Origin of the sequence: Streptomyces sp. NPDC059373 (assembly GCF_042751495.1) — a bacterium.
Taxonomy (GTDB): domain Bacteria; phylum Actinomycetota; class Actinomycetes; order Streptomycetales; family Streptomycetaceae; genus Actinacidiphila.
This window is the reverse complement of record NZ_JBHYXC010000015.1, coordinates 1-113895: the sequence shown is the minus strand read 5'-3', so window position 1 is coordinate 113895 and position 113895 is coordinate 1. Positions and strand designations below refer to the sequence as shown.

99 protein-coding genes (1 of these 99 only partly in view) are annotated in these 113895 nt (G+C 71.0%); 65 read left to right on the top strand and 34 right to left on the bottom strand.

Going from position 1 to position 113895, the window contains the following annotated elements:
* Window positions 1-1371, top strand: the 3' portion of a protein-coding gene (locus ACFXJ5_RS21415; RefSeq protein ID WP_384633148.1) for an AMP-binding protein. 294 nt of this gene lie to the left of the window's left edge; only the last 1371 of its 1665 coding nucleotides appear in the window; the start codon falls outside the window, past its left edge; its stop codon occupies window positions 1369-1371.
* Here ACFXJ5_RS21415 and ACFXJ5_RS21410 read toward each other — a convergent pair.
* On the bottom strand, window positions 1361-1924 hold the full coding sequence (locus tag ACFXJ5_RS21410; protein WP_384633145.1) for an adenylate kinase: 564 nt from the start codon (window positions 1922-1924) through the stop codon (window positions 1361-1363). The two genes, ACFXJ5_RS21415 and ACFXJ5_RS21410, sit on opposite strands and share 11 nt — an antisense overlap.
* Window positions 1925-2112: 188 nt before the next feature.
* Here ACFXJ5_RS21410 and boxB point away from each other — a divergent pair, with 188 nt between their 5' ends.
* From boxB to ACFXJ5_RS21355, 11 genes are all read left to right on the top strand, one after another.
* Window positions 2113-3591: a benzoyl-CoA 2,3-epoxidase subunit BoxB gene (boxB, locus tag ACFXJ5_RS21405; RefSeq protein ID WP_384633142.1), complete on the top strand. Its 1479-nt coding sequence runs from the start codon at window positions 2113-2115 to the stop codon at window positions 3589-3591.
* Between the two features lie 99 nt (window positions 3592-3690).
* Window positions 3691-5421 (top strand): 2,3-epoxybenzoyl-CoA dihydrolase, encoded by a 1731-nt coding sequence (gene boxC / locus ACFXJ5_RS21400; RefSeq protein ID WP_384633140.1) that lies wholly within the window; start codon window positions 3691-3693, stop codon window positions 5419-5421.
* A 4-nt stretch (window positions 5422-5425) separates the two neighbouring features.
* Window positions 5426-7054: a benzoate-CoA ligase family protein gene (locus tag ACFXJ5_RS21395; RefSeq protein WP_384633136.1), complete on the top strand. Its 1629-nt coding sequence runs from the start codon at window positions 5426-5428 to the stop codon at window positions 7052-7054.
* A complete protein-coding gene (locus ACFXJ5_RS21390) occupies window positions 7051-8067 on the top strand; it encodes an NAD(P)/FAD-dependent oxidoreductase (protein WP_384633133.1) in 1017 nt (338 codons plus the stop codon). The genes ACFXJ5_RS21395 and ACFXJ5_RS21390 overlap by 4 nt, the downstream gene beginning before the upstream one ends.
* A gap of 78 nt (window positions 8068-8145) precedes the next feature.
* On the top strand, window positions 8146-8475 hold the full coding sequence (gene fdxA / locus ACFXJ5_RS21385) for a ferredoxin (protein ID WP_384633130.1): 330 nt from the start codon (window positions 8146-8148) through the stop codon (window positions 8473-8475).
* Between the two features lie 91 nt (window positions 8476-8566).
* A complete protein-coding gene (locus ACFXJ5_RS21380; protein ID WP_384633127.1) occupies window positions 8567-9754 on the top strand; it encodes a cytochrome P450 in 1188 nt (395 codons plus the stop codon).
* Window positions 9751-10998 carry a CaiB/BaiF CoA transferase family protein gene (locus ACFXJ5_RS21375; protein WP_384633124.1) on the top strand — a complete coding sequence of 416 codons (1248 nt, stop codon included), beginning with the start codon at window positions 9751-9753 and terminating at the stop codon, window positions 10996-10998. Before ACFXJ5_RS21380 ends, ACFXJ5_RS21375 begins: the two co-directional genes overlap by 4 nt.
* A gap of 43 nt (window positions 10999-11041) precedes the next feature.
* Window positions 11042-11899 (top strand): amidohydrolase family protein, encoded by an 858-nt coding sequence (locus ACFXJ5_RS21370; protein WP_384633121.1) that lies wholly within the window; start codon window positions 11042-11044, stop codon window positions 11897-11899.
* 7 nt (window positions 11900-11906) lie between these two features.
* Window positions 11907-13091 (top strand): thiolase family protein, encoded by a 1185-nt coding sequence (locus ACFXJ5_RS21365; protein WP_384633118.1) that lies wholly within the window; start codon window positions 11907-11909, stop codon window positions 13089-13091.
* Window positions 13088-13936 (top strand): 3-hydroxyacyl-CoA dehydrogenase family protein, encoded by an 849-nt coding sequence (locus ACFXJ5_RS21360; RefSeq protein WP_384633115.1) that lies wholly within the window; start codon window positions 13088-13090, stop codon window positions 13934-13936. Before ACFXJ5_RS21365 ends, ACFXJ5_RS21360 begins: the two co-directional genes overlap by 4 nt.
* A complete protein-coding gene (locus tag ACFXJ5_RS21355; RefSeq protein WP_384633112.1) occupies window positions 13933-14724 on the top strand; it encodes an enoyl-CoA hydratase/isomerase family protein in 792 nt (263 codons plus the stop codon). Before ACFXJ5_RS21360 ends, ACFXJ5_RS21355 begins: the two co-directional genes overlap by 4 nt.
* 42 nt (window positions 14725-14766) lie before the next feature.
* Here the strand turns inward: ACFXJ5_RS21355 and ACFXJ5_RS21350 are convergent, their stop codons facing one another.
* Window positions 14767-15678 (bottom strand): PaaX family transcriptional regulator C-terminal domain-containing protein, encoded by a 912-nt coding sequence (locus tag ACFXJ5_RS21350; RefSeq protein WP_384633109.1) that lies wholly within the window; start codon window positions 15676-15678, stop codon window positions 14767-14769.
* Between the two features lie 375 nt (window positions 15679-16053).
* On the opposite strand from ACFXJ5_RS21350, the gene ACFXJ5_RS21345 reads away from it, so the two are divergent.
* Window positions 16054-17085 (top strand): MBL fold metallo-hydrolase, encoded by a 1032-nt coding sequence (locus tag ACFXJ5_RS21345; RefSeq protein ID WP_384633106.1) that lies wholly within the window; start codon window positions 16054-16056, stop codon window positions 17083-17085.
* Between the two features lie 79 nt (window positions 17086-17164).
* Here the strand turns inward: ACFXJ5_RS21345 and ACFXJ5_RS21340 are convergent, their stop codons facing one another.
* The 8 genes from ACFXJ5_RS21340 to ACFXJ5_RS21305 all read right to left on the bottom strand — a co-directional run bounded on the left by ACFXJ5_RS21340 (window position 17165) and on the right by ACFXJ5_RS21305 (window position 27015).
* Window positions 17165-17809 carry a peptide deformylase gene (locus ACFXJ5_RS21340; protein ID WP_384633103.1) on the bottom strand — a complete coding sequence of 215 codons (645 nt, stop codon included), beginning with the start codon at window positions 17807-17809 and terminating at the stop codon, window positions 17165-17167.
* Window positions 17810-17856: 47 nt separating this feature from the next.
* The gene (locus tag ACFXJ5_RS21335) at window positions 17857-19122 is read right to left on the bottom strand and encodes an SGNH/GDSL hydrolase family protein (RefSeq protein ID WP_384633100.1); all 1266 of its coding nucleotides are present in this window, start codon (window positions 19120-19122) and stop codon (window positions 17857-17859) included.
* Window positions 19119-21554, bottom strand: a complete 2436-nt coding sequence (locus tag ACFXJ5_RS21330; RefSeq protein ID WP_384633097.1) for a glycosyl hydrolase family 95 catalytic domain-containing protein — start codon at window positions 21552-21554, stop codon at window positions 19119-19121. Before ACFXJ5_RS21330 ends, ACFXJ5_RS21335 begins: the two co-directional genes overlap by 4 nt.
* Window positions 21555-21635: 81 nt before the next feature.
* The gene (locus ACFXJ5_RS21325) at window positions 21636-23492 is read right to left on the bottom strand and encodes an alpha-galactosidase D (RefSeq protein WP_384633094.1); all 1857 of its coding nucleotides are present in this window, start codon (window positions 23490-23492) and stop codon (window positions 21636-21638) included.
* A gap of 118 nt (window positions 23493-23610) precedes the next feature.
* Window positions 23611-24534 (bottom strand): carbohydrate ABC transporter permease, encoded by a 924-nt coding sequence (locus ACFXJ5_RS21320; protein WP_384633092.1) that lies wholly within the window; start codon window positions 24532-24534, stop codon window positions 23611-23613.
* Entirely contained in the window at window positions 24531-25475 is a 945-nt protein-coding gene (locus ACFXJ5_RS21315; protein WP_384633089.1) for a carbohydrate ABC transporter permease, read from the bottom strand. Before ACFXJ5_RS21315 ends, ACFXJ5_RS21320 begins: the two co-directional genes overlap by 4 nt.
* Window positions 25476-25495: 20 nt before the next feature.
* Window positions 25496-26809, bottom strand: coding sequence for an ABC transporter substrate-binding protein (locus ACFXJ5_RS21310; protein ID WP_384633086.1), 1314 nt, complete (start codon window positions 26807-26809; stop codon window positions 25496-25498).
* A 2-nt stretch (window positions 26810-26811) separates the two neighbouring features.
* On the bottom strand, window positions 26812-27015 hold the full coding sequence (locus ACFXJ5_RS21305; RefSeq protein WP_384633083.1) for a hypothetical protein: 204 nt from the start codon (window positions 27013-27015) through the stop codon (window positions 26812-26814).
* Window positions 27016-27194: 179 nt separating this feature from the next.
* Here ACFXJ5_RS21305 and ACFXJ5_RS21300 point away from each other — a divergent pair, with 179 nt between their 5' ends.
* The gene (locus tag ACFXJ5_RS21300) at window positions 27195-29354 is read left to right on the top strand and encodes an alpha-galactosidase (protein WP_384633080.1); all 2160 of its coding nucleotides are present in this window, start codon (window positions 27195-27197) and stop codon (window positions 29352-29354) included.
* 172 nt (window positions 29355-29526) lie between these two features.
* Here ACFXJ5_RS21300 and ACFXJ5_RS21295 read toward each other — a convergent pair whose 3' ends face one another.
* From ACFXJ5_RS21295 to ACFXJ5_RS21285, 3 genes are all read right to left on the bottom strand, one after another.
* Window positions 29527-32379 carry a BTAD domain-containing putative transcriptional regulator gene (locus tag ACFXJ5_RS21295; RefSeq protein WP_384633077.1) on the bottom strand — a complete coding sequence of 951 codons (2853 nt, stop codon included), beginning with the start codon at window positions 32377-32379 and terminating at the stop codon, window positions 29527-29529.
* A gap of 296 nt (window positions 32380-32675) precedes the next feature.
* A complete protein-coding gene (locus ACFXJ5_RS21290) occupies window positions 32676-33659 on the bottom strand; it encodes a zinc-binding alcohol dehydrogenase family protein (protein WP_384633074.1) in 984 nt (327 codons plus the stop codon).
* Window positions 33656-34126, bottom strand: coding sequence for a MarR family winged helix-turn-helix transcriptional regulator (locus ACFXJ5_RS21285; RefSeq protein WP_384633071.1), 471 nt, complete (start codon window positions 34124-34126; stop codon window positions 33656-33658). Before ACFXJ5_RS21285 ends, ACFXJ5_RS21290 begins: the two co-directional genes overlap by 4 nt.
* A 122-nt stretch (window positions 34127-34248) precedes the next feature.
* Between ACFXJ5_RS21285 and ACFXJ5_RS21280 the strand changes: the two genes are divergently transcribed.
* The 3 genes from ACFXJ5_RS21280 to ACFXJ5_RS21270 all read left to right on the top strand — a co-directional run bounded on the left by ACFXJ5_RS21280 (window position 34249) and on the right by ACFXJ5_RS21270 (window position 37456).
* The gene (locus ACFXJ5_RS21280) at window positions 34249-34758 is read left to right on the top strand and encodes a DUF1003 domain-containing protein (protein ID WP_384633068.1); all 510 of its coding nucleotides are present in this window, start codon (window positions 34249-34251) and stop codon (window positions 34756-34758) included.
* 117 nt (window positions 34759-34875) lie between these two features.
* Complete coding sequence (gene sthA, locus ACFXJ5_RS21275) at window positions 34876-36279, top strand: Si-specific NAD(P)(+) transhydrogenase (protein ID WP_384633065.1); 1404 nt, start codon at window positions 34876-34878, stop codon at window positions 36277-36279.
* Window positions 36280-36415: 136 nt separating this feature from the next.
* Window positions 36416-37456: an AbfB domain-containing protein gene (locus ACFXJ5_RS21270; RefSeq protein WP_384633062.1), complete on the top strand. Its 1041-nt coding sequence runs from the start codon at window positions 36416-36418 to the stop codon at window positions 37454-37456.
* Between the two features lie 7 nt (window positions 37457-37463).
* On the opposite strand, the gene ACFXJ5_RS21265 is transcribed toward ACFXJ5_RS21270, so the two are convergent.
* Together ACFXJ5_RS21265 and ACFXJ5_RS21260 are read right to left on the bottom strand one after the other, a co-directional pair.
* Window positions 37464-38690 (bottom strand): cytochrome P450, encoded by a 1227-nt coding sequence (locus ACFXJ5_RS21265; protein WP_384633059.1) that lies wholly within the window; start codon window positions 38688-38690, stop codon window positions 37464-37466.
* A gap of 110 nt (window positions 38691-38800) precedes the next feature.
* On the bottom strand, window positions 38801-39253 hold the full coding sequence (locus ACFXJ5_RS21260; protein WP_384633056.1) for a flavodoxin family protein: 453 nt from the start codon (window positions 39251-39253) through the stop codon (window positions 38801-38803).
* Between the two features lie 177 nt (window positions 39254-39430).
* Between ACFXJ5_RS21260 and ACFXJ5_RS21255 the strand changes: the two genes are divergently transcribed.
* Complete coding sequence (locus ACFXJ5_RS21255; RefSeq protein WP_384633053.1) at window positions 39431-40978, top strand: APC family permease; 1548 nt, start codon at window positions 39431-39433, stop codon at window positions 40976-40978.
* Between the two features lie 60 nt (window positions 40979-41038).
* On the opposite strand, the gene ACFXJ5_RS21250 is transcribed toward ACFXJ5_RS21255, so the two are convergent.
* Window positions 41039-41956 carry an NADP-dependent oxidoreductase gene (locus tag ACFXJ5_RS21250; protein ID WP_384633280.1) on the bottom strand — a complete coding sequence of 306 codons (918 nt, stop codon included), beginning with the start codon at window positions 41954-41956 and terminating at the stop codon, window positions 41039-41041.
* Between the two features lie 977 nt (window positions 41957-42933).
* On the opposite strand from ACFXJ5_RS21250, the gene ACFXJ5_RS21245 reads away from it, so the two are divergent.
* Both ACFXJ5_RS21245 and ACFXJ5_RS21240 read left to right on the top strand, forming a co-directional pair.
* Window positions 42934-45807, top strand: a complete 2874-nt coding sequence (locus tag ACFXJ5_RS21245) for a CDP-glycerol glycerophosphotransferase family protein (RefSeq protein ID WP_384633050.1) — start codon at window positions 42934-42936, stop codon at window positions 45805-45807.
* Entirely contained in the window at window positions 45804-46949 is a 1146-nt protein-coding gene (locus tag ACFXJ5_RS21240) for a glycosyltransferase (protein ID WP_384633047.1), read from the top strand. The genes ACFXJ5_RS21245 and ACFXJ5_RS21240 overlap by 4 nt, the downstream gene beginning before the upstream one ends.
* A gap of 176 nt (window positions 46950-47125) precedes the next feature.
* Here the strand turns inward: ACFXJ5_RS21240 and ACFXJ5_RS21235 are convergent, their stop codons facing one another.
* On the bottom strand, window positions 47126-48133 hold the full coding sequence (locus tag ACFXJ5_RS21235) for an SCO0930 family lipoprotein (RefSeq protein WP_384633044.1): 1008 nt from the start codon (window positions 48131-48133) through the stop codon (window positions 47126-47128).
* A 223-nt stretch (window positions 48134-48356) separates the two neighbouring features.
* Between ACFXJ5_RS21235 and ACFXJ5_RS21230 the strand changes: the two genes are divergently transcribed.
* Window positions 48357-50000 (top strand): serine/threonine-protein kinase, encoded by a 1644-nt coding sequence (locus ACFXJ5_RS21230; protein WP_384633041.1) that lies wholly within the window; start codon window positions 48357-48359, stop codon window positions 49998-50000.
* A 75-nt stretch (window positions 50001-50075) separates the two neighbouring features.
* On the opposite strand, the gene ACFXJ5_RS21225 is transcribed toward ACFXJ5_RS21230, so the two are convergent.
* The 3 genes from ACFXJ5_RS21225 to ACFXJ5_RS21215 are packed head-to-tail and all read right to left on the bottom strand — an operon-like array spanning window position 50076 to window position 52989.
* A complete protein-coding gene (locus ACFXJ5_RS21225; protein WP_384633039.1) occupies window positions 50076-50912 on the bottom strand; it encodes an ABC transporter ATP-binding protein in 837 nt (278 codons plus the stop codon).
* Window positions 50913-50929: 17 nt separating this feature from the next.
* The gene (locus tag ACFXJ5_RS21220; RefSeq protein WP_384633036.1) at window positions 50930-51958 is read right to left on the bottom strand and encodes a FecCD family ABC transporter permease; all 1029 of its coding nucleotides are present in this window, start codon (window positions 51956-51958) and stop codon (window positions 50930-50932) included.
* Complete coding sequence (locus ACFXJ5_RS21215) at window positions 51955-52989, bottom strand: FecCD family ABC transporter permease (RefSeq protein ID WP_384633033.1); 1035 nt, start codon at window positions 52987-52989, stop codon at window positions 51955-51957. The genes ACFXJ5_RS21220 and ACFXJ5_RS21215 overlap by 4 nt, the downstream gene beginning before the upstream one ends.
* Before the next feature lie 130 nt (window positions 52990-53119).
* Between ACFXJ5_RS21215 and ACFXJ5_RS21210 the strand changes: the two genes are divergently transcribed.
* Genes ACFXJ5_RS21210 through ACFXJ5_RS21180 form a run of 7 tightly spaced genes read left to right on the top strand, consistent with a single transcriptional unit; the run spans window position 53120 to window position 61771 of the window.
* A complete protein-coding gene (locus ACFXJ5_RS21210; RefSeq protein ID WP_384633030.1) occupies window positions 53120-54166 on the top strand; it encodes an ABC transporter substrate-binding protein in 1047 nt (348 codons plus the stop codon).
* 21 nt (window positions 54167-54187) lie between these two features.
* Window positions 54188-55024, top strand: coding sequence for a siderophore-interacting protein (locus tag ACFXJ5_RS21205; RefSeq protein ID WP_384633027.1), 837 nt, complete (start codon window positions 54188-54190; stop codon window positions 55022-55024).
* 59 nt (window positions 55025-55083) lie between these two features.
* Entirely contained in the window at window positions 55084-56625 is a 1542-nt protein-coding gene (locus ACFXJ5_RS21200; RefSeq protein WP_384633024.1) for a pyridoxal phosphate-dependent decarboxylase family protein, read from the top strand.
* Between the two features lie 34 nt (window positions 56626-56659).
* Window positions 56660-57973 (top strand): lysine N(6)-hydroxylase/L-ornithine N(5)-oxygenase family protein, encoded by a 1314-nt coding sequence (locus tag ACFXJ5_RS21195; RefSeq protein ID WP_384633021.1) that lies wholly within the window; start codon window positions 56660-56662, stop codon window positions 57971-57973.
* On the top strand, window positions 57970-58539 hold the full coding sequence (locus ACFXJ5_RS21190; RefSeq protein ID WP_384633018.1) for a GNAT family N-acetyltransferase: 570 nt from the start codon (window positions 57970-57972) through the stop codon (window positions 58537-58539). Before ACFXJ5_RS21195 ends, ACFXJ5_RS21190 begins: the two co-directional genes overlap by 4 nt.
* Window positions 58536-60326, top strand: a complete 1791-nt coding sequence (locus ACFXJ5_RS21185; protein WP_384633015.1) for an IucA/IucC family protein — start codon at window positions 58536-58538, stop codon at window positions 60324-60326. Before ACFXJ5_RS21190 ends, ACFXJ5_RS21185 begins: the two co-directional genes overlap by 4 nt.
* Window positions 60323-61771, top strand: coding sequence for an MFS transporter (locus ACFXJ5_RS21180; RefSeq protein ID WP_384633012.1), 1449 nt, complete (start codon window positions 60323-60325; stop codon window positions 61769-61771). Before ACFXJ5_RS21185 ends, ACFXJ5_RS21180 begins: the two co-directional genes overlap by 4 nt.
* A 63-nt stretch (window positions 61772-61834) precedes the next feature.
* Here the strand turns inward: ACFXJ5_RS21180 and dapB are convergent, their stop codons facing one another.
* The gene (gene dapB / locus ACFXJ5_RS21175; protein WP_384633010.1) at window positions 61835-62644 is read right to left on the bottom strand and encodes a 4-hydroxy-tetrahydrodipicolinate reductase; all 810 of its coding nucleotides are present in this window, start codon (window positions 62642-62644) and stop codon (window positions 61835-61837) included.
* Between the two features lie 118 nt (window positions 62645-62762).
* On the opposite strand from dapB, the gene ACFXJ5_RS21170 reads away from it, so the two are divergent.
* On the top strand, window positions 62763-63461 hold the full coding sequence (locus tag ACFXJ5_RS21170; protein ID WP_384633007.1) for a dienelactone hydrolase family protein: 699 nt from the start codon (window positions 62763-62765) through the stop codon (window positions 63459-63461).
* Window positions 63462-63468: 7 nt separating this feature from the next.
* Here the strand turns inward: ACFXJ5_RS21170 and ACFXJ5_RS21165 are convergent, their stop codons facing one another.
* Window positions 63469-64959 (bottom strand): carboxylesterase/lipase family protein, encoded by a 1491-nt coding sequence (locus tag ACFXJ5_RS21165; RefSeq protein WP_384633004.1) that lies wholly within the window; start codon window positions 64957-64959, stop codon window positions 63469-63471.
* A gap of 352 nt (window positions 64960-65311) precedes the next feature.
* Between ACFXJ5_RS21165 and ACFXJ5_RS21160 the strand changes: the two genes are divergently transcribed.
* The gene (locus tag ACFXJ5_RS21160) at window positions 65312-66655 is read left to right on the top strand and encodes an MFS transporter (protein ID WP_384633277.1); all 1344 of its coding nucleotides are present in this window, start codon (window positions 65312-65314) and stop codon (window positions 66653-66655) included.
* 120 nt (window positions 66656-66775) lie between these two features.
* Here the strand turns inward: ACFXJ5_RS21160 and ACFXJ5_RS21155 are convergent, their stop codons facing one another.
* On the bottom strand, window positions 66776-67300 hold the full coding sequence (locus ACFXJ5_RS21155) for a hypothetical protein (protein ID WP_384633001.1): 525 nt from the start codon (window positions 67298-67300) through the stop codon (window positions 66776-66778).
* Between the two features lie 116 nt (window positions 67301-67416).
* Here ACFXJ5_RS21155 and ACFXJ5_RS21150 point away from each other — a divergent pair, with 116 nt between their 5' ends.
* Genes ACFXJ5_RS21150 through ACFXJ5_RS21120 form a run of 7 tightly spaced genes read left to right on the top strand, consistent with a single transcriptional unit; the run spans window position 67417 to window position 75127 of the window.
* Window positions 67417-67980 (top strand): (2Fe-2S)-binding protein, encoded by a 564-nt coding sequence (locus tag ACFXJ5_RS21150; RefSeq protein ID WP_384632999.1) that lies wholly within the window; start codon window positions 67417-67419, stop codon window positions 67978-67980.
* Window positions 67977-70373 (top strand): xanthine dehydrogenase family protein molybdopterin-binding subunit, encoded by a 2397-nt coding sequence (locus ACFXJ5_RS21145; protein ID WP_384632996.1) that lies wholly within the window; start codon window positions 67977-67979, stop codon window positions 70371-70373. Before ACFXJ5_RS21150 ends, ACFXJ5_RS21145 begins: the two co-directional genes overlap by 4 nt.
* The gene (locus ACFXJ5_RS21140; protein WP_384632993.1) at window positions 70370-71227 is read left to right on the top strand and encodes an FAD binding domain-containing protein; all 858 of its coding nucleotides are present in this window, start codon (window positions 70370-70372) and stop codon (window positions 71225-71227) included. Before ACFXJ5_RS21145 ends, ACFXJ5_RS21140 begins: the two co-directional genes overlap by 4 nt.
* Entirely contained in the window at window positions 71227-72237 is a 1011-nt protein-coding gene (locus ACFXJ5_RS21135) for an AAA family ATPase (RefSeq protein WP_384632991.1), read from the top strand. Before ACFXJ5_RS21140 ends, ACFXJ5_RS21135 begins: the two co-directional genes overlap by 1 nt.
* Before the next feature lie 5 nt (window positions 72238-72242).
* The gene (locus ACFXJ5_RS21130; RefSeq protein ID WP_384633274.1) at window positions 72243-73367 is read left to right on the top strand and encodes a VWA domain-containing protein; all 1125 of its coding nucleotides are present in this window, start codon (window positions 72243-72245) and stop codon (window positions 73365-73367) included.
* Window positions 73360-74454, top strand: a complete 1095-nt coding sequence (locus ACFXJ5_RS21125; protein ID WP_384632988.1) for an XdhC family protein — start codon at window positions 73360-73362, stop codon at window positions 74452-74454. Before ACFXJ5_RS21130 ends, ACFXJ5_RS21125 begins: the two co-directional genes overlap by 8 nt.
* A gap of 13 nt (window positions 74455-74467) precedes the next feature.
* Complete coding sequence (locus tag ACFXJ5_RS21120) at window positions 74468-75127, top strand: SRPBCC family protein (RefSeq protein ID WP_384632985.1); 660 nt, start codon at window positions 74468-74470, stop codon at window positions 75125-75127.
* A 229-nt stretch (window positions 75128-75356) separates the two neighbouring features.
* On the opposite strand, the gene ACFXJ5_RS21115 is transcribed toward ACFXJ5_RS21120, so the two are convergent.
* A complete protein-coding gene (locus ACFXJ5_RS21115) occupies window positions 75357-75851 on the bottom strand; it encodes an ATP-binding protein (protein ID WP_384632982.1) in 495 nt (164 codons plus the stop codon).
* Between the two features lie 167 nt (window positions 75852-76018).
* On the opposite strand from ACFXJ5_RS21115, the gene ACFXJ5_RS21110 reads away from it, so the two are divergent.
* Window positions 76019-76255 (top strand): DUF397 domain-containing protein, encoded by a 237-nt coding sequence (locus ACFXJ5_RS21110; RefSeq protein WP_384632979.1) that lies wholly within the window; start codon window positions 76019-76021, stop codon window positions 76253-76255.
* Between the two features lie 136 nt (window positions 76256-76391).
* Window positions 76392-77300, top strand: a complete 909-nt coding sequence (locus ACFXJ5_RS21105; RefSeq protein WP_384632976.1) for a helix-turn-helix domain-containing protein — start codon at window positions 76392-76394, stop codon at window positions 77298-77300.
* A 48-nt stretch (window positions 77301-77348) separates the two neighbouring features.
* Here the strand turns inward: ACFXJ5_RS21105 and ACFXJ5_RS21100 are convergent, their stop codons facing one another.
* On the bottom strand, window positions 77349-78164 hold the full coding sequence (locus tag ACFXJ5_RS21100; protein ID WP_384632973.1) for an SAM-dependent methyltransferase: 816 nt from the start codon (window positions 78162-78164) through the stop codon (window positions 77349-77351).
* Between the two features lie 150 nt (window positions 78165-78314).
* On the opposite strand from ACFXJ5_RS21100, the gene ACFXJ5_RS21095 reads away from it, so the two are divergent.
* From ACFXJ5_RS21095 to ACFXJ5_RS21065, 7 genes are all read left to right on the top strand, one after another.
* Window positions 78315-78401, top strand: coding sequence for a putative leader peptide (locus ACFXJ5_RS21095; protein WP_384633271.1), 87 nt, complete (start codon window positions 78315-78317; stop codon window positions 78399-78401).
* Window positions 78402-78522: 121 nt separating this feature from the next.
* Window positions 78523-79533 carry an ABC transporter substrate-binding protein gene (locus tag ACFXJ5_RS21090; protein ID WP_384632970.1) on the top strand — a complete coding sequence of 337 codons (1011 nt, stop codon included), beginning with the start codon at window positions 78523-78525 and terminating at the stop codon, window positions 79531-79533.
* Window positions 79534-79539: 6 nt separating this feature from the next.
* Entirely contained in the window at window positions 79540-80364 is an 825-nt protein-coding gene (locus ACFXJ5_RS21085) for an ABC transporter ATP-binding protein (RefSeq protein WP_384632967.1), read from the top strand.
* The gene (locus ACFXJ5_RS21080; protein WP_384632964.1) at window positions 80361-81236 is read left to right on the top strand and encodes an ABC transporter permease; all 876 of its coding nucleotides are present in this window, start codon (window positions 80361-80363) and stop codon (window positions 81234-81236) included. The genes ACFXJ5_RS21085 and ACFXJ5_RS21080 overlap by 4 nt, the downstream gene beginning before the upstream one ends.
* A 3-nt stretch (window positions 81237-81239) precedes the next feature.
* Complete coding sequence (locus ACFXJ5_RS21075; RefSeq protein ID WP_384632961.1) at window positions 81240-82580, top strand: LLM class flavin-dependent oxidoreductase; 1341 nt, start codon at window positions 81240-81242, stop codon at window positions 82578-82580.
* Window positions 82577-84148 (top strand): FAD-dependent oxidoreductase, encoded by a 1572-nt coding sequence (locus ACFXJ5_RS21070; RefSeq protein ID WP_384632958.1) that lies wholly within the window; start codon window positions 82577-82579, stop codon window positions 84146-84148. Before ACFXJ5_RS21075 ends, ACFXJ5_RS21070 begins: the two co-directional genes overlap by 4 nt.
* Entirely contained in the window at window positions 84145-84498 is a 354-nt protein-coding gene (locus ACFXJ5_RS21065; RefSeq protein WP_384632955.1) for a 4Fe-4S binding protein, read from the top strand. The genes ACFXJ5_RS21070 and ACFXJ5_RS21065 overlap by 4 nt, the downstream gene beginning before the upstream one ends.
* Here ACFXJ5_RS21065 and ACFXJ5_RS21060 read toward each other — a convergent pair.
* Complete coding sequence (locus tag ACFXJ5_RS21060) at window positions 84488-85255, bottom strand: DUF427 domain-containing protein (RefSeq protein ID WP_384632952.1); 768 nt, start codon at window positions 85253-85255, stop codon at window positions 84488-84490. The genes ACFXJ5_RS21065 and ACFXJ5_RS21060 overlap by 11 nt on opposite strands.
* Before the next feature lie 259 nt (window positions 85256-85514).
* Here ACFXJ5_RS21060 and ACFXJ5_RS21055 point away from each other — a divergent pair, with 259 nt between their 5' ends.
* The 4 genes from ACFXJ5_RS21055 (at window position 85515) to ACFXJ5_RS21040 (ending at window position 90451) form a co-directional block, all read left to right on the top strand.
* Window positions 85515-87056 (top strand): ATP-dependent DNA ligase, encoded by a 1542-nt coding sequence (locus ACFXJ5_RS21055; RefSeq protein ID WP_384632949.1) that lies wholly within the window; start codon window positions 85515-85517, stop codon window positions 87054-87056.
* Between the two features lie 23 nt (window positions 87057-87079).
* The gene (locus tag ACFXJ5_RS21050) at window positions 87080-87706 is read left to right on the top strand and encodes a DUF6230 family protein (RefSeq protein WP_384632946.1); all 627 of its coding nucleotides are present in this window, start codon (window positions 87080-87082) and stop codon (window positions 87704-87706) included.
* 85 nt (window positions 87707-87791) lie between these two features.
* Window positions 87792-88427, top strand: coding sequence for a DUF6230 family protein (locus ACFXJ5_RS21045; RefSeq protein ID WP_384632943.1), 636 nt, complete (start codon window positions 87792-87794; stop codon window positions 88425-88427).
* An 8-nt stretch (window positions 88428-88435) separates the two neighbouring features.
* Complete coding sequence (locus ACFXJ5_RS21040; RefSeq protein WP_384632940.1) at window positions 88436-90451, top strand: DUF6114 domain-containing protein; 2016 nt, start codon at window positions 88436-88438, stop codon at window positions 90449-90451.
* 15 nt (window positions 90452-90466) lie between these two features.
* Here ACFXJ5_RS21040 and ACFXJ5_RS21035 read toward each other — a convergent pair whose 3' ends face one another.
* Window positions 90467-91669, bottom strand: coding sequence for an aromatic acid exporter family protein (locus ACFXJ5_RS21035; RefSeq protein WP_384632937.1), 1203 nt, complete (start codon window positions 91667-91669; stop codon window positions 90467-90469).
* 149 nt (window positions 91670-91818) lie between these two features.
* Here ACFXJ5_RS21035 and ACFXJ5_RS21030 point away from each other — a divergent pair, with 149 nt between their 5' ends.
* Genes ACFXJ5_RS21030 through ACFXJ5_RS21010 form a run of 5 tightly spaced genes read left to right on the top strand, consistent with a single transcriptional unit; the run spans window position 91819 to window position 96673 of the window.
* A complete protein-coding gene (locus tag ACFXJ5_RS21030) occupies window positions 91819-93093 on the top strand; it encodes an ABC transporter substrate-binding protein (protein WP_384632934.1) in 1275 nt (424 codons plus the stop codon).
* On the top strand, window positions 93090-94019 hold the full coding sequence (locus ACFXJ5_RS21025) for a carbohydrate ABC transporter permease (RefSeq protein WP_384632931.1): 930 nt from the start codon (window positions 93090-93092) through the stop codon (window positions 94017-94019). Before ACFXJ5_RS21030 ends, ACFXJ5_RS21025 begins: the two co-directional genes overlap by 4 nt.
* Window positions 94019-94852, top strand: a complete 834-nt coding sequence (locus ACFXJ5_RS21020; RefSeq protein WP_384632928.1) for a carbohydrate ABC transporter permease — start codon at window positions 94019-94021, stop codon at window positions 94850-94852. The genes ACFXJ5_RS21025 and ACFXJ5_RS21020 overlap by 1 nt, the downstream gene beginning before the upstream one ends.
* Before the next feature lie 13 nt (window positions 94853-94865).
* Window positions 94866-96062, top strand: coding sequence for an ABC transporter ATP-binding protein (locus tag ACFXJ5_RS21015; protein ID WP_384632925.1), 1197 nt, complete (start codon window positions 94866-94868; stop codon window positions 96060-96062).
* Entirely contained in the window at window positions 96059-96673 is a 615-nt protein-coding gene (locus tag ACFXJ5_RS21010) for a DedA family protein (protein ID WP_384632922.1), read from the top strand. The genes ACFXJ5_RS21015 and ACFXJ5_RS21010 overlap by 4 nt, the downstream gene beginning before the upstream one ends.
* Here the strand turns inward: ACFXJ5_RS21010 and ACFXJ5_RS21005 are convergent.
* Window positions 96648-98057, bottom strand: coding sequence for a DUF2252 domain-containing protein (locus ACFXJ5_RS21005; RefSeq protein ID WP_384632920.1), 1410 nt, complete (start codon window positions 98055-98057; stop codon window positions 96648-96650). The genes ACFXJ5_RS21010 and ACFXJ5_RS21005 overlap by 26 nt on opposite strands.
* Window positions 98058-98313: 256 nt before the next feature.
* Between ACFXJ5_RS21005 and ACFXJ5_RS21000 the strand changes: the two genes are divergently transcribed.
* Window positions 98314-100356, top strand: coding sequence for a phosphocholine-specific phospholipase C (locus tag ACFXJ5_RS21000; RefSeq protein ID WP_384632917.1), 2043 nt, complete (start codon window positions 98314-98316; stop codon window positions 100354-100356).
* A 2-nt stretch (window positions 100357-100358) separates the two neighbouring features.
* Here ACFXJ5_RS21000 and ACFXJ5_RS20995 read toward each other — a convergent pair whose 3' ends face one another.
* Complete coding sequence (locus ACFXJ5_RS20995; RefSeq protein ID WP_384632914.1) at window positions 100359-100808, bottom strand: VOC family protein; 450 nt, start codon at window positions 100806-100808, stop codon at window positions 100359-100361.
* Window positions 100809-100946: 138 nt separating this feature from the next.
* Between ACFXJ5_RS20995 and ACFXJ5_RS20990 the strand changes: the two genes are divergently transcribed.
* Window positions 100947-101921: an aldo/keto reductase gene (locus tag ACFXJ5_RS20990; RefSeq protein WP_384632911.1), complete on the top strand. Its 975-nt coding sequence runs from the start codon at window positions 100947-100949 to the stop codon at window positions 101919-101921.
* The gene (locus ACFXJ5_RS20985; protein WP_384632908.1) at window positions 101918-102784 is read left to right on the top strand and encodes an amidohydrolase family protein; all 867 of its coding nucleotides are present in this window, start codon (window positions 101918-101920) and stop codon (window positions 102782-102784) included. Before ACFXJ5_RS20990 ends, ACFXJ5_RS20985 begins: the two co-directional genes overlap by 4 nt.
* Here ACFXJ5_RS20985 and ACFXJ5_RS20980 read toward each other — a convergent pair.
* A complete protein-coding gene (locus tag ACFXJ5_RS20980) occupies window positions 102781-102990 on the bottom strand; it encodes a dodecin (protein ID WP_384632905.1) in 210 nt (69 codons plus the stop codon). The genes ACFXJ5_RS20985 and ACFXJ5_RS20980 overlap by 4 nt on opposite strands.
* 160 nt (window positions 102991-103150) lie before the next feature.
* On the opposite strand from ACFXJ5_RS20980, the gene polX reads away from it, so the two are divergent.
* From polX to ACFXJ5_RS20965, 3 genes are all read left to right on the top strand, one after another.
* Window positions 103151-104872 carry a DNA polymerase/3'-5' exonuclease PolX gene (gene polX, locus ACFXJ5_RS20975; protein WP_384632902.1) on the top strand — a complete coding sequence of 574 codons (1722 nt, stop codon included), beginning with the start codon at window positions 103151-103153 and terminating at the stop codon, window positions 104870-104872.
* A 5-nt stretch (window positions 104873-104877) separates the two neighbouring features.
* Complete coding sequence (locus ACFXJ5_RS20970) at window positions 104878-105273, top strand: hypothetical protein (protein WP_384632899.1); 396 nt, start codon at window positions 104878-104880, stop codon at window positions 105271-105273.
* Between the two features lie 68 nt (window positions 105274-105341).
* Entirely contained in the window at window positions 105342-106127 is a 786-nt protein-coding gene (locus tag ACFXJ5_RS20965) for a VOC family protein (RefSeq protein ID WP_384632896.1), read from the top strand.
* A 14-nt stretch (window positions 106128-106141) separates the two neighbouring features.
* On the opposite strand, the gene ACFXJ5_RS20960 is transcribed toward ACFXJ5_RS20965, so the two are convergent.
* Complete coding sequence (locus ACFXJ5_RS20960; RefSeq protein WP_384632893.1) at window positions 106142-107098, bottom strand: YbhN family protein; 957 nt, start codon at window positions 107096-107098, stop codon at window positions 106142-106144.
* Window positions 107099-107257: 159 nt separating this feature from the next.
* Between ACFXJ5_RS20960 and ACFXJ5_RS20955 the strand changes: the two genes are divergently transcribed.
* Both ACFXJ5_RS20955 and ACFXJ5_RS20950 read left to right on the top strand, forming a co-directional pair.
* Window positions 107258-108682: a lipase maturation factor family protein gene (locus ACFXJ5_RS20955; RefSeq protein ID WP_384632891.1), complete on the top strand. Its 1425-nt coding sequence runs from the start codon at window positions 107258-107260 to the stop codon at window positions 108680-108682.
* Window positions 108683-108699: 17 nt separating this feature from the next.
* A complete protein-coding gene (locus tag ACFXJ5_RS20950; protein WP_384632888.1) occupies window positions 108700-109380 on the top strand; it encodes a Mut7-C RNAse domain-containing protein in 681 nt (226 codons plus the stop codon).
* On the opposite strand, the gene ACFXJ5_RS20945 is transcribed toward ACFXJ5_RS20950, so the two are convergent.
* Window positions 109329-110075: a DUF72 domain-containing protein gene (locus ACFXJ5_RS20945; RefSeq protein WP_384632885.1), complete on the bottom strand. Its 747-nt coding sequence runs from the start codon at window positions 110073-110075 to the stop codon at window positions 109329-109331. The genes ACFXJ5_RS20950 and ACFXJ5_RS20945 overlap by 52 nt on opposite strands.
* A 45-nt stretch (window positions 110076-110120) precedes the next feature.
* Here ACFXJ5_RS20945 and ACFXJ5_RS20940 point away from each other — a divergent pair, with 45 nt between their 5' ends.
* Both ACFXJ5_RS20940 and ACFXJ5_RS20935 read left to right on the top strand, forming a co-directional pair.
* On the top strand, window positions 110121-111428 hold the full coding sequence (locus ACFXJ5_RS20940; protein ID WP_384632883.1) for a phosphoribosyltransferase family protein: 1308 nt from the start codon (window positions 110121-110123) through the stop codon (window positions 111426-111428).
* A gap of 20 nt (window positions 111429-111448) precedes the next feature.
* The gene (locus ACFXJ5_RS20935; RefSeq protein WP_384632881.1) at window positions 111449-111904 is read left to right on the top strand and encodes a Crp/Fnr family transcriptional regulator; all 456 of its coding nucleotides are present in this window, start codon (window positions 111449-111451) and stop codon (window positions 111902-111904) included.
* A 9-nt stretch (window positions 111905-111913) separates the two neighbouring features.
* Here the strand turns inward: ACFXJ5_RS20935 and ACFXJ5_RS20930 are convergent, their stop codons facing one another.
* Together ACFXJ5_RS20930 and ACFXJ5_RS20925 are read right to left on the bottom strand one after the other, a co-directional pair.
* Window positions 111914-113020 (bottom strand): nitrous oxide reductase family maturation protein NosD, encoded by a 1107-nt coding sequence (locus ACFXJ5_RS20930; RefSeq protein ID WP_384632878.1) that lies wholly within the window; start codon window positions 113018-113020, stop codon window positions 111914-111916.
* A gap of 113 nt (window positions 113021-113133) precedes the next feature.
* The coding region (locus tag ACFXJ5_RS20925) for a DUF6777 domain-containing protein (protein ID WP_384632875.1) at window positions 113134-113895 on the bottom strand (762 nt) is incomplete at its 5' end.

Sequence of the window (113895 nt, the reverse complement as noted above, 5' to 3'; positions counted from 1 at the left end):
AGCCTCGCGGGAATGGTGATGGTCGCCGTCAACCCCGCCTATCGGGTGAACGAGCTGGGGTACATCCTCCGGCAGTCCCGTGCCACGGGCCTGTTTCACGTCGACTCCTACCGCGACTCCGACATGGCGTCGGTGGTGGACGCGGTGCTGCCGGGGCTGCCCGATCTGAAGGAGGCTGTTTCGTTCTCCGAGTGGGACGTCTTTCTCGACTCCGGCGACCCGGCGCGGGAGCTGCCGCCGGTCGCGGCCACCGACCCGATCCAGATCCAGTACACCTCGGGCACGACCGGCTTCCCCAAGGGTGCCCTCCTGCACCACACCGGGCTGGTGAACGAAGCCCATTTCGTCGCGCTGCGGGCGGGCATGTCGGAGGGCGGTGTCTACATCAACGCGATGCCGATGTACCACATCGGCGGCGGCGCGGTGACGTCCTTCGGCGCGCTCGCGATGCACGGCACGTTCGTCATCATGGCGGGCTTCGACGCCGGGCTGATGCTGGAGCTGTTCGAGGTGTACCGGGGCACCCACTCGCTCGTCGTGCCCACCATGCTCATGGCCCTGCTGGACCACCCCGACCTGGCCTCCCGTGACCTGTCGAGCCTGCGGACCATCATGTCGGGTGCCTCGACGGTGCCGGCCGCCCTGGTGCGGCGGACCATCGACACTCTCGACTGCCAGTTCAGCATCCTCTTCGGCCAGACCGAGATGCACGGCGTGATCAGCCAGACGCGGGTGACCGACTCGCCCGAGGACCAGTCGGAGACCGTCGGCCAGCCGCTGGCGCATCTGGAGATCAAGATCGCCGACCTGGGCACCGGGGCGCCTGTCCCGCTCGGTGAGAAGGGCGAGATCTGCTGCCGCGGCTACCAGAACATGCTCGGCTTCTACGAACTGCCCGCGGAGACCGCGGAGACCATCGACGCCGAGGGATGGGTGCACATGGGTGACGTCGGCACCATGGACGAGCGCGGCTTCCTGCGGATCACCGGTCGGTTGAAGGAGATGATCATACGGGGCGGAGTCAACATCTATCCCCGGGAGATCGAGGAACTGCTCATCGCGCACCCCGCGATCGCGTACGTCGCTGTGATCGGCGTCCCCGACGACAAGTGGGGCGAGCAGATCGCCGCAGTCATCCGCCTCAAGGACGGTGCGCCGACGCCGACCGCGGACGAGCTGAAGAAGTACTGCCGGGAGCGGATCGCGGCACACAAGTCGCCCGTATACTGGATCTTCGTCGACGAGCTCCCGGTCACCGCTTCCGGCAAGATTCAGAAGTTCCAGCTCAAGGAGCAGTTCGCGGCCGGCGTCCTGGAGGCCCAGGTGGCCCGGTCGTCCGAACGGACGCCGGGCCAGGACCTCACACGCTGAGCGCCCACCTGATCCGCTCGGCCACGGCGTCCACCTCGCCGACCGCATCGATCGTGTGCAGTAGGCCCTGGCCCGCGTAGTGGTTCACCAGCGGCGCGGTCTGCCGGGCGTAGACCCGCTGGCGGTGGCGCACGGTCTGCTCGGTGTCGTCCGCGCGCCCCGACTGCGCGCCGCGCACGGCCAGTCGGCGCAGCACCTCTTCGGTGCCGACGCGCAGTTCGAGCACCGCGGTCAGGGGGATGCCCAGATCCGCGAGCAGGCCGTCGAGGGCGTGCGCCTGTGGCCGGCTGCGCGGGAAGCCGTCGAGCAGGAAGCCGCCGGCCGCGTCGGGCTCGGCCAGCCGGTCCCGCACCATCGCGACGACCAGTTCGTCCGGGACCAGGTCGCCGGCGGCCATGGCGGCGCGGGCGGCGTTCCCCAACTCCGTGCCCTGGTCCAGATTGGCCCGGAAGATGTCCCCGGTGGAGATGTGCGGGACGTCCAGCCGTGCCGACGCGATCCCGGCCTGTGTGCCCTTGCCCGCTCCCGGCGGTCCGATCAGCACGATACGCATCAGTGGGAGACCCTCTCGTCATTGACGACATAAAGTGGAACTGGATCATAGATGTTGTCACATATCCGGGATGCGCAGGGTTCCGACGGGGCTTGTTCGCCCAAAAAGTTCGACAAACACTTGGCAGTGACGCAAAGAAGGCGTAGAACGTCAGGTAGGGAGTGAAGACCGACCAGAGGAGAGCGCTGATGTCCGCAGACGCCCGCACCGGACCGGCACCCGGCCCCACCGGCCCGATGAGCACCATCGACTACAACGAGCGCATCCCGAACAACGTCGACCTCGCCGACAACCGGCGCCTGCAGCGGGCGCTGGAGGGCTGGCAGCCGAAGTTCCTCGACTGGTGGCGGCAGCTCGGCCCGTCGCTGCCGACCAAGGACGTCTACCTGCGCACCGCCATCGCGGTCGGCCGCGACGGCTGGGCCCACTTCGCGCACGTGCCGATGGAGGAGTACCGCTGGGGAATTTTCCTGGCGGAGCGCAACCCCGACCGCACGATCGCCTTCGGCAAGCACAAGGGCGAGCCGGCCTGGCAGGAGGTCCCCGGCGAGTACCGCGCGGAACTCCAGCGGCTGATCGTCGTGCAGGGCGACACCGAGCCCGCCTCGGTGGAGCAGCAGCGCGTCCTCGGCAACACCGCCCCGAGCCTGTACGACCTGCGCAACCTCTTCCAGGTCAACGTGGAGGAGGGCCGCCATCTGTGGGCGATGGTCTACCTGCTGCACGCGTACTTCGGTCGTGAGGGCCGCGAAGAGGCCGAGCAGCTCCTCAAGCGCAACTCCGGCGACCCCGACAGTCCGCGCATCCTCGGTGCGTTCAACGAGGAGACCACCGACTGGCTGCAGTTCTTCATGTTCACGTACTTCACCGACCGCGACGGCAAGTACCAGCTCGGCACGCTCAAGGAGTCCGGCTTCGACCCGCTCGCGCGCACCTGCGAGTTCATGCTCAAGGAAGAGGCGCACCACATGTTCGTCGGCACCTCCGGCGTACAGCGGGTGGTGGAGCGCACCGCGGAGCTGATGAAGCAGCACGGCACGGACGACATCCTGCAGTACGGCGGCATCCCGTTGCAGGTCGTGCAGAAGTACCTCAACTTCCAGTTCTCCGTCTCCATGGACCTGTTCGGCTCCGAGCAGTCCACCAACGCGGGCAACTACTACAGCTCGGGCCTCAAGGGCCGCTGGCAGGAGGCGCGCCGCAAGGACGACCACGTGCTGCTGGACGCCAAGCGCGTCATGAACGTGGTCGAGGACGGTCGGATCGTCCAGCGTGCGGTGCCGCAGCTCGGCGCCCTCAACCTCGATCTGCGCGACGAGTACACGGCAGACTGCGCCAACGGCGTCCGCCGCTGGAACCAGGCACTCGAGGACGCGGGCCTGGAACAGCGGCTGCTGCTGCCGCACGAGGGCTTCCACCGCGCGGTCGGCGTCTACGCGGGGCACCACATCAGCCCCGAGGGCGAGGTCGTCGACGAGGCGACCTGGCAGGCCCGCAGGCGCGAGTGGCTGCCGACCGAGGAGGACCGCGCGGCTGTCTCCTCGCTGATGGTCCCGGAGTACGAGCCCGGCCGGTTCGCGGGCTGGATCGCCGCGCCGCAGACAGGCATCAACGACCAGCCCGTCGAATTCGACTACGTCCACCTCGCCGAGGAAGCCCTCGTCTGAGCCGGTCCGCCGAACTGCGCCGCCACCGTCCCCGTTCGTCCCGTCCCGTCCTGCCGTCCGTTTCCCGTACCGCCCGTCCAGTCCGCTGAAAGGTGTGGCATGTCCGTTCCCGTTTCCGTGAGTGACAGTCCCTTGAAGGAAGGTGCCGCGCCGGGCCGGCCGGACTCCGGGTCCGCGATCACCTTCCGGGTGACTCCCGACCGCTACCGCCACTGGAAGGTGGAGGTGGACGGGGAGGTCGCCACGGTGATCCTCCTCGTCGACCAGGACGGCGGCCTGGTCCCTGGATACGAGCTGAAGATGAACTCGTACGACCTCGGGGTCGACATCGAGCTGTACGACGTCGTGCAGCGGCTCCGCTTCGAGCACCCCGAGGTGAGGTCGGTGGTCATGACCAGCGGCCTGGACCGGATGTTCTGCGCGGGCGCCAACATCCGCATGCTCGCCCAATCCACCCACGCGTGGAAAGTGAACTTCTGCAAGTTCACCAACGAGACGCGCAACGGCATCGAGGACGCCACAGCCCACTCGGGCCAGACCTGGATCGCCGCGCTCAACGGCACGGCCGCCGGCGGCGGCTACGAACTGGCGCTGGCCTGCGAGCAGATCGTCCTCATCGACGACGGCTCCTCGGCGGTCTCACTGCCTGAGATCCCGCTGCTCGGCGTGCTGCCCGGAACCGGCGGTCTGACCCGCGTGGTCGACAAGCGGCATGTCCGCAAGGACCGCGCCGACGTCTTCGCCACCAAGTCCGAGGGCTTCCGCGGCGCCACCGCCGTGGAGTGGGGACTGGCCGACGCCACCGTGCCGCGCGCCCGCTTCGCCGAGGAGATCGCCCGCCGCGCGCACCAGGCGGCGGCCGACTCACCGCGCCCGCAGGACGCGCAGGGTGTCGTGCTGGCCCCGCTGGACCGCAAGGAGTCCGCCGACACGCTTGCCTACCCGCACGTCACCGCCGTCCTCGACCGCTCCGCGCGGCTGGTCGACATCACCGTCCACGCCCCCGCCGCCGCCCCGCCGCAGGACGCCGCGGCGATCCACGCCCAGGGCGCCGACTACTGGCCGCTGGCCCTGACCCGCGCCCTGGACGACCTCGTCCTGCACCTTCGCACCAACGAGCCCGACATCGGCACCTGGCTGATCCGCACCCAGGGGGACACCGACACGGTGCTCGCCTACGACACACAGCTCGCCGAACTCGCCGCCGACTGGCTCGTCAACGAGATCCGGCACTACTACAAGCGCACCCTCAAGCGATTCGACGTGACCAGCCGCAGCATCGTCGCCGTCATCGATCCGGGAAGCTGCTTCGCCGGCCTGCTGCTCGAACTCGCCCTCGCCGCCGACCGGCAGTACATGCTCGACGGCGTCTACCAGGACACCGACCCCGACGCGACGCCCGCCGCGGTCGTCCTGACCGGCTCCAACCTCGGCGCCTGGCCGATGAGCAACGACCTCAGCCGGCTGCAGTCCCGCTTCTGGGGTCACGACGATGACCTCGCCGCCGCCCGGGCCCGAACCGGCGAGCGGCTGGACGCCCGCGAAGCCGCCCGGCTCGGCCTGGTCACGCTCGCCTTGGACGACATCGACTTCGCCGACGAACTGCGCATAGCGCTCGAAGAAAGGGCCGCGTTGTCCCCCGACGCGCTCACCGGCATGGAGGCCAACCACCGCTTCGTGGGGCCCGAGACGCTGGAGACCAAGATTTTCGGCCGGCTCACCGCATGGCAGAACTGGATCTTCATCCGCCCCAATGCCTCCGGTCCCGACGGCGCCCTGCGGCGTTTCGGCACTGGGCGCAAGGGCGACTACAACACCGAGCGGGTCTGAGCCCGTGCGCGCCCTCCAGAGCAGTGGCCACAACGCGCAGACCTGGCTGGTCGACCGGCATGTCGACAACGGCCGCGGTGCGCACACCGCCGTCCGGGCGGGCAGCGGCTCGCTGACCTACCGCGAGTTGGCCGACCTGTCGGCCGACGCCGCGGCCGGACTGCGCTCGCTGGGACTGCGTCCGGACGACCGGGTGCTGTTCGTGACGAACGACGACGTGCCCATGCTCGCCGGCATCCTCGGCGCGTTCCGGGCCGGCTTCGTCGCCGTGCCGCTGTCCACCATGCTCACAGGGAGCGAACTCGCAAGCCAGGTAACCGACTCCGGCGCCTCGGTGCTCGTGGCGAGCCAGGAGTACGCCGGGGTGGTGCTGGCCGCCGCCGCGTCGGCGCCGCTGCTGCGGCATGTGATCGTCGACGCCGCCAAGCCGATTCCGACACCCGCCGGAATCCACTCCCTGACCTGGTCGGAGCTGACCAGAACGGGGGCCGCGGCCGGCCCGGACGAGCGTGCCGCGGCCCCCGTCAGCGACGACACCTGGGCGCTGTGGCTCTACACCTCGGGAACCACCGGGTCCCCGAAGGCCGCGATCCACCGGCACGCCAACATCCGGCATGTCAGCGAGACCTACGGCGCCCAGGTGCTGGGGATCAGCCCTTCGGACTCCTGCCTGTCGGTCGCCAAGCTGTTCTTCGCCTACGGCCTCGGCAACGCGGCGTTCTTCCCGCTGTCGGTCGGGGCCACCACCGTGCTGGAATCCCGGCGGCCCACGCCCCAGGTGTTCGGCGAACGAGTGCGGCAGGACCGGCCGACGCTGTTCTTCGGCGTCCCGACCTTCTACGCGGCACTGCTGGCCTCGGACCTGCCCGACGACACGTTCAGTTCGGTGCGGCTGGCCACCTCGGCCGGTGAGCCGCTGCCGGCCGCCCTGCAGGTGCGGTTCGGCGAGCGGTTCGGGGTCGAGATCATCGACGGCATCGGGTCGACCGAGGCCCTGCACATCTTCCTGTCCAACCGACCCGGCCAGATCCGTCCCGGCACCACCGGCCGCCCCGTGCCGGGCTACGACATCGAACTGCGCGACGCCGCGGGCCGGCCGGTGCCGGACCTCACGCCGGCGGCCCTGTACGTGCGCGGCCAGTCGATCGCGGAGGGCTACTGGCGCCGCACCGACGCCACCAGGACAGTCTTCCAGGGCGAGTGGCTCAACACCGGCGATGTCTACGTCCGCGACGACGACGGCTACTACACCTGCCTCGGCCGCGGAGACGACCTGCTCAAGGCGGGCGGTATCTGGGTCTCGCCCGCGGAGATCGAGGGCCGGCTGCTGGAGCACCCGGCCGTCACGGAGACCGCCGTGGTCGCCTTGACCGACGCCTCGGGGCTGGACAAGCCGGTCGCCTGCGTCGTCACCGGCGCCCCGGTCACCGCCGACGAACTGATCGACTGGTGTCGCAATGGCCTGGCCGCCTTCAAGCGCCCACGAGCGGTGATCTTCATGGAAGAGCTGCCCAGGACTTCCACCGGCAAGCTGCAGCGGCTCAAGATCCGCGAGCTGGTCGCCAACCTGCACGTCCCCCTGTCAGCGGCGTTCACCGCCCTGCCTACCCCGAACACTGGAGGCCAGCCATGACCGCCGCCCACGTCGACCTGCTGATTGTCGGTGCGGGGCCGGTGGGCCTGTTCGGCGCATACTACGCCGGGGTTCGCGGGCTCTCAGTGGCCGTGGTCGACTCACTCAGCGAGGTCGGCGGGCAGGTCACCGCGATGTACCCGGAGAAGCAGATCTTCGACATCGCCGGATTCCCCGCCATCTCCGGCCGCCGACTGGTCGGCAACCTCGTCGAGCAGGCCGCGCCGTACGACCCCGTCTATCTGCTCGGGCAGGAGGCGCAGCAGTTGGAGCGGGTCGTCCGCGGCCCCGAGCAGGATCTGCTGGTCGTCACGACCAGTTCCGGCCGGCAGATCGCGGCCGGGGCCATGGTGGTCACCGGCGGGATCGGCACCTTCACACCGCGCCCGCTGCCCGGGGGCGATGACTTCCTCGGCCGGGGCCTGGAGTACTTCGTGCCCTCGTCGTCGGAGTACGCGGGCAAGGATGTGGTCATCGTCGGCGGCGGCGACAGCGCCGTGGACTGGGCGCTGATGCTCCAGCCGATCGCCGCGAGTACCACGCTCGTGCACCGCCGCGAGGCGTTCCGGGCCCACCACGCGTCGGTCGAGCAGCTCAAGGCGTCACCGGTGCGGATCATCACCAACGCCCAGGTGAAGCGGACGACGGGCGCCGAGCAGCTTGAAGCGATCGAGATCGCGGTGACCGGCGAGAGCGCGCCGCGGACGCTTGCCTGCCACAAGCTGGTGGCCGCACTCGGCTTCACCGCCAACCTCGGTCCGCTGCGCGGGTGGGGGCTCGCCCTGCACGACAACCGGCACCTGGTGGTCGACTCGGCGATGCGCACCAACCTCCCGGGCGTCTTCGCAGCCGGGGACATCACCCACTACGACGGCAAGATCCGGCTGATCGCCGTCGGGTTCGGCGAAGTGGCTACCGCGGTCAACAACGCCGCGGTGCACATCAACCCCGACGCGCAGCTCTTCCCCGGTCACTCCACGGACAGCCAGGCTCCGCTTCCCGTCTCCGCCTGATCCACGCAACCCCCGTGATCCGCGGCTCTCTTACCGACACCCCGACACCCGTATCCAGTTGAGAGGCAGCAGGCCGCCATGCCGTACGTCATCGCCGCACCATGCATCGACGTCATGGACAAGTCGTGCATCGAGGAATGCCCAGTCGACTGCATCTACGAAGGAGAGCGCAAGCTCTACATCAATCCGAAGGAGTGCATCGACTGTGGTGCCTGTGAGCCGGTGTGCCCGGTCGAGGCGATCACCCAGGACCGGCGCACCGACGAGGAGCACGTCGAGTTCGTCGAGGACAACCGCCGGTTCTTCACCGAGCCGCTGCCGGGCCGTGACGCCCCGGTGGGCACGCCTGGCGGTGCCAACAAGATCGGCCCGGTGGGGGTGGACACCCCGATGGTGGCTGCGCGCTGATGTCGGAGAACCCCGAAAACCGCCGTACTTTGACCGATCCTCATAACCTACAGTTCTCGACACCGAATCACTCAAAGCGTAGAGTGTCATTATGAGCGAACAACCACGCGAGCACGATTTCGATGGCTATGACATCTTCTCGTCGGACTTCAAGGAAGACCCGCACGCCGTCTGGGCGGCGATGCGGGCGGCCGGGTGCCCCGTGGCCCACTCCGACGAGTGGGGCGGCTCGTGGATGCCGGTGTCCTACGACGACATCCGGAACATTGCCCGCGACGGCGCCCGGTTCTCCTCCCGCGCGGTCGAGGTCGCCGGGCCGCTGGAGTCGGCGGGCGGCCTGTACCTGCCCCCACTCACCTCGGACCCGCCTGCGCACAAGCCGCACCGCGACATCCTGATGCCGTACTTCCTGCCCGCGCGGATCGCGGAGTTCGAGCCGTTCATCCGCGACCAGGCCAGGGGCCTGGTGGAGGGGCTCGCAGCGCGTGGCGGCGGCGACGTGGTCGACGACTTCGCCCAACACCTGACGATCGCCGTGCTCACCAAGATGCTCGGAGTCCCGCCCGGCGAGCAGTTCACCGACTGGGTGATCCGGATGATCCGGGTCGGCCCCAAGGACCAGGCGGTGCGCGCGCAGGCCGTCGACGAGATCCTCGCCTACCTCGGAGGGCTGCTCGACGAGCGCGAGGCCGAGCCCAGGAACGACCTGATCAGCTATCTGGCCGCGGTCGACCTCGACGGGGAACCGCTCTCGCGCAAGCACAAGATCGGCGCTGCCTTCCTGGTCCTGCTCGCGGGCGCCGACACCACCTGGAGCGCGATCAGCGCCTCCCTGTGGCACCTGGCCTCCCATGACGACGACCGCAGGCGTCTGGTGGCCGACCCGGGGCTGCTGGACACCGCCACGGAGGAGTTCCTGCGGGTCTACGCCCCGGTCAGCGTCGGACGGATTGCCACGGAGGATGTGAAGCTGCACGACCGCAGCATTGCCGCAGGCGAGCGCGTACTGCTGGCCTTCGGCGCTGCCAACCGAGACCCCGAGGTCTTCGAGGACCCCGACGAGATCAGGATCGACCGGGCCCGCAACCGTCATCTGACCTTCGGGTCCGGCGGCCACCGCTGCCTCGGCTCCAACCTCGCCCGGCTGGAGCTGCGGGTGACCCTGCAGGAGTGGCTGCGGGCGATGCCGGACTTTCATCTGACCGACCCCGACAGCGTCGTGTGGAGCGGCGGCCAGACCCGCGGCCCCGAGCGGGTGGACTTCGAGGTGACCCGGTGAGCGGCCGCATCACCGCACCCGACGACGACCAGCCACCCGCCCCGCTGCGCGGGGTCCGGGTGGTCGAACTCGCCCACTGGATGGCCGGCCCGGCGGCCGGCGGCCTGCTCGCCGACTGGGGCGCCGACGTCGTCAAGATCGAGCCGCACGGCGGCGAGCCGATGCGCAACATCTGGGGCTCCATGGGCGCCAATCCGGACGCGCCGAACGGCGCCTTCACCTCGGCCAACCGCGGCAAGCGCTCCATCGAGGTCGACATCCGCACTCCGGACGGCCACGAGGTGCTGCGCCGGCTGCTGGACCGGGCCGACGTGCTGTTGACCAACCTTCGCCCTGCCGCCCTGCGCCGCCTGGGCCTGTCCCCCCAGGAGGTGGCCGGCAACTACCCGTGCCTGGTGTTCTGTTCACTGACCGCCTACGGCTGGGGCGGCGACGACGAGGAGCGGGCCGGCTACGACCTTGCCTCGTTCTTCGGCCGCACCGGCATCGCCCACGAGCTGACCACGCAAGGGGAGCCGCCCGCGCCCCTGATGCAGGGCCTCGGTGACACCTTCACCGCGATGGCGGGAGCCGCGGGCATCCTGGCCGCACTCCACGAGCGGCAGCGCACCGGGCGCGGCCGGATGGTGGGCGTCTCCCTGCTGCGCACCGGAATGTGGGCGCTGGCCGGGGAGTTGGGAGTGCAGGCCATGGGCGGCAGGCCCCGGCCGCCCTACCCCAGGGACAACTGCCCGACGCCGATGTACAACTCCTACCGCACTGCCGACGACCGGTGGTTCTTCCTGGTCGGAGTCCAGGCCGGCCGCCAGTTGCCCAAGGTGCTCGCCGCCATCGGGCGCAACGACCTGCTCCAGGACGAGCGGTTCCGCACCCCGCGCGACCTCACCAAGAACCGCAGGGACTTCATCCCCATCCTGGACGCGGCCTTCGCGGCCCACCCGCTGGAGTACTGGGCCGAAGTCCTCGACAAGCACGACGTGTTCTGGGCCCCGGTGCAGACCCCGGCTGAGGTCGTCACTGATCTGCAGGCCCGCGCCACCGGAGCGTGGGTCGAGATCGAGAACGCCGGGGTGGAGTCGGTGGACTCCCCGGTCAGCTACGACCAGGTGCGGCGCCATGTGGTCGCCGGTCCGCCGCGGGCGGGCCAGCACACCGCCGAGGTACTGGCCGAACTGGGCTACGAAGGGCGGGAGATCACGCGCCTGACGGCCGACCCGCCAACCGCGGGCCAATCCACGGCATGACATGAGCGGCGTGGCTGACCCGATCCCTTCTGGAGGATGACCGATGACCGGTGACGACATCGTGGTCGACGCCCATGTGCACGCCCCTCGTCTGTCCACGCTCAGACCCGCCTGGCTGGAGTGGGCCGACAAGTACTCCGGCCGCCACCGCTGGCGCGACGCCTACGACGAGCAGGGCGATCCGGTGCCCGAACAACTGGACGCGCTGTTCGCCGCCGAGGGTGTCGACCGCGCGCTGCTGTTCTGCGAGTACAGTCCTCGGGCCACCGGCATCCAGTCCTTCGACGACCTGCTGCCGATCGTCGCGTACAACCCGGTGCGCTTTCGCCCGGTGGCGAGCGCCAACCCGCATCTGCACTACCCGATGACCGCCGAGATCGAGCGGCAGCTCGACCTCGGAGCGGTGGCGGTCAAACTGCACCCGGTGCACGGCGGGTTCTCCCCGGCCTCCAGGGAACTGCACTCCACCTACGCCCTGTGCGCCGAGCGCGGCGTCCCCGTCATCCTGCACTCGGGCACCTCCACTTTCCCTGGCTCCCGCACCGGCTACGGCGATCCCGCGCTCCTCCTTGACGTCATCGAGGACTTCCCCGACGTGCAGTTCGTCTTCGCCCACGGCGGGCGCGGGTGGTGGTACGACACCGCCGCGTTCCTGGCCCTGTCCAAGCCCAATGTGTGGCTCGACCTGGCCGGGCTGCCACCGAAGAAGCTGCCGGAGTACTTTGCCCGCTTCGACCTGCCCAGACTCGCCGAAAAGTGGATCTTCGGCACTGACTGGCCCGGCGTGCCCGGCGCCTCCCGCAACGTGGCCGCGCTGCGCGACCTGGGCCTGCCCGCCGACACCGTGCGCGCCGTACTGTCCGGCAACGCCGCCAAGATCTTCCCCGGACTCGGGGTGTGAGGGACTGATGACCGCTGTATACATAGTCGACGCCTGCCGCACCCCGATGGGTCGGGCCAAGGGACAACTCGCCGGCGTACGGCCGGACGACCTTGCCGCCGAGGTGCTGCGGGCCCTGCTGAACCGTGCCCCCGCACTGGACCCGTCGCGTATCGACGACATCTACTGGGGCGCCGCCAACCAGGCCGGCGAGGACAACCGTAACGTCGCACGGATGGGCCTGCTGCTGGCCGGACTGCCGGTGGAGGTGACCGGGGTGACGGTGAACCGGCTGTGCGCCTCCGGGCTTGAGGCGGTGGCCTGCGCCGCGCGGACGATCGCCAGCGGTGAGGCGGACCTCTGCCTCGCGGGCGGGTCGGAGTCGATGACCAGGGCGCCGTTCGTGCTGCCGCGCCCGGAGGCCGGGTATCCGCGGGAGATGGAGCTTGCCGACACCCGGCTGGGCTGGCGGCTGGTCAACCCCCGGATGCGCCAGGACTACCCGCCGATCTCGCTCGGCGAGACTGCGGAGAACGTCGCCGAGCGGTACGGCGTCGGCCGGGAGCGCCAGGACGCGTTCGCCGTCACCAGCCACCGGCGCGCTGTGGTCGCCGCCGACTCGGGCCGGTTCGCCGAGGAAATCGTGCCCGTCAAGACCGGGGACAGCGAGGTCAGCGCGGACGAGGGCCCGGACCGGTCGGCCACTGTCGAGGCGCTGGCCCGGCGCAGACCGGCCTTCCGCCGGGGCGGCACCGTCACCGGGGGGAACTCCTCGCCGCTGTCGGACGGCGCGGCCGGGCTGCTGCTGGCCTCCGAGCGCGGCCTGGTGGCGCTCGGGGCCGAGCCGCTGGCCCGCTATGTCGGAACCGCCGCAGCCGGAGTGCACCCGGACTACATGGGCATCGGCCCGGTGCCGGCGACCCGCAAGCTGCTCTGGCGGATCGGCTGGTCCACCGACGACCTGGATGTGGTCGAGCTGAACGAGGCGTTCGCCGCCCAGTCGCTCGCGGTGCTCGACCTGCTGAAACTGGACCCGCTGCGGACCAATGTCAACGGCGGCGCCATCGCCCTTGGGCACCCGCTGGGCTGCTCGGGGGCACGGCTGGCCGGAACGCTGGCGCACGAATTGCACCGGGGAGACGGGAGACGCGGACTGGTGAGCCTGTGCGTAGGGGTCGGTCAGGGAGTCTCGATGGCGCTGGAGGCGGTATGAGCAAGCAGATCGGTGTCGTCGGCGCCGGCACCATGGGCCTGGGTATCGCCTACGTGTTCGCGGCCGCCGGATACGCCACGACCTTGGTGGAGCCGAACGCGGGCCGGGCGCGGCTGGCCCTGGAGACCATCCGCAAGCAGGCGGAACGGGCCGAGCAGCGCGGCAAGCTGGACGCCGTCGCCGCGAAGGCGCTGCCCGACCGGGTCGAGCTGGCGGGCGAGGTGGTGCAGTTGCGCGAGGGCCTGGACCTCGTGGTGGAGGCGGTGCCGGAGCGGATCGAACTCAAGCGCGAGGTGCTCGCCGCCGCCGAGGACCGCAAGCCGGTGCTGCTGGCGACCAACACCAGCGGGTTGAGCGTCGACACGCTCGCGGCGTCATTGAACCGGCCCGACGCCTTTCTCGGCCTGCACTTCTTCAACCCCGTCTGGTCGATGCCGCTGCTGGAGATCGTGCGCGGTGCGCAGACCGGTGAGGCGGCACTCGACCTGGCCCGCGAGGCGGCCGCGGCGATCGGCAAGGAGACCATCGTGGTCCGGGACGCGCCCGGGTTCGCCACGAGCCGGCTCGGCGTGGCGATCGGCCTTGAGGCCATGCGGATGCTGGAGGACGGTGTGGCCGGGGCCGAGGACATCGACCGCGCGATGGAGCTGGGCTACCGCCACCCGATGGGGCCGCTGCGACTGACCGACCTGGTCGGACTGGACGTACGGCTCGACATCGCCCGCCATCTGGCCGGCACCTACGGGCCGCGGTTCGACCCCCCGCAGGTGCTGGTCGACAAAGTCGCTGCCGGGGAACTGGGGCGCAAGAGTGGCAAGGGCTTCTACGACTGGAGCCAGGGGTGACCAGGCCGGAGCCCGCCGCTGAGACCGCCGCGGAGCAGACGCTCGACACGCTGCGAGTCGAGCGCAGGCCGGACCGCACCGTGGTGACACTGGACCGGCCGGCCGAGCGCAATGCCATCAATGCCGCCATGGTCGAGGAACTGCACGGGATCTGTGCGGAGTTGGAGCACACGCCGAGAGTCCTGGTGCTCACCGGCGGCACGGACGGCGTCTTCGCCGGGGGCGCGGACATCGCCCAACTCCGCGAACAGCGGCGGCAGGACGCTCTCGCTGGGATCAACCTGCGGCTGTTCGAGCGCATCCGGCAGCTCCCGATGCCCACGGTGGCCGCGGTGGACGGCCACGCGCTGGGCGGGGGAGCGGAGTTGTCCTACGCGTGCGACCTGCGGCTGTCCACCCCCCGTACCCGCTTCGGCCAGCCCGAGCCGCAGTTGGGGATAATGGCCGGCGCGGGCGCGGCCTACCGCCTCGTCCGGCTGCTGGGCGAGAGCGTCGCCAAGCAGGTGCTGCTCGCCGGGTCGGTGCTGGACGCGCAACGCGCCCTCGAACTCGGCCTGGTATTGGAGGTCGCCCCGCCCGAGGAGTTGCTGGCCCGCACGCACGCGACCGTCGACCGCATGCTGCGCGGATCGGCCGTCGCACTGCGCCTGACCAAGCTGGTGGCGGACGCGCCGCAGGAGGCGCACCCGCAACTGGACCTCGTCGCACAGGCCGTGCTCTTCGAGGACGAGGAGAAGTTCGCCCGGATGGACGCCTTCCTCAGCCGCAGATCGCGCACCGGCCGGTGACCGGGAGTCGGGGCGCGCAGATCATTGTCACGGCGTCGGGAATCAGGCCGTGTCGTGCGCGCCCATCAGCTCGTCCCAGCGCTGCTGCGCGCGGTCGTGCCACTCGTCGTGCATCCGGTGGAACAGGTCGGCTGCCTGCTCACCGCTCCAGCGCTCCGGCAGCAGCGTGCGTGGCAACTGCGGGTCGAGGAAGGGGAACCGGCGCCATTCGTGCACCAGCCGGGTCTGCGCCAGCAGGACCCCGTCCCCGTCGAGCGGCTGCGCCCCGGTGAACTGATCAATGAACGCTTCGTAGTGCGCCTCCACCCCGCGCAAGTCCCAGGCCCGGGCCACCATCGCCTCCTCGCTGCCCACGGCGCCGTAGTTCGCGGTGAACGACGTGGCGTCCGTGGCGAGTTCCAGCTCCTTCAGCACGCTCAGCGCCTCCGTCTCGTGACGGACGTCGGGCGAGATCCAGACGCCGGTCTCGGGGGTGCCGAACCCCGTCCAGGCCAGCTGGGTGCGCAGCCGGTGGCGCAGCTCGCGCTTCGTCTCCGGCACCGACAGGAGGATGACCAGCCAGGTGCCGTCCCACGGCCGTTCGTCGCGGCCGAAGCCGTAGATGCGCTCGGCGCCCTCGGTCAGCAGCCTGCGCCCCGGCGGGGTGAGCGCCCAGCGCACCCGGCGGCCCACCCGGTCGGACGCGAGCCAGCCCTCGCCCGCGGTGCGCAGGAGCGCCTGGCGGCTCGCCCTCTCCTCGACGTCGAACTTCGCCAGCACATCGACCAGAGCCGACGTCCACACCGGGCGGTCGCGGGGCAGGACGTACTCACCGAGGATGGTGGCCAGGAGCGAGCGCGCGCTGGTGTGGCCGACCTCGCGCCGCCTGCTGACCGTTGGCCGGGTGTCCGCCGCCTGGGCGCGGCCGCCCCGGGACTTTCGCCGGCCGGCCTCCGGACCTCCCGCATCCACCATCGTCCGTCACTTCCTTCACTGTGGTCCACACGGGCGTATCAGGCCGCTGCGTGATTTCAGGGTACGGGCTGCCCGCGTGGGTGGGTCGAGCGTCAATTCACTATACTTGTTTTCGATTCTGCGACAGGATATTGTCGAAAATGAGCCATGGGCCCGTTGTTGACCGACGAGGGGCAGGTAACGGACGCATCATGCATCCGAGTTCTGCGAGCTGTCGACCTCCACCGTGTGGCTCGGTCTTCGAGGTGCATGGCCCCTGTCGGCTGTTTGTCGTCAACAATAGACGCTTCTGGGGTTCTGGTTGCAGCAGACGTAGAGTGGTGTTGTGTGAGTGGCGCTCCCGCGCAGGCGCGCGATGAGGATGGAGAGTGACGCATGGAGATCGAAGTCGATGACCCGACCGGCGACTGGACTCGTCCGGGGGTCTTCGAGGTCTCCCAGGACGTGTTCCGCATCCCCTTGCCACTGCCCTCGGACGGCCTGCGGGCCGTGAACGTCTACGCGTTGCGCACCGGCGGGGGCCTGGTCGTCATCGACTCCGGCTGGGCGCTGGCCCAGGCGCGGGAGTCGTTCCAGACCGCACTGCGCGCTCTGGAGTGCGGCTTCGGTGACGTCGACCGCTTCCTCATCACCCACGTGCACCGGGACCACTACACGATGGCGGTGATGCTGCGGCGTGAGTTCGGGTCCCGGATCCTGCTTGGGCGCGGAGAGGAGGAGAACATTCGGCGTGCCCGCGACGAGGACGCGGACCCCTGGCGCGGTATGCGCAGCCAACTGCGGCGCGCGGGGGCCACGGACCTCGTCCACCGGCTCGACGACCTCCGCTCCGAGCACAGGTCCACCGAATGGGAGCCCCCCGACGAGTGGATGGACACCCCGGTCACCGTCAAGGTCGGCGACCGGGCGCTGCAGGCGCTCGCCACTCCCGGACACACACAGGGCCATGTCGTCTACCTCGACGGTGAGCGCGGCGAGTTGTACGCAGGCGACCACGTGCTGCCGCACATCACTCCTTCGATCGGCTTCGAGCAGGCGCCCGCGGCCTCCCCGCTGCGCGACTACCTCCACTCGTTGCGGATGGTCCGCGCGCTGCCCGATCAGCGCTACCTCCCAGCCCACGGTCCCGTCTCGGCCAGCACCCACCAGCGGATCGACGAACTCCTGGCGCACCACGGCCGGCGGCTCGACGAGATCGCCGCCGCGGTCGCCGCGGGACACGCCACGGCGTCGGCGGTCGCGGCGACGCTGGGCTGGACCAGCAGGAACCGTCGGATGGCCGACCTCGATCTGTTCAACCAGTGCCTCGCTGTGACCGAGACCTTGGCCCACCTGGACGTACTGGCCGAGCAAGGACGTGTGACCACCGCCGCCGCGGACGGCGTCCGGCACTACGCGTCAGTGTGAGGTCCAGGGTCCAGGGTCCAGGGTCCTGGGGCCACGGCGGCCGGAGGTCTGCCCGCACGTCCCCGGCGGGGCGACGGGGTCACTCAGGCAGGGAGAAGCCGAGTTCGGCGGCGGCCCTCTCGGGTGTGGGCTGCGACCAGCGGTCGAGGAAGGCCTGGTTGCCGGTCAGGGAACGGGTCTCGGCGAGGTCGAGGTAGAGGGTGCCCGCGAGGTGGTCGGTCTCGTGCTGGACGATCCGGGCGGGCCAGCCGGTGAACTCCTCGTCGATCTCCTTGCCGCTGCCGTCCTGCCCGCGCAGCCGCACGGTGTCGTGGCGGGCGACGACAGCCTGCCAGCCGGGGACGCTGAGGCAGCCCTCGTAGAAGGCGGCCCTCCGCGGGCCCACGGGTTCGTACACGGGGTTGACCAGGACGCGGAAGGGCTGGGGCGTGCGGGCGCGCGCCTGCCGTACCTCGTCCGCCACCTCGGCCGGGTCCTCGATGACGGCGAGCCGCAGCGGGACACCGACCTGCGGGGCGGCGAGCCCGACGCCGGGTGCCGCGTGCATGGCTTCGCGGAGGGCGGCCACGAGCCTGCCGAGGCGTTCGTCGCCGAGCTGCCCCTCGTAAGGGTCGGCGGGACGCCGGAGGACGGGATCGCCGGCGACGACGATCGGGAGCGGCCGCGGGCCCTCGAGCAGGCCGTCGACGAGCGCGATGAGTTCGGTGGTGGGGAGTCCGGACATGGCTCCACCTTCCCAGACGGCACCGCCCGGGAAGGTGGAGGGTTCGATCAGCGGTCACACTGCAGAGCGGACAGATCGACGGCGTCCGCCATCGCCGCCATGCCCTTGTCGTTCGGGTGGAGATGGTCGCCGCCGTCGAAGAACGGCAGGATCTCGGTCTGGTCGTACGGATTACGCGTGATCTTGTCGAAATCCGTCACGGCGTCGAGCGCGCCGCTGTTCCTGATCCAGTCGTTGACGCCCTGGCGCACGGCCTCGGAGGCGTCGTCGTACTCGTACCAGCCCTTGAACGGCATGACGGTCGCGCCGACGACACACTTGCCCGCCGCGTGCGCCCGGTCGATGATCTGCTGATAGCCGGCGATCATGTCGTCCACCGTGACGCCGGTGTGCGCCTTGATGTCGTTGATGCCCTCGAACAGGAACACCGTGCTGACCCCGGGCTGGGAGAGGACATCGCGCTGCATTCTGTTCAGCGCGGACTGCCCGGCGCCGTCCGCGAGGACCTTGTTGCCGGAGATGCCCTCGTTCGCCACTCCCTTCACGGTGATGCCGGACGCGGCCTGGAGCCGCCGGGAGAGATAGTCGGGCCAGCGGCGGTTCTGGTCCGTGGTGGAGGCCCATCCGTCGGTGATGGAGTCACCGAAGGTCACCACCGAGCCGACCGAGGCGGACGTCTTCACACTGACGGCGTCCAGCCAGTACCAGGAGCCCATCGGATCGGTCCAGTTGGCCGCGCCCTCCTCGGCGGCGTGGTTGCCGGCGGTCGCGTAGTTGGTCTGCATGGCCATGCCGTGACCGGTCGTCGGTCCCTGGGCGCCCGTGACATACAGGCTGACGACCAGATTGCTCTGGGCGGCCAGCTTCCCGGACAGCGGATCGCTGAGCACGGTCTCCCCGGCCGGGACGGTGACGGACGCGGCCCCGCCGAAGGACAGCTGCCGGTTGGACCCGTGGACCAGCTCCGCACCCTGCTGCTGCAGCCCCGCGTACGCGCTCGTGAAGGTGACGGGGTGGTCGCCGAAGGCGTTGGACAGCCGGATACGCAGGTCCGTGCCGCCGACGCTGGTGCGCACGATCAGCCGGTAGCTGCGGTCGGCGGGCCCGGCGCCCTGCTTGTCGGCGCTGGCGCCCCAGGTGACCACGGAGTGCTTGGTCTGCGCGGCGGCAGGGGTCGCCGTCGTGCCCGCCGTGCCCGTCGCGGCCTGCGGCTGCGCCTGAGCCGCCGAGGTGGCGGTCAGGGGTCCGCAGACCGCCATGATCAGCGCGGAGAAGACACCCACCGCGCGGCGCCGGTACACGTCGGCCCTCATCCGAGGTTCCGCAGCGTGACGGACTCACCGGGCTTGAGGCTGACCTTTCGTGAGGCGGCACCCGCGAAGACGGTCGTGTCGCGGCCGCCGACGCTCTTCAGGGTCAGCTGGGTGACCTTGCCGTTCTTCCAGCTGAGGTCGGCGACGAAGCCGCCGCGGACACCCACACCGGATACCGAGCCGGCGGCCGCCCAGGCCGCGGGCAGCGCGGGCAGCAGCTCGACGTGTCCCGGCCGCGAGTACAGCAGCATCTCGATGATCGCGGCGGCCGTACCGAAGTTCGACTCGATCTGGAAGATGCCGTTGCCCTCCGAGACCTCGTAGATGTCGAAGAGGTTCTGCGAGCTGCCGTTGCTGCCGTTCACCGACGGCTTGAGGTTGTTGACGACCTCCTGGTACGCCTTCTCCGCGTCCTTCAGCCGCGACCAGCACAGGCTGCGCCATGCCTGGGCCCAGCCGAAGCTGGTCATGCCGCGCGCGGTGAGCAGGGCGGTCGCGCCGGCCAGGATGTCCTTCGGCGTGGAGTCGTCCGGACGGATCCGGTCGCCGGGGAAGAGGCCGATGAGCGGGGAGAGGTGCCGGTGCGTGGTCTCGCCGAGGTTGTCGGGCGACATCCACTCCTCCAGCCAGCCGCTCGTGGGGCTGACCACGGGCAGGTACAGGCGCGCTCGCAGACCGTCGATGGTCGTGCGGTATGCGGCGTCCTTGCCGAGCGCGGCGGTCGCGGTGTGGTAGTTGCCGAAGAGGTTCCACACCAGTTCCTGGGCGTACGTGATGCCCTTGGCGTCGAGCGGGCCCTGCTCGGGCGACCAGTCGCTGTCGTTGATCAGCACCTCGCGAGAGGCGCCGGAGGCGTCGGTGACGGTCGTGGTGATGAGGCGGGCCTCCCAGAACTCCACCGCGCCCTTGAGGAGCGGGTAGATCTTCTCCAGGTACGCGCGGTCCTGGGTGAACTCGTAGTGCTCGAACAGGCTCAGGCAGAGCCAGGCGTTGCCGGCCGGGTGCCACCACCAGCCGCCGCCGCCATAGGGGTTGGTGGAGATGGCCACGGTCCAGCCGGCGATCTTGCCGCTGGAGTTGCGGTACCGGTTGGTCGAGGTGTTGAACAGCCGCTGGGTGACGTCCGTCCAGTCGGGCAGCTGCGCGAGGCAGTAGTCCGTGAGGGCGTCGAACTGGTCGGACAGGCCGACCCGGTCGGTCGCCCAGTAGTTCATCTGGATGTTGATGTCGGTGTGGTAGTCGGCCATCCAGTCCGGGTCGTTGCCGTCCAGCCACCCGCCCTGGAGGCCCATCGGCAGGCTGCCGGCCCGCGATCCGGAGATCATCAGATAACGGCTGAACTGCAAGTAGGCGGCCTCGAGCTCCGGGTCGGGGACGTTGTCCCGCCAGCGCGCCTGCAACCGGTCCCAGGTGTCCAGTTCGCGCTGCACGGCCGACGAGGCGCCGAGGTTGATGTCCAGTTGCCCGGACAGGGGGAGGAAGTCGGCGACGTGGGTGTGCAGCAGGGTGCTCGCCGAGTGCCGGGCCGCGGCGAGCACCTTGGTCTTGGCGAGGGCCTGCGGGTCCACGGACGGGTTGCGGTACTTAGCGGCCGAGTTGGGCGCGTAGTTGGTGCCGCCGCTGACGACGACGGTCAGGTCCTTGACGCCGGTGAACGAGATCGACGTACCGCTGACGCTCACCTTGCCCGTGCTGCTGTAGGCGGTGACCGCGGCGCCGTACTTCAGGCCGTTGCCGAGGGTGGCGCCGAACGACGTGTAGCGCCCGGCGCTGTTGGCGGTGGAGGTCTCGCCGTGGGTGCCGGCGAGGGTGACGGTGCCGGTGTAGGTGCCGCCGCCCTGCTGGGAGAAGTACGCGACGATGGCGTCGTCGGGGCGGCTGGCGAACACCTGCCGCCGGTAGGTCACGCCCGAGATGTCGTACGAGGTGCCGATCAGGCCCTGGGCCAGGTCGAGGGTACGACGGTAGTTGTTGACGTTGCCCAGGTCGTGGTCGGGGATGTCGACGGTGAGCTTGGCCAGCAGGGTCAGGGAGCCGAAGTCGTCGCGGCCGTAGGGGAACTGGCCGTCGCTCTGCAGCTTGTCGTTGAGACCGCCGGTCCACAGGGAGGCGTCGGTGATCATCAGAAGCTCGCTGGACGGGTCGTTGCTCGCGAGCGCCGACAGGCGCCCGTTCCCGATCGGCAGGCCCTGCTTGATCATCGAGTTGGCGGAGCCAGGGGCCTGCCACCACAGCTGGTTCTTCGCGGCGTCGGCCGCGGACAGCATGGGCGAGTCGGTGGGGCGCAGGGGGGCGGCCGAGGCGGTGAAGGCGGGTAGACCGCCGAGTGCGGTGGCCGCGCCGGCTGCGGCGGCGATGGCGAGGAAGCCTCTTCGGCTGGGCGTGTTGTCGCGTGATGCGGTGTGCTGGATGTCCACGGTTGTGCACTCCATATCCGGGGAGCGGCTCGTGCGGGAACAAGGTTCCCCGCGGGGCCCGGGTCGGTCAGGTCACCGGGCCCCGCGGGAAGTGGGTCAGACGGACTGCGGCACGTCGATCTTGTCGATGTCCGGTGCGTATCCGTTGCCGCTGTCGAAGGTGATGGTGTTGGTGCCCGCCTTCAGGGCCAGTTGGACGCTGACGGTCTCTGGCGTGCTCCAGTCGCCGGTGGACGGGAACTTCAGGCTGGTGCCGTTACCGCTGTTGGAGGAGACGGTCACCGAACGGGGGTCACCGCTGACGTAGGCGACCTTGACGGTGTAGATCCCGTCCTTCTTCACCGTGACGTCGTTGAACCGCAGCGCGCCACCGGTGTAGAGGTTGCCGACCTTCTTGCCGCCGGAGCAGGCGTCGCATCCGGCGACGGAGGCGTTGCCCGTCAGGGTGTTGGCCGCGGCCTCGGCCTCGTAGCTCGTGGTCGCCAGCGTGGTGCCGCCGGGCTTGATGGTGAACAGCCGCGAGCCGTGCGCGGGCAGCGCCTCTGTGATCTTGTTCTTGTAGGTCCCGAGGTTCGCCTTGTTCCACAGGTCGCGTACCGAGGCGTTGCCGGTGAATCCGAAGGATGCCCAGTCGGCGGTGACGGAGGCCGGCGAGTCGCCGAGGTTGAACAGGGCGACGGTGTAGCTGCCGTCGGCGTTCTTGGTGCCCCAGACCTGCTGGTTGCCCACCGGGGTGACCGGACGCGCGACGGGCGAGGTGTTCTGGTCGACGGCGATGACTTCCTTGTTGGTCAGCAGGGAGACGCCGTAGCTGTCCAGCTTGGTGAGGTCGTCACCGGTGAACAGCGGCGACTTGTTGATGGCCCACAGGGTCATGTAGCTCTGCCGCTCGGCCTTGGTGAGGCCGTCCATCGTTCCGTTGCCGACATCGATCGCGTCGAGGTCGTTCCAGCCGCCCGGGCCGGCCTTGTTGCTCCACGCCGGGGCGTCGTCCCACCGGTCGTTGACCGAGTTCTCCCAGGTGACAAGGGTGTTGCAGTAGCACTCGACGTCGGTCTCGATGCGCCAGCCGTTGGAGTACTGCTTCCAGTCGGCGGCGTGACCGATGTCGAGCGACCAGGAGAGCTCGAGGTGGATCGGGCGCCCGGTGGCGGCGATGGCCTGGTGCCAGGCGGCGACGTCGGCGACGTTGTTGTAGTTGTCACCGGACTTGAACGAGCCCGGGCCCACGCCGTCCAGCTTGAGGAAGTCGTAGCCCCAGTCGGCGAACATCTGCGCCTGCGAGTCGATGTACTTCTGTGCGCAGGGGTTGTCGAAGTTCAGCTTGTAGGCGCTGTCCCAGCCGTTGGTGGTGCGCAGGTCCGAGTAGACGACGTCGGCGGTGGTGCAGCCGGGGGCGTTCCAGATCGGCGTCTTGCCGTCGTTGTACGCCCCCTTCTCCAGGCCGACGGGCAGGTAGATGCCGGCCTTGAGGCCCTTGGAGTGGATGTGGTCGGCGACCGACTTCATGCCGTCGGGGAACCGGACCGGGTCGGGCGTCTGCCGGCCGTACTGGTCGTAGCCGGGCTTCCAGTTGTTGTCCATCCACCAGCCGGCGTCGATGTTGACGTAGTCGTAGCCGTACTGCTTCAGCTTGGAGGCGAGGGCGTCCGTCTGCTTCAGGACGTTCGCCTCGGTGAGGTAGCTGTAGCTGCCGTCCGGGTTCAGACCGGGGTAGCTGGAGGACTGCATGCTCCAGCTGGACCAGCCCATGTACGGCGTGGCGGCCATGCCGGCGGTGGCGTCCTGCGTGGTCGCCGTCGTGGTCGCGGCCTTGGCGGGGGCGGTGGCCCCGGCGGCGGGGACGACCGCCGCGAGACCGGCGGTGACGGCCAGGACCAGCATGGCTCTTATGGTGCGGCGCACGGAGCCGGCGCGGGCTCCGGGCAGGGCTGGGTACGAGGATGACCGCATGGGTCGGACCTCCATTTGTCGGGTCGCGGGTGCGCGGTGGAACCGGGCAGGGGACGTGCGTTCCCGACGCCGGGGGGCCGTACGGTCGTGGTGACCGCCGGGACGTCGGGTCGGCGGCTCAGCCCTTGCCCGAGCCGATGGTGAGGCCGCTGATGAACTGGCGCTGGAGCGCGAAGTACACCAGAAGCGTCGGGATCGCGGTCATGAGAGCACCTGCCGCGATGAGGTTCGGATTGGTGAAGTACTGGCCCTGCAGGTTGGCCAGCGCCGAGGTGATCGGTCGCTTGTCGCCCGTCTGGATCAGCGCGAGGGACCAGAAGAAGTCGTTGTAGATCCAGATGGATTCCAGGGTCGCGAGCGCCGCGAACGCCGGGCGGCACAGCGGCAACACGATCTGGAAGAACTGGCGCCACACCTGGGCCCCGTCGACGAGAGCGGCTTCGGAGATCTCTTTCGGGATCGTCTTCATGTAGTTGCTGAGCACGAAGGTGCAGAAGCCGCACTGGTAGGCGATGTGAATGAAGATGATGCCCCAGAGCGAGTTGTACAGAAGCAGGGAGTCGCTCATCCACGGCGGCAGCGGTATCAGAAGGTACAGCCGGTACAGCGGGGTGATCAACACCTGTGCGGGGAGCAGATTTCCCGCGGTGAAGAGAATCAGCAGCACCACGTTCCAGCGGAAGTCGAACTGCGAGACGAAGAAGGCCACCGCCGCGGCGAACAGCAGGGTGCCGAGAACCGCCGGAATGGTGATGAGCACCGAATTCCAGAAGAAGTGCGGCATCCCGGACTGACTCCAGGCGTCCGAGAAGTTCTGCAGACCGATGCTGTGCGGCCAGGACAGATAGCCGTGCTTCGTGGTGTCGGAGTAGGGCCGCAGGGAGGTGTAGACGGCCCACAGCAGCGGGACGAGCCACAGCAGCGCGATGCTGCCGAGCATGATGTGCCGTCCGGTCTGCCGCTTCGGCCCCCTGGGGGCGTCGGGGGTACGCGTGAGCGGGGTGCGTGACCGGGAGGCCGGCGGGGTGGCGGTCGCGGTCACTGGTCCTCCTTGCGGAAGGTCTGGAAGAGGAAGGCGGCGATCGCGGCGAGGGAGACGATGAGCAGGATGACCGCGAGGGCGGACCCGTATCCGATGTGGCTGGACTCGCCGATGATGTTGTCGCTGATGAGCAGGGACAGCAGTTCCATGCCGGGCTTGCTGCCGGTGCCGCCGCCGAGTACGTAGACGAGGTCGAAGGCGCGCAGCGACTCCATGACGGTGACGACCAGGATGATGATGTTGACCGGCTTCAGGGCCGGCAGCACCACCCTCAGGAAGGTCTGGCGTCCGTTGGCGCCGTCGAGCGAGGCCGCCTCCTTCAGGGCGGGGTCGAAGCCCTTCAGTCCCGCCAGGTAGAGGATCATGATGTAGCCGGCGTGCCGCCAGCCGGAAGCGATCAGTACGGCCCACAGGTTGAGGTTGGGATCGCCCAGCCAGTCGATGTGGTGGCCGGACGACACGGCACCGATCACGCCGTTCAGCAGCCCGTTGTCGGGGTTGTAGATGATCTCCCAGATGAAGCCGACGACCGCCAGGGACAGCACCATCGGCATGAAGATCGCGGTCTGGTAGATCTTGGTGAAGCGGATCTTGTGGTCCAGCTGGTAGGCCAGGAAGACACCGAACGGCGTGGGCAGCAGCGCCGTGAAGACCAGCCAGATCACGTTGTGCCTGACGGCCGGCCAGAAGGGCGGGTAGTTGGTGAAGATCTGCTGGTAGTTGTCGAGTCCGACCCAGTGGATGTCGGACAGGGTGAGGCCGTCCCAGCTGGTGAAGGACAGACCGATGGAGGCCAGCGCCGGCAGCCACACGAAGATCAGCAGGGCGAGCAGCGGGATGCCGACGACAACCGTCAGGAAGAGGCGGTCACCAGGACCGAGCCGGCGAGGACGAGTGTGTGCGCGCGACGACGACCGAAGCGCGGTACGCACGGAGGACATGGTGAACCTCTCCGGTGGGATCAGGCCGTGAAGAAGCGCGAGCGCTGCGACTCGATCTTCTTGAGCAGGGCCGAGCCGTCGTCCGGGTGGTTCAGCCACTCGGTGAAGCCGGGCTCGACCACGGTGGAGATGAATCCCGGGTCGCTGTCGCGGTCCCCGAACTGGGTGATGTGCTTGGCACCGGCGATGAGTTCGGCGGACTTCTTCTGCAGGGCGTTGTAGGAGCTGGTGTCGGCGCCGGAGTTGACGGAGACATTGCTCGGGTCGACGCCCATGTAGAGCTTCTCGGCTTGTGCGCTGCCGAGGAACTCGAGGAACTTCTTGGCGCCGTCGGCGTTCTTCGGCTTGCGGCTGAGCATGAAACCGTCGGTGGGCGCCTCGACCGTGTCCTGTCCGTACGCCGCATCGATCTCCGGGAAGGGGAAGAAGTCGATGTCGGAGCGCAGGGACTCGTCGGTGACCTGCTGGCCGAGGAAGAGGCCGATGACCGCCATGCCGGACTTCCCGTCGAGCAGCGACTGCGCGGCGTCCTGCCACGAGCGGCCGCCCGCGCTGGTCTGGTAGTACGGGGTGATCTCACGCCACAGGTCGATGGTCCGCACGGCGCGCTTGTCGGTCCAGGCGACCTGGCCCCGCATCAGGGACATGTGGAAGTCGTAGCCGTTGGCGCGGAGGTTGAGGTAGTCGAAGGTGCCGAGGATGCTCCAGCTGTCGCCGCCGCCGTAGCCGGAGGCGATGGGGGAGAGCCCGTCCTTCTTCATCTGCTTGGCCAGCGCCGTGAACTGGCTCCAGGTCGTGGGGACCTGGTAGCCGTACTTCTTGAAGACGCTCTTACGGTAGAAGACGGCCCACGGGTAGTTGTAGAGCGGGACGAAGTAGTACTTCCCGTCCTCGCCCTTGGACAGCTGCTTGGCCGCGTCGCTGTACCCGCTGCCTATCTTGTCCCACACGTCGTCGATGGGGCTGGCGAGGCCCTTCTTGGCGAAGTACTGCATGCGGTAGCCGGCGAACCAGGTGAAGACGTCGTCCGGGGTGCCCTGCAGGTAGGTGGAGATGCTCTTCTGGAAGGTGTCGTGGTCGACGGTGTTCGTCTTGACTGTGAGCTTGCTGTCCTTCTCGAAGGCGCTCGTCACCGCGGCGTAGGCCTTCTTCGGGGTGGCGTCCGCGCCGTTCGACCCGAAGGTCACCGTCTTGGGGTCGGCCGCGGCTCCTCCGCCGCAGGCGGCGAGGGCGGGCATGGCCAGGGCTGCGGCACCGGCGCCGAACAGCCCCTGGACCACCCTTCTGCGGCTGGGACCTGTGGGGGTCCAAAGGGTGGGGCTCTGCAGCGTCATCGCTACTCCTCGTACGTGTCTGACCCGATGAAGGACTGGATCGCGGCGCCCGCGGACCCGCGCGCCCACTCCTCGGCCACCGCCTCCGGCCGCGTCCCTTCGCCCCCGCCGGTCCGCCTGAGCGGGCCGTGGGAGAGCACGGTCGTGAAGACCGGGGAAGCGGCCGGCGTCGTCGCCGGGATCGCCTCAGGAGAGGTCGAGCGCATGGCCGGAAACTTAAGGTGGTTCTTTTCCTCTGTCAATGAAAGAAGCAGACTCCTCTTGAAGAACCTTGCAAGCGGGTCCATTACCTGCAAAAGCCAGATCAAGGACAGGTGTTGACAGTCGATCGAAGGCGCTGTTGGCTGCTCACTGCTCCTGTGGCGCTATCTGAACGTGAGGATCAATGGCTGCGATCTCCTTCGCCCCGGCCTCCGGGGTCTGGCTGCTCTCCACCCCGCGCACGTCCTACGCGCTGCGGATCGACGAGACGGGAGCGCCCTGCCACCTCGCCTGGGGACCGCGGCTGACCCTCGCGGCGGCCTCGGAGCTCGTGCCTCCTCCGGCCGTGGAGATCAGCAGCTTCGAGGGCCGCCCCCCGGCCGGCGAGGAACTGCCCGTCGACGGAGGGGCCCGGTACGGGGCGCCGTCGCTGCGGGTGCAGTTCGCCGACGGCACACGCGCCTTCGAGTGGGAGCCCGTCGGTCACCGGATCGTCGAACCGGCGCCCGGAGCAGCCGAACTGGCCCTGGAGTTCCGCGACCGCCACTACCCGCTGGCGGTCACCCTGCACTACCGCGTCCATGACGACACCGACGTCATCGAGCGCTGGACCGTGGTGCACAACACCGGAAAGGAACCGCTTTCTGTGCTGCGCGCCGACTCGGCCGCCTGGACGCTGCCGCCGCGCGACGACTACCGGATCAGCCATGTGACGGGCCAGTGGTCGGCGGAGAGCCTGCTGCACCGGGAGCCGGTCCCGCACGGCGAGACCGTCCTCACCAGCCGGCGCGGCATCACCAGCCACCACGCGAGCCCGTGGGTGATGCTGGACGTCGGCGACGCCACCGAGGACCGGGGTGAAGTGTGGAGCGCGGCCCTGGCCTGGAGCGGAAGCTGGCACGTCACCGTGCAGCGCACCCCCGACGGACGTACCGCCTTCACCGGTGGAGCGGGGCATGACGGGGCGTCAGTGCCGCTCGGCCCGGGGGAGGAGTACGCGACCCCGCGCTACGCCGCCGTGTACACCGACGGCGGCTTCGGCGCCGCGAGCCGCAGCTGGCACGCGTACGTCCTGGCCCATGTGCTGCCGCACCCGGACGAGGTGCGCCCCGTGCTGTTCAACTCCTGGGAGGCCACCGGCTTCGCCGTCGACGAGGCCGGACAGAAAGCGCTTGCCGCGCGGGCGGCGGAGCTCGGGGTGGAGCTCTACGTCGTCGACGACGGCTGGTACGGCGGACGCCGCGACGACACCGCCGGACTCGGCGACTGGTCACCGGCCACCAAGGGCTTCCCCGACGGGCTCACCCCGCTGATCGAGGAGGTCCACCGGCTCGGCATGCGCTTCGGCCTGTGGGTGGAGCCCGAAATGGTCAACCCGGACAGCGACCTGTACCGCGCGCACCCGGACTGGGTGCTGCACTTCCCGCACCGCACCCGCACCGAACTGCGCAACCAACTGGTGCTCAACTTCGCCCGCGACGACGTCGCCGAATGGGCCTACGGCTGGCTGACCCGGCTGGTCGCGGACAACGGCATCGACTTCCTCAAATGGGACATGAACCGCGCCTTCAGCGAGGCCGGCTGGCCGGGCCGCGAAGGCGGCCAGGACGTGCTGTGGACGAGGTACGTGCACAACCTCTACGGCGTCATCGACCGGCTTCGCGCGGACCATCCGGGGCTGCGGATCGAGACCTGCAGCGGTGGCGGCGGCCGCGTCGACCTGGCCATCCTCTCCCGCACGGACCAGGCGTGGCCGTCCGACAACACCGACGCGGCCGACCGGGTCTCCATCCAGCACGGCTACAGCCAGATCTACCCGGCACGCACGATGTCCGCCTGGGTGACGGATGTCCCCAACCAGCTCACCGGCCGCTCCGTGCCGCTGCGTTACCGCTTCCACGTCGCGATGGCCGGGGTACTGGCAGTGGGCGGCGACCTCGCACACTGGACGGCGGAGGAACTCGCCGAGGGCGCCGAGCTGGTGGCGGAGTACAAGACGGTCCGCCACATCGTGCAGCACGGCACCCAGCACCGGCTGCGCGGTCCCGTCGACGACGCGCCGTCCGCCGTGCAGTACACCACTACCGACCGCCGGGAGGCCTTCGTGCTGGTGTGGCAGCGGGCGCCGCGCCACGGCACGCCGCGCCCCGCCCTCAGGCTCGCCGGCCTGGATCCCGCCGCGCGCTACCGGGACACCCGGACCGGCGCGGTCTGTCACGCGTCCGTACTGACCGGCTACGGGATCACGCCCGAACTGCCGCCCGGGGACTGGTCCAGCACGACCCTGCGCCTGGTCAGGGTGGACGACGGGACGGCGGCGGACGGCACCGGCCCCGCGTCCTAGGCCCTGTCTGACACATCCCGCCTGCCCCGCGACGCCTTGCACGCGCGCTCGCTGCGTTGTCGGAGTCGCCCGAGTAGCCCACTACGAGGGCGATCCTCCGCCTTGCGATCACACGCACCAGACGCCGCGGGGCCCGCCCTCCGGGCGGCCGGCGCTATGTGTCAGACAGGGCCTAGGAGGCCGCTGACCGGCCCCCGGCGAGGGCGTCGAGGCGGTCCTGGATGTGCCGGGCTTCGGCGGTGCGGCGCTGGGCGCGGTAGAGGTCCAGGGCTTGGCGCCAGGCGTGCCGGGCCTCGTCGGGCCGGCCCATGGCGAGGTGGGTGCCGGCGAGGCGCGCTTGGGTGTTGGCCTCTTCGTAGGTGTTGCCCATGGCGTGGAACAGCGCGAGGGCTTGGCGGAAGTAGTCGAGGGCCTGGACGTGCTGGGCGGTGTGGTGGGCTATGTAGCCCAGGCTGTCCAGGGTGTCGGCCTCGCCGTCGCGGTCGCGGTCGGCGTCCTGGCGGATGAGGGCGAGGGCCTGCTCGCAGTGGGGCCTGGCCTGCTCGTAGTTGCCCAGCTGGGCGTGGTGCCAGCCCACCGCGTTGAGCGCGTTCGCCTCCCCTGCGGAGTTGTCGAGGGTCCGATGGAGGCGCAGGCAGTGTTCCGCGTGTGTCAGCGCCTGCCGGTGATCGCCCTGCTGTCCCCAGGTCCACGCGAGTGCGCGGTGGGTGCGGGCCTGGCCGTTGGTGTCACCGGTCTGTTCGAGCAGCGCCAGGGCCTGGCGCAGGTGATCGAGGGCCACGGCGTACTCGGACGTCAGGGAGCGCACTCGGCCGAGGCCGCGATGGGCCAGTGCCTGGGAGGCCGGGTCCGCCAGCTGTTCGGTGGCGGTGAATGCGGTGAGCCAGGTGGTGAGCTGGTCACGGACGTGGCCCCGGCGCGAGTGGAAGGTGTCCATCGTCCACGCCAGTTGCCACGCCTGGCGGTGCAGCCCCTGCTCCGCGGCGAGCGTCTGGACGGCCAGGAGGCAGGCGTGTTCGGCCTCGAACCAGTCCAGCGCGGCCGCGGCGTCCTTCGGCGCGGAGGGGGAGGACCCGGCGGCGGGCCGGCCGGGGTCGATCGGTGGCCGGTGCGGGGACAGCAGGCAGTCGCCGGCGTGGGCGGTGTGGAGGTAGAAGTCGACCAGCCGCTGCAGGGCGGCCGTGCGGGCCTCGGCGCTGTGGTCGTACTGCCCGCGTTCGGCGGCGTAGAGGCGGACCAGGTCGTGCATCCGGAAGCGGTCGGGCAGGTGCTGCTGGACCAGATGGGCGGCTTCCAGGGCGCGCAGGAGAGCACGGACCCGGGGGACCGGCAGTGCGGTGAGGGCCGCGGCGGCCGGCGTGCCGATGTCCGGGCCGGCCACCAGGCCGAGCAGCCCGAAGACCTGTGCCGCCGGGCCGTCGAGGGCATGGAAGGAGGTGGCGAACACGGTCCGTAGATCGGCGGTGATGTCGCCGGAGTCCAGGGCGTCGAGCCGGCCCGCGGCTTCTCGCAGCTCCTCGGCGAGCGCGGCGAGGGGGAAGTGGGGGTGGGTGGTGGCGCGGGCGGCGATGATCCCCAGTGCCAGCGGCAGCCCCGCGCATCTGTCCAGAAGGGCGGTTACGGCCTCCGGCTCGGCGGCCACCCGGTCGGCCCCGAGGTGGCGGACGATCAGCCGGTGGGCCTCGGCGTCGGTCAGTACGTCCAGCGCCAGGGGCTGGGCGCCATGGGTGGTGGTCAGGCCGGTGAGCCGGCTGCGACTGGTGACCAGCACGGTGCAGCTCGGACTGCCGGGCAGCAGCGGGGCGACCTGCTCGGTGTCGCGGGCGTTGTCCAGCAGGATGAGCATGCGCTTGCCCGCGACGACGGACCGGTAGAGCCCGGCCCGGGCATCCGGGTCGGCGGGTATCGCCGAGGGCTCCACGCCGAGGGCGTCCAGGAAGCCGCGCAGGGCTGCCTGCGGCGCCATCGGCTCGCCGGTGGGATCGAAGCCGCAGAGGTTGACGTAGAGCTGCCCGTCGGGAAACCGCTCCATGTGGGTGTGAGCCCATTGCTGGGCCAGCCAGGTCTTGCCGACGCCGCCGGTGCCGCCGATCGCCGAGATCACCACCGTGCCGCCCGGCTCGTCGGCTGGGGCGTCCAACGCACGGTCCAGCGCGGCCAGTTCGTCGACCCGCCCGGTGAACAGCCATGGTGGCGCGGGCAATTGGCGTGGCACGGGCGTCGGGAACGGGGCCGGGGTCGCCGGCGGTTCCGGTGCGGAGCGGGCCGCGGGTACCGCCAGTGCCGAGTCCGCGGCCAGGATCTGCTGGTACAGCCCCTGGAGTTCCGTCCCGGGGTCGATGCCGAGGCTCTGGGCAAGCTGCTTGCGCGTGCGGTCGTACGTCTCCAGGGCCTCGGCGGGCCGCCCGGACCGGTACAGGGCGGTCATCAGCTGCCGGACCAGCCGCTCGTCCAGCGGATCGTCCGCCGTCAGCTCGCGCAGCCCCGCCACTATCTCGTCGTGGCGGCCCAGGCGGAGCTGCGCGTCGTGGTAGAGCTGCAGGGCCGTGGCCCGCTGGCCGTCCAGCCGCGTGCGCATCCCCTCAGCCCAGTGGCCGGGCACACCCGACAGTGCGTCCGCCTGCCACAGCGCGAGCGCTTCCCGCAGCAGGTCGGCAGCGTGCTCGTCGTCGCCCTCCGCCGCGCGCGCCTCGGCGACCAGGCCCAGGAAGCGGTGCAGATCAACCCGCTCCGGGGGCAGCTCCAGCAGATAGCCGCCCGACCGGCGGACCAGCCGGACACCTGCCGCTTCCGCGCCGGACGTGCGCAGGGTGTTACGCATCCTCGTCACGTAGCTGTACAGCACACTGCGCGCCGTGGCAGGCGGGTGGTCGTTCCATACGCGGTCGATCAGCTGTTCCGTCGGGACCGTGCGCGGCGCCTCGGCCAGCAGTACGGCCCACACGCACCGCTGCTGGGGCGGGCCGAGATCCAGCTGCCGGCCGTCGACCGACGCCTCGACCGGACCCAGTAGTCGGAATTCCATGTACAGCCTCCGAGATCGCAGCGCCTCCTGCAGCGCACCGCGCGTAGGCACCTCCCTTACCCCTGTGTCGTTCATGCTTACGGTCCGGACGGCTCACGTCCAGTTTTCGTCAAGGTTTTGTCCTATCCCCGCCCCTCACCCTGGTGTTGCCGGCCCACAGGCAGCTCGCGGAACGGGGGGATCGGGCGAAAGAGCAGAAGTGCTCTCGCGCCAGGCACGACGCGAAGGCCACCGGGGGGAGTGGGCCGGCCAACGGGGCAACCGGGCAGCGCCGCAAGCGCGGCGCGCCCGGCCGCTCAGGCGGTGGTGACGACCAACTTCCCCTTGGCGCTGCCGTCCTCCATGGCCGTGTGCGCCTCGACGATCCGGTCGAAACCGTAGACGTGGTCGATGGGGACCGTGGTGTCGCCGGCCGCGACGGCATCGAGGAAGTCCTGGAGCACTCGCGCCGGCAGGTCCTTGGCATCACCGCCGTAGGTGCTGAGCCGGACGCCGCTCGGGATGTAGTCCAACGGATAGAAGTCCTTGATCGTCCACTCGTTGGACAGCATGCCGGCGAAGCACACGACGCCGTGCACGCGCGTCGCGTGGAGCGTGTCGCGCAGGGTGGGTGTGCCGACGAGTTCCAGCGCGGTGTCCACTCCTTCGGGCAGGATCGCGCGGACCTGGGCGGCGACCTCGCCGTCGTCGATCAGGACGTGGTCGACGCCGATGACGGCCAGCGCCGCGGCCTTCTCGGGGCTGCGCGTGGTCGAGAGCACGGTCATGTTCCGCTGCTTGGCGAGGACGGCGGTGGCCATGCCGATGGATGAGGTGCCGCCGCGGATGAGGATCGACTGTCCGGGCTGTGCGTCGAGGCCGACGGTCAGGACGCCGTAGGAGGTCTGGAGCATCTCCGGGACCGCGCCGAGCGTGCTCCAGTCGAGATCGCTGTGGAAGGCGATCACCTGGCCGGCCGGGACGCAGGTGTATTCGGCGTATCCGCCGTCGAAGGTCCGGCCCATGCCGCCCATCATCGCGACCACCTGCTGTCCGGCGGTGAACTCCCCGCCCGGGCACTCGGCCACGACTCCGGTCGCCTCGATGCCCGGCACGCGGGGGAAGGTGACCCCGTCGGCCAGGCCGAGCCGGGTGTGGAGCTCGGAGCGGTTCAGGCCGAAGGCCTTGACGCGGATGAGGACCCACCCGGGCTGCGGGGTGGGGATCGGAAGTTCACGGATGGCGAGGGCATCGGCGGGGCCGGGTGCGTCCAGGACGATCGCTCGCATGGTGCCGGTCATGTGGCCGCCCTTTCGGCGTCGGTAGTGGCGTTGGCGTTGGCGCGGGCTCCGGCGGACCGGAGCGTCGCGATGGTGGCGCTCAGCTGCTGGAGTGAGCGGGCGGAGAGTGCGGAGCCGAGCCGGATCTCGAGTTCGCCGTCGACCACGGGGGTCGCCCGGGCGAGGAGGGATTCGCCTGCCGGTGTGAGCTCGATGATCGAGGAGCGCCGGTCGTCGGGGTTGGACCGGCGCACGCAGTGCCCCGCCGCCTCCATCCGGTCGACGGCTTTGCTGGCGCCCCCGACCGTGATCGAGAGCCGGCTCACGATGTCGTACACCCGGCACCCCGCGGTACGTGCGATGACCTGCATCAGCTCGAAGCTGCCGAGCGGGAGGCCGAAGTCGTCGCGCAGCCGTCGGTCGAGCGCGTCGTACAGCTCGATCTCCAGCCGGACCAGGTCGCTGAAGAGTTGTTTGAGGTCCGTCATGCTCCCCACTTGGATGACGAAGAACTAAATTCCTTGGAATCTTCTTGCGAGCCTACCACCGCGTCGCGCGGCGTCGCGTGGCGCGTGGCCCGCCCGGCCGTGCGGTCGGGCACCATGGGCGCATGAACTCCCACTCCGCCGACGGTCACCCCGTCCCCGATCGCCCCGTCGTCCGACTCCCACGTGAGCAGGAGGTCTTCATACGGCTGCGCTCGTCGCAGGACCGGGTCGCGGACGCGATCACCGCTTTCGCGGGGACGATGCAGTTCGTCTACATCCACGCCGTGTGGTTCTTGGTCTGGATCGCGCTGAACGAGGGGCTGCTCGGCAAGGGGGCGATCTTCGACCCTTATCCCTTCGGGCTGCTCACCATGATCGTGAGCCTCGAGGCGATCTTCCTCTCGACCTTCGTCATGGTGAGCCAGAACCGGCAGGCCCAGCGCGAAAACGTACGTGCGGACCTGGACTTCGAGAACAACGTCCGCTCCGAGGTGTGGTCGGTCCACATGGGCAAGGCGCTCGGACTGGATCCCGAAGGGGTCGAGAAGCGCGTCCAGGAGATCATCGCGCAGAGCCGCGCGAACATGAACGGGGCGTCGCCCGGGTCGCCGGTGGACCCGAAGACCCTCTGAGGCGGCGGGTGGTCGGCCACGCCATCGGGGCCGGGACAACTGGCCTCCCTTATTAGTTTAGATTTAAACTATACCGGATTCACCCTTTCGGGGGATTGAGCTGTCAGAATCCTGAAGGTGCCCGACTTCGACATGCTCGTCATCGGATCCGGTCCGGGCGGCCAGAAGGCCGCCATCGCCGCGGCCAAACTCGGCCGCCGGGTCGCCGTCGTTGACCGCCCCGACATGGTCGGTGGGGTCTCCATCCACACTGGCACCATCCCTTCGAAGACCCTGCGCGAGGCGGTGCTCTACCTCACCGGCCTCACCCAGCGCGATCTGTACGGTCAGAGCTACCGCCTGAAGGAGGACATCACCGTCGCCGACCTGACCGCCCGCACCCAGCACGTGGTCAGCCGCGAGGTCGATGTCATCCGCAGCCAGTTGTCCCGCAACCATGTCTCGCTCTTCGCCGGCACCGGCCGCTTCGTGGACGACCACACCGTCGCCCTGCGCGATGTGACCGGCCAGGACCGGCTGCTGAGCGCCGAGCACATCGTGATCGCCACCGGCACCCGGCCCGCCCGGCCGGCGACCGTCGAGTTCGACGAGCGGACGATCATGGACTCCGACAACGTCCTCAACCTGGAGCGGGTGCCGCGCTCCATGGTCATCGTCGGGGCCGGCGTGATCGGCATGGAGTACGCCTCCATGTTCGCCGCCCTGGGCAGCAAGATCACCGTGGTCGAGCAGCGCGCCGGCATGCTCGACTTCTGCGACGTCGAGGTGATCGAGGCGCTCAAGTACCACCTCCGGGACCTGGCCGTCACCTTCCGCTTCGGCGAGACCGTCGCGGCGGTCGAACGGCACCCCCGGGGCACCCTCACCATCCTGGAGAGCGGCAAGAAGATCCCCGCCGACGCCGTGATGTACTCGGCCGGCCGGCAGGGGCTCACCGACGAACTCGACCTGGACAAGGCCGGACTGTCCGCCGACAAGCGCGGCCGGATATCGGTGGACGAGCACTACCGCACCGCCGTGCCGCACATCTACGCGGTGGGCGATGTCATCGGGTTCCCGGCCCTGGCCGCGACCTCGATGGAGCAGGGGCGTACGGCGGCGTACCACGCCTACGGCGAGCCGGTGAACCGTGTGCACGACCTGCAGCCGATCGGCATCTACACCATCCCGGAGATCAGCTTCATCGGCCGGACCGAGGACCAACTCACCGAAGAGTGCGTGCCCTTCGAGGTCGGCATCTCCCGCTACCGCGAACTGGCCCGCGGCCAGATCATCGGCGACTCGCACGGCATGCTCAAGCTGCTGGTCTCCCCGGACGACCGGCGGCTGCTCGGCGTGCACTGCTTCGGTACGGGCGCCACCGAACTCATCCACATCGGGCATGCCGTGATGGGCTGCGGCGGCACCGTCGACTACCTGGTCGACGCGGTGTTCAACTACCCGACCCTCGCCGAGTCGTACAAGGTCGCGGCCCTGGACGCGACCAACAAGATCCGCCAGATCGACCGCCTGAGGGACTGATCCCGTCGGCGCCCGCCGTATACCAGGGCGGGCGCCGAGCCAGGGGCCGGATGGCGAATATCCATCAGAAATGGATCAGGAGGGTTAATCTCGCCGCTCACAGCGGTCAGCTGGGAATGCGTGAGAGGGGCCGGCCTTGACAGCCGATGAGCGGGGCGCCGATGAGGACGATCTGGACGTCTTCCGGCCGGAGCGGCCCCTGCCGCTGAGCGCGGAGGCCGCGCAGCGGCTGTTCGCAGAGGCCGGGCCCGACCACCCGGACCCGGCCACCGACCCCGACCCCGCCCCCGGCGACGCCCAGGTCTTACCGGACCCGGAGTTCGAGAGACGGGCCCCGTCCGCGTCGCCGGACGGCTCCACGCCGTGGGCGCAGAGCTCCCCGCACGACCGGACGGTGCCCGCCCGGCCGCTGGGGCTTCTCGTGGGCACGGCGATCCTCGCGGCCTGCGGTCTGCTGCTGTTCGCCGTCGTACGTGAAGTGCCGGACTCGGTCAGCAGCGAGTCCACCGCGACCGCTCCCGCCCCCGGCTCCGAACTCCCGGCCCTCCCCAGGATTCCGGCCGACACGGCGTCCCCGTCGTCGGCCGGCGCGCGTGCCGAAGCGAAGGCGCCCCTGGAGACCGGTGCCACGCGCATCTCCGCGACCACGCCCGACCACCCGGCGACGGGCTCGAAGCAGGGTGAGGCCGGCACCGCGACCTCCAGCGGGACGAGCAGCAAACAGCCGACCTCGCAGCCGCAGCCGGATACGACGCGCTGGTCGGTGCGCTCGGTGAACTACCCGGACCGCTACTGGACCTACCGGGACGGTGCGGGCCGCCTCGACCCGGTCAGCGGCTCCTCCTCGGCGAGCACCCGCAAGCAGGCCACCTTCACCGTCGTGGCCGGGCTCGCCGACTCCAGCTGTTTCTCCTTCAAGGTGAGCGGCGGCGACTATCTGCGCCACTACGACTTCCGGATCCGCGCCGACGCGTACGACGGCACCAGGCAGTTCCGCGAGGACGCCACCTTCTGCCGGCACCGGGGCGGGTCCTGGGACTCGGTGTCCTTCGAGTCGTACAACTACCCCGGCCGGTATCTGCGGCACCGGGACTTCAAGCTGTGGATCGACCCCTACGAGAACTCGTCCCTCTACCGGGACGACATCAGCTTCCAGGTCACCGCGCCCCTGTACTGAAGGCCTCTCAGGTCTCCCAGACGACGGGCAGCGTGCGCGGCGACCGGTGGATCATCGTCGGCAGCATCTCGACCGGCTCACCGCCCGCCGCCTCCCGCAGCCCCGGCAGCCGCCGGGTCAGGGTCTCCAGGGTGATACGCAGCTGCTCCCGGGCCAGTTGGGACCCGGGGCAGCCGTGCACGCCGTGGCCGAAGGCGAGATGGCGGACCGGCGGGCGCGTGATGTCGAAGGCCGCGGGCCGGTCGACCGCCGCCTCGTCCCGGTTGGCGGAGCCGTACGCCACGAACACCGGCTCCCCGGCGGCGAGTTCGACACCGGCGAGGGTGACCGGGCGCGTGGTGACCCGGCGGAAGCCCTGCACGGCGCAGTCGTAGCGGGCCGCCTCCTCGATCGCCGCCGGGATCAGTGAGGGGTCCGCGCACAGCAGCTCCCACTGGGCCGGGTGGCGCAGCAGATGGAGCACGGTCGTGCCGATCAGGGCGGTGGTCGTCAGATGCCCGGCGATCAGCAGGTTCTGCAGATTGGACATCACCTCGCCGCGCTGCTCGTCGGTCAGCGCGGCGGTGCCGGGGGCGATCGCCCGTACGATCTCCGAGCACAGATCGTCGCCGGGATCCCGGCGACGCTCCTGCGCGTAGTCCAGGAGCAGCAGTTGCAGGGCGACGACATCGCGGGCGGCGTGGATCTGCTCCTGCACCGGCAGCGGCCGGAAGATCAGCTCCTCGGCGCGATAGCTGCCGTGGACCGCCGCCGGTACATCGGCCGGGTCCAGCCCGAGCACGTGGCCGATCACCTCGCCCGGCAGCCGCTTGGCGTACTGCCGCATCAGCTCCGCCCGCCCCTCACCGGCGAAGGCGTCGACCAGGGCCGTGGCGCGCTCGGCGATGTACGGCACCGCCGCCGCGACCCGTGACGCCGACAGCCCCCGGGTCAGCGGGGCGCGTAACCGCAGGTGCGCCGCGCCGTCCGAGGTCACCACCACGGGACCGCCGCCCGGGCCCCTGCCCAGTTCGGCCAGTGCCTCGGGCGCCGGCATGACGTCGGGGCGCAGGGCATTGGCCGAGGAGAAGTCCTCCGGCCTGCGCAGCACCTCGCGAACGTCAGCCTGACGGGCCACCAGCCATCCGCCCAGCTCCGGCGAGAAGGCGAGCCCCGGCTCCTTCCGGGCCCGCGCGTACGCCGGATAGGGGTCCCGCTGCAGTGCCGCGAGTCCGCCGTGCGGGTCTTCACCCATGAATCTGCCTCCCCGGTGCGGCTGTACGGCCGGCGCTGCGTTCGCCCCGCCCCATGGTGCAGGACCGGGGCACGGGGTGAAAGACCGGCAGCGGGACCCGGGGCGGCGCGCTACTGCGCCAGGCCGGCTGCGAGGGTGGCGCCCAGCTCCCAGCACGCTTCGGTGTCGCCCTTGCCCGGCTCGCCGGTGACGCTGACGGCGACCGCCGCCTTCTGCCAGCCGAGACCCGTGGTGATCGACTCGATGCCGCGCACCGCCCCGGTGACATCGTTGCCGCCGTGCACGTAGAAGCCGAAGGGCCTGCCGCGGGTGGCGTCCAGGCACGGATAGTAGATCTGGTCGAAGAAGTGCTTGAGCGCCCCGGACATGTACCCGAGATTCGCCGGAGTGCCGAGCAGATAGCCGTCGGCCGCCAGGACATCGGACGCGGTCGCGGCCAGAGCGGGACGGCGGACGACCTCGACGCCCTCGATCTCGTCGGTGGTGGCACCGGAGACGACGGCCTCGAACATGGCCTGCAGATTCGGCGACGGAGTGTGGTGCACGATCAGCAAGGTAGGCACACCGACCGAGCCTATCCTGCCTCCACCCTGCTTCCACAGGTTTCTGCCGCGTTGCCCATGAGTTTCGAAGGCAGGCATATGGGTCAAGAATCGGATACGACCCTTGTGGGGGCGCAGAGTGACAGGTGACCATGAGCGGCACTCGCACCGGCACCAGGTTCACCGCAGGAGATCACGTTGGCCACAGGGCTTAACAAAAACGAAGCAGAAATCGGCCTCGCCCCCAGCGCGGCCGCCGAACGGCAGAAGCTCCGCAAGCATTTCAGCCGCTTCGACATCCTGTTCTTCCTGCTGTGCACCATTGTCGGCGTCGACACCATCGGCACCGTGGCCTCGTCCGGCGCGGAGGCCTTCACCTGGCTCATCGTGCTGGCCGCCGTCTTCTTCATACCGTCCGCGCTGCTGACCGCGGAACTCGGAGCGGCCTTCCCCGAGGAGGGCGGACCGTACATCTGGACCAGCCGGGCATTCGGCCGGCTGGTCGGATCGGTCAACAACTTCCTTTACTGGGTCACGAATCCGGTCTGGCTCGGCGGTACGCTCTCCGTCGCGGCCGTCGCCGCCTTCACGACTTTCTTCAACGGCGGCAAGGATCTGAGCACCCCCGCCTTCTACGTTTTCACCCTGGTGTTCATCTGGGTCGGGGTGCTCGCCGCGATTCTCTCCTTCGACATCGGCAAGTGGATTCCCACGCTGGGCGCCTGGAGCCGCCTGATCCTCCTCGGCTTCTTCACCGTCACCGTGGTGGTGTACGGGATCCAGCACGGGCTGCACGGTTTCGGCGTCTCCGACTTCTCCCCGACGTACGCCGGTTTCGTCGGCCTGGTCCCGGTCCTGATGTTCAACTACGTCGGCTTCGAGCTGCCCAACACCGCGGGCGACGAGATGACCGACGCGAGCAAGGACGTCCCCTTCGCCATCTTCCGCAGCGCCGCCCTGTCCGTGCTGCTGTACGGCCTGCCGATCCTGGGCATCCTGCTGGTGCTGCCGACCAAGGCGATCACCGGCCTCGGCGGCTTCCTCGACGCCATCCGCCAGGTCTTCACCGTGTACGGCGGCTCGGTGGCCGCCGACGGCACGGTCACGCTGACCGGGGCCGGCAGCGTCCTCGGGGGGCTGGCCGCGATCATGTTCATCCTCACCGTGCTGTCCTCCGGCGTCACCTGGATCATGGGCTCCGACCGGGCGCTGGCCGTCTCCGGCTACGACGGCGCCGCACCGCGCGGACTCGGCGTCATCTCCAGCCGCTTCGGCACCCCGGTACGGGTAAACATCCTCAGCGGCCTGGTTTCCACCGGCGTCCTGGTCCTGGCCCACGAGCTGACCCACGGCAGCGCGGCCAAGCTCTTCGGGGCGGTGCTCGGCCTCGCCGTGTCCACCACCCTGGTCAGCTACCTCGGCATCTTCCCGGCCCTGCCGGTGCTGCGGCGCAAGTACCCGAACGTCCCCCGCCCGTACAAGGCGCCCATGCCGTGGGCGATCGCGATCGTGCTCACCGTCCTGATCGCGTACGCCTCGCTCCAGCTGCTCATGCCGGGGGTCGGCAGCGGCTGGTTCAGCAAGGACTACCTCCCCGACGGCTGGACGCACGGCGAGCGGGTGTCGTACCTGCTGACGGAGGCGGTGCCGCTGGCCGCGTTCATCGTGATGGGTGTGATCTTCTGGGCGCTGGGCGCGCCCACCCGCTCGGCGATGCGCGCCGCGGACGGCGGGGCTGGGGCCTAACCCCTGCCACTGTTCGCGCGGGGCCGCGTACTAACACGTACGCGGCCCGGCCCGTTGACGTCAGGACTGAGAGACCGTCAGTACGATCTTGCCGCTGAGGTGGCCGCCCTCGCTGCGCTCGTGAGCCTTGGGGGCCTCGGCCAGGGGGAACTCGGAGTCGATCGGGATGACGAGCTTGCCCTCTTCGTAGAGCCTGGCGGCCTTGGGGAGGGCGTCGAAGCGCTGCGGGTGGGTCCCGGCGCCGGTCACCAGGGCGCCGTACTGGCCGGCGGAGAAGTCGGCGATGGTGATCACCTTGGCGGGGTCACCCACGATCTCGATCAGCTCCTTGACGGAGCCCTTGCCCGCCGTGTCGAAGGCGAAGTCGACACCGCCGGGCGCGAGTGCCGCCACCCGCTCCTTGAGCCCGGGGCCGTAGGTGGTGGGGACGACGCCGAGGGAGCGCAGCCGGTCGTGGTTGGACTCGCTCGCCGTGCCGATGACGTGGACGCCGTCCGCGATGGCGAACTGGGCCGCGATGGTGCCCACCCCGCCCGCCGCGCCGTCGATCAGCAGGGTTTGTCCGGCCGTGGGCGGCCCGACGACGTCCAGGGCCCGCTGGGAGGTCTCGGCGGCCACCGGCAGGCCGGCCGCCTCCGCCCAGCTCATGGAGGCGGGCTTCGCCGTGAAGTGGTCGAGGACCGCGTACTGCGCGGAGACACCGTTCCCGGAGCCGAAGACCCCGTCCCCGACGCTCACGCCCTCGACACCCTCCCCGACCTCGTCGACGACCCCGGCGGCGTCCATGCCGGGAATCGTGGGCAGTTCGATCGGGAAGACGTCCTTCATGTAACCGCCCCGGATCTTCCAGTCGACGGGATTCACCCCGGTCGCGCGGACCGCGATCCGCACCTGCCCGGGACCGGCATGCGGTTCCGGTACCTCGGTGACCTGGAGAACCGACGGGTCGCCGTACTCGGAGAAAGTCAGCGCGAACATCTCAGCACCTTTCGATGGAGGCGTGTTCCGGCTCTGCAAAAAACCAGGCCCGGCGGCGATTGATTCCCCGAACAGGCTCGCGCACAGCGCGTACGTCGAGGCGGCGAACGGCGGATAGCCCAGGTAGCCGGCCAGCGGCATCCGGAACAGATGGGGCGTCCCGTCGAACCAGGGAATCGTGTACACCCAGTGGTAGCCCGAGGCCCCGCCGTTCCACAGCTCCCAGAAGAACCCCGCGGTCGGCCCGGCCAGAGCCACCGCCGCGATCGTGCCCCAGCGGCCCTCGGCGGCCCGGCCCAGCAGGCTGGGCCGCCCGGCACGGCGGTTGAGCGGGTCGAGGAGCAGGAAGGGCGCGAACCACAGCAGCGGAAAGGTCTGCCGGGGGAGGACCAGCGGCAGGACCACCGCCGCGACCCCGGCGAGCGGGAGCAGCCCGGCGCCCGGCACCTCGACACGCCGTCCCCGCAGCCCCCGCAGCCGTGGCAGGGAGAGCAAGAGCTCGGCGGTCTCCCACAGCACCGGAATGACCGTGCTGTACGTGACCGCCTGGACGACGTCCCAGTAGAGCCGCCCGTGCCGGGCCGGAGCCACGTAGTGCCAGTTGCCGATGACGTGGTTGGCCAGCTCGTACAGCGCCCAGTAGGCCGAGGACACCGGGAACAGGGCCAGAAGGAGCAGCGGCCGGGCGCTCATCGGCGACGTGCCGGTGCGCACCAGCACCAGTCCGTCCGCGACGAGGAGGTAACCCAGCCACAGCGGGAAGAACACGTCCTCCGACCAGGCGCTCTCCAGCGTCCAGTAGAGCGGCCAGAAGACGGCGACGAGCAGGAGGCCCGTCACCAGCCGTACGGGGACCCGCCTGGCCATGTGCCCATGGTGCCTCGCGCCGGGGCGGCCCGCGCCCCGAACCGTTCCCTGACTTGCGCTCCGTCGCCCGAGGAAAGAGATTCGAAAGGCAGAGAAAGGTGTCACCGGACATGGATCTCGCCCCGGACATCAGTGTCGTCGTCATCGTCTACAACGACGCGGAGCGGCTTCCCACCGCGGTGCGGTCCGTGCTGGCGCAGACCCTGCGCAATGTCGAGGTGGTCATCGCCGACGACTGCTCGACCGACGGCTCGTACCAGGTCGCCACCTCCCTCGCCGCCGCCGACCCCCGCCGGGTGCGGACGATCCGGCTGCCGCACAACAGCGGCGGCTGCGGAGAGCCCCGCAACCAGGGCATCGCCGTGGCGCGCGGCCGCTACGTGATGTTCCTGGACAGCGACGACACCCTCCCGCCCAATGCCTGCCGGGCCATGCTGGAGGCCGCCGACCGCACGGACGCCGACCTGGTCTCCGGCCTGTGCGTACGGGTGCACGCCGACAGCCGGCACGACCGCAAGGACCCCTGGTACCCGTGGCTGTACCGGTCGACGCGCACCATCGAGTCCATCGCCGACCTGCCGGACCTGATGGTCTTCGACACCCTGTCGACCAACAAGTGCTACCGGCGCGACTTCCTCCTGAGCAGCGGCCTGACCTTCCCCAAGGGCATCCACTACGAGGACCTGCTCTTCTCCGCCCAGGCCCTGCTGGCGGCCCGGCGGATCACGGTCATCCCGAACACCGTCTACACCTGGAACGTCCTGGACAAGGCCGAGGTCAAGTCGATCAGCAACCGCCGCCATGAGATCAACAACTTCGGCGACCGGGTCGAGATCCACCGCCGCATCGACGCGCTCCTCGCCGACCGCGCCATGGACGGGCTCAAGCTCGCCAAGGACATCAAGTTCCTCAAGCACGACCTGGTCCTCTACCTGCGCGAGCTGCCCTTCCTCGACGACGGCTACCGCCGCCGCTTCGCCCGGATGGCCGACGAGTACATCGCCGGATTCCCCCCGGCCGCGTACGCCGAGCTCGACCCCATCCACGCCATCTGCGCCTACCTCCTGCTCAAGGAGGACTGGGCCAACCTCATGCCGGCCGTCGACACCCTCATCAACCGGCACAAGATCTCCGCCCCCCTCGCCGAGCACGACGGCCGCGTCTACTGGTGTGCCGACCACCTCGACGACCCCCAGGGCCGCGAGGTCCTCGACGTCACCGCCCTCGGCTACCACACCCGGCCCCTCGACCACCTGGCCCCGCGCAACCGCCTCACCGGCTACGCCGTGCGCGACGGCCAGGTCATCCTCGACGGCGCCATCGTCAACCCCCTCGGCGTCATCCCGCCCGGCGCCGTCCTCACCGGCGAGCTCGAATTCCGGGCCCGGCGCCGGTCCTTGCGCTCCTTCCGCTTCCCGGTGCGTACGCTCCGCCACGCCGGGGAGTCCGTGGTGTGGCAGGCCGAAGTGCCGCTGGCCCGGCGGCTGCGGCCGCTCGGCATCGTCGACGACGTGTGGGACGTACGGCTGCGCCTCAACGCCGACGGACACCGCACCGCCACCCGGCTCACCGCGGGCAACACCGACCTGGGCGACACCGAGCCCCTGAGCGTACGACCGCTGCTCAGCCGCCTGACCGCCGACCGCCTCGAACCCGAGGTGTCCGCCAAGGGCCACCTGGCCTTCCGCCTGACCCAGCGCGGCCCTGCCGCCCGGCGCACCCACGCCCTGGTCGAGCGGCACCTCGACGGGCCCGCGGCCACCGTCGGCAAACGCGCCTACCGCGCGGCGCGGGCCGGCTGGCGGGACCTCAACTCCGGCCGGCGCAAGATCCAGGCCTACCACCGGATGCTGCGCCTCCTGCCGGTCCGCCGGGGAACCGTCGTCTTCGAGAGCCACCTCGGCAGGCAGTACAGCGACAGCCCCCGCGCCATCCACGAGGAGATCCGCCGGCGGGGCCTGCCCGTCACCGCCATCTGGTCCTACGCGGGCGACCGGCCCGACGGCTTCCCCGAGGACGTCGAGCTGGTCCACCGCTGGTCGTGGCGGTATCTGCGGGCGCTGGCGCAGGCCGAGTTCTGGATCGACAACCAGGGCTACCCGCTCAAGCTCGACAAGCGCCCCGAGACCACCTACATCCAGACCTGGCACGGCTCCGCGCTCAAACGGATGGGCTTCGACGAGCCCGGCTACCGCCTGCTGAGCGAGCCCGAACAGGCCACCTACCAGCGCTCCCTGGACCGCTTCGACCACTTCGTCGTCCGCGGCGAACACGACGTCCGCACCCTCGCCCGCGCCTACCGCATCCCCGGCGAGAAGCTGCTGCGCACCGGCTACCCCCGCAACGACGCCCTGGTGCGGGCCCGCGAGACGGCCACCCCCGATCCGGCCGCGACGCTCCTCGCCGAGCGGCTCGGCATCGGCCGCGACCGTCCCGTCGTCCTCTACGCGCCCACCTTCCGCGCCCATCCGGGCGGCCGGGTGCGGGAGTTCGAGTTTCCCTTCGACGTCGACCGTTTCGCCGACCGCTTCGGCGGCGAGCTGACCCTCCTGGTCCGTACGCACTACCTCAACCGGATCGCCCTGCCGCCCTCCGTCGCCGGCCGGGTCATCGACGTCACCGGCGAGCCGGACATCACACCCCTCCTGCTGCTCGCCGACGCCGTGGTAACCGACTACTCGTCCCTGATGTTCGACTATGCGCTGCTGCAACGGCCGATGGTCTTCTTCGCGTACGACTGGGAGGAGTACTCCCAGGACGCCAGAGGCATCTACTTCGACCTCCTCGCCGAGGCCCCCGGGCCGGTGGCGCGCACCGAGGACGAGCTGTTCGCCGCGCTCACCGACCTGCCGGGGGTCCGCCAGCGGTACGCCACGCGGCTCAAGGAATTCGCCGACCGCTACGGCGAGTACGACCGGGGCGACGCCGCGGCCCGGATCGTGGACCGCTTCTTCGGCACGGCGGATGCGGGGGAGGACCGATGACCGGGCGTGACATCTTCTTCGTCGCCAACGAGGTCAACGAGCTGGGCGGCGTGGCCCGCTGGCAGAACCAGCTCGCGCGGCTGCTGTCCGATCGCGGCCACCGGGTACGGATCGTCGGCATCGCCCCGCCCGACGTGCCCATGGACCTCGGCGCCGACCCCCCGTTCGAGACCCGGACCCTCTACGCGCGCCGCCCGCCCTCCCCGCGCCCCCTGGCCCCCATGCTGGCCAGGGCCGATCTCGCCGGGCTCCGCCGGGAGGCCGAGCGCCGGGCCGTCATGCGCGAGGCCGCGGCGCGGCTGTCCGCGCTCTTCCGCGAGGGCCAGCCGGGCGCGGTCGTCATCGTCACGCAGGTGTGGGCCATGGAGTGGGTGGCACTCGCCGACACCGCCGGCCACCTGGTGATCGGCATGAGCCACGAGTCGTACGACTACTCCCGCCAGTCCTCGCGCTTCGAGCGGGTACTCACCCACTACGCGGGCGTGGACCGGCTGCTGCTGCTCACCCAGGAGGACGCCGACCTGTGGACCGGCCAGGGCCTGGACAACACCGGCTTCATGCCGAACCCCCTGCCCTCGGAGCCCGAAACCCCCTCGCCGCGCACCGAGAAGGTGGTCGCCAGCCTCGGCAGGCTCAGCCACCAGAAGGGCATCGACATGCTGCTCGACGCCTGGGCCGAGGTCGCGCCCCGGCAGCCGGGCTGGCGGCTGCGGATCCACGGCGCCGGTGAGCTCGAGGAACCGCTCAAGCGGCAGTGCACCGCCCTCGGGCTCGACGGCTCGGTGGACTGGGCCGGGCAGACCACCGACGTGACGCGGGCACTGCACCAGGCGTCCGTCTTCGTGCAGTCCTCGCGCGGCGAGGGCTTCCCGCTGGCGATCCTGGAGGCGATGGCCTGCGGCGTGCCCTGCGCGGCCTTCGACTGCGCCCCCGGGGTACGCGAGATCATCCGCGACGGCGAGGACGGGCTGCTGGCCACGCCCGGCAACACCTCCGAACTGGCCCGCGTCCTCGACCGGTTGATGGGCGACCCCGAACTGCGCGACGCGATGGGAGAGCGGGCCCGGCGGAACGTACGGCGCTTCGCGCCCGGCGCGGTCGCCGACCGGTGGGAAGAGCTGTTCCGCTTTCTGGAGCGCTAGGCCCTGTCGTCAAAATGGCGCCGGCCGCCCGGAGGGCGGGACAGGCGGGATTTTGACGACAGGGCCTAGTGCCGTGAGGGGCACTGGAGATGCGGGTACGCCTCCGCCGCCGGTCCTGGGGGAGCCGGCGGCGGAGGCGCGTGGGGGTGCGGGTATGGCTGGTGCGGCCTCGCGGCTCAGTAGCCGAGGCTCGAGGAGTCGCTGCTCGAGCTGCCGGAGGAGGACGACGAGGACGAAGACGACGAGGACGAAGACGAGGCGGACGAGCCGGCCTTCGCCTTCGCGGCGGGCTTGGTCTTGCCGCGGTCGACCACGATGTCCTTCTTGATGGCGAACCAGACGCCGCCGACACCCTGGCCGTTCGTCTGGCCGGCTTCCTTGTCACCCTTGAAGGTGTACGCGGGCCAGCAGTTGAAGGCCTCCTGCTTGGTGCCGTTCGGCGTGGTGAAGGTGAAGATCACCTTCGGGTCGAGGCCCAGCGCCGTGACGTCCGCGGTCGTGACCAGACCGCTCGGCGTCCACTTCTGCAGGCACGCCGCGTTGCAGGCGGTCGTCATGGGCCAGGGATGGTCCTTGGTGAAGAGGTACAGCGTCTTGCCGTTCCTGTCCTGCAGAACCTTGCCCAGTTCGGGGCTGTCCAGCACGTTGAGCGCGGCCCGCTTCACACCGGACTTCTTGCCGTCGGGGGCCGCGGCGAACCAGGTGCCGCCCACGCCCTGGCCGTTGGTGTCACCGGCCGTCGCGTCCTTGGAGTAGCGGTAGAGCGGCCAGCCGCTCAGCGTGAGCTGCTTGGTGCCGTCCGAGCGGGCGACCCAGCCCAGCAGATCGGGGTTGAGGCTGTCGGACGCCGAGGCGTCGTCCGCGGAGACCGGCGGCCACGCGGTCGCGCAGTCCCCCTCACAGTTGGACTTCGACGGGCTGGGGGTGTCCTTGTCGAAGCGGTAAAGGGTGTTGCCCTCGCTGTCGGTGACGAGCGCCCCCAGCTTGGCGTCGGACCGCACCGACAGCACGCCCGCGGTCTTGAGCCCGGAGGTGCCGGTCGAACCGGAGGGGCTCGCCGACACGGAGCCGGCCGCCGGCTGCACGATGGTGGTGGTCGGCTGGGTGCTTGCACCACAGGCCGTGGCCAGAAGCATGGTCGCGGCCGCCACTCCGGCGAGTAGGACTGTTCGCCACTTTCCCATTTCAGGTTCCTCACGTTTCGCGTCCGCACCGGCATCCTCGCCCGGCACTTGGCCCTAACTACGGGCGAAGGTGGGCTCCGGTTCATGGGGATCTCAAAAGTTTTCGAATGCCGAGGTCCAAGGGCTCGAATTGTTGGGACCGTTGAGTAGACACGGCGACCCGGGCCGTACAGGTCGACAGTGGATGTGTCGGGTACGTACGGGTACGCAGCAGGGGATGACCATGACCATGGCCGATGCCAACACGCAGGGCCCCACACGGCAGTTGCTCGCCGGCCGGTATCGGCTGACCCAAGTCGTACGCCAGGGAGGCGACCAGACCGCCTGGCAGGCCGAGGACACCGAACACGGCCGGCTGGTGACGGTCACCGAACTGAACGACGACAAGCGGCACTCCGAGCGCACCGCGCGGCGCCGGCTGGTCACCCGCATGCTCCGTGAGGCCGAGGTGATGGCACTGGTGTGCCCCGGCAGGGTGCTCACCGTTCTGGACATCGTCGAGGAGGACGGCCGGCTCTGGACGGTCACCGAGACCCCCGAGGCCACCCCCCTGGACCAGATCCTCGCCACCGAGGGCACCCTCGACGCCGTACGCGCCGCCCGCATCGGCCTGGAGCTGCTCGCCGTACTCACCGCCGCCCACCGCGAGGGCATCACCCACGGCGACGTCCGGCCCAGTTACGTCCTGGTCCGCCCCGACGGGCAGGTCGTACTCAACGGCTTCGGCGTGACCGCCGCCCAGAGCGCCGCGCCCTCATACGCCTCGCCGGAACGGGCGCGTGGCGAGCGGCCCGGACCCTCCTCGGACCTGTGGTCGCTCGGCGCCGTCCTCTACGCCATGGTCGAGGGCCGCCCTCCGTTCCGCGACCTCGAAACCCCGGCCGCCACGCTCGCCGCCGTCCTCAACGAACCCGTGGTGCCACCAAGACACGCCGGTCCGCTGGCCCTGGCCATCAACGGGCTGTTGCGCAAGGACCCGCTGGAGCGCACCGACGACCCGGTCGTGCGCAAGGTCCTCAACCGCATCATCGGCGAGGCGAAGTTCGGCGCCGATCCCACCGACCTCCTGGGCTTCGGCCTGGGCTTCGTCGAGCAGACCGGCTCGGCGAGGGAGCCCGCGCCGAGGCGCCCGCCCGCCCGCACGACCGCGCCGAGCAGGCGGGCGGTCTCGATGTGGCGCAGGCCGCTGTGGCGGATGACCGTACGGGACCGGACGGTGTCCTGGACTCCGGCCGGTCTGACGGTGGGGGCGGTCGCCCTGCTGGTGGCCTTCACCACGGCGGTCACCGTCGTCATGCTGGACGACCGCTCCCCGGCCGCCTCCGCCCTGCCGTCGCCCGCGCCGAGCGCGTCCACCGGGCGGTCGTCGTCCGCGCCCTCCGCGTCCTCCACCGGCGACCGAACCGTGGTGATCCCCAAGGACTTCTCCCTCCGCCACGACCCCGAGGGCTTCGCCATCGCCCTCCCCGACACCTTCGGCCGCATCGGCGACAACGGCCACGGCTCCGGCTCCCTCTTCGGCGCCTTCAACGACCCGCGTTCGGTGCTGGTCGACTGGACCCACAGCCCCGGCGCGGATCCCGTCGCCGCGTGGCAGAGCCTGGAAACGAAGGTGCGCGCGAGCATCACCGACTACCACCGCGTCGGCGCCATCGAGTCCCTCGACTACCGGGGCTGGAAGGCCGCCGACTGGGAATGGACCTCCACGATCAACGGCGTCCGCTACCGCACCCTCAACCGCGGCTTCGTCGTCGACTCCCACCACGGCTACGCCATCAAATGGAGCGTCCCCGAGTCGGTCTGGTACGCCGAGGCGAACCAGCAGGCCCTGCACCTCTTCCTCGACTCCTTCCAGCCCGCGCGCTGAAACGACTCAACGCCCCGCCCGGCAAAAGGCGGTGAGCCGGCCGTATGCCCCGATCGTCGCGGTAGGCCTCGATGCTCACAGGGTTCCGATGCGCGATACCGGACGGCGGGCGGCGGGGACGACCAGGGGGGTGCCGGACTCCGGGTCGTCGATCACCCGGCACGGCAGCCGGAAGACCTCCTCCACCAGCTCGGCGGTCACGATGTCCTTCGGCGCTCCGGCGGCCACCAGTCGTCCCTCGCGCATCGCGATCATGTGGGTGGCGTAGCGGGCGGCGTGGTTGAGGTCGTGGAGTACGGCCACCAGCGTGCGGCCCTGCTCCTCGTGGAGGCGCGCGCACAGGTCGAGGATCTCGATCTGGTGGGCGATGTCGAGGTAGGTCGTCGGCTCGTCGAGCAGGAGCAGCGGCGTCTCCTGGGCGAGGGCCATCGCGATCCACACGCGCTGACGCTGACCGCCCGACAGCTCGTCGACCAGGCGGTCCGCCAGATCGGCGACGCCGGTCGCGGCCATCGACTCCCCGACGACGCGCTCGTCGTCCTTCGACCACTGCCGCAGCAGGCCCTGGTGCGGGTAGCGCCCGCGCGCGACCAGTTCGGCGACGGTGATGCCCTCGGGCGCGATGGACGACTGAGGCAGCAGGCCCAGGGTCCGGGCGACCTTCTTGGCGGGGAGGGCGGCGATGTCCTGCCCGTCCAGCAGCACGGTCCCGGTGACCGGCTTCAGCATGCGCGAAAGCGCGCGCAGCAGCGTGGACTTGCCGCAGGCGTTGGGTCCGACGATGACGGTGAAGGACCGGTCCGGTATGGGGACCGTCAGGCCCTCGGCGATCGTGCGCTTGTCGTACGCGAGGGTCAGGTCCGCGCCGCTGAGGCGGGGGGACGTGGGGGTGGACGTCCGGGGGGATGTCATCGCTTCCGTTCCTTCTCTCATATCCGGCCTGCCCTGCGCTCCGTGGCCAGCAGCCACACCAGGTATCCGCCGCCCAGCACGCCCGTCACGACACCCACCGGCAGTTGGTGCCCGGCGAAGACCCGCTGCGCGGCCCAGTCGGCGCCGACCAGCAGCGCCGCGCCCGCGCACATCGAGGGCAGCAGGTTCGGCCCCGGCGCCTTGGTCAGCCGCCGGGCCAGCTGGGGCGCGGTGAGTGCCACGAAGGACACCGGCCCGGCGGCGGCAGCGGCGAAGGAGGCGAGCAGCACCGCGCCCGCCAGCAGCACCAGCCGCACCCGTTCGACCCGTATGCCCAGGGCGCTCGCCGCGTCGTCGCCCATCTCGATGACCGCCAGGGCCCGTCCGCAGCCGAGCAGCACCACGGGGACGACGACCGCCATCGCGGCGGCCAGCGGCAGCGCGTCCTCCCAGCCCCGGCCGTCGAGACTCCCGGTGAGCCAGAGCACGGCGCGGGCGGCGTCCATGAGCTGAGCGCGCGTCAGCAGATAGCCGTTGACGCCGGTGAGGACGGCGGAGACGCCGATGCCGACCAGCACGAGCCGGTAGCCGTGCACGCCCTGCCGCCACGCCAGGGCGTAGATCACGACCCCGGTGACCAGGCCGCCGGCCACCGCACCGCCGGCGAGCGCCACGCTGCCGCCCCCGGCGACGACCACGACGAGCGCCCCCGCCGCCGCACCCTGGGTGAAGCCCAGCACATCGGGGCTGCCGAGCGGGTTGCGTACCAGGGACTGGAAGAGCGCCCCGGCCAGGCCCAGTGCGGCGCCGACCAGCAGGCCGGTGACCACGCGCGGCAGCCGCAGGTCGTTGACGATGAAGTCCTGTGCGGCGGAGCCGTTTCCGGCCAGGGCGCGCAGCACTTCGGGCGGGCTCATCGGGTAGTCGCCGTCGCCGATGGCCAGCACCCCCATGGCGAGCGCGAGCAGCGCGCAGCCCGCCCCCACGGCCAGCGCCCGGGGCCGCAGCCGCACCGAGCGGCCGCCTGCGAAACGTACGACGCTCATGCGCGCGCCACTTTCCCCCGCCGCACGAAGTACAGGAAGAACGGCCCGCCCAGCACCGTCGTCACGATCCCCACCTGAAGCTCCCCGGGCCGCGCGGCCACCCGCCCGACCACATCCGCCCCCAGCAGCAACACCGGTGCGAGCACCGCGCAGTACGGCAGCATCCGCCGCAGATCCGGCCCGGTCAGGGCGCGTACGAGATGCGGCACCATCAGCCCGACGAAGACGATCGGCCCGCAGGCCGCCGTCGCCGCCCCGCACAGCAGCGTCACCGCCACGATCGCCCCGGTACGGATCCGGGCCGGCCGGACGCCGAGCGCGGTGGCCGAATCCTCGCCCAGGGCCAGGGCGTTGAGCGGCCGGGCCAGGGCGAGGGCGAGCAGCAGGCCGGCTACGACGAAGGGCGCCAGCTCGGCGACGGTCGAGGGCTGGGCGGATGCGAGCGAGCCGACCGTCCAGAAGCGCATCCTGTCCAGCGAGGAGCTGTCGAGCAGCATCACCGCGCTGACGTAGGAGTAGAGCGTGGCGTTGAGCCCGGCCCCGGCCAGCGCGAGGCGGGCCGGGGTGGCCCCGCGTCCGCCGCCGACCGCGTAGACCAGGGCCGCGACCGCCGCCGCACCCAGCAGCGCGAACCACACGTAGCCGTTGAAGGTGGTGACCCCGAAGAAGGAGATCGCGGTCGCCACGGCCGCCGAGGCGCCGGCGTTGATGCCGAGCAGCCCGGGGTCGGCCAGCGGATTGCGGGTCAGCGCCTGCATCACGCCACCGGCCAGGCCCAGCGCGGCCCCGGCGAGCAGCCCCAGCAGGGTGCGCGGCAGCCGCATGCGGTGCACGACGGTGTAGGCGGGGGAGCCACTGTCGAAGAGGCCGTGCCACACCTCGCCGGGGGACAGCTGCTTTGCCCCGACCCCGATGCTGAGCGCCACGACGACGGCCAGGACCAGCAGGGCCGCAGGCAGCGCCAACGGCTGCGCCACCGGCCGGCCGACCGGCGAACTCCGTTGCTCCGGTGGTGAGTTGGTGACGGTCACGGACGGACTCCGGTGCGGGCGGGGGAGCGGCGGGACGCCCCGTTGGACATTAACTTAGGTTAGGTTAACCTAACGCCCGACGGTCGATTTCCTTGACCCTGCCTTTACCCAGTGAGAGAAAGACACGCCCATGCCGCAGCCCAGCATCACCGCTCCCCTCTCCCGCCGCGGCCTCCTCGCTGCGGGCGGCGCCGCAGGCATCGGCGCCCTGCTCACCGCCTGCGGGGGCAGCGGCGGTTCAGCCGATTCGGGTGCAGTCTCCGCCAGGGACGGCGGCACCGGCAGCTGGACCTTCACCGACGACCGCAAGAAGAAGGTCACCGCCAAGACCACCCCGCAGCGCATCGTCGCCTTCACCGGCACCGCCGCCGCCCTCCACGACTTCGGGCTCGACGACCAGCTCGTCGGCGTCTTCGGCGAGACCAAGCTCAAGAACGGCAAGGCCGACCCGCAGGCCGGCGGCCTCGACATCGACAAGGTGACGATCCTCGGCAACGTCTGGGGCGAGTTCAACATCGAGAAGTACGCGGCCCTCGACCCCGACCTCCTCGTCACCCACACCTACGACAACGGCGACCTCTGGTACGTCCCGGACGAGAGCAAGAAGAAGATCCTCGCCCTCGCCCCCAGCGTCGCCATCGAAGTCGCCCGCCTCCCCATGACCGAGTCCATCCAGCGCTACGCCGAACTGGCCGAATCCCTCGGCGCCGACCTCAAGGCCAAGGAGGTCACCGACGCCAAGGCCCGCTTCGAGAAGGCCGCCGCGACCCTGCGCTCGGCCGCCAAGGCCGCCGGCGGCCTGAAGGTCCTGGCCGCGTCCGGCAGCGCCGACCTCTTCTACGTCTCCAACCCCGGGGTCAGCAGCGACCTCATGTACTTCAAGTCCCTCGGCGTCGACATCGTCGTGCCGAAGAAGACCGACTCCGGCGGCTACTTCGAGAGCCTCAGCTGGGAGAACGCGGACACCTACGACGCGGATCTCATCCTGCTCGACAACCGCAGCACCGCCCTGCAGCCCAAGGCCCTCGCCGCCAAGCCCTCCTGGACACGGCTCCCCGCCGTCAAGGCCGGCCAGATCGCCGCCTGGGACGCGGTGCCCCGCTTCTCGTACGCCGGTGCCGCCCCGCTCCTGGAGAACCTCGCCACGTCCATCCAGCAGGCCAAGAAGCTCGGCTGACCCACTTTCGGAGGTGCCCGCATGACCACTGCCGTTGCCGGAGCGTTCCAGTTCTTCGATGCCCGTGTCGTACGCAGCCGACGCCTCGGGCCGTCCATCGTCCGGGTCACCTTCGGCGGCGAACAGCTGCGGGACTTCGCCGGGGGCGGCCGGGACCAGAGCTTCTCGCTCTTCCTGCCGCATCCGGGGCAGGAAGCCCCGGTTGTCCCCACCCACGGCGGTGAGAGTTGGTTCGGGGCGTGGCGGGCCATGGATCCGGCGGTACGGGCCGTCATGCGCTCGTACACCGTGCGGGAGCAGCGCCGCGAACAGGCCGAGGTGGATGTCGACTTCGCCCTGCACGGCGACGGCGGCCCGGCCTCCCGCTGGGCCACCGGGGCCGTGCCGGGGGACCGTGTGGTGCTGCTCGGCCCGGCGGTCGAGGACAACAAGAGCGTCGGCTTCCGGCCCCCGCCCGGCACCGACTGGGTGCTGATCGCGGCCGACGCCACCGCACTGCCGGCCGCCGCTGCCATTCTGGCGTGGCTGCCGGCCGGAACGCGGGCGCGGGTGTGGATCGACGTGCCCGACGCCGGCGACATCCAGGACCTGCCCTGCCGGGCCGACGCCGAGATCACCTGGCTGGTCGGCGGCGATCTTCCGGCTGCCGTACGGGCGGCCGAACTGCCGGGCGGGAATCCGTACGCCTGGATCGCCGGCGAGGCCGGGTGTGTGAAGGCGCTGCGCCGTCATCTCGTCGGCGAGCGCGGATTCGACCGCCGGAGCGTCGCGTTCTCCGGCTACTGGCGGCTGGGCGCCTCCGAGGAGGATCTCCGCGCGGAGGCGCTGGCCACCCCACCGGTCACATCCGCCGCGTGAGTTAGGTTAGGCTTACCTAAGTAAAGCGCGCCAAGCGTTCGCGACGGGAAGGACAGAGCATGAGTTTCCAGGGGCAGCCGGACGCCGCAACCGGGGCAGTGGACGCCAGAGCGCACCTGTTCAACGACCATACGGTGGACGGCTACCGGCGCTCCCTGACCGACGGCGTCGAGCGGGTCGCCGCCCGGGTCGCCCGCACCGAGCGCCCCTTCACCGGAATCACCCCGGCCCGGCTGGCCCCGGAGATCTCCGCGATCGACCTGGAGCAGCCGCTGGCCGACCCGGCCGCCGCCCTCGACGAGCTCGAGAACGTCTACCTCCGCGACGCCGTCTACTTCCACCACCCCCGCTACCTCGCCCACCTCAACTGCCCGGTGGTCATCCCGGCGTTGCTCGGCGAAGCCGTCCTGACCGCCGTCAACTCCTCCCTCGACACCTGGGACCAGAGCGCCGGCGGCACCCTCATCGAACGCCGCCTGATCGACTGGACGGCCGAGCGCATCGGCCTCGGCCCGGACGCCGACGGCGTCTTCACCAGCGGTGGCAGCCAGTCCAACCTCCACGCCCTGCTGCTCGCCCGCGAAGAGGCCTGTGCGCTGGCCGCGAAGAACTCCGCCGTGCCGCTGACCAAGCACGACATCCTGCCCCGGCTGCGCATCCTCGCCTCCGAGGCCGGCCACTTCAGCGTCCAGAAGTCGGCGAAGCTACTCGGCCTCGGCCCGGACGCCGTCATCACCGTGGAGACCGACCGCGACCGCCGTATGCGGCCGGCGGCTCTCGCCCGGGGAATCGAGCGCTGCCACCGCGAGGGCCTGACCGTCGTGGCCGTCGTCGCCACCGCCGGCACCACCGACTTCGGCACCATCGACCCGCTGGAGAAGATCGCCGACCTGTGCCAGTGGGCCGGTCTGTGGCTGCACGTCGACGCCGCCTACGGCTGCGGGCTGCTGGTCTCCCGCACCCGGCGCGAGCTGCTGAACGGCATCGAACGTGCCGACTCGGTGACCGTCGACTTCCACAAGTCCTTCTTCCAGCCGGTCAGTTCCAGCGCCGTCCTGGTCCGCGACCGGGCCGCGCTACGGCACGCGACCTACCACGCCGACTACCTCAACCCCGCGCGCATGGCCGAACAGCGCATCCCCAACCAGGTCGACAAGTCCCTCCAGACCACCCGCCGCTTCGACGCGCTCAAACTGTGGCTGACCCTGCGCATCATGGGCCCCGGCGCGGTCGGCGAACTCTTCGACGAGGTCGTGGACCGCGCGGCCGGCGCCTGGGACCTGCTCGATGACGACCCGCGCTTCGAGGTCGTCACCAAGTCCCAGCTCAGCACCGTCGTCTTCCGCTACCTGCCGCCCGCGGGCCCGGCACGCGAACTTGCCGACGCCGCCAACCTGTACGCCCGCGAGGCGCTCGCCGCCTCCGGCGAGGCCGTCGTGGCCGGCACCAAGGTCGACGGCGCCCACCACCTGAAGTTCACCCTGCTCAACCCCGAGACGTCGCTGGACGACATCGGCCACGTCCTCGACCTCCTCGCCGAGCACGCCGGCCGCTACGTGAACGAGCGCCTGGCGACGGAACTCCACCCCCTCGCCGGCTGACCGCCGTCCGCCGACCGAACGAGAGAACCCCCCCATGCCGACACACCCACCGTCCCCCCATGACTTCATCGCCATCGGCCTCGGCCCCTACAACCTGGGCCTCGCCTGCCTGACCGAGCCGATCGGCGAGCTCGACGGCCTCTTCCTGGAGAGCAAGCCGGACTTCGACTGGCACCCGGGCATGCTGCTGGACTCCGCGACCCTGCAGACCCCGTTCATGGCCGACCTCGTCACCCTGGCCGACCCCACGTCCCCGTACTCCTTCCTCAGCTACCTGAAGGAATCCGGCCGGCTGTACGCGTTCTACATCCGCGAGATCTTCTACCCGGTGCGCAGCGAGTACAACGACTACTGCCGCTGGGCCGCCGCCAAACTCCGCAGCGTCCGCTTCGGCCACGAGGTGACCCGCGTCGAGTACGACGAGACCGACGGCCTCTACACCGTCCACGCCGTCCGAACCGCCACCGGCGAAACCACCCGGCACCGCGCCCGCCACCTCGTCCTGGGCACCGGCACCCCGCCGCACATCCCCGACGCCTGCCAGGGCCTCGGCGGCGACTTCATCCACAACTCCGGCTACCTGGACGGCAAGGCTGCGCTCCAGGCCAAGGACAGCGTCACCGTCGTCGGCAGCGGCCAGAGCGCCGCCGAGATCTACGCGGACCTGCTCGCCGACACCGACACCCACGGCTACCGGCTCACCTGGGTGACCCGCTCCCCGCGCTTCTTCCCGCTGGAGTACACCAAGCTCACCCTGGAGATGACCTCGCCGGAGTACGTGGACTACTTCCACGCCCTCCCCGAGGACACCCGCTACCGCCTCGAAGCCGAACAGAAGAGCCTGTTCAAGGGCATCGACGCAGACCTGATCAACGGCATCTTCGACCTGCTCTACCAGAAGAGCGTCAAGGGCCCCGTCCCGACCAGGCTGATGACCAACACCGCCCTCACCAGCGCCTCGTACGACGCGACCTCGGCCGGCTACACCCTCGGCCTCCACCACGCCGAGCAGCAACGGGACTTCGAGCTCACCACCCAGGGCCTCGTCCTGGCCACCGGCTACCGCTACCGCACGCCCGCCTTCCTGGAGCCGGTCCGCCACCGCATCCGCTGGGACAGCCGAGGCCGCTTCGACGTCGCCCGCAACTACAGCATCGACACCACCGGGCGCGGCATCTTCCTGCAGAACGGTGCCACCCACACCCACAGCCTCACCTCTCCCGACCTGGGCATGGGCCCCTACCGCAACGCGTGGATCATCCGCGAGCTGCTGGGCCGCGAGCACTACCCGGTCGAAAAGGCCATCGCCTTCCAGGAGTTCGGCGCACCGGAGGGCGTCATCCGATGAGCGAGATCATCTTCAGCCGCACCGACGCCGTGCTCGGCCGGTTCGCCGTCCGTCCCCTCGACCCGGAAGCCGACGCCGCACTGCTGCACAGCTGGGTCACCCACCCCAAGGCCTCCTTCTGGCTGATGGGCGAGGCCGACCCGGCCCAGGTCGCGTACGAATACCGCAAGATCGCCGAACACCCGCACCACGACGCCTACATCGGCCTCCACGAAGGCCGCCCCGCCTTCCTCGTCGAGCGCTACGACCCCGCCGAGGTCGAGCTCGTCGGCCTGTACGACCACCGGGACGGCGACGTCGGCATGCACTTCCTCTGCGCCCCGGCCGCCACCCCGGTCCACGGCTTCACCCGGGCCGTCATCACCACCGTCATGGAGCTGCTGTTCGCCGACCCGGACACCCGCCGCGTCGTGGTGGAGCCCGACACACGCAACACGGCGGTCCACGCGCTCAACGCCGCCGTCGGCTTCGAGGTCGTCGACACGATCGCGAAGCCCGAGAAGGACGCCCTGCTCAGCGTCTGCACCCGTGACCAGTTCCTGAACGCCGGAGTAACCACCTCGTGATCACCACCCCCACAGCGTCAGCGGCCGTCGCCCACCTCACGCCGGACAACTGGGCCCTGGCCAACCGGCTCCTGGTCCGCAAGGCCCTCGCCGAGTTCTCCCACGAACGGCTGCTCACCCCCGTCAAGGCGGGCGACCACTACGTCGTACGCAGCGACGACGGCACCGTCGAGTACCGCTTCGCCGCCCGCGTCCTCACCCTCGACCACTGGCAGATAGCCGCCGACAGCATCACCCGCCACCACGGGGGCACCGAACTGCCCCTGGACGCGGTCGACTTCGTCATCGAACTGCACGGCTCCCTGGGCCTGGGCGACACCGTCCTGCCGGTCTACCTGGAGGAGATCAGCTCCACCCTGTCCGGCACGGCCTACAAGCTCACCAAAGAGCCGGTCACCGCCGCCGAACTCGCCAAGGCCGACTTCCAGGCCATCGAGACCGGAATGACCGAGGGCCACCCCTGCTTCGTCGCCAACAACGGGCGGCTCGGCTTCGGCGTGCACGAATACCACGCGTACGCCCCCGAGGCGGCGAGCCCCGTCCGGCTGCTCTGGCTGGCCGCCCACCGCGACCACTCCACCTTCACCTCCGCCGCCGACATCGACTACGAGCGGCTGATGCGGGACGAACTCGGCGGCCCCACCCTCGCCCGTTTCGCGGACGTGATGGCCGGACTCGGCCTCGACCTCGCCGACCACCACCTCATCCCCGTCCACCCCTGGCAGTGGTGGAACAAGCTGTCGGTCACCTTCGCCGCCGAGGTCGCCCAGCGCCGCCTCGTCCCGCTCGGACCCGGCGACGACGACTACCTCGCCCAGCAGTCGATCCGTACCTTCTTCAACACCAGCGACCCCGCCAAGCACTACGTGAAGACCGCGCTGTCCGTCCTCAACATGGGCTTCATGCGGGGCCTGTCCGCCGCCTACATGGAGGCGACCCCGGCCATCAACGACTGGCTCGCCGGCCTCATCGCGAGCGACGACGTCTTCCGGGCCACCCGCCTGACGATCATCCGCGAGCGGGCCGCCGTCGGCTACCACCACCGCCAGTACGAAGCCGCCACCGACCGCTACTCTCCGTACCGCAAGATGCTCGCCGCCCTCTGGCGCGAGAGCCCCGTACCCGCCCTGGAGCCCGGCCGGCGACTGGCCACCATGGCCTCACTGCTCCACACCGACCACGAGGGCCGCTCGCTGGCGGCCGCGCTGATCGACCGGTCGGGCCTCGCCCCCGAGGTGTGGCTGCGGCGCTATCTCGACGCCTACCTGACGCCGCTGCTGCACAGCCTCTACGCCTACGACCTGGTCTTCATGCCCCACGGCGAGAACGTCATCCTGGTCCTCGACGGCGGCACCGTCGAGCGGGTGATCTTCAAGGACATCGCCGAGGAGATCGCCGTACTGGACCCGGACGCGACCCTGCCGCCGGCAGTTCTGCGCATCCGCGTCGAGGTGCCCGAGGACGAGAAGATCCTGTCGGTCTTCACCGATGTCTTCGACTGCTTCCTCCGCTTCCTGAACGCCGCTCTCGTCACCGAGGGGACGCTCGACGAGACGGCCTTCTGGCGGACCGTCGCGGAGTGCGTGTCCGACTACCAGGCGTCGGTGCCCCACCTGGCGGACAAGATCCAGCGATACGACATCTTCGCGGAGGAGTTCGCGCTCTCCTGCCTCAACCGGCTTCAGCTGCGCAACAACCAGCAGATGCTCGACCTCGCCGACCCCTCGGCGGCCCTGCAGATGGTCGGCACCCTGAAGAACCCCATCGCCCCCTTCGAACGACGGTGACCCGCCTCCCGACCCGGTGGCTCGTCCTCGCGGTGATCTGCCTCGCGCAGATCACCGTCGTACTCGACAACACGGTCCTGAACGTCGCCATCCCCTCCCTCACCCGGGAGCTGGACGCGTCCACCGCCGACGTCCAGTGGATGATCAACGCCTACTCGCTCGTCCAGGCAGGCCTGCTGCTCTCCGCGGGCAGCGCCGCCGACCGCTACGGCCGCAAGAAGCTGCTGCTGGCCGGACTCGCGCTGTTCGGCTCCGGATCCGCCGCGGCCGGACTCGCCCGGTCCACCGGCGAGTTGATCGCGGCGCGGGCGGGGATGGGCGTCGGCGGCGCGCTGCTGGTGACCACCACCCTCGCGGTCGCCATGCAGATCTTCGACGCCGACGAACGCCCCCGCGCCATCGGTGTCTGGGCCGCCGCGAACGCCCTCGGCTTCGCGGCCGGCCCGCCCATCGGCGGCCTGATCCTCGCCCACTTCTGGTGGGGGGCGATCTTCCTGGTCAACCTCCCGGTCGTCCTCGTCGCCGCCCTCGCCGTCCTCGCCCTCGTCCCCGAGTCGAAGAACCCCAGCGGTGACCGCCCCGACCTGCCCGGCGCCCTGCTGTCCACGGCCGGCGTGACCGCCGTCGTGTACGCGATCATCTCCGGGCCCGACGCCGGCTGGGGCTCCGGCAGGGTCCTGCTTGCGGCCCTGGCGGGCGGCACCGCACTGGGCGCCTTCGCGCTGTGGGAACGCCGGACCCCCTACCCCATGCTGGACCTGCGCTTCCTCCAGGACCGGCGCTTCGCCGGCGCCGTCACGGGCGTTGTGCTGATCACCTTCGGCAGCGGCGGAGCGCTCTTCCTGCTCACCCAGCAACTTCAGTTCGTACGCGGCTACTCGGCGCTGGAGGCGGGTCTGCGCACGGCGCCCTTCGCGCTCACCATCGTCCTGCTCAACTTCACGGGCGTCTGCGCGCGGCTGATCCGCCGCATCGGGCTGCCGCCCGCCATCGCCGTCGGCATGGCCCTGCTGGCCGGCGGGCTCACCGTCGTCGCCACGGTCACCGACGGCGGTTACGGGGTACTCCTCCTCGGCCTCGTCCTCATGGGCGTCGGCTGCGCCCTCGCCAACCCCGCCATCGCCGAGGCCGTCATGGGCTCCATCCCCCCGGAGCGCGCCGGCGCCGGCGCGGGCATCGACGGCACCATGTCCGAACTCGGCACCAGCCTCGGCGTCGCCGCCCTCGGCGCCGTCCTGAACTCCCGCTTCACCGCCCTCGCCGCCGCGGCTTCCCTCCCCGCCGCTCTCGCCGCCGCCCGGACCCCCGCCGCCCGCACCGCCGCCATGGACGCCTTCGCCGCTGCCCTCCGCACCGGCCAACTCGCCGGTGCGGCGGCGATCCTGCTCGGCGGCTGCGTCACGGCACTGCTGCTGCGGCTGAAAGTCAGCCCGTCCGGCGATTGAGGACAAAGCGCAGCCGGCGGCTGCGCAACCCGGCGAACGTTCGCAGCCACCGCACCGGGCACTTCAGCCCGCGTCGGCCGGGACCGGGCCGTCGAGCAGCAGCGTGTCCAGGCCGCGTACCAGCCCGGGGCGCCCCGCGGCGGCCCGTACCGCGAGCAGCGTCCCGGCCACGTACGGCGCGGGCGAACTCCCCGCGTCGTGCCGGATGACCAGCCGCTCGTCCGGCAGCCCGAACACCGTCTCCACGGCCAGCACGAAGCCGGGCAGCCGCACCGAGTGCACCTGTACGTCGGAGACGGAGGCCCCCCGCGCCTCGGGGTGCCCGGCGGTGTCCTCGGGGCGGATGGCGTACTCGGGGCGGCGGATCTGTGACAGTTGCTCGGCCAGCTCGCGCGCCGTGCCGCTGGGCGCATCCGGCTTTCCGTCGGACGCGTAGTCGATGATCTCCCAGTGCGGCAGGTGACGGGCGGCCAGCTTGGCGGCGGCCTGGGCCATGGCCGCGGTGAGCGAGAAGTTCCCGGAGGCGACGACCCCGACGCCGTGCTTGGCGGCGAGGTCGCCGATCTCCTTGTACTCCTCGGCGGAAAGCCCCGACGAGCCCACCACGACGTTCACCCCCCGGGCCACGGCCGCCCGGACATGCGCGCCCACCGACGCGTGCGAGGTGTAGTCGACGAGTACGTCCACGCCGTCCCCGGAGTCGAGCGCCTCCTCCACCGTCCCGTACACCGGGACGCCGAGGTGCTCGCGGCCGGCCGCCGACCGTGCGACCCCGGAACTCAGCCGCAGGCCAGGGGCGTCGAGTACGCCCTGGGCCACCGCCTCGCCGGTCCAGCCGGTGATTCCGGCCACGCACACCCGCAACTCGCCCATCGGTCATCGCCTCCGTGTCTTCGATATTCGGTACCGACCGGAAGATCATGGCAGTCGGCCCGGTTGTACGGGCCGACATGACCGAGCGTCACCCTCCACCCCCCCCGGGAGCAGAAACGTGTCCGCAGATCATTCCGAAGCCCGCCAGAACGTCTCCTTCCCCAGCGCCGGCGGCACCGCCCACGGCTATCTGGCCCTGCCGCCCGCCGGCCACGGCCCGGGCGTGATCGTCATCCAGGAGTGGTGGGGCCTCACCGACCACATCGCGGACGTCACCGACCGCCTCGCGCAGGCCGGTTTCGTCGCGCTCGCCCCCGACCTCTTCGGCGGGAAGGTCGCGCACGACTCGGCCGAGGCCGTCCGGATGATGTCGCAGCTGCCCACCGAGCGCGGCGTCGACCTGCTGTCCGGCGCCGTGGGCCACCTCCTCTCCCGGGAGGAGACCACCGGCGACACGGTCGGCGCCGTCGGCTTCTGCATGGGCGGCGGCTTCGTGATCGCCCTCGCCGCCCGCGACCCGCGCGTCAGCGCGGCCGTGCCCTTCTACGGGGTCATCCCCGGACCGCTGCCGGACTTCTCCCACCTCAAGGCCGACGTCCTGGGCCACTACGGCGAGCAGGACCACACCGTCCCGCCGGAGTCGCTCAGCCGGCTGGGCGCCGCCATCGAGGAGCAGTCCGGCATCACCCCGGAGTTCCACCTCTACCCGGCCGGCCACGCCTTCTTCAACGACGGCCGCCCGGAGGCGTACCACCGGCCCTCCGCCGAACTCGCCTGGTCCCGCACGATCGACTTCCTCCACCGCAGGCTCGGCTGACGCCGCCTCACACCTCGGGCAGGTCCTTCCAGAGCAGCCGCCGCTCGCGGTGCGGGTCGCGCACCACACGCGGCGGGTCCTGGAAGATCCGCGTGGCCCGGCCCTGCGGCTCGTACGCGGGCCACTCCGGAGCCTCACCCCGTACGAAGGAGAGCACGGCGCCCTGCACCTGCCCGGCGACGGCCAGGTCGGCCGGCCTCATCGGCGGCGCGGGCGCCAGGCCCGGCAGGTTGTTGAAGACCGGCGGGCTGCCCCACAGGCAGCGGTTGTCGGCGCCATGGGTCGGGCCGAGCCGGTCGTACGGGGGCAGGCCCGGGGTGTGGTCGAAGCGGCTGAACCACACCTGGCCGCCGGCCGCGTGCTGGGCCTCGGCGAGCCGCAGCGCCGGGAGCCACCACATGACGTCGTCCAGCAGGTCGAGGTGCGGGTCGCGGCCGGGCTTGGCATCGAGGTCGGCGGCCGCATCGAGGTCGGCGGCCGCGGCGGCGTCGGCAGCCGCGGCGGCGTAGGACCGGCCGAGCGCCGCCCAGCGCGCCTCGCCCAGCCGGTCGCGGCCGGCCGCGTCGGTACCGGGCAGGCAGGGCGCGGCCGGCGGGCCCGTGAAGATGTCCATCTCGTGCCGCACATGGCTGACCCACAGCGGGATCCCGCGCGCCTCGCCCTCCGCCACGGCGGTCAGCGGCGCACGCGGCAGCACCTCGCCGTCCACCACCGGCCGGAAGTCGTCGCCCCGCAGCACCGCGTCGCCCGCCCCGGCGACCACCTTCGCGGCGCCCTCGCGCAGCGCCCGCGCCGGCAGCCCCGGCAACCGGTCCGCCGGCACGCCCAGCGCGTCGAGCAGCCGCCGGGCCGCCTCGGCACCCTGGTCCGGGGTGTGCACATTGCGGGCGCCGCCGCTGAGGACCAGGGCCCGGTGGAAGAGCCCCCGCGCGGCGGGCACCCCGAGCAGGGTCGTGGTCAGCATGCCGCCGGCGGACTGTCCGGACAGCGTCACCCGGCCGGGGTCGCCGCCGAAGGCCGCGATGTTGTCCCGCACCCACTCCAGTGCCGCCACCAGGTCCAGCAGGGCCGGATTCGTGGTCCCGGTGAAGCCGAGCGGGCCGAGCCGGTAGTTGACCGTCACGACCACCACCTGACCGCTCCGGGCGAGGTGGGCACCGTCGTAGAGCCTCCCGCTGCCGTGCAGGAAGGCCCCGCCATGGATCCAGAACAGGACGGGCAGCGGCCCCGACGCGTCGGCCGGCGCCCATACATTGGCCGTCAGGCAGTCCTCGTCGCCCTCCACGTCAGGGCCCGCCGCCCCGGAGAACTGCACGGCCTGCGGTCCGTGGCCGACGGCCTCCCGCACCCCCGGCCACGGCTTGACGGGGGAGGGCGGCCGGAAGCGCAGCGGCCCGACCGGCGGAGCCGCGTACGGGATGCCCTTCCAGGCGAACACGGCGTCGCCGGCGAGTCCCCGGACCAGTCCGGCTGCCGTCTCCACCTGTGCTGTCGGCATGGAGCTACCGTCCTTCGCGAACAATGTACGAACTAGTGAGTTATCTATAGCCGGAGCGCCCCTCGGACGGGAAGAGGCCCGGAATAACTGTTACGCCTCGATTAACGCCAGAAAAATTTGCGGTTGCAAAAACCCCGCCGAAACCCTTGACAGGCGCCCGCCGTGCGGCCGAGCATCCGTGAGAACGCAGTACTAACTATCCAGTGCGTACATTAGGTCGCCAGCTCACCCGACCGGCGCCGTCCCCGCAGTCCGTCCCCCATGCCCATCTCATGGCATTCCGGGCAGACCGCGCCGCCAGTTACCCTCGACAACCTCACCAGAGGAGCCCCACGTGACCGCTCACGACGCTGTGGCCGGACCCGCCGAGCCGCAGGGCAAGCCCCGGAAGGCCGCCTTCGCCGCCTGGATCGGGAGCGCGTTGGAGTACTACGACTTCTTCATCTTCGGCAGCGCCGCTGCCCTGATCTTCCCCAAGGTCTTCTTCGGCGGTTCGGACACCGCATCCGCCACCCTCCAGTCACTGGCCACCTTCGGTGTCGCGTACGCGGCCCGGCCCATCGGCGCGGTCTTCCTCGGGCACATCGGCGACCGGCTCGGCCGTCGCAAGATCATGGTCTCCACGCTGATCATGATGGGCCTGGCGACCTTCCTCATCGGCTGTCTGCCCACGTACGCCCAGGTCGGCGGCCTGGCGCCGGCGCTCCTGATCACCCTGCGCGTGCTGCAGGGCCTCTCGGCCGCCGGTGAGCAGGCCAGCGCGAACTCCATGACGCTGGAGCACGCCCCCGAGGACCGCCGGGCGTACTACACGAGCTTCACCCTCAACGGCACGCAGGCCGGCCAGATCATCTCCACCCTGGTCTTCATCCCCGTCGCCGCCCTCCCCGAGAACGAGCTGCTGACCTGGGGGTGGCGCATCCCGTTCCTGGCCAGTGCGCTGGTCACCATCGTCGGCTTCATCATCCGCCGGAACCTGGAGGAGACCCCGGTCTTCGAGCAGGCGGCCAAGAACAACGCGGTGGCCAAGCTTCCGCTGGCCGAGCTGCTGCGCCACCACTGGGCCGATGTCCTGCGCGTCGTCGCGGCGGCCGTCATCGCGACCGTGACCACGATCTTCACCGTCTGGGCGCTCTCCTACGGCACCAGCGAGGCTGTCGGCCTCGACCGCTCGGTCATGCTGTGGGTCGCCGTCGCCGCCAACGGCGCGGCCCTGCTGGTACTGCCCCTGTGGGCCAAGCTGTCGGACCGCATCGGCCGCAAGCCGGTCTTCCTCATCGGCGCGCTCGGCAGCGCCGTGATGGCCTTCGTCTACCTGTGGGCCATCTCCACGGGCAGCTACCCGCTGATCTTCCTGGCCGGCATCCTCGCCCTCGGCATCGTCTACAGCGCGGCCAACGGCATCTGGCCCTCCTTCTACGGCGAGATGTTCACCACCCGCGTCCGCCTCTCCGGCATGGCCATCGGCACCCAGATCGGCTTCGCCATCGCCGGCTTCGCCGTCAGCTTCGCCGCCGAGATCGCCGGCCCCAAGGGCGACAACTGGGTGGCCGTCGCCGCCTTCACCTCCGTCCTCTGCGTCATCAGCGCCATCGCCGCCGCGACCGCCCGCGAGACCTACCGGGTCCCCACCGCCGAGCTCGGCCTCAAGCCGGCCGGCCACACCGCCCCGGCCCGCGAGACCGCGACCGTCTGACATCCCCGGTCCAGCGCCGGGTGAGCGGAGCCTGATCCCCGCCCACCCGGCGCTTTCATGCCGTGGCCCACTCCTGACGCCGCCCCCGCACCGCTTCGCGGACTTCGGGAGCGGCTGCCGTCATGCCGCGTCCGGCCCCTGCTCCCGCACCCGCTGTACGTGTTCCAGGGACTCGCGCAGCTCGCCGAGCCAGTCGTCCGCGTTGCGCTGTACGAGCCGTACGCACCACGCCAGCGCGTCACTGCGGCTGCGGGCGACCCCGCCCGCGATGAGCGTGTCCAGCACCTGGCGCTCCGGCTGGCGCAGCCGGGTCATCACCGGCGCCGAGACCGTGGTGAACAGCACCCGGGTGCCGCCGACCTCCACGCCCCAGGACACCTTGCGGCCGAACCGGCGCTCGGCCTCGCGGGCCACCGTGATGCGCTCGTCGCGCGTACGCTCCCGGAACTCCGCGGCGCGGCCGATCCGTGCCTCGTCGCGCTCCACCTGTGACGCCTCCGCGCCGAGGTCGGGCTCCGGGATCCGGCCGATGACGGTGATCTCCTCGCGGTCCACGGTCACGTCCAGGAGCTCGACGAACAGTCCTTCCGGCAGCCGCCCGGCGATCCAGCCGCGCAGCGCCTCTCTCTGCTCTGTCGTAATCATGTAATCAAACTTACGCCGATCCTGAGGACAGGCAAGGGTCACCGCGGCGGCCTAGAGTGGCGCACATCACATCCGAACGGGGGACCTCATCACGCCCACGCCCCTTGGGAGGGCACATGACCCGTATCTCGGTGAAGGTGGACGGCACGACCTACGAGGACGAGGTGGAACCCCGCCTGCTCCTGGTCCACTACCTGCGAGACCGCCTGGGCCTGACCGGGACCCCCATCGGTTGCGACACCACCAACTGCGGGGCCTGCACGGTCGACCTGGACGGGGAGAGCGTCAAGAGCTGTTCGGTCCTCGCCGTCCAGGCGGACGGCGGCGAGGTGACGACGATCCAGGGGCTCGCCACCGGGGGCGAATGGCATCCGCTGCAGACCGCCTTCCACCAGCAGCACGCCCTGCAGTGCGGCTACTGCACCCCCGGCATGATCATGGCCGCCCGGGACCTGCTCAAGGAGAACCCCGACCCCGGTCCCGAAGAGGTCCGGCACGCCCTGGAGGGCAACCTCTGCCGCTGCACCGGCTACCAGAACATCGTGCGAGCCGTCCTGGCGGCCGCCGCCGAGGAGCGCCGCCGCCGCGCGCCCGAGCCCGGCGCCGTACAGGAGCACGCGACCGAGCCGAAAGTCACGGCGACCGCAACGACAGCGGCCGGACAGGAGGCGCGGCTATGACCGACCAGCTCACCGGGCGCGACCGTGAGGTCGGCCGCTCCCGGGTCCGCAAGGAGGACGCCCGCCTCGTCACCGGCCAGACCAACTGGACCGACAACATCACCGTGCCCGGCCTGCTGCACATGACTTTCCTGCGCAGCCCCATGGCACACGCCCGCATCGAGCGCATCGACGTGTCGCCCGCCCTGGAGCGGCCCGGCGTCATCGCCGCCTTCAGCGGCCGCGACTTCGCCGACGAACTCGCCTCCATGCCCTGCGTCTGGCCCGTCACCGAGGACATCGTCCTGCCCGACCACCCGCCGCTCGCCCTGGACGAGGTCCGCTACGCCGGCGACATCGTGGCCGTCGTCATCGCCCGCGACCGCTACGCGGCGGCCGACGCGCTGGAGGCGATCGAGGTCGACTACGAGCCCCTGCCTGCCGTGCTCGACATGGAGGCCGCACTCGCCGACGGCGCCCCGCTCGTGCACTCCGACAAGGGCACCAACCGCTGCTACACCTGGCCGCTCGCCACCGGCGAGGACTACGACACGGTCAGGGAGCGCGCGGACGTCGTGCTGCGCCGCCGGTACATCCAGCAGCGGCTCATCCCCAACGCCATGGAGCCGCGCGCGGTCGTCGCCACCCCGATCGCCGCATCGGGCGACTACACCCTCTACTCCTCCACCCAGGTCCCGCACGTGGCCCGCGTACTGCTGTCCATGGTCACCGGCATCCCCGAGCACAAGCTGCGGGTGGTGGCCCCGGACGTCGGCGGCGGCTTCGGCTCCAAACTCCAGGTCTACCGCGAGGAGGCCGTCGCCCTGGCCGTGGCCAGGCGGCTCGGACGCCCCGTCAAGTGGACCGAGTCCCGCTCCGAGGGCTACCAGGCCACCCACCACGGCCGCGGCCAGATCCAGGACATCGAGATCGCCGCGACCCGCGAGGGCAAGCTGCTCGGCCTCAAGGTGGACCTGCTCGCCGACATGGGTGCCTATCTGATGATCATCACGCCGGGCACACCGCTCCTCGGCGCGTTCATGTACCCGGGCATCTACAAGATGGACGCCTACCGGTTCACCTGCACCGGCGTCTTCACCACCAAGACGCCCACCGACGCCTACCGCGGGGCCGGCCGCCCCGAGGCGACCTTCGCCATCGAGCGCACCATGGACGAGCTCGCCGCCGAACTCGGACTCGACCCGGTCGAGTTGCGCCGCCGCAACTGGATCGGCCACGAGGAGTTCCCGTACACCGCGATAGCGGGCCTCACCTTCGACAGCGGCAACTACGAGGCCGCCACCGACAAGGCGCTCGCCCTCTTCAACTACGAGGACCTGCGCGCCGAGCAGCGCCGCCGCAACGACAGCGGCGACCCGGTCCGGCTCGGCATCGGCGTGTCCACGTACACCGAGATGTGCGGCCTCGCGCCCAGCCGCGTGCTGCGCGACCTGCGCTACGCCGCCGGAGGCTGGGAGGCGGCCAGTATCCGCATGCTGCCCACCGGCAAGGTCGAGGTGATCACCGGCACCAGCCCGCACGGCCAGGGCCACGTCACCTGCTGGAGCCAGATCGCGGCCGACGTGCTCGGCGTGCCCTTCGACGACATCGAAGTGGCCCACGGCGACACCAAGATCGCACCCCAGGGCATGGACACCTACGGCTCCCGCTCACTGGTCGTCGGTGGCGTGGCCGTCCACCACGCCGCGCAGAAGGTCGTGGACAAGGCCCGCCGGGTCGCCGCACACCTGCTGGAGGCCAACGAACACGACCTGGAGTTCACCGACGGCGTGTTCTCGGTCAAGGGCTCGCCCGACGCCCGCAAGACCATCCAGGAGGTCGCCTTCGCGACCTTCTCCTCGCACGACCTGCCCGAGGGCATGGAACCGACGATCAACGCCGAGCACCTCGTCGACCCGGAGACCTTCTCGTACCCGCACGGCACCCACCTGTGCGCCATCGAGGTCGACACCGAGACCGGCCGCGCCCGCATCCGCTCCTACGTCTGCGTCGACGACGTCGGCAAGGTCATCAACCCGATGATCGTGCAGGGGCAGGTGCACGGCGGCGTCGCCCAGGGCATCGCCCAGGCGTTGTACGAGGAGGCGGTCTACGACGCCGAGGGCAATCTCGTCACCGGCACCATGGCCGACTACCTCGTGCCGTCCGCCGCCGACCTGCCCGACTTCCTCACCGACCGCACCGAGACCCCCGCCACCTCCAACCCGCTGGGCGTCAAGGGCGTCGGCGAGGCAGGCACCATCGCCTCGACCCCGGCGGTGGTCAACGCCGTCATGGACGCGCTGCGGCCGCTCGGCGTCACGGACGTACGGATGCCGTGCACCCCGCAGCGGATCTGGCGGGCCGTCCAGGACGCCCGGGGAGCACACGAGCGGAAGGACGACGCGTCATGATCCCGGCTGCCTTCGACTACGCACGCCCCACGACCGTCGACGAAGCCGTCCGGGCCCTCGCCGACGCGGGCGACGAGGCCAAGGTGCTGGCCGGCGGCCAGAGCCTGCTGCCCATCCTGCGACTGCGCCTCGCCTTCCCCGAACTCGTCGTCGACGTCGGCCGGATCCCCGGCCTGCGCGGCGTCCGCGAGGACGGCGGCTCCCTCGTCATCGGGGCCATGACCACTCACCACGACGTCGTCCGGGATCCGCTCGTACGCCGCCACGCGGGCCTGCTCGCCGCCGCCACGGCCACCGTCGCCGACCCCGCCGTACGCCACCGGGGCACCCTCGGCGGCTCCCTCGCCCACGCCGATCCGGCAGGCGACCTGCCCGCCGTCGTCCTCGCCCTCGACGGCGAGCTCGTCGCGGCGGGCCCCCAGGGGCGGCGCACCATCCCCGCCCGCGACTTCTTCTCCGACTATCTCCAGACCGCCCTGCGGCCCGACGAACTTCTCGTCGAGATCCGGGTCCCCAAGCTCGACGGCTGGGGCTTCCACTACGAGAAGTTCAACCGCATCGCCCAGGACTGGGCCATCGTCGGCGTCGCCGCCGCCGTCCGCCGCGACAACGGCCGCATCGCCGAATCCCGCATCGGCCTGACCAACATGGGTCCGACGCCCCTGCGGGCCACGGCCACCGAAGCCGCACTCGCGGGGGCCGACGCGGACCCGGGCGCCATCGCCCACGCCGCCGAGTCCGCCGCCGACGGGACCCGCCCCGGCTCCGACCTCGCCGGCTCGTCGGACTACCGCGAGCACCTCGCCCGCGTCCTCACCCGGCGGGCGGTCAGCACGGCGGCGGGGCTGGCCTGATGGCCGACCGTGCCGGTCGCGTGTCGCCCGGTGGCGGGATCGGGGCCTCCACCGACCCCGGCCGCGCCGCCGGGCGGGAACCGTCCGGCGCGGCCGCCGGCCCGGCCCCATCCGCCGTTCCCGAGAGCCCCGAGGCCCTCAAGTCCCGTCTGCAGGCGACCGGCTACCTGGTCGACGACGGCCTCGCCATCGCCTGCTACCTGGCCCTGCGGCTGCACCGCCCGGTCTTCTGCGAGGGCGACGCGGGCACCGGCAAGACCGCGCTCGCCTCCGCCCTGGCCCAGGTCCTGGAGGCGCCGCTGATCCGGTTGCAGTGCTACGAGGGCATCGACGCGGCCCAGGCGCTGTACGACTGGGACTTCCCGCGCCAACTGCTGCACCTGCGGGCCGCCGAGGCAGCCGGGATCAGTGATGTCGAGCGCCTGGAGAGCGAGCTGTACAGCCGTCGCTTCCTGCTGGCCCGGCCGCTGCTCCGAGCCCTGGAGACCCAGCCCAGCGTCCTGCTCATCGACGAAATCGACCGCGCGGACGACGAGTTCGAGGCCTTCCTCCTCGAACTGCTCTCGGAGTACTCGGTCACCGTCCCCGAACTCGGCACCCTGCGCGCCCAGTCGCCACCCGTGGTCGTCCTCACCTCCAACCGCACCCGCGAAGTGCATGACGCCCTGAAGCGGCGCTGCCTCTACCACTGGTTCGACCACCCGGACTTCGAGCGTGAGCTCGCGATCGTACGCAGACGCCAACCGCAGGTCACCGCACGCCTGGCCGCGCAGGTGACCGCCGTCGTCCAGGCGCTGCGCGCGGACGAGGACCTGCTCAAGCCGCCGGGGGTGGCCGAGACCATCGACTGGGCCGAGGCCCTGGACGCGCTCGGGGCCACGGAGCTGGACGCCGAGCTGGCGGTCGCCACCCTCGGCTCGGTACTGAAATACCGGGAGGACGCCGAACGGGCCCGGTCGCTGGACCTGTCGGAGCTGCTGGCCGCCGCCGGGGGAGCACGACCGCGGTGACCGCCATGGATGTCACCTCCGCCGTCGTCGGATTCGCCCGGGCCCTACGCGCCGCCGGGGTGGACGCCGGCCCCGACCGGACCCAGAACTTCCTCGCGGCGCTCGACCTGCTCGGCCCCGGGCGGCGCACCGACGCCTACTGGGCGGGCCGGCTCACCCTCTGCGGCAGCCAGGACGACCTGGACCGCTACGACCGGGTCTTCGCGGCCTACTTCGACGGCGCCCCGCCCCCGCGGCACCGTACGCGCCCCGCCCCCAGGCCCCAGCCGCGCCTGCGACCGGTCGCCCGGACCGGCGAACGGCCCGGCACCCAGGACCCCGAAAAAGCCCCGCCCGCCGCCGCGCTGGCCAGCGCCACCGAGGTGCTGCGGCACCGCGACCTGGCCGGACTCACCGCCGCCGAACGGGCCCAACTGCGCCGCCTGCTGGCCGCGTTCGCGCTCGCCGGCGAGCCGCGCCGCAGTGCCCGGCGGCGTCCGGCCCGGCGCGGCGCGGTCGACCCCCGGCGCACCGTACGGGAGCTGCTGCGCCGGGGTGGCGAGCCGGCCCGGCTGCGCTACCGGGCACGGGCGGTCAAGCCGCGCCGGGTCGTCCTGCTGCTGGACGTGAGCGGCTCGATGGCCCCGTACGCCGACGCCCTGCTGCGGTTCGCCCACGCCGCCGCGCACGGCAACCGGGCGCGCGCGGCCCGTACGGAGACCTTCACCCTCGGCACCCGGCTGACCCGGATCACCCGCGAGATGTCGCACCGCGATCCGGACACGGCGCTGGCCGCCGTCGGCGCGGCGGTGCCCGACTGGAGCGGCGGCACCCGGCTCGGCGAGACACTGCGCGCTTTCCTGGACCGCTGGGGGCAGCGGGGCATGGCCAGGGGCGCCGTCGTCGTGCTCCTGTCCGACGGCTGGGAGCGCGGCGACCCGGCTCTGCTGGCCGCCCAGATGCGCCGGCTGCACCGCCTGGCGCACCGGGTGGTGTGGGCCAACCCGCGCAAGGCCCGCCCCGGCTACGCTCCGCTGGCGGCGGGCATGGCTGCGGCGCTACCGTGCGTTGACGCCTTCGTGGCAGGCCACAGCCTTGCCGCCCTGGAACAGCTGGCGGGGGTCGTGAGAGGCGGTGCGGCCGATGCGTGAGATCCTTCCGGCACTGAGCGAGTGGTACGAGGCCGGGGAGCCCTTCGGCCTCGCCACCGTCGTCGCGGTCAGCCGCAGCGCGCCGCGCGGCCCGGGCGCGGCGATGGCGGTCGGCCCGAACGACGAGGTCGTGGGCAGCGTCTCCGGCGGCTGCGTGGAGGGCGAGGTCTTCGAACTCGCCAAAGAGGTCGTGGAGACCGGCGAAGCCCGGCTGCGGACCTTCGGCTACAGCGACGAGGACGCCTTCGCCGTCGGCCTGACCTGCGGCGGCGAGATCACCCTCCTCGTACGGCCCGTCTCACCCGCCACCGACCCGTCCTTCGGCGAGGTCAGCGCCTCCGTCGCCGGACACCGCCCCGTCGTCACGGCGACGGTGACCGACGGCCCCGCTCCGCGCGGCGCCACGCTCGCCGTCCGGCCCGACGCCGTCTCCGGAACCCTGGGCACCGAGGGCCTCGACGCCGCCGTCACCGCCGACGCGCGCGGCGAACTGGCGCTCGGCACGACGGTGAGCCGGCACTACGGCCCGCGCGGCGAACGCCGGGAGGACGACGTGACCGTCTTCCTCCAGTCCTTCGCCCCGCCGCCCCGCATGCTGGTCTTCGGCGCCATCGACTTCGCCGCCGCCGTGGCCCGTATCGGCGCCTTCCTCGGCTACCGGGTCACGGTCTGCGACGCCCGCCCGGTCTTCGCCACGCCCAAGCGCTTCCCGGAGGGCGTCGAGGTCGTCGTCGACTGGCCGCACCGCTATCTGCGCGGCACCGGCACCGACGACCGCACGGTGGTCTGCGTGCTGACGCACGACCCCAAGTTCGACGTACCCCTGCTGGAGGTGGCGCTGCGCACCCCGGCCGCGTACATCGGGGTGATGGGCAGCCGCCGTACGCACGACGACCGGCTCAAGCTGCTGCGCGAGGCCGGGCTGCGCGACGACGAGTTGGCGCGGCTGCGCTCGCCCATCGGCCTGGACCTGGGCGCCCGCACGCCCGAGGAGGTGGCCGTCTCGGTCGCGGCGGAGATCGTCGCGCTGCGTTGGGGCGGCAGCGGCGCCCCGCTGACCACGACCGCCGGAGCGATCCACCCGTGAGGAGCCGATCACGATGCAGCTGCACCACGAGTTCACCGTCCCCGTCCCGGTCGACGAGGCCTGGCGCGCACTGCTCGACATCGAGCGGGTCGCCCCTTGCATGCCGGGCGCGACGGTTGACGACTACGACGGCAAGACCGTCACCGGGGGAGTGAAGGTCAAGGTCGGCCCGGTCACCGTCACCTACCGGGGCACCGCCGTCTTCGAGGAGCAGGACGAGACCGCCCACCGCATCGTCCTGGCCGCCTCCGGCAAGGAGGTACGCGGTCAGGGCACCGCCCGCGCGACGGTCACGGGAACCCTGGCGGCCCGCGACGACGGTGGCACGGCGGTCGCCGTCGACACGGAGCTGACGGTGACCGGGCGGCCCGCCCAGTTCGGGCGCGGGGTGATGGCGGACGTCGGCGACAAGATCATCGGCCAGTTCGCCGACTGCCTGTCCGGGCGGCTGACGGAGAAACCCCAGGAACCTCAGCAGCATCCTCAGCAGCCCGGGCAACCCCAGGAATCCCTCACCGGCGGGACCGCGCCCTACCCGACCGAGCCCATCGACCTGCTTCGTACGGCGGGAATCCCGGTCGCCAAGCGGGCGGCGGCCGGAGCCGCGGTCCTGGCCGTCCTGGGTGCGCTGGTCGCCGCCCTGCGGCGGTTCAAAAAATCACGAAAAAAGTAGCTTTGAACCCTTTTGCCAGACTCGAAACGGAGTAGATTGATTAGTGGCCTGCGAGGCGAGCGAGGGAGTTCACCCGGCGTAGCCGACTTCGACGGAAGCGTGAGCAGAAAGCATCCGCCGTTGCCGACATCGACGGGCGGGCTGAGAGGCTTGATGGTCGGGGAGACCGGAAAGCGACCTCCACAACCTGATCCGGACAATGCCGGCGAAGGGAGCCCTCCTCGCAGGTTCAGTCCTGTCCGGGGTGGGGTGAGGCCGACCCGCAGGAGCGGCCGGAGATCATCGCCCACACCGACTTCCCCGCGTTGTCCGGCGGGGTCCAGCCCCATGACTCGCTGAGCGAGTCGATGATGTGCAGTCCGCGCCCGCTCTCGGCGAGAAAGTCGGGCTCCTTGACCACCGGGACCTCGGTGCCGGGGTCGGAGACCGTACACAGCACGGACGGCCCCCGGCGCAGCAGGCCCAGCCACAGTGGCCGCGATGAGAGCAGGACATCTGACGGGTTGTCCAGTCCGTAGCGGACGGCGTTCGTCAGCATCTCCGACACGACGATCGACGCGTTGTCGACGACCTCGGGCATCCCCCAGCGGCGCAGGGTGGATCGGGTGAACTGCCGTGCCGCGCCCGCCGCGTGGAGGTCGCCGCCCAGCGCGCAGGCCGCGAAACGCGTCCCAGGGCCTTCCGGCAGGGCAAGGCTCGGCGGGATCGCCGGGTGTGTGGTCATCGGTACTCCGCAGAGCTGTCGGGCGGGCGGCACGGTGTGTTCTGCGGGATCCACTATCCCGGTCCAATCCCTACCCGTGCAAGCACATCTGCAATTACAGTCGTAAGTGCAGCTGCACTTACAGCTGCAAGTACAGATGCACGTGCACGAGGCAAGGAGGAGCAATCATGCAGGAGTTCGAGAACGGCGTACGGGCCACCGACATCGAGGGCGTGGTCTGGAGGAAGAGCGCCCGCAGCAACCCGAGCGGCAACTGCGTGGAGCTCGCGGCGCTGCCGGGCGGAGGCTTCGCGGTGCGCAACTCCCGTCACCCCGAGGGCCCGGCCCTCATCTACACCCGCGAGGAGATCGCGGCGTTCGTCGGAGGCGCCAAGGACGGCGAGTTCGACGACATGGCCGGCTGACGGCGGCTCAGCCCGCACTCACCTGCCGCTCCACGCCCAGTCGGTTTCCGCCGTGGCACGCCAAGGGCGCGCGACTGTACTCAAGCGCCCCTCGGTGGGATGCTGGGTGCTCGTCCAGTTACTCACGGGAGCCGGCATGACCGCGACGCGGCCGAGCAGCCAACCGTCGATAAAGAGCTATCTCGCATACCCGCGCGGCGGGCCGACGGTCCTGCGTATCGTGCTGGGCACGCAACTGCGCAGGCTGCGCGAGTCGTGCGGGATCAGCCGCGAGGCGGCCGGGGAAGCGATCCGTGCTTCCCACGCGAAGATCAGCCGCCTCGAGCTGGGTCGCGTCGGCTACAAGGACCGTGACGTCGCCGACCTGCTCACCCTCTACGGCGTCCTCGACGAGACCGAGCGGGCGGACTTCCTCGCCCTCGCCCGGCAGGCCAGCACGCCCGGTTGGTGGCAGCGCTTCGGCGATGTCCTGCCGGCCTGGTTCGAGACGCTGCTCGGCCTGGAAGAGGCCGCGTCCGTCATCCGTACGTACGAGGTCCAGTTCGTGCCCGGCCTGCTGCAGACCGAGGACTACGCCCGCGCGGTCACCCGGCTCGGCCACCCCCGGGCCTCCGGGGTCGAGATCGAGCGGCGGGTGGCGCTGCGGATGGCCCGGCAGAAGCTGCTCGGCGCACCCGAGGCGCCAAGGGTGTGGGCGGTCATGGACGAGGCGGCGCTGCGCCGCCCGCTCGGCGGGACCGATGTGATGCGCGCTCAGCTGGAGCATCTGATCGAGGTGGCCGCTCTGCCCAATGTGACGCTGCAGATCGCGCCCTTCAGCGTCGGCGGGCTCGCCGCGGCCGGCGGCCCGATCACGATCCTGCGCTTCCAGGAACCCGACCTGCCGGACATCGTCTACCTGGAGCAGCTCACCAGCGCGCTCTACCTGGACAAGATGGACGACGTCGACAACTACCTTGCGGTCATGGACCGGTTGTGCGCGGAGGCCGAGCCGCCCGGAAGGACGCCCCGGTTCCTCCGCGAGATCCTTGAGCAGCTGAAGTAGCGCAGGACAGCCAGGACAGAAGGACACAGGGCAGAGGAGGAGGCGGCGTCAGGGCTTGCGGGCGACGCCGCCGAACTCGATCCACTCCTGCGTGGCCTGCTTGGGCGCCAGGTCGTTGTCCGGCCGCCAGGTCGAGACCTCCATCAGGCCCGGCTCCAGGATCTCCAGACCGTCGAGGAACCCGGCCACGTCCTGCTCCTGGCGCACCCGACCCCAGTTCCCCTGGGTGCTGGCGTCCATGAACTCGGTGACGAAGTCCCGTACCGCCTTGTCCTCGCTGACCAGCTGGCAGACCACGAGGAAGCTGCCCGGCGCGAGGCGCTCGGCGACCCGCCTGACCAATCCGGCCGGGTCGTCGGAGTCGGGAATGCAGTGCATCACCGAGACGAACAGCGCGGCGACCGGCTGGTCGAAGTCGATCAGTCGCTGGACCTCCGGGTGGCCGAAGATCCCGTCCGTGTCGCGGAAGTCCGCCTGGATGACGGCGGTGTTCTCGTTCTCCTCCAGGAGCGCGCGGCCGTGTGCCAGCACGATCGGGTCGTTGTCGACGTAGACCACCCGCGAGGACGGGTCCACGCGCTGGGAGACCTGGTGCACATTGTCCTGCGTCGGCAGGCCGGATCCGTGGTCGAGGAACTGCCGGATACCGTGGTCCTGCGCGAGCCGCGCCACGACGCGCTGCAGGAACCTGCGGTTGTTGACGGCGAGTTCCTTGGTGCTCGGTACGACCTTGAGCAGCTCCTCCGACGCCTCGCGGTCGACGGCGTAGTTGTCCTTGCCGCCGAGGAGGTAGTCGTACATCCGGGCCACACTCGGGACGCTGATGTCGATCGCGGTGGACAACGGCTCACTGCTCTGGCTCATCCGACCCCTCACAGGCCCTCCTGCGCCCCGTACGCCGGAGGTGATCGCGGAATCCCATTCTAGGGGCAAGTCCGGCCGCGGAACCGGGGGTTTCTTCCACCGGGAAAACATTCATTGACCGGGTCGGGGGCCGGTGAAACCCTCACAGGCGTGAGCCAATCCGACATTCTCGTCGAGCGCCTCCACGTCGATCTGCGACGTGACGCCAGCGCGCTCTGTGACGCCGTCCGCCGCTAGGCGGCCCTGTCCGGCCGACCTCGAGCTCACTCCTGCCCGGCGCGCGCAGCGCGCCCGCCGTGCGCGTCTCCCACCGCTCCATCACGTGCTTCCTCATCCCCGCCTGCGCAAAGGACTGTCCATGAGCCCCGTGTCCAGACGTAACTTCCTGATCCTGACCGGAGCGGCAGCCGCGGCGGCGGGCTGCGGCCGGGCGACAGCCTCGGCGGGCGGTGGATCGGAGACCAAGACCCTCCGGTACCAGGGCTCGGTCGGCGCCGTCACCCCGCCCGAACTCGCCCACGACCTCGGCTATCTGGGCGACCTGAAGCTCGACTGGGTCGGCAACACCATCAGCGGCCCCCAGGACATCCAGTCCGCCGCCACCGGCCAGACCGACTTCGGCGGCGCTTTCAACGGCGCGGTGGTCAAACTCGTCGCCGCCGGCGCCCCGGTCAAGGCCGTCATCGGCTACTACGGCGTCGACAAGTACGCGTACAGCGGCTACTACGTGCTGAACAACAGCACGGTCCACTCGGCGCGCGACCTGATCGGCAAGAAGATCGGCATGAACACCCTGGGCGCCCACTCGGAGGCCCTGCTCGACATCTACCTCCAGCGCAACGGCCTGACCGCAGCGGAGATCGGCAAGGTCGAGCCGCTGGTCGTGCCGCCGGTCAACACCGAGCAGTCGCTGCGGCAGAAGCAGATCGAGGTCGGGGTGCTCGGCGGCATCCTCCGCGACACGGCGCTCGCACGCGGCGGCATCCGGCCGCTGTTCACCGACTACCAGCTGCTCGGGGCCTTCACCGCCGGGACCTACGTCTTCACGGAGAAGTTCCTCCAGCGCAATCCGACCACCGTGCAGACCTTCGTCACCGGCGTCGCCAAGGCCATCGAATGGTCCCGCAAGACCCCGCGCGACGAGGTCGTCGACCGCTTCACCCGGATCGTCAAGAAGCGCAAGCGTGACGAGAGCGCGGACGCCCTCAAGTACTGGCGGTCGTACGGCGTCACCAACACCGGCGGCCAGATCACCGAGAAGGACTTCTCGCTGTGGACGGACTGGCTGACCTCGCACGGAGACATCAAGAAGGGTCAGGTAAAGGTCTCCGACCTCTACACCAACCAGTACAACAAGTACGGGAGTTGAGCAGCGGTGACCGCGCAGATCAGCTTCCGCGGCGTCAGCAAGACCTTCCCGGTGCGCGACCGGAAGAGGTCGCGCGCCCGCACCGACTTCGTCGCCGTCGAACGGGTCGACCTGGACATCGCGGCCGGTGAGTTCACCGTCCTCGTAGGGCCCAGCGGCTGCGGCAAGTCCACCCTCCTGGACCTCCTCGGCGGCCTCACCAAGCCCAGCGCCGGCGAGATCCTGCTGGACGGCAAGCCCGTCACCGGGCCGGGCCTGGACCGGGGCATCGTCTTCCAGCAGTACGCGCTGCTGCCCTGGCGCACCGCCCAGGGCAACGTCGAGTTCGGACTCGAGGCCACCGGCGTCCCGCGCCGCGAACGGGCCGCCCGGGCCCGGGACTTCCTCGACCTGGTCGGCCTGACCGGCTTCGAGGACCGGCACCCCCACGAGCTGTCCGGCGGCATGAAGCAGCGGGTCGCCATCGCCCGCAGCCTCGCCTACGACCCGGACGTGCTGCTGATGGACGAGCCCTTCGCGGCGCTGGACGCCCAGACCCGCGAATCGCTGCAGGACGAGCTGCTGCGGATCTGGCAGCGCACCGGCAAGACCGTCGTCTTCATCACCCACAGCATCGAGGAGGCCGTCTACCTCGGGCAGCGCGTCGCCGTCCTCACCTCCCGCCCGGGCAGGGTCAAGCGGGTGGTCCCCGTCGACCTCGGGTCCCGTACGGAGGTGGCGGACCTGCGGTCCAGCCCCGAGTTCGCGCACTACCGGCACGAGATCTGGGACCTGCTCCACGACGAGGTAGCCCGCGCCCAGCGGCTGGAGAAGGAGGTGGCGTCGGTATGAGCAGCGACGTCGAAGTCAAGGTGACGGCTGCCGTCGTGCCCAGGCAGGTCGTCGCCGACCGGCCGACGACGCCCCCGGGAGCCGTACGGCGGCTGGCCTACCGGGTGCCCGGACTGCTGCTTGCGGCCGCCACCAAGTCCGTGGCGGTGGCCGCCCTGCTCGGGCTGTGGGAGGCGGCGCCCCGGCTCGGGCTGGTCGACTCGACCTTCCTGCCGCCGTTCTCCGAGGTCGCCCGCGCCTGGTGGGAGCTGGCGGTCAACGGCCAGCTCGCCACCAACCTCCAGGCCAGCCTGGTGCGTTCGCTCAGCGGCTTCGCGCTCGCCGTGACGATCGCCGTCCCGCTGGGCCTGCTGATCGGCTGGTACCGGCCGGTCGCGGACCTGCTCAGCCCGCTCCTGGAGGTGTTCCGCAACACCGCCGCCCTGGCGCTGCTGCCGGTCTTCGTCCTCATCCTGGGCATCGGGGAGACCTCGAAGATCTCCATCGTGCTGTACGCGTGCCTGTGGCCGATCCTGCTCAACACCATCAGCGCCGTCCGCAACGTCGACCCCACACTGCTCAGGCTGGCCAGGTCCATGAACCTGTCGGCGCCCCGGCTGTTCCAGAAGGTCATCCTGCCCGCTTCCGTGCCGGTGGTCTTCACCGGCATACGGCTGGCCGGAGCGGTGTCCATCCTCGTCCTCGTCGCGGCGGAGATGGTCGGCGCCAAGGCCGGACTGGGCTATCTCGTCAACGCCTCGCAGTTCAATTTCGCCATCCCGCAGATGTACGCGGGGATCATCACCATCTCCGCGGTGGGCGTGCTCTTCAACCAGCTCCTGGTAGCCCTGGAGCGGCGCTTCACCGCCTGGCGTGTCCCGGAGGGGAACTGACGCATGACCACAAGAGAGTTCCACCTCAACGCCTTCCTGATGAACGCGGGCCACCATGACGCCGCCTGGCGCCACCCCCGGACCCGGCCGGAGCGGGCCACTGACCTGACCTACTTCCAGGAGCTGGCCAGGACCGCCGAGCGCGGCAAGCTCGACTCGGTCTTCCTGGCCGACGGCCTCGCCCTGTGGGGCCAGGTCCGCTACAACGTGCTCGGCGGCTTCGAACCGCTCACCCTGCTGTCCGCGCTGGCCGCCGTCACCTCACGTATCGGCCTGATCGCCACCGTGTCGACGACCTTCAACGAGCCCTTCCACGTGGCCCGGAAGTTCGCCTCCCTCGACCACATCAGCGGCGGCCGGGCCGGCTGGAACATCGTCACCTCCGGCAGCGTCAACGAGGCCCGCAACTTCGGCCTCGCCGAGCACCCCGAGCACAGCGCCCGCTACGACCGCGCCCGGGAGTTCGTCGACGTCGCGACCAAGCTGTGGGACAGCTGGGAGGACGACGCCCCGGTCGTCGACCGCGAGCGCGGCATCTACGCCGACGCCGGCAAGGTCCGGGCCATCGACCACGCCGGGGAGCACTTCCGCGTCCAGGGCCCGCTCAACGTACAGCGCTCACCACAGGGCTACCCGCTGCTCGTCCAGGCCGGATCCTCCGAGGACGGCAAGGAGTTCGCCGCCCAGCACGCCGAGGCGGTCTTCACCGCGCAGCAGACCCTCGCCGACGGCCAGGCCTTCTACAAGGACCTCAAGTCACGCCTGCCCCGCTACGGCCGCGCCCCCGAGGACCTAAAGATCCTCCCCGGCATCTGCCCCGTCATCGGCTCCACCGAAGCCGAGGCCCACGCCCTGGAGGATGAGCTGACCGCGCTCCAGATCCCGGAGTACGGCCTCGCCCAGCTGTCCACCATGCTCGGCGTCGACCTCGCCGGACTGCCGCTGGACGGACCGCTCCCCGAACTGCCCGAGGAACGCGACATCAACGGCAACAAGTCCCGCTTCACCCTGGTCGCCGAGCTTGCCCGCCGTGACGGCCTCAACCTCCGCGAGCTCATCGCCCGGCTCGGCGGCGGCCGCGGCCACCGCGTCTTCGCCGGCACCCCCGAGCAGATCGCCGATCAGCTGGAGGAGTGGTTCACCCAGGGCGCCGCCGACGGCTTCAACATCATGCCGCCCCACCTCCCGGGCGGCCTGGAGGACTTCGTCGACCACGTCGTGCCGATCCTCCAGGACCGGGGCCTGTTCCGTACGGAGTACACCGGCCGCACCCTCCGCGAGCACTACGGCCTGCCGCGCCCCGCCAACCGCCTGGCGGCCGCGGCCCTGAAGGAGCACGCATGACCGGCCTGGACCTCGACACCGACGTGTTCGTCGCCGGCGGCGGCCCCGCCGCGGCCTGGGCCGCCCTCAAGGCCGCCCAGGCCGGGGCCCGCGTCGTCCTCGCCGACAAGGGCTACTGCGGCACCAGCGGCGCCACCGCCTCCGCCGGCACCGGCGTCTGGTACGTACCGCCCGAGCCCGCCGCCCGCGAGGCCGCCATGGCCAGCCGCGAAGCACTCGGCGGCTACCTCGCCGACCGCCGCTGGATGGCCCGCGTCCTGGACCAGACGTACGAGGGCGTCAACGAACTCGCCGAAGGCACCGCCCGCTACCCCTTCCCCACCGGCCCCGACGGGCTCCAGCTCCGCAACGGCCTCCAGGGCCCGGAGTACATGCGGCGCATGCGGGTCCGCGTCCGGCGGGCCGGCGTCCGCATCCTCGACCACAGCCCGGTGACCGAGCTGCTCACCGACGACACCGGCGCCGTCGCGGGCGCCGCCGGCCACCGTAGCCAGGCGGGCCACGGCTACCGGGTGCGCGCCGGGGCCGTGGTGCTCGCCACCGGCGGCTGCGCCTTCCTCAGCGGGGCGCTCGGCACCAACACCAACACCGGGGACGGCGCCCTGCTCGCCGCCGAGACCGGCGCCGAGCTGAGCGGCATGGAGTTCTCCAACGCCTACGGCATCGCGCCCGAGGGCACCTCGGTCACCAAGACCGCCTTCTACAACTACGCCACCTTCTACCGCGCCGACGGCTCCGTCCTGGAGGGCGCCGGCAGCCAGAGCGGCCGCTCCGTCATCGCCCGCACCCTCCTGGACGGCGAGAAGGTCCACTGCCGCCTCGACCTCGCCGACGCGCCCGCCCAAGCAGCCATGCGGCTCGCCCAGCCCAACTTCTTCCTCACCTTCGACCGGCTCGGCATCAACCCCTTCACCGACCGCTTCGCCGTCACCCTCCTCGCCGAGGGCACCGTCCGCGGCACCGGCGGCATCCGCATCGCCGGCGACGACTGCTCCACCACCGTCCCCGGCCTGTACGCCGCCGGGGACGCCGCCACCCGTGAGCTGATCTGCGGCGGCTTCACCGGGGGCGGCAGCCACAACGCCGCCTGGGCCATCTCGTCCGGCACCTGGGCCGGCCGCGCCGCCGCCGCCCACGCCCGCACCCTGGGCGGCCACACCGCCGACCGGCGCCTCGCCGGCGCGGGCGGCGCAGGCATCCGCCCGACCGGTACGCCCGGCCCGGCCGACGGCCACCGCGACATCATCAGCACCGTACGAGGCGAAGTCCTCCCGTACGACAAGAACTACCTCCGCCACGGCGACCGCCTCACCGACGCCCTCCGCACCCTCGACGAAACCTGGGCGCGGCTGCGCGCCGGACTCCACGCCACGGGCGGCGACCTGGTCCGCGCCCGTCAGGCGGCGGCCATGACCGCTCACGCCCGCTGGATGTACGCCTCCGCCCTGGCCCGCACCGAGACCCGTGGCATGGCCAGGCGCCTCGACTTCCCCGAGCAGGACCCCGCCCAGCACCACCGGATCACCACCGGAGGCCTCGACAAGGTCTGGACGGCGGTGGCCTCGTGATCGAACTGGTCTCCGCCGAGCGCTGCATCGCCTGCGACAAGTGCGTCAAGGTCTGCCCGACCAACGTCTTCGACACCGGAACCGACGGAATCCCCCTGATCGCCCGTCAGGAGGACTGCCAGACCTGCTTCCAGTGCGAGGCCAACTGCCCGGTCGACGCCCTCTTCGTCGCACCCCACACCCACCCCCAGCCCCACACCCAGGACGAGACCCGGCTCACCGAAGCCGGTCTCCTCGGCAGCTACCGCGAGAAGATCGGCTGGGGCCAGGGACGTACTCCCGGCTCGCTGCGCGCCGTCGGCCCGTCGCTCGGCCCGCCGGGGAGCGGGGTCAAGCCGATCACGTCCTGAGGCGCTCGCTGAAAACGGTCACCGGGCGCGTCGGCCGCTCCCCGTCGACGACGATGTCAACGGCCTCGTTGTAGAACGCCACATGACCGGCGATGCCGCCGACGGCGGGGAGCGGCTCGGCGTAACTCCAGGCCACATTCGCCGGGACCGCCGTCTCCCCGCCGCCCGACCACGACCAGTACTGCGCCGTGCCCTTGTACGGGCACCCGGTCCGCAGCCCGGTGGGCGTCAGCAGATCGAAGCGGACGTCCTCGCGCGGGATGTAGTAGCGCGTGGGCAGCCCGGTCTCGAAGAGCAGTACCGGCCTGCGCGTCTCGGCGACCAGCGTGCCGCCGATCTCCACCCGCACGTGCCTGCCGCTGCGGATCGCGTCCACGCGTTTGTGCGGGTCGCGGGGGTGGACGAAGATCTCTTCCTCCTCCTCGTACCAGTGGTCCAGCACCTTCCGGCCGAACCACTCGAAGGCGATGTGCCCGGCCAGTTCCTCGCCGGGGTAGGTCCAGGCCGCGTTGCCCACGCTGACGCCTTCGTACGCGAGGTCGTAGAAGACGCCGGCTCCGGCGTGCCTGCCGGTCGGCGGCGGCCGCTCGGCCTTCCGCAGCAGATCAGTACGTACGTCCTGCTCGGGGAAGGCATACCCCGGCACCGGCCGGCCCGGCTCCCACACCAGCAGGGGCCGTCGGCTGTCGACGACGGTGATGCCGTCCTTGGTGCCTCGCACCCAGCGCTCGCTGGGTTCCCATCGGATGTCAGCCACGGTTTCCAAGCTTAGAGGCCGCGCGAATAGGTGGGGCGGCGTCGCGTGCCGATGGCTCTCGCCTGGCGGCGTTGTCGTCGGTCGACGACTCCCCCAAGCTCTCGGCTCCGCTCGAGCAGGGGGGACCCCCATCGCGTCGCCTCTCTCCTCCGCCTTGCCAGACTCGGCCCTCGACCCGCTCCTTCCTCCACCCCACCTATTCGCGCGGCCTCTTAGGCACGTCCGGGCCAAGTCGAGCGGACCGCGTCAGGATGGAAGCATGCTGCTGGCCGAAGTCGCCCGGACCTCCCGCGAGGTCGCCGCCATCTCGGCGCGGTCGAAGAAGACCGCGCTGCTCGCCGAGCTGTTCCGGGGTACGGAGCCCGCCGAGGCGCCCACCGTGATCACCTATCTCGCCGGGCGGCTGCCGCAGCGCCGTACCGGAATCGGCTGGCGGGCGCTCAGCGACCGCGTACCCCCGGCCGACACCCCGAGCCTGGTCGTCCTCGAGGTCCACAAGACCCTGGACCGCATCGCGGCGGTGGCCGGCAAGGGCGCCCAGGCCGAGCGCAAGCGGCTGCTGCACGAGCTGATGGCCGCCGCCACCGAGGAGGAGCAGGGCTTCCTCATCGCGCTGATCAGCGGCGAGGTCCGCCAGGGCGCCCTGGACGCCCTCGCCGCCGAGGCCTTGGCGGTCGCGGCGGGCGCCAACCCGGCCGACGTACGCCGGGCGGTGATGCTCAGCGGCTCCCTGGGCACCGTCGCGGAGGCCCTGCTCGACCGGGGCCCCGAAGCGCTCGCCGACTACAGGCTCGAAGTGGGCCGCCCGGTGCAGCCGATGCTCGCCCACACCGCCAAGGATGTCGACGAGGCCCTCGACAAGCTCGGCCCCTGCGTGGTCGAGGAGAAGCTCGACGGCATCCGCGTCCAGGCCCACAAGGACGGCGACTCCGTACGCCTCTACACCCGCACCCTCGACGACATCACCGACCGGCTGCCCGAAGTGACCACCGCCGTACGGGAGCTGGCCGCCGAGCGGGCCGTTCTGGACGGCGAGGTCATCGCCCTGGGTCCCGACGGGCGGCCGCGCCCCTTCCAGGAGGTCGCCGGGCGCACCGCGTCGAGGCTGGACGTCGCCGGGGCCCGGGCCACGGTGCCGCTGTCGCCGGTCTTCTTCGACGTGCTCTCGGTCGAGGGCCGCGATCTGCTCGCCCTGTCCACCGCCGACCGCCACGCCGAGCTGGACCGGATCGTCCCCGAGCCGCAGCGCGTACGCCGTCTGGTCGCCGCCGACCCGCAGGACGAGCCGACCCGGGCCGCCGCCCGCGACTTCACCGCCGAGACCCTCGCCCGGGGCCACGAAGGGGTCGTCGTCAAGGCCCTGGACGCCCCCTACAGCGCGGGCCGCCGGGGCGCGTCCTGGCTGAAGGTCAAGCCGGTGCACACCCTCGACCTGGTGGTCCTCGCCGTCGAGTGGGGCCACGGACGGCGTACCGGCAAGCTCTCCAACCTCCACCTGGGCGCCCGCCGCCCCGACGGCACCTTCGCCATGCTCGGCAAGACCTTCAAGGGACTCACCGACGCCATGCTCAGCTGGCAGACCGAGCGCCTCCAGGAGCTGGCCGTCAGCGACGACGGCTGGGTCGTCACCGTACGCCCCGAGCTGGTCGTGGAGATCGCCTTCGACGGGGTCCAGCGCTCCCCGCGCTATCCGGAGGGCGTCACGCTCCGCTTCGCCCGCGTACTGCGCTACCGCGAGGACAAGACCGCCGCCGAGGCCGACACCGTCGAGGCGGTGCTCGCCCTCCGGTTGCCGACCTGACCGGGCGATGTTGCGATGAGGGCGTGAGTACGCCCCAGGACAAACCCCACGGCCGTACGAGCTGGACCCTGACGGCCATCGTGCTGGTCCCGACCCTGCTGCTCTCCGGCGTAGTGGTGGTAGGAATCGCCACCGGTCTCGTACCGGTGTCGCTCGCCATATCCGCGCAGGCCGCGTCCCTGTCGGGGCAGCAGATCCAGGTCGCCGCCGACCGGCTCGAAGGCACGCAGTTCACCCAGTACGTGGTGGTGGACCGCACCACCAAGGGCCGCTACCCGGAAGGCGCGTCCGGCATCAAGTCGGCCGACCTGCACAACCTGTGCCAGTCCGTGGTCACCCATGTGCCGGGCTTCGGCGATGTGACGCTGCTGATCAAGGCGGGTGGCGGCGGCAAGCCCGTGCGCGCCAGCCGGCTCGTGGTGGACACCGACGACCTGAGCGGTGACGCGCTGTTCACCAACGTGACCATGGGCCAGGACGCCTCGACCCTCAGCGGGGTCAAGAACGGCCCCCAGGGTGTCGTCGGGCAGCAGGCCGAGAAGATCACCATCGATCACCTCAGGCAGCAGACGCGCTCGATCAGTGCGGACAGCTTCCGGCTCTCCGGGCTGCATCTCACCGTGAAGAAGGGCACCAAGCCCTGCTTCTGAGCCCGCATCCGACCCGGGAGTGCTCCGACGGAGTGATCAAGCGCCACGGTCGGTGACCGGTCAGCCTTTCCGACGTTGGGAAGGTGTGCAATCCGCCTCTCACGCCCGTGTGCCGGGCCGCACCCGCTGGAAGCGCCTGATCCTGGTCATGGTGCCGACCCTCGCGGTGTCCGCCGCCGTGTTCTCGGCGACCGTCAGTGGTGCGCTGGCCGCCTCGTTCGGGGTCTCCGCCAACTCCTTCATCGTGTCCGGGAGGAGTTTCCAGATCTCCGCCGACACCCTCGACGGTCACGGCTTCGTCCAGTACGGCGTGCTGGACCGGGGCAAGGCCGCGAGCTACCCGGAGGCACTCTCCGGCATCAGGTCGGCCGACCTGTACAACCTGTGCCAGTCCGTGGTCCAGGACTTCCCGGTGGTCGGCGCCGTCACCCTGCGGCTGACCTCCGGCACCGGTGGCCCCCCGGCGCACGCCGACCGCCTGGTCGTCGACGCCCACGACCTGAGGGGTGACGCCGTCTTCCAGAACATCAACATCGGTCAGGACGCCTCGACGCTTCAGGGAGTGCCCGGAGTGCAGGGCTCTCCGGGCGCCTTCGGCGAGCAGGCCGACAACGTCAAGATCGACCGACTGCGGCAGGGCACCCGCTCGGTCAGCGCCGCCACGTTCCGGCTGCCCGGACTGCACCTGACCGTGCAGACCGGCGACCACTCGTGCTACTGAAGGCAGGCATGGGAAAGCCGGGCAACGTACGAAGGAAATTCCGGGACTGGCGGCGCAGCCGCCCCTTCTGGGCCGGGGTGTGGACGCTGCTGGCGGGCGTGGAGATCCTCTCCATCCCGCTGGCACCGCTCGCCCTACTGGTGCACGAGGGCATCGCCGGTGTGTCCGGCGAGCTGATGGGCGTCTTCATGGTGATCCTCGGGCTCACCATGTGGTTCTCCCCGGGGCACCGGGTCTTCGCCGGGATCGCCACGCTGATCTTCTCGGTGGCCTCCCTGGTGCTCTCCAACTTCGGCGGCTTCGTGATCGGCTTCCTCCTCGGGATCATCGGCGGCGCCATGGCGCTCAGCTGGATCTCGGACGGACCCCCCAGGCTCGAGCAGCCGGTGCCGGACTGGAGCGGTGCGGGCGGTGGCGGCCCGGAGAAGCACCGGGAGCCAGAGGAAGCGGAGGAGGCCGAGGAGCCGGCGAAGCCCGCCAGACCGGCCAAGCCCGCCAGACCGGCCAAGCCCGCCAGACCGGCCAAGCCCGCAAGGCCGGCCAGGCCCGCGAAGGACGCCACGGGCGAGGCGACGTTCACCGCGCGGAGCCTCAGGATGCGGGCCATCGGTGCTCTGCCCGCCGGGGGAGCGCTGCTGGCGGGCGGGCTGCAGCCGATGGTGCCGCAGTCGATGGCCGTACTGCCCAGCATCGCACCGGTCCCCAGGTCCGACCGCCACACCCAGTCGCAGGCCGGTGTCTGCTCCCTGCTCAACGGCCTGATGGAGGCCAAGGGGCACGGCCACGGCAATCCGCACGAGGACGGCCTGCACGCCGGGCTCGACGGCCCCCTCGGCCTGCACAGCAACCTGGACGCGACCCTGCCGGGGCAGCGCACACGGCACCGGACGGCTCCGTACCCTCAACGGCGCAACGTCCCGGCCGAGCACCACGTCCCGGCCGAGCACCACGCCCCGGCCGAGCACCACGCCCCGGCCGAGCACCACGCCCCGTCCCCTGCGCCCAGCCACGGCGGCGGCTTCCTCGGCGCCGTCACCGGCCTGCTCGGCCTGCACCCGCACGAGCCGTCCACGGCGCCCTCCGCCCCGTCGGCCGCGCCCCGCAGGGCACCGGCGCACCAGCCTGCGCCCTCCCACGGGACCGCCCCCGCACCACGGCACGCCGAGCCCCGGCACGGCCGGCCGGAGCACGAACACGGCCACCACGACGAAGACGACCACGAACACGGCCACGACGACGACCACGACGACGACGATCACGACAGCAGCACCCTCGCCGTCGGCCCGCTGCGGCTGTCGCTGCCGAAGCTGCCCGCCGACGGCGGCATGGACCGATCGCTCCAGCCGCTGCCGCTGGACATCAGCATCGGCGACCCGGATCACGCCGATGACTCGCCCTGGTGCCTGCCGAAGGTGTCGCTGAGCCTGTCCGGCGCCGCCGCGAAGTACCGCGTCCCCACCGCCGGGCAGCCGTTCAAGATCCGTACGCCGCTGCTGGTGCTGACCGGCCTCACCTATCACGGCGTCACCAGGCTCCGGACCCGGCTCGGCCCGCAGCGGGTGCTGGTCTTCACCGCCTGGCGGGTGGACATCGCCAGCCTGAGGCAGACCGCGCCGCTGCTGCCGCCGACCTGCACCAGAGATCTGCCCGACACGTCCCACCCGCCGTTCTTCGGGTTGCCCGGGGTCGCCATCCCGCCGTTGGGCATCGGGCTGCCGGGCATCGGCTTCGTACCGTCGTCCGCGCCCGGGCCGGGGGCGTCCTGCCAGGGCGAGCTGGAGCAGGACGCGGCCCCGTGGAGCACCACGACCGCCACCGGGAAGCCCGTCGTGCTGCTGACGAAGGTGCTCAGCGGCAAGCTGCTAGGCCTGATCCCTGTCACCTTCACCCCTGACATGCCGCCACCGCTGCCGCCGGGGCTGACCATCCCGATCCCGCTGTTCTTCACCCATGTACTGGGCTTCAACCAGTTCCTGAGCGCCAAGCGGCTCACGCTGCCGGGTCTGCACCAGACGGCGTCGTAGTGCCCCCTGCCCGCCTCACCGCTGGAAACGGGTCCGCATCCGCCGGGCCAAGGTCGGCGAGGGGCGGGCGGCATCGAGCTGGGCGGCGAGCCAGCGGGAGCGCTTCTCGACGTCCAGCTCGTCCAGCAGGCGGTCGATGTTGGCGAGCAGGGCACCGTGCAGCTCCCAACTGCGCCACTCGCCGCCCATCTCGGCCTCCGCGCGCAGCAGGCCGGCGATCCGCTCCCGGTCCTCGCGCCCGTCGTGCAGCGCCTGCTCCAGCTCGGCCTCGGCCTGTTCGGCGCCTGCGCTGACCTGGGCGGTAATCAGCCGGCCGAAGCTGTCGACGGCGTCGGCGATATGGGCGAGCAGCTCGTCCAGTACGGCGGAGACAGAGGCGTCGTACACCGACTCCTGTTGGCTGCGATCCTCCGACAGGTCGGCCAGCGAGCGGCACAGCGTCCGCAGCACCACCGTGCAGACCTCCAGGGTGTCCAGGCCGCTGCGCAGGATCAGCCGGGTCATCGCGCCCTTCTCGCGCCGGACGCGGGGGTTGAGCTTGGTGCTCTCCTCCGCGCGGCGCAGCGACTCGTCGAAGCGGGCGATCTCGTTGTCCAGCCTGCGCGCCTCGTACAGCCAGGACACGGTCCGCTCACGGGACGCGCCCTCGCGCAGCTCCCTGCCGATGCGCAACAGCAGCCCGCGCAGCCGCCGGGCCAGCTCCTCCACCGCCTCGCCGGCCGGCTGTACGAAGACCGGGGGCGCGAACAGCAGGTTGAGCAGCACCCCGACCACCGCGCCGATCACCGTCTCGAGCACCCGGTCCCAGCCCTCGCCCCCGCGGTTCGTGACGCCCAGGATCAGCATGCCGCTGATCGCGACCTCGGCGACGAACTCGTCCACCCGGATGATGTGGCCCACCACCAGCGAGGCCAGGATGATCAGCCCCAGGCTCCACCAGTTCAGCCCCATCAGGTCGCCGAGTGCCACCGCGATCAGCACACCGGCGATCACGCTGAGCACCCTGCGCCAGCCGGTCTTGAGGGTGGTGTACAGGGTGACCTGGACGACCAGCAGCGCGGTTAGCGGAGCTGTCAGCGGTACGGGATTCGGGGACAGCTGCAGCGCGACGACGTACGCCAGGACGCCCGCCACGGTGGAGCGCAGCGACTGCACCACCACGGGGTCGTGGTAGGAGCGCTTGACGAGTCCGGCCAGGGCCGCGGGGAGGGCGGGCACCCTGCGAGTGTTCCCAGCGCCGGGTCCGCCACGCGGGTGAATTTCCCGGCCGTCTGCGCGAGCCGCGGGCCGGTTCCGTCCAGGACCGCGATTCTCTGCCCTATTCAGTGACCGGGACATCGCGGGACGTCAACGGCCGGAGGAGCGACATGGACAAGCGTGGGATGCGGCGCCCACTGGCCCTCGCGGCGCTCCTCCTGCTGGCGTCGGTACCGACCGCGTGCGGGGGGAGCGGCAGCACCTCGACCGGCCGGATCTCTCTCAACTGGTACAACTTCCCCGACGACTCCGGCGCCCTCCAGCAGGCCGCCGACAGCTGCACCAAGGCCTCGGGCGGCCGGTACGTCGTCAAGTACAACAAGCTTCCCCGCGCCGCCGACGGTCAGCGCCAGCAGCTCGTCCGCAGGCTCGCCGCCCACGACAAGGGCCTCGACATCCTCGGTCTCGACGTCACCTGGGCCGCCGAGTTCGCCCAGGCCGGCTGGATCCGCCCCTGGGCCGGAGCCGACCTCACCGCGGCCACCAACGACACCCTGCCCGCCTCGCTGGAGACAGCGACCTGGAAGGGCAAGCTCTACGCGGTCCCCTACAACTCCAATACGCAGCTGCTCTGGTACCGCGACGACCTGGTGCCCACGCCCCCCACGACCTGGGCGCAGATGCTCGACGTCTCCCGCGCCCTGGCCAAGGCCGGCAAGCCGCACTACGTGGAGATCCAGGGTGCGCAGTACGAAGGCCTCACCGTCTGGTTCAACACGCTCATCGAGAGCGCCGGCGGCTCCATCCTCAACGCGAGCGCCACCGCGCCCTCGCTCGGCGCGCCCGCCGTCAAGGCGGCCGGAATCATGCACGAGCTCGCCACCTCACCGGCCGCCGATCCCTCGCTGGCCAACCAGATGGAGGACACCAACCGGCTCGCCATGGAGTCCGGCGGCGCGGCCTTCGAACTCAACTACCCCTTCGTGTATCCGTCGATGAAGGCCAACCAGCCCAAGCTGTTCAAGCACTTCCGCTGGGCGGCCTACCCCCGGGTCTACGCCGACAAGCCATCGCGGCCCACCATCGGCGGCATCGACCTGGCCATCGGCGCCTACTCCAGGCACCCGGACCTCGCCCACCAGGCCGCCCTGTGCCTGCGCAACCGCGACAACCAGATGACCGCCGCGCTCAAGGGCGGCCTCCCGCCGACCCTGCGCAGCCTGTACAGCAGCCCCGAGCTCATCGCCAGCTATCCGTTCGCCGCCGACATCCTCAGCGCCCTGGAGCACGCGAGCGTCCGCCCGCAGACCCCGGCGTACCAGAACATCTCCATCGCGATCTCCCACACCCTGTCGCCACCCGCCGGGATCAAACCCGTCAGCGCGGTCAACGACATGCGTCGTCAGATCAGCGACGCCCTGCAGTCCAAGGGGTTGATCCCGTGACTCGGACCAACAATCCGGCCGCACCCGCACCCGCTCCCGCCACCGCCGAACGGCTCTCCGAAGGCGCCCGCCAGGAACGGCGGCTCGGCTGGACACTGTGCGCCCCGGCCGTCATCGTCATGCTCGCCGTGACGGCCTATCCGGTCGGCTACGCCGTCTACCTGTCCCTGCAGCGCTACGACCTGCGCTTCCCGCAACTGGCGACGTTCGTCGGCTTCAGCAACTACGGAGCCGTGCTCAGCTCGCCGTTCTGGTGGGAGGCCTTCTGGGTGACGGTGCTGATCACCGTCGTCTCCGTCGCGGTCGAGCTGACCCTCGGCATGGCCCTGGCCATCGTCATGCACCGCGCGCTCTTCGGCCGTGGCACCGTGCGGACGGCGATCCTCATCCCGTACGGCATCGTCACGGTCGTGGCCGCCTTCTCCTGGCAGTACGCCTGGACACCGGGCACCGGGTACCTGGTGGACGCGGCCGGCACCGCGCCGCTCACCGACCACTGGAAGGCCATCGGCATCATCATCCTCGCCGAGGTGTGGAAGACGACGCCGTTCATGGCGCTGCTCCTGCTGGCCGGGCTCGCCCTCGTCCCCGAGGAGACGCTGCGCGCCGCCATGGTCGACGGCGCGACGCGCTGGCAGCGCTTCCGGCTGGTCACGCTGCCGCTGATGAAGCCGGCGATCCTGGTGGCGCTGCTCTTCCGCACCCTGGACGCCTTCCGGATCTTCGACAACATCTACGTGCTGACGCAGGGCTCCAACAGCACCGGATCGGTGTCGATCCTGGGCTACGACAACCTCTTCACGGCCCTGAACCTGGGCATCGGCTCGGCGATCTCGGTGCTGATCTTCATCTGCGTCGCGATCATCGCCTTCGCCTTCATCAAGCTGTTCGGCACGGCCGCACCCGGCTCCGAGATGGGACGCTGATGACCGCCGCCAACACCAAGCGCGTCGCCGGGTGGAGCGTCGCCAACACGCTGGTCGTCCTCTACGCGCTGTTCCCGGTGTGGTGGATCGCCGCGCTGTCCTTCAAGGACCCCAGCACGCTGACGGACGGCTCCTTCATCCCGCAGAAGTGGACCTGGGCCAACTACCGGGGCATCTTCGAGACCTCGGAGTTCACCCGCGCCCTCATCAACTCCATCGGCATCGCGCTGATCTCCACCGTCATCGCGGTGGTGCTCGGCACGATGGCCGCGTACGCGGTGGCCCGGCTGCGCTTCCCCGGCAAGCAGCTCCTGATCGGCATGTCGCTGCTCATCGCGATGTTCCCGCCGATCTCGCTGGTGTCGCCGCTGTTCAACATCGAGCGCTTCCTCGGCCTGTTCGACACCTGGCCCGGGCTGATCATCCCGTACATGACCTTCTCGCTGCCGCTGGCGATCTACACCCTGTCGGCCTTCTTCCGGGAGATCCCCTGGGACCTGGAGAAGGCCGCCAAGGTCGACGGTGCCACCCCCGCCCAGGCCTTCCGGCTGGTGATCGCCCCGCTGGCGGCGCCGGGCATCTTCACCACGGCCATCCTGGTCTTCATCTTCTGCTGGAACGACTTCCTGTTCGCGATCTCCCTGACCTCGACGATCTCGGCGCGCACCGTGCCGGCCGCGATCGCCTTCTTCACCGGCAGTTCGCAGTTCCAGCAGCCCACCGGGTCGATCGCCGCCGCGGCTGTGGTCATCACCATCCCGATCATCGTGTTCGTACTGCTCTTCCAGCGCAGGATCGTCGCCGGACTGACCTCCGGGGCAGTCAAGGGCTGAGAGGACCCCCACCGTGGCCGAGATCATTCTCGAAGGCATCACCAAGCGGTTTCCCGACGGCGCCCTCGCCGTGAAGGACGTCAACCTCCACATCGCGGACGGTGAGTTCGTGATCCTCGTCGGCCCCTCCGGATGCGGGAAATCCACCACGCTCAACATGATCGCGGGCCTGGAGGACATCACCGAGGGCACCCTGCGCATCGGCGACGAGGTCGTCAACGACAAGGCCCCCAAGGACCGCGACATCGCCATGGTCTTCCAGAGCTACGCCCTCTACCCGCACATGACGGTGCGGGAGAACATGGGCTTCGCCCTGCGCCTGGCCAAGGCCGACAAGGCCACCATCACCGAGAAGGTGGGCGAGGCGGCCCGGATCCTCGACCTGACCGAGCACCTGGACCGCAAGCCCGCCAACCTCTCCGGCGGCCAGCGGCAGCGCGTCGCGATGGGCCGCGCGATCGTACGCGACCCGCGCGCCTTCCTCATGGACGAGCCGCTGTCCAACCTGGACGCCAAGCTGCGGGTGCAGATGCGCACCCAGATCTCGCGGCTGCAGCAGCGGCTGGGCACCACCACCGTGTACGTCACCCACGACCAGACCGAGGCCATGACCCTCGGCGACCGGGTCGTGGTGCTGCGGAGCGGGATCGTGCAGCAGGTCGGCTCGCCCCAGCACCTCTACGACGAGCCGCGCAATCTCTTCGTGGCCGGCTTCATCGGCTCGCCCGCGATGAACTTCCTGCACGCCACCCTGGAGAACGACGCCCTGACCACCTCGCTCGGCGTGCTTCCGATGCAGGACCGGGTGCGGCAGACCCTGGCCCGGGAGAACGCACCGCGCGAGCTGCTCGTCGGCTTCCGGCCCGAGGACTTCGAGGACGCCACGCTCGTCGACCCCTCACGCAGCGGCGTCACCTTCACGGTCACGGTGGACGTCATGGAGTCGCTGGGCTCCGATGTCTTCGTGCACTTCACCGACCCGGGCGGCCGCGCCTCCACCTCCGAGCTGGACGAACTCGCCGCCGACTCCGGCCTCACCGACACCGGCGAGACCGGCCACCAGGTCGTCGCCCGGCTCTCCGCCGAGACCCGGGCCCGGGAGGGACAGCCGATCGAGCTGTGGCTCAACACCCTGAAAGGGCACATCTTCGACCCGGCCACCGGCGTCAACCTCACCCACCCCGAGATCGTCGACCGCGACGGCCCGTGACGGCCCCGGCACCGCTGCCGGGACCGCTGGAGCATCTGGCACCTCTCCTGGCGGACTACGGCTACCTGGCGGTCGGTGTCCTGGTCTGCCTCGACAACGGAGGCATCCCGGTGCCCGGGCAGACCGTCCTGGTGGCGGCCGCCGTCTACGCGGGCACCGGGCGGCTGGACTTCGCGGGGGTGCTGGCGGTGGCCGTCGCCGCCGCGGTCGTGGGAAACAGCCTCGGCTATCTGCTCGGCCGGGTCGGCGGCCGGGCCTTAGTGCACCGCTGGGGCCGGTACGTGCTGCTGACCCCCGCCCGGCTGGAGCGGGCCGAGGACTTCTTCGGGCGGCATGGCGGGGCCGTGGTCACCTGGGCGCGGTTCGTGGACGTACTGCGCCAGACCAACGGCATCATCGCCGGCACCGTCGGCATGCCGTGGCGGCGCTTCATGGCCTTCAACGTCCTCGGGGCGGTGCTGTGGGCCGGGACGTGGGGTGGGCTCGGCTACGCGGCCGGAGCCAACATCGGGGCGATCTACGGCGCCGTCGCACGCTCGCAGCTCATCATCCTCGCGGTGGTGGGGGCCTTGGTCGTCGTCCTGGTCATTCGGCATCTGCTGCGGCGGTGACCCGCCCGGAGACGACGGCCTCGCCGAGCGCCCGGTGATCGTGCTCGTTGAGGTCGGCGTAGGTCTCGGCGAAGCGGACCAGGGCACGGTCGAAGACATCCTTGCCCCCCAGGTACGCGGCGATGGCGATCCGGTCGCCCGAGCGGGCGTGCGCGCGGGCCAGGGTGGCTCCGCACAGCTCGCCGAAGGCACGCATTCCGGCGGGGATCATGGAGGCAGGCTCGGCGATGCCCTTCCAGTCGCGCAACTGACGCACGTAGAAGTCGCGTTGGAGGCCGTCGATGCCCTCGGCCCGCTCCCAGCCCAGGAAGATGTCGCTGGCGGCCTGCATCATGCGCTGCCCGGCGACCACCCGTTCGCCCTCGGTGCGGTAGTCGGTGGCGCCCGCGTGGGCGGCCAGCACGGACTCGCCGGCCTCCTTGGCCTGCAGGAGCAGCGGGTCCTCCTCGTCCCGGCCGAGCAGCAGGACGATCCAGCAGCGGGTGCCGACGCTGCCGACGCCGACCACCTTGCGGGCCATTCCGGCCACCCGGTACTGGCCGAGCAGGGCCTGCCGGTCGGACTGGAGGGTGCGGGCGTAGCGGTCCAGCAGGTCCCGGATCCTGGTCTCGAGTGCCTCGCGCTCCTGGTCCGGGAGCAGCTCGCGGACCGGTACGAGCAGGGGCGGGTCGGAGACGATCATCCGCTCGCCGTCGATGACCTGGGTGAGCTTGGAGAAGGCCTGGAGGGTGTCCCGGCTGCGGGCCTTGGCCAGGGCGCGCGAGACCTGCCGCCGGCCCCGGCTGCGCAGTTGGTCGGCCGCGATCTCGGTCAGCCGCTCGGCATCGGCACGCTCGTACCAGACGTCGAGGTTGCCCATGCCGGCGTACGTGCGCATCCGCTCGCGGTACGAGCGCACGGTGGACCGTACGATGTCCGCCCGCTCGGCATCGGTGAAGCCGTTCTCTCGGGCCGCGATGACCAGGCTGGCGGCGAGCCGCTTGACGTCCCACTCCCAGGGGCCCGGCAGGGTCTCGTCGAAGTCGTTGATGTCGAAGACCAGGCGCCGCTCGGGCGAGGCGAGCAGCCGGAAGTTCAGCAGGTGGGCGTCCCCGCACAGCTGGGCGCGGATGCCGGAGACAGGAGTGGCGGCCAGGTCGCCGGCCATGATCGCGGCGGCGCCCCGGTAGAAGCGGAACGGCGACTCCAGCATCCTGCCGTAGCGGATCGGCACGAGTTCCGGCACGCGCTGCGCCGACTGCGCCTCGATGACGTCGACCGGGTCCGGGCGGCCGGGCGGGGGCTCGAATTCGCCGTGGGCGGAGCGCGGCGCGTGGGCCCGGGCGGCCCTGCCGAGGGCTGCGCGCTCGCTGGGGCCGAGGTGCTGGGAGCTGGGTGTCGTCATGATCAGTTCTCCGAGGGAGTGCGGAAGTTCCAGACGGTGAGGATGGCCACGGGATCTCCTCGGAGAGGACGGCTCGGTGCTCCGTACAGTAGGCGAATCCAGTCTAATCAGCACATTTTGGGCATGCCGCTCGTCATGCCGTTCAGGGGACGTTCACCGACTGATCCCGTCCGGACCCCTGGTCCGTGCCAGCGTCCGCTGGCACGATTGCGGCCGATCTCGCTGACTTGCCGTCGAGCCGACAGGGAATGGGTGGATGACAGGTACAGGTACAGGTATCAGTCGCCGGGGCTTTGTGGCGCTCTCGGCCGGCGCCGCCGCCGGAGCGGTCGTGGCCCCGGGCGTACAGCTGGCCACGGCCACGAAGGCAGCGGCCGCCACGACCGGCACGATCGCCGACGTGAAGCACGTGGTCGTCCTCATGCAGGAGAACCGCAGCTTCGACCACTACTTCGGCACCCTCAAGGGCGTACGCGGGTTCGCCGACCGCAGCGCCATCACCCTGTCCGGGGGCTATCCGGTCTTCAACCAGCCCAACGGCTCCGGCCGCCAGTACCCCTGGAAGCTCAGCGCCACGGCGGCGGCCGGGGGAGTGGACCCCGAGACGCTGGCCCAGTGCAACGGCGACCTCCCGCACAGCTGGAGCTCGCAGCACGCCGCCTGGAACCAGGGCCAGCTCGACAGCTGGGTCTCCGGCGTCGGCAACGTACGCTCGCTCGGCTACCTCGACCGCGGCGACATCCCGTTCCACCACGCGCTGGCCGACGCGTACACGATCTGCGACTCGTACTTCTGCTCGACGCTGAGCGCGACCGGCCCCAACCGTACGTTCCTGTGGAGCGGGAAGAACGACGCCACGAGCTACGACGGCGGCGACGAGTCCGGGCTGAGCTGGCAGACGTACGCCGAGGCGCTGCAGAACGCCGGGGTGAGCTGGAAGGTCTACCAGAACGCGAACGACAACTACGGCGACAACGGCCTCGCCTACTTCACCCAGTTCACCAGCGCCGCCGCAGGGACGCCGCTGCACGACCGGGGCATGGCCTCCGTGCCGAGCACCACCGGCTCGACCCCCGACGACATCGTCGCCGCCATCAAGGCGGACGTGCTGGCCGGAACGCTGCCACAGGTCTCCTGGATCGTGCCCAACCAGGCCTTCTCCGAGCACCCCTACGCTCCGCCCGGCGACGGCGCCCACTTCGTGAACCATGTGCTGCAGGCGCTGGGCGCCGACCGTACGGTCTTCGACTCCACCGTCCTGATCCTCAACTACGACGAGAACGACGGTTACTTCGACCACGTCCCGCCCCCGGTGCCGCCCTCCGGCACAGCGGACGAATACCTCAACGGCAAGCCCATCGGACTCGGCTTCCGCGTTCCGCTCATCGTCATCTCCCCGTGGACCAGGGGTGGTTGGGTCAACTCCGAGGTCTTCGACCACACCTCCGTCATCCGCTTCCTGGAGCGCTGGACGGCCGCCCTCGGCAGACCGGCGACCTGCCCCAACATCAGCGCCTGGCGCCGCAAGGTCTGCGGCGACCTCACCGGCGTCTTCGACTTCACCACCCCCGTCGGCGGTCTCCCCGCGTTCCCCTCCACCTCGGTCATCGGCATCTCCACCTGCACCTGGCTGCCGAACCCGGCGCCCACCACCAACGCCCTGCCCGCCCAGGAACCGGGCACCAAACCGGCCCGAGCCGTGCCCTACCAGCCCAACGGCTACCTCGACCGGCTCGAATTCGGCACCGGCGGCGTCATCAAGGCCTGGATCGCCATGGCCAACCAGGGCGCACCGGCGAAGAACGCCGTCCATCTCTCCATCCACCCCAACGCCTACCGCAGCCGCGTCCCCTGGCAGTACACCGTCGACCCCGGCGGCACCGCCTCCGACTACTTCAACATCGGCACCGGCTACGGAGACGGCACGTACGACCTCACCCTCGTCGGCCCCAACCGCTTCCTCCGCCGCTTCACCGGCAACGCCACCACAGCGGGCAGGTACACCGAGGTCACCAGTTCCTACGACACCGCGGCCGACACCGGCAAGCAGGCCCTCTGGCTGAAGCTCACCAACACCTCCACCGCTGCCGTGACCTTCACCGTCACCGCCAACCAGTACCGCACGGACGGCCCCTGGACCTACCAGGTCCCGGCCGGCGGCAGCGTCTCGGACCACTTCAACGCCATCGCGTACCAGAACGGCTGGTACGACCTCACCGTCACGGTCAGCACGGACGCGGCCTGGTCCCGCCGCTTCACCGGTCACATCGAGACCGGCTCACCGAGCATCACCGGCTAGGTCTAGTTGACGCAGAACTCGTTGCCCTCGGGGTCCAGCAGCGTCACCGCGTAATGGTCCAGTCCCGGCTGGGACAGGATGCGGGGGTTGGAGGCGCCGGCGGCTATCAGGTGCTCCACCTTGGCGTCCACGCGTTGCTTGCGGGCGGGAAGCGGGACCTCCTCCCGCTTTCCGCCCGTCTTGATGTCGAGGTGGAGCCGGTTCTTCACCGTCTTGCCCTCGGGCACCTGCTGGAACCAGATCCGGGGGCCGGCGCCCGCCGGGTCGACGATGGAGTCGCAGCAGTCCCCGTCGCCGAGCTCGTCCTCGGGGACGCCGATGGCGAGCCAGTACGCGCGCCAGGTGGCGGCCCCGGCGGGAGGGTCCTCCGGCCGGTAACCGAGAGCGCCGGCCCAGAAGCGCACCTGCCGTTCGGGGTCGGCGCAGTCGATGGCCAGTTGGAAATCCGTCATGTCCCCATGGTGGCGTGAGAGTCTGACAGTCGGCGATCCATCGGATGAATAGGCTGGTGGAACCCTTGTCGAGGGCGGCGACAGGCCATAGAGTCCCCTCCCGGAAGATATAGATCCGAGGTATCCGGGAGATCGTGCATGCGGAGGACACAGCTCGGGCGGAGTGGGGTCACGGTCACCCGGCTCTCCTTCGGGGCGGCGGCCATCGGCAATCTCTTCACGCCGGTCACCGACGAGGCCGCCAAGGCCGCCGTGGACGCCGCCTGGGACGCGGGCGTCCGCTACTTCGACACCGCCCCGCACTATGGGCTGGGCCTGTCCGAGCGGCGGCTGGGCGCGGCACTGCGCGACCGGCCCCGCGCCGAGTACACGGTGTCCACCAAGGCCGGCCGCCTGCTCGAGCCGGACGAGGGCACGAACGGCGACGACCTCGCCAACGGCTTCGCGGTGCCCGCCACCCACCGCCGGGTCTGGGACTTCAGTGCCGACGGCGTCCGGCGCAGCGTCGAGGACAGCCTGCGCCGGCTCGGCCTGGACCGGATCGACGTCGTCTATCTCCACGACCCCGACGACCACGCCGAACAGGCCTTCCACCAGGCCTATCCCGCCCTGGAGCGGCTGCGCGCCGAAGGCACGGTCGGCGCGATAGGCGCCGGCATGAACCAGACCGCCATGCTCACCCGCTTCCTGCGCGACACGGACGTCGACGCCGTCCTCTGCGCCGGCCGCTACACCCTGCTCGACCACCAGGCCCTGGACGAGCTGCTGCCCGAAGCCACCGCGCGCGGCAAGAGCGTCGTCGTCGGCGGTGTCTTCAACTCCGGCCTCCTCGCCGACCCCCGCCCCGACGCCACCTACGACTACGCGCCCGCGCCCGCCGCCCTCCTCGCCCGCGCCCTGCGCATCCAGGCCGTCGCCGACCGGCACGGCGTCCCGCTGCGCGCCGCCGCCCTCGGCTTCCCCCTCGACCACCCCGCCGTCGCGAGCGTGCTCGTCGGCGCCCGGTCCCCGTACGAGATCCAGGACGCGGCCGCGATGCTGCGCCACCCCGTGCCGGACGCCCTCTGGGACGACCTGCGCGCCGAAGGGCTGCTTCCGAAGGAGACCGCATGACGCCGCCGCCGCTCGTCGACGCCCACCATCACCTCTGGGACCTGGCCGTACGTGACCAGGACTGGATCACCGGCGCCGAACTCGCCCCGCTGCGCCGCGACTTCACCGTCGCCGACCTCGAGGCCGAGGCGCGGCCCGCCGGGGTCACCGCGACCGTGCTCGTGCAGACCGTCACCGTCCCGGAGGAGACCCCCGAGTTCCTCGCCCTGGCACACGGCAGCGACCTGATCGCGGGCGTCGTCGGCTGGACCGACCTCACCGCCCCCGGCGTCGCGGACACCCTCGCCAGGTTGCTCGAACTCCCCGGCGGCGACCGCCTCACCGGCATCCGCCACCAGGTCCAGGGCGAGCCCGACCCCGAGTGGCTGCTGCGCCCCGACGTCCTGCGCGGGCTCGCGGCGGTGGCCGAGGCAGGGCTGGTCTACGACCTGGTCCTCCAGCCGCACCAGCTCCCCGCCGCATACAAGGCCGCCGTCCTCCTGCCCGAACTGACCTTCGTCCTCGACCACTTGGGCAAGCCGCCCATCGCGAGCGGCGAACTCCGCCCCTGGGCCGACGCCGTACGCCCCCTCGCCACCCTCCGCAACACCGCCTGCAAACTCTCCGGCATGGTCACCGAGGCCACCTGGGGCTCCTGGACAGCGGCGGACCTGCGGCCCTACGCCGACACCGTCATCGAGGCCTTCGGCCCGGACCGCGTCATGTTCGGCTCCGACTGGCCGGTCTCCCGGCTGGCCGCCTCGTATGCCGAAGTGCTGGACACCGCCCGCGCCCTGACCGCGGACCTCGCCCCCGCCGAGCGGGACGAGATCTTCTCCGGAACGGCGACCCGCGTCTACGGACTTCGCGGGCCGGGAGGCTAGTTCTCCAGGCGGAAGCCGACCTTCAGGCCCACCTGGAAGTGCGCGATCTGCCCGTCCTCCAGCTGCCCGCGGATCTGCACCACCTCGAACCAGTCCAGATTCCGGAGGGTCTCCGACGCGCGGGTGATCCCGTTGCGGATGGCGGCGTCGATGCTGTCCGGCGACGACCCGACGATCTCCGTGACCCGGTAGGTGTGGTCCGTCATGGCGACTCCTGGCGTCCGTTGTGGTCCCGTTTCACCTCCACCGTGCCCCATCGGGCCGCCGCCCGCGAGGGGAGTGCGCGGACGGGAAGGATTGCGGGCCGCGGTCACGGGCAGGCGCTGACCGTAGGCCTGTTCATGACGCGCGGTGGAGGTGGCAGTGGTGGCGCGCCCGAACAAGGAGGTGGAGGCCCTGCTGCAGGAGTACGCCGACCTCCTCGCGATCACCGGTGGCGACGCCTTCAAGGCGCGTGCCTATGAGAAGGCCGCCCGCGCCATCGGCGGATATCACGCCGACGTCTCCCGGCTCGACAGCAAGGAGCTGCGGAAGATTCCCAACGTGGGCAAGTCCGTCGCCGACAAGGTCGCCGAGTACCTGCGCACCGGCAGCGTGTCGGCCGTGGACGAGGCCCGGGCGAAGATCCCCGCCGGAGTGCGGGAGATGACCGCGATCCCGACGCTCGGCCCCAAGAAGGCCATGGCCCTCTACCGGGACCTGCACATCGCCTCCGTCCAGGAACTCGCCGACGCCATCCACGACGAGCGGCTGCGCGGCCTCCCCGGCTTCGGCCCCAAGACCGAGGAGAACATCCTGCACGGCATCGGGCTGATGCAGGCCTCCGGCGGCCGCGCCCTGCTGGACGCCGCCACCGAGCTCGCCGAGGACCTCGTCGCCGAACTGTCGAAGATCACCGGCTGCCGGCGCTGCGCCTACGCCGGATCGCTGCGCCGGATGCGCGAGACCATCGGGGACGTCGACATCCTCGTCGCCGCGGACGACTCCGGCCCCTTCATGGAGGCCTTCACCCGACTGCCGTATGCCGCCGGCGTCATCGCACACGGCGAGAAGAAGACCTCGATCCGTACGAGCAAGGGCCTGCAGGCCGATCTGCGGGTCGTGCCACCCGACGCCTGGGGAGCGGCTCTGCAGTACTTCACCGGCTCCAGGGCGCACAACATCCGCACCCGCGAGATGGCCGTCCACCACAAGCTGAAGCTCTCCGAATACGGCCTCTTCGACACCGAGAGCGGCGAGCGCACCGCCTCCGAGACCGAGGAGGAGGTCTACGCCCGCCTCGGTCTGCCCTGGATCCCGCCCACCCTGCGCGAGGACCGCGGCGAGATCGAGGCCGGGCTGCGCGGCGAACTGCCCGACGTGGTCACGCAGGCCGACATCCGGGGCGACCTGCACACCCACACGGACCTCACCGACGGACTGGCCACGCTGGACGACATGGTGGCCGCCGCGGCCGGGCTCGGCTACTCCTACGTCGCGATCACCGACCACGCACCGGACCTGTACATGCAGCAGATGACCGACGAGAAGGTCCTCGCGCAGCGGGAGCGGGTGCGGCGGCTGGACGGAAAGCACGGCAAGACCCGCGTGCTGCACGGCACCGAGCTCAACATCGGCCCCGACGGGGACGTGGACTGGCCCGCGGAGTTCCTGGCCGGCTTCGACCTGTGCGTGGCCTCCGTGCACTCGCACTTCAACCAGTCGGCCGAACAGCTGACCCGGCGGCTCGTACGCGCCTGCGAGAACCCCCGCGTCCACATCATCGGCCATCCGACCACCCGGCTCATCGGCCGCCGGCCGGGCATCGACGCGGACCTCGACGCCGTGTTCGCCGCCTGCGCCCGCACCGGCACGGCCCTGGAGATCAACGCCCAGCCCGACCGGCTCGACCTGTCCGACGAGCACATCCTGCGGGCGAAACGGCACGGGGTGCGCTTCTCCATCGCCAGCGACGCCCACTCCGTCCTTCATCTGGACCACATGCGTTACGGAGTGGGCACGGCCCAGCGCGGCTGGCTCACGAAGGACGACGTGATCAACGCGTGGCCGCTCGGGCGGCTGCGACGCTTCCTCCAACGAAAGGTGTGAAAGACATGCTGCTTCTGGGACTCGTCCTGCTCGGCGCCTCCGGCGCCTTCGCGGGCCTGCTGATCTCGGAGAACTACTCCGGCGGTCCCGACTACGCGGTGACGATGTTCGGCAACGACCTCGGCACCGTCAACACACTCGGCGCCTTCCTGGCCGGAATCGCGCTGACCCTGGTCTTCAGCCTGGCCGTCGCGATGATCGCGAGCGGCTCGGCCCGCCAGCGGCGCCGCAACGCCGAGCTGCGCACCATGCGCCGCGCGGCGGCACGCACCTCCGACCCGGCCATGACGGAGCCGGCCGGCACCACCGCCGGCACCACCACCGGCAGCACCGCGGGCACCACCGCCACCACCGAGCCCGCCGCCCGTCGCCACCGGCGCGTGCACCTCTTCGGGCACTGACCGCTCCGGAGATGCCCGGCGGAGAGTCCGCCCCCATGCTGGTAGGCGACGGCTGCAAGGAGACCGAAGTGACCACCGCGAAAATCTGCTGCGTGCCGGGCGCCCCGTGCTGGGTCAGCCTGATGGCACGCGACCTGGATGTCGCGATGGCCTTCTACGGCCCTCTGCTCGGCTGGACCTTCACGCCGGGCCCTGACCGCTGGGGCCCGTACGTACGGGCCGTCGTGGACGGCACCGAGGTCGCGGGCATCGGCGCCATCGCCCGGAACTGGGAGACCTCGGTCGCCTGGACGACCTACTTCGGCGTCGAGAGCGCCGACGCCACCGCGGCCGACATCCGCGACCGGGGCGCCACGGTCGGGGTCGGCCCGCTGGAGTTCGACGCCGGGCGACTGGCCATCGCCGCCGACCCCCAGGGTGCCTCGTTCGGCATCTGGGAGGGCGTGCCCGGCCCTCCCAGAAAGCTGCGCCTCCCCGGCGCGCCCGCCTGGATCGAACTCCGTACGCGTGACGCCTTCGCGTCCGCCATGTTCTACGGCGAGATCTTCGCCTGGGACCGCCGCGACCCCAACCGCTACGTCGTGGAGTGGGAGAACGACCGCGTTGTCCTCTACGTCGACGGGCACCCCGTCGCCGGCCTCCGCGGCGGCGGCGTCGAGGCCGCGGCCGACCCCCGGGTCCGGCCCCGCTGGCACGTCTTCTTCGCCGTCCCCGACATCGACGACGCCGTCCAGCACGCCAAGGAGCTCGGCGGCGAGATCACCGGCGAACCCATGGACAGCGCCTACGGCCGCGTCGCAGGCGTCCGCGACCCCGAGGGCGGCCTGCTCTCCCTGATCAGCGACCACCCATAGCCCGTCGCGGAGCCCTAGACCACCTTGCGCCGTACCAGTGCGCCCAGCACCAGCGCTCCCGGCAGCAGCGGCAGCCACACCGTGATGATCCGAAAGCCCAGCACGGCCGACGTCGCGGCGCCCACCGGCGCGCCCGCCGTCACCAGGGCCAGGGCGAGCGCGGCGTCCACCGAGCCGATGCCACCCGGGGCCGGGATGGCAGAGGCCAGGACGCTCGCGACGAGGTAGGCGACGGCGACGTGCGCCATGGGGACCGGCAGGTCGAGTGCGGCGGAGACGGCGACCAGGCCGGCCGCCTGGAGCGCAGGGAAGGCCAGGGAGCCGCCCCACAGGGCCAGGGCGCGGGCCGGGCGGCGGTGGACGGAGCGGGCGTCGGCCAGGGCGGTGCCGAGGAAGCGGCGTACGAGCCTGCGCAGGGGCCGTACGACCAGCACGGCGACCGCCACCGCCCCCGCGACCAGCCCGGCCGTCATCGCGACCCGCACCCCGGCGCCGCCGTCGACCAGTCCGCCCAGCCGCAGCGCGTGCGGAAAGCCCGCCAGCAGTGCGAGCAGCAGCGCCACCCGCCCGGTCGCCTCCGCCAGCATGTACAGGGCCAGCGCGGCCGAGGAACGCCCGGCCGTCAGGCCACAGCCCCGCAGAAAGCGCAGGTTCACCGCGCCCGCGCCGAGCCCCGACGGCAGCAGGTGATTGGCGGCGCCGGCCGCGAACTGGGCGGCCAGCAGCCGGTACGGCGGCAGCCGCTCCACCACGGCCCCCTGCCGGGCGAACGACACCGCGACCCACCCGAGCCCTGTGACGGCGACCGCCACGAGCAGCCAGTGCCGGTCCGCCGTGAGCAGCCGCCGCACGCCGTCCGCGAGCAGCGCCCGGTGCCACACCGCCCACAGCACGACGGCCACCAGCGGCACCAGGCACAGCGCCTGCCGCCAGGGCAGCTTGCGCCGGAAGGGTGTGTCCGCTGTCGCCATGCCCCCAGCGTTCCCACCCCCGGCGACCTCCAGGTGTCGCCCGCCCGGCATCCGGCGGGCGCGGTGGTTGCCGGATGGTCGGTCCATACGAGGCACCCTTTCCACCGAGTGCGGCCCGCCGGGCGGTCAGCGCCCCGGTGCGGTGGTACAGAAGCCGTCATGGACTGGTTCACGGCGCCCGACGACTGGCTGAGCAGACTGGTCATCCAGCGCGGTCTGGCCGTCGTGTATCTGGTCGCCTTCCTGGCCGCGGCGAACCAGTTCCGGGCGCTCATCGGTGAGCGGGGGCTGCTGCCGGTGCCCGCGTTCCTCGAGCAGGTGCCCTTCCGGCAGGCGCCGAGCCTCTTCCACCTCCGCTACTCCGACCGGCTGTTCGCCACCGTCGCGTGGACCGGGGCGGCGGGGTCGGCGGCACTGCTGGCGGGGGCGGCCGACCACGCGCCGCTGTGGGTCGCGATGGCGGCCTGGGCGGCGGTGTGGGCGCTGTACCTGTCCATCGTCAACGTCGGCCAGACCTGGTACTCGTTCGGCTGGGAGTCGCTGCTCCTGGAAGCGGGCACGCTCGCCGTCTTCCTCGGCAACGAGCGCACCGCGCCACCGGTGGTCGTGCTGTGGCTGATGCGCTGGCTGGTCTTCCGCGTCGAGTTCGGCGCCGGGCTGATCAAAATGCGCGGGGACGCCTGCTGGCGCGATCTGACCTGCCTGTACTACCACCACGAGACGCAGCCGATGCCGGGCCCGCTGAGCTGGTTCTTCCACCACCTCCCGGGGCCCGTGCACCGGGTCGAGACGGCGGCCAACCATGTCGCCCAACTCGTCGTTCCCTTCGCGCTGTTCACCCCGCAGCCGGTCGCGAGCGTGGCCGCCTCGATCGTCATCGCCACCCAGCTGTGGCTGATCCTGTCCGGCAACTTCGCCTGGCTCAACTGGCTGACCGTCGTCCTCGCCGTCTCCGCCTTCGACGGCTCCCTGATCGCCGAGCCGCCCGCCCTCCCGGCCGCCCCCACCTGGTACGAGGCCCTGGTGCTCGCCTTCGCCGCACTCGTGCTCGTGCTGAGCTACTGGCCTGCCCGCAACCTCCTCTCGCGCCGCCAGATGATGAACGTCTCCTTCGACCGCCTCCACCTGGTCAACGCGTACGGCGCCTTCGGCAGCATCAACCGCATCCGCCTCGAAGTGGCCGTCGAAGGCACCGACGAACCCGAGATCACCCCGGACACGGTGTGGAAGGAGTACCCCTTCAAGGGCAAGCCCGGCGACCCCCACCGGCTGCCGCGCCAGTACGCCCCGTACCACCTGCGGCTGGACTGGATGATGTGGTTCGCGGGGATCTCGGCCTCGTACGCCTGGCCGTGGTTCGTGCCCTTCCTCGGCAAGCTGCTGGAGAACGACCCCGCGACCCTGAAGCTGCTGCGCGGCAACCCCTTCCCCGACGCCCCGCCGACCTATGTCCGGGCCCGGCTCTACCACTACCGCTTCACCGACTGGGCGACCCTGCGCAGCACCGGAGCCTGGTGGCGGCGCACGCTCGTACGGGAATACCTGCCGCCGGTGAACCGCCAGACCCTGGACCGGCGGTACTAGGACCCTAGGCTGGAAGAGTGGCCGACGAGCTGACGCTGAGGTTCCCCGCCGAGCTGTGGCTGTTCCTGGCGGCGCGGAACCGGGTGCCGGAGCTGCGGGTGCCCTACGACGGGACGTCATCGCTGGGGCATGTCGTGGAGTCGCTCGGCGTCCCCCTGACCGAGGTGGGCGGGATCGTCGCCGACGGGGACCGGGTGGAGGTCCGCGCCGTCGGCCGGCCGCAGCGCCTGCCGGACGGGCAGGGGCGGTTCGTGCTCGACGTCCACCTCGGCTCGCTGGCCCGCAGGCTGCGCCTGGTCGGCGTGGACACCGCCTATCGCAACGACCTCGACGACGACCAGCTGATCGAGCAGGCCACCGCCGAGCACCGCGTCCTGCTGACCAAGGACCGGGGCCTGCTCAGCCGCCGTGCACTGCCCGCGGGCGCGTATGTCCGGGGCGACCGCGCCGACGAGCAGCTGCGCGACGTCCTGGACCGCTTCGCCCCGCCGCTGGCGCCCTGGACCCGCTGCACCGCCTGCAACGGCACGCTGGCCCCGGTCGGCAAGAGCGAGGTCGAGCACCTGCTACGGCCCGGCACCCGCCGCACCCAGGACGCCTTCGTACGGTGCCGGGCCTGCGGGCACGTCTACTGGCCGGGGGCCCATCACGGGCGGCTGGAGGAGATCGTGGCCTCCGCCATCCGGGTGAAGGCCTGAGCGTCGCGCACTGCCGCTGCCCCCGGGTCGTTGTTGAAGTACACATGGACATCGGCGCTCGCCGGCCAGGTGTCGGCGATCCGCCGGACCCAGGTCTGCAGCGCCTGGCGGCCGTAGTGCGGCCACGGCCGTGCGATGCCCTCGTGGAAGCGGACGTACCCCCAGTCGGCGGTCCGCCACAGCGGCGTCACCGGCCGCGCCCGCCGGTCGGCCCAGCACAGGGCGGCGCCGCGCCGCTCCAGTACGGCCCGGACCTCGTCCGTCCACCAGGAGTCGTGGCGCGGCTCCACGGCCACCCGCGTGCCGCGCGGGAAACAGCGCAGGCAGGCGTCCAGGGCGGCGGCGTCGGCCCGCAGCGTCGGCGGCAGCTGCAGCAGCACCGGGCCCAGGCGGTCGCCGAGCCCGGCGGCGTGCTCCATGAGGCGGTGGACGGGCTCCTCGGGGTCCCGCAGCCGCTTGATGTGGGTGAGATAGCGGCTGGCCTTGACCGCCATCAGGAATCCGGGCGGTGTGCGGCGGCCCCAGTCGGCGAAGGTCTCCCGGGTCGGCAGCCGGTAGAAGGCGTTGTTGCTCTCCACCGTGGGAAAGCGGGCGCTGTACGACTCCAGCCACAGGCGTTGCGGGCAGCCGGGCGGGTAGAAGACCCCGCGCCAGTCCTTGTACTGCCATCCGGACGTCCCGGTGAGTACGGCCATGCTGTCAGGCTAGATCGGACTGGATACCGCTGGGGGTGAGAACCCATGCAGTTCATCGACCGCGCGGACGCCGGGCGCCGCCTCGCCGCACAGCTGCCCCACCTGCGATCCGAGCACCCCGTCGTCCTCGGCCTGCCGCGCGGCGGCGTCCCGGTGGCGTACGAAGTGGCCCGGGCGCTGCACGCCCCCCTCGACATCGTCGTCGTACGGAAACTCGGCGTCCCGTACCACCGGGAGCTGGGCTTCGGCGCCATCGGAGAGGGCGGGGCGAGGGTCGTCAGTGACGACATCGTCCGCATGACCCACGTGAGCCGGGACGACCTCGAGGAGGTGGAGCGCCACGAGGAGGCCGAGCTCACCCGGCAGGCCCACCGCTTCCGCGACGGCCGCCCCCGCACCGACCTGCGCGGCCGCACGGTGATCGTGGTGGACGACGGCGTCGCCACCGGCGCGACCGCGCTGGCCGCCTGCCAGGTCGTACGGGCCCAGGGCGCGGCCCGCGTCGTGGTGGCCGTCCCGGTGGGGGCGCCGGACGCGGTGGCGGCGCTGCGCGTGGCGGCCGACGCGGTGGTGTGCCTGCACGCGCCGCAGTCCTTCTTCGCGGTCGGCGAGTGGTACCGGGACTTCTCGCAGACCGGCGACGAGGAGGTGTCGGCGCTGCTCAAACGGGCCGCCGTCCGGGCGCCCACGACCGTCGAGAACCGGTACGAGGCGGGCGGGGTCCGCCTCACCGGGGACCTCACGCTGCCCGATGGAGCGGAGGCCGTCGTGGCGTTCGCCCACGGCACCGGCAGCAGCAGGCACAGCCCCCGCAACCGGGCCGTGGCCTCCGCGCTCAACGAGGCCGGTCTCGGCACCCTGCTCCTCGACCTGCTCACCCCCGAGGAGGAGGGCGACCGGGGATACGTCTTCGACATCGGGTTGCTGGCCCGACGGCTCACGGACGTCACCCGCCGGCTGCGCGCCGAGGCGCAGGGCCTGCCCATCGGCTACTTCGGGGCCAGTACCGGCGCCGCGGCCGCCCTGTGCGCGGCCGCGGACGCCGCCGACGCGGGGGAGGACATCGCGGCGGTGGTTTCGCGCGGCGGCCGGCCCGACCTCGCCGGGCCCCGGCTCGGCCACGTACGGGCGCCCACGCTGCTGATCGTCGGCGGCGCCGACCGGGCCGTACTCGATCTGAACCGCCGGGCGCAGGAGGAGCTGCGCTGTCCGAACCTGCTCCATGTGGTCCCCGGGGCCACGCACCTCTTCGAGGAGCCCGGCGCACTCGAGCAGGTGGCCCACCTCGCAAGGGACTGGTTCCTGGGACACCTCCCGCACCGCTCGTCGCCTTACCCTGAGGGGAAGGGGTAGCAGCTGATCAGGAGGCCTCGATGAGCAGCTCGGTCACGATGCTGGATGCCCTCCCCGCGAACCACCGGCGCACGTTCCTGGAGCAGGCGTCCAAGGTGACCTTCCCGCAGGGATGGCGGATTTTCGACGAGGGCCGGTTCGCCGACCGGTTCTGGATCGTACGGTCGGGCGCGGTGTCGCTGGACATGACCATTCCGGGCCGGGGACTGGTGAGCGTCGAGACGCTCGGACCCGGCGAGTTGCTCGGCTGGTCCTGGCTCTTCGCCCCGTACCGCTGGCAGCTCGGTGGCCGGGCCCTCGGCAGCGTCGGCGCGTACGAGTTCGGCGCCGCCGAGATCCGTGACCTGTGCCGGGAGGACCCGGCACTGGGCCACGCGATCGTGCTCGCCGCAGCCGAGACCATCGCCCACCGGTTGAACTCCGCGCGCAACCGGATGATCGACATCTACGGGCCCCGACTGCAGGAGCACGCTTGAACGACCGGCTCAGTGAAGCTTGGCGGGCTTCGACGTGCGGTGCTTGTTGTTCTTGAAGACGTTCTTCTTGCCCGTACGGTCCGAGAACAGGTCGACCGGGCGGTTGCCGAAGGCCTCGTTGCACTCGATCTTGTTGTTGCGCGGGTCGGCGCCGCCGATGCCCTTGGTGGAGAAGACGGCGATGCCGCCCGAGGCGAGCGATGTGCCGGTGTGGCGGTTGCCGTCGGCGGTGTTGTGGACCACGGTCACGTCGTGGACGCCGGCCAGGCCGATACCGAGGCCGGACAGCGCGGGCACGTCGCCCATCGCCGCGCAGTGGCGGGAGTTGCCGTTGGCGGTGTTGTCGCGCAGCGTCATTTTGCCGCCCGCGATGGCACCCATGCCGCTGTTCACCGCGAGGATGCCGGCGCAGTTGTCGCCGGTCCGGTTGCCGGAGACGGTGACCCCGGTCGAGTCCCGGACCAGGACGCCGATGTCGTTCTTCCAGGCGTTGTTGTCGCCGACCCAGCCGCGGGCGTCGGGGGAGTCGCCCAGGTAGATGCCGGCCTCGCCGGAGCCGGTCGCGTCGTTGTTGGTGAGCGCGGTGTTCGTCCCGTGGAAGGAAGTGACCCCGTACTCCTTGTTGCTTACGGCCTTGATGTGCTCGGCCCGGAAGTCGTGGGTGCCGAAGCCGACCACACCGTCGTCGGTGAAGCCGCGGACCTCGAAGCCCGTCACCTTCACGTGCGCGACCGGCCGGACGACCTTCCCCTTCTTGTCCACCTTGCCCATGACACAGATGCCGTTGCTGCCCTCGCACGCCGTCCTGCGCGGCTTCTTCGGCTGACTGATGACGGAGCCGTGTGTGCCCCAGCCGGAACCCACGAGTGTCAGCGACTTCGTGACGACGACGTTCTCGGTGTAGTGCCCGGGCTGCACGAAGACCGTGTCACCGGGCCGTGCCCGGTCAACCGCCTTCTGGATCGGCGTGCCCTTGCCCGGCTTCACCACGAACGTCGTGTGGTGCGGCTGCGGGTGGAGAGCGGGGGTTGCCTGTGCTGCTCCTGCGCCGCCGCAGAACAGCGGTCCTGCGACGAGCGCGCAGGCCAAGGCGATACGGGTGGGGTTGCCCACCATGTCTGCCTCCTGAGAGATCGACCGACTGGCCACGGACTGTCATATCTCTCGGGTTGGCGCATTATCGGCAGCGGCGTTCGACCAGCCGGTCGTTTCAGCCCATTGGCCGATCGTCAGGACGCTGACGACGCTGGCGTCGTGGGCGGTGAGGTGCTCGGGCTGACGGAGGGCGACGACGATGTCGTGGGCGCGGCCGTACGGGTGGTGCGGATCGCGGTGGGCGCCGGGGTGGCGGGGGCCGACCGGGGGCGGTCCTGGGCGCCGGTGGTACCGACGGGGCGGATGAACCAGGACCCGTGGTCCGGGTCGTAGATGACGAACTGCGTCAGCCGGTGCGAGGCGGGGGCGACCGCGATCACGTCGGAGGCCCGGAAGGAGGACCACGCGGACCCGGTGAACGTCTCGGGGCCGTTGGTGGCGGGCGGGGGCTGAAGCGGGTTGCCGCCGGGGCAGCGCAGGCGGGGGAGACCGTGCGGGCCGGCCAGCATGGCGGTGCCGCGCTCGAGGACGGCGGGGAAGGCCACGGCGGAGCTGCCGCGGTAGCCGTAGTCGGTGACGCGGGTGTCGGCGCGCAGCAGCACCGGGGTCAGCCCCTGCAGATACGAGGGAATGGCGGAGGCGTCGATGCCGACGACGCCCGCGAAGGCCTTGGCCTTGACGGGGTCCGCGGTGAGGAGCTTGGCGAGGCGTGAGACGTCGCAGCTGGAGACGCCGCGGTGGCCGCCGTACAGGCCCGGCGTGGAGCCGGCGACGGCGGGCGCGCCGAACTCGTCGCCGGGGGAGGCGCTGGCGGTGGGGGTCGGGACGTCCGTGGGGAGGGAGTCGTCGGCCACGGAGGGGGTGAAGGGGGCGGGGCCGGGCGCGGGGGCGGCCAG

What these genes read in the sequence shown, in the direction of transcription:
- ACFXJ5_RS21410 (WP_384633145.1), bottom strand. Translation starts at nt 1,924, where the DNA reads ATGCGTATCGTGCTGATCGGACCGCCGGGAGCGGGCAAGGGCACACAG.
- boxB (WP_384633142.1), top strand. Translation starts at nt 2,113, where the DNA reads ATGTCCGCAGACGCCCGCACCGGACCGGCACCCGGCCCCACCGGCCCG.
- boxC (WP_384633140.1), top strand. Translation starts at nt 3,691, where the DNA reads ATGTCCGTTCCCGTTTCCGTGAGTGACAGTCCCTTGAAGGAAGGTGCC.
- ACFXJ5_RS21390 (WP_384633133.1), top strand. Translation starts at nt 7,051, where the DNA reads ATGACCGCCGCCCACGTCGACCTGCTGATTGTCGGTGCGGGGCCGGTG.
- fdxA (WP_384633130.1), top strand. Translation starts at nt 8,146, where the DNA reads ATGCCGTACGTCATCGCCGCACCATGCATCGACGTCATGGACAAGTCG.
- ACFXJ5_RS21380 (WP_384633127.1), top strand. Translation starts at nt 8,567, where the DNA reads ATGAGCGAACAACCACGCGAGCACGATTTCGATGGCTATGACATCTTC.
- ACFXJ5_RS21370 (WP_384633121.1), top strand. Translation starts at nt 11,042, where the DNA reads ATGACCGGTGACGACATCGTGGTCGACGCCCATGTGCACGCCCCTCGT.
- ACFXJ5_RS21365 (WP_384633118.1), top strand. Translation starts at nt 11,907, where the DNA reads ATGACCGCTGTATACATAGTCGACGCCTGCCGCACCCCGATGGGTCGG.
- ACFXJ5_RS21360 (WP_384633115.1), top strand. Translation starts at nt 13,088, where the DNA reads ATGAGCAAGCAGATCGGTGTCGTCGGCGCCGGCACCATGGGCCTGGGT.
- ACFXJ5_RS21350 (WP_384633109.1), bottom strand. Translation starts at nt 15,678, where the DNA reads ATGGTGGATGCGGGAGGTCCGGAGGCCGGCCGGCGAAAGTCCCGGGGC.
- ACFXJ5_RS21345 (WP_384633106.1), top strand. Translation starts at nt 16,054, where the DNA reads ATGGAGATCGAAGTCGATGACCCGACCGGCGACTGGACTCGTCCGGGG.
- ACFXJ5_RS21340 (WP_384633103.1), bottom strand. Translation starts at nt 17,809, where the DNA reads ATGTCCGGACTCCCCACCACCGAACTCATCGCGCTCGTCGACGGCCTG.
- ACFXJ5_RS21335 (WP_384633100.1), bottom strand. Translation starts at nt 19,122, where the DNA reads ATGAGGGCCGACGTGTACCGGCGCCGCGCGGTGGGTGTCTTCTCCGCG.
- ACFXJ5_RS21330 (WP_384633097.1), bottom strand. Translation starts at nt 21,554, where the DNA reads ATGGAGTGCACAACCGTGGACATCCAGCACACCGCATCACGCGACAAC.
- ACFXJ5_RS21325 (WP_384633094.1), bottom strand. Translation starts at nt 23,492, where the DNA reads ATGCGGTCATCCTCGTACCCAGCCCTGCCCGGAGCCCGCGCCGGCTCC.
- ACFXJ5_RS21315 (WP_384633089.1), bottom strand. Translation starts at nt 25,475, where the DNA reads ATGTCCTCCGTGCGTACCGCGCTTCGGTCGTCGTCGCGCGCACACACT.
- ACFXJ5_RS21310 (WP_384633086.1), bottom strand. Translation starts at nt 26,809, where the DNA reads ATGACGCTGCAGAGCCCCACCCTTTGGACCCCCACAGGTCCCAGCCGC.
- ACFXJ5_RS21305 (WP_384633083.1), bottom strand. Translation starts at nt 27,015, where the DNA reads ATGCGCTCGACCTCTCCTGAGGCGATCCCGGCGACGACGCCGGCCGCT.
- ACFXJ5_RS21300 (WP_384633080.1), top strand. Translation starts at nt 27,195, where the DNA reads ATGGCTGCGATCTCCTTCGCCCCGGCCTCCGGGGTCTGGCTGCTCTCC.
- ACFXJ5_RS21295 (WP_384633077.1), bottom strand. Translation starts at nt 32,379, where the DNA reads ATGGAATTCCGACTACTGGGTCCGGTCGAGGCGTCGGTCGACGGCCGG.
- ACFXJ5_RS21290 (WP_384633074.1), bottom strand. Translation starts at nt 33,659, where the DNA reads ATGACCGGCACCATGCGAGCGATCGTCCTGGACGCACCCGGCCCCGCC.
- ACFXJ5_RS21285 (WP_384633071.1), bottom strand. Translation starts at nt 34,126, where the DNA reads ATGACGGACCTCAAACAACTCTTCAGCGACCTGGTCCGGCTGGAGATC.
- ACFXJ5_RS21280 (WP_384633068.1), top strand. Translation starts at nt 34,249, where the DNA reads ATGAACTCCCACTCCGCCGACGGTCACCCCGTCCCCGATCGCCCCGTC.
- ACFXJ5_RS21265 (WP_384633059.1), bottom strand. Translation starts at nt 38,690, where the DNA reads ATGGGTGAAGACCCGCACGGCGGACTCGCGGCACTGCAGCGGGACCCC.
- ACFXJ5_RS21250 (WP_384633280.1), bottom strand. Translation starts at nt 41,956, where the DNA reads ATGTTCGCGCTGACTTTCTCCGAGTACGGCGACCCGTCGGTTCTCCAG.
- ACFXJ5_RS21245 (WP_384633050.1), top strand. Translation starts at nt 42,934, where the DNA reads ATGGATCTCGCCCCGGACATCAGTGTCGTCGTCATCGTCTACAACGAC.
- ACFXJ5_RS21240 (WP_384633047.1), top strand. Translation starts at nt 45,804, where the DNA reads ATGACCGGGCGTGACATCTTCTTCGTCGCCAACGAGGTCAACGAGCTG.
- ACFXJ5_RS21235 (WP_384633044.1), bottom strand. Translation starts at nt 48,133, where the DNA reads ATGGGAAAGTGGCGAACAGTCCTACTCGCCGGAGTGGCGGCCGCGACC.
- ACFXJ5_RS21230 (WP_384633041.1), top strand. Translation starts at nt 48,357, where the DNA reads ATGACCATGGCCGATGCCAACACGCAGGGCCCCACACGGCAGTTGCTC.
- ACFXJ5_RS21225 (WP_384633039.1), bottom strand. Translation starts at nt 50,912, where the DNA reads ATGACATCCCCCCGGACGTCCACCCCCACGTCCCCCCGCCTCAGCGGC.
- ACFXJ5_RS21220 (WP_384633036.1), bottom strand. Translation starts at nt 51,958, where the DNA reads ATGAGCGTCGTACGTTTCGCAGGCGGCCGCTCGGTGCGGCTGCGGCCC.
- ACFXJ5_RS21210 (WP_384633030.1), top strand. Translation starts at nt 53,120, where the DNA reads ATGCCGCAGCCCAGCATCACCGCTCCCCTCTCCCGCCGCGGCCTCCTC.
- ACFXJ5_RS21205 (WP_384633027.1), top strand. Translation starts at nt 54,188, where the DNA reads ATGACCACTGCCGTTGCCGGAGCGTTCCAGTTCTTCGATGCCCGTGTC.
- ACFXJ5_RS21200 (WP_384633024.1), top strand. Translation starts at nt 55,084, where the DNA reads ATGAGTTTCCAGGGGCAGCCGGACGCCGCAACCGGGGCAGTGGACGCC.
- ACFXJ5_RS21195 (WP_384633021.1), top strand. Translation starts at nt 56,660, where the DNA reads ATGCCGACACACCCACCGTCCCCCCATGACTTCATCGCCATCGGCCTC.
- ACFXJ5_RS21190 (WP_384633018.1), top strand. Translation starts at nt 57,970, where the DNA reads ATGAGCGAGATCATCTTCAGCCGCACCGACGCCGTGCTCGGCCGGTTC.
- dapB (WP_384633010.1), bottom strand. Translation starts at nt 62,644, where the DNA reads ATGGGCGAGTTGCGGGTGTGCGTGGCCGGAATCACCGGCTGGACCGGC.
- ACFXJ5_RS21165 (WP_384633004.1), bottom strand. Translation starts at nt 64,959, where the DNA reads ATGCCGACAGCACAGGTGGAGACGGCAGCCGGACTGGTCCGGGGACTC.
- ACFXJ5_RS21155 (WP_384633001.1), bottom strand. Translation starts at nt 67,300, where the DNA reads ATGATTACGACAGAGCAGAGAGAGGCGCTGCGCGGCTGGATCGCCGGG.
- ACFXJ5_RS21150 (WP_384632999.1), top strand. Translation starts at nt 67,417, where the DNA reads ATGACCCGTATCTCGGTGAAGGTGGACGGCACGACCTACGAGGACGAG.
- ACFXJ5_RS21145 (WP_384632996.1), top strand. Translation starts at nt 67,977, where the DNA reads ATGACCGACCAGCTCACCGGGCGCGACCGTGAGGTCGGCCGCTCCCGG.
- ACFXJ5_RS21140 (WP_384632993.1), top strand. Translation starts at nt 70,370, where the DNA reads ATGATCCCGGCTGCCTTCGACTACGCACGCCCCACGACCGTCGACGAA.
- ACFXJ5_RS21135 (WP_384632991.1), top strand. Translation starts at nt 71,227, where the DNA reads ATGGCCGACCGTGCCGGTCGCGTGTCGCCCGGTGGCGGGATCGGGGCC.
- ACFXJ5_RS21130 (WP_384633274.1), top strand. Translation starts at nt 72,243, where the DNA reads ATGGATGTCACCTCCGCCGTCGTCGGATTCGCCCGGGCCCTACGCGCC.
- ACFXJ5_RS21125 (WP_384632988.1), top strand. Translation starts at nt 73,360, where the DNA reads ATGCGTGAGATCCTTCCGGCACTGAGCGAGTGGTACGAGGCCGGGGAG.
- ACFXJ5_RS21120 (WP_384632985.1), top strand. Translation starts at nt 74,468, where the DNA reads ATGCAGCTGCACCACGAGTTCACCGTCCCCGTCCCGGTCGACGAGGCC.
- ACFXJ5_RS21115 (WP_384632982.1), bottom strand. Translation starts at nt 75,851, where the DNA reads ATGACCACACACCCGGCGATCCCGCCGAGCCTTGCCCTGCCGGAAGGC.
- ACFXJ5_RS21110 (WP_384632979.1), top strand. Translation starts at nt 76,019, where the DNA reads ATGCAGGAGTTCGAGAACGGCGTACGGGCCACCGACATCGAGGGCGTG.
- ACFXJ5_RS21105 (WP_384632976.1), top strand. Translation starts at nt 76,392, where the DNA reads ATGACCGCGACGCGGCCGAGCAGCCAACCGTCGATAAAGAGCTATCTC.
- ACFXJ5_RS21100 (WP_384632973.1), bottom strand. Translation starts at nt 78,164, where the DNA reads ATGAGCCAGAGCAGTGAGCCGTTGTCCACCGCGATCGACATCAGCGTC.
- ACFXJ5_RS21090 (WP_384632970.1), top strand. Translation starts at nt 78,523, where the DNA reads ATGAGCCCCGTGTCCAGACGTAACTTCCTGATCCTGACCGGAGCGGCA.
- ACFXJ5_RS21080 (WP_384632964.1), top strand. Translation starts at nt 80,361, where the DNA reads ATGAGCAGCGACGTCGAAGTCAAGGTGACGGCTGCCGTCGTGCCCAGG.
- ACFXJ5_RS21075 (WP_384632961.1), top strand. Translation starts at nt 81,240, where the DNA reads ATGACCACAAGAGAGTTCCACCTCAACGCCTTCCTGATGAACGCGGGC.
- ACFXJ5_RS21070 (WP_384632958.1), top strand. Translation starts at nt 82,577, where the DNA reads ATGACCGGCCTGGACCTCGACACCGACGTGTTCGTCGCCGGCGGCGGC.
- ACFXJ5_RS21055 (WP_384632949.1), top strand. Translation starts at nt 85,515, where the DNA reads ATGCTGCTGGCCGAAGTCGCCCGGACCTCCCGCGAGGTCGCCGCCATC.
- ACFXJ5_RS21040 (WP_384632940.1), top strand. Translation starts at nt 88,436, where the DNA reads ATGGGAAAGCCGGGCAACGTACGAAGGAAATTCCGGGACTGGCGGCGC.
- ACFXJ5_RS21030 (WP_384632934.1), top strand. Translation starts at nt 91,819, where the DNA reads ATGGACAAGCGTGGGATGCGGCGCCCACTGGCCCTCGCGGCGCTCCTC.
- ACFXJ5_RS21020 (WP_384632928.1), top strand. Translation starts at nt 94,019, where the DNA reads ATGACCGCCGCCAACACCAAGCGCGTCGCCGGGTGGAGCGTCGCCAAC.
- ACFXJ5_RS21005 (WP_384632920.1), bottom strand. Translation starts at nt 98,057, where the DNA reads ATGACGACACCCAGCTCCCAGCACCTCGGCCCCAGCGAGCGCGCAGCC.
- ACFXJ5_RS21000 (WP_384632917.1), top strand. Translation starts at nt 98,314, where the DNA reads ATGACAGGTACAGGTACAGGTATCAGTCGCCGGGGCTTTGTGGCGCTC.
- ACFXJ5_RS20995 (WP_384632914.1), bottom strand. Translation starts at nt 100,808, where the DNA reads ATGACGGATTTCCAACTGGCCATCGACTGCGCCGACCCCGAACGGCAG.
- ACFXJ5_RS20990 (WP_384632911.1), top strand. Translation starts at nt 100,947, where the DNA reads ATGCGGAGGACACAGCTCGGGCGGAGTGGGGTCACGGTCACCCGGCTC.
- ACFXJ5_RS20985 (WP_384632908.1), top strand. Translation starts at nt 101,918, where the DNA reads ATGACGCCGCCGCCGCTCGTCGACGCCCACCATCACCTCTGGGACCTG.
- ACFXJ5_RS20980 (WP_384632905.1), bottom strand. Translation starts at nt 102,990, where the DNA reads ATGACGGACCACACCTACCGGGTCACGGAGATCGTCGGGTCGTCGCCG.
- ACFXJ5_RS20970 (WP_384632899.1), top strand. Translation starts at nt 104,878, where the DNA reads ATGCTGCTTCTGGGACTCGTCCTGCTCGGCGCCTCCGGCGCCTTCGCG.
- ACFXJ5_RS20960 (WP_384632893.1), bottom strand. Translation starts at nt 107,098, where the DNA reads ATGGCGACAGCGGACACACCCTTCCGGCGCAAGCTGCCCTGGCGGCAG.
- ACFXJ5_RS20955 (WP_384632891.1), top strand. Translation starts at nt 107,258, where the DNA reads ATGGACTGGTTCACGGCGCCCGACGACTGGCTGAGCAGACTGGTCATC.
- ACFXJ5_RS20945 (WP_384632885.1), bottom strand. Translation starts at nt 110,075, where the DNA reads ATGGCCGTACTCACCGGGACGTCCGGATGGCAGTACAAGGACTGGCGC.
- ACFXJ5_RS20940 (WP_384632883.1), top strand. Translation starts at nt 110,121, where the DNA reads ATGCAGTTCATCGACCGCGCGGACGCCGGGCGCCGCCTCGCCGCACAG.
- ACFXJ5_RS20935 (WP_384632881.1), top strand. Translation starts at nt 111,449, where the DNA reads ATGAGCAGCTCGGTCACGATGCTGGATGCCCTCCCCGCGAACCACCGG.
- ACFXJ5_RS20930 (WP_384632878.1), bottom strand. Translation starts at nt 113,020, where the DNA reads ATGGTGGGCAACCCCACCCGTATCGCCTTGGCCTGCGCGCTCGTCGCA.